The organism is Micromonospora sp. NPDC005324 (assembly GCF_040607155.1).
In the GTDB taxonomy this organism is placed as follows: Bacteria; Actinomycetota; Actinomycetes; order Mycobacteriales; family Micromonosporaceae; genus Micromonospora; species Micromonospora trifolii.
Genome location: NZ_JBEXGE010000005.1, coordinates 54,447 through 146,615 on the forward strand (window position 1 = coordinate 54,447; position 92,169 = coordinate 146,615).

The 92,169-nt window shown below is 71.7% G+C and carries 93 protein-coding genes, 1 tRNA gene, 1 other RNA gene and 3 pseudogenes (1 of these 98 cut by a window edge); 60 read left to right on the forward strand and 38 right to left on the reverse strand.

Features of this window, described 5'->3' with window-relative positions; genetic code table 11:
* The 7 genes and pseudogenes from fabF to ABZS40_RS06830 form a co-directional block, all read right to left on the reverse strand.
* Positions 1-284, reverse strand: partial view of a beta-ketoacyl-ACP synthase II gene (fabF, locus tag ABZS40_RS06800; RefSeq protein WP_354942399.1) — the 5' portion only. The gene continues 943 nt to the left of window position 1, outside the view; 284 of the gene's 1,227 nt are visible here — the first part of the coding sequence; the start codon lies at positions 282-284; its stop codon lies off the left edge, out of view.
* A 2-nt stretch (positions 285-286) separates the two neighbouring features.
* Complete coding sequence (locus tag ABZS40_RS06805) at positions 287-526, reverse strand: acyl carrier protein (protein ID WP_030330276.1); 240 nt, start codon at positions 524-526, stop codon at positions 287-289.
* A gap of 85 nt (positions 527-611) precedes the next feature.
* Positions 612-1,556, reverse strand: coding sequence for a beta-ketoacyl-ACP synthase III (locus ABZS40_RS06810; RefSeq protein WP_238680308.1), 945 nt, complete (start codon positions 1,554-1,556; stop codon positions 612-614).
* Between the two features lie 14 nt (positions 1,557-1,570).
* Positions 1,571-2,479 (reverse strand): annotated as a pseudogene (locus ABZS40_RS06815) (ACP S-malonyltransferase); the annotation flags it as partial.
* A 78-nt stretch (positions 2,480-2,557) separates the two neighbouring features.
* Positions 2,558-3,859 carry a helix-turn-helix domain-containing protein gene (locus ABZS40_RS06820; RefSeq protein ID WP_279616386.1) on the reverse strand — a complete coding sequence of 434 codons (1,302 nt, stop codon included), beginning with the start codon at positions 3,857-3,859 and terminating at the stop codon, positions 2,558-2,560.
* Positions 3,860-3,896: 37 nt separating this feature from the next.
* Positions 3,897-4,598, reverse strand: coding sequence for a response regulator transcription factor (locus ABZS40_RS06825; RefSeq protein WP_354942400.1), 702 nt, complete (start codon positions 4,596-4,598; stop codon positions 3,897-3,899).
* Positions 4,595-5,779 (reverse strand): histidine kinase, encoded by a 1,185-nt coding sequence (locus tag ABZS40_RS06830; protein WP_354942401.1) that lies wholly within the window; start codon positions 5,777-5,779, stop codon positions 4,595-4,597. Before ABZS40_RS06830 ends, ABZS40_RS06825 begins: the two co-directional genes overlap by 4 nt.
* A gap of 313 nt (positions 5,780-6,092) precedes the next feature.
* Between ABZS40_RS06830 and ABZS40_RS06835 the strand changes: the two genes are divergently transcribed.
* The gene (locus ABZS40_RS06835; protein ID WP_354942402.1) at positions 6,093-6,422 is read left to right on the forward strand and encodes a hypothetical protein; all 330 of its coding nucleotides are present in this window, start codon (positions 6,093-6,095) and stop codon (positions 6,420-6,422) included.
* Positions 6,423-6,496: 74 nt separating this feature from the next.
* Here the strand turns inward: ABZS40_RS06835 and ABZS40_RS06840 are convergent, their stop codons facing one another.
* A complete protein-coding gene (locus tag ABZS40_RS06840; protein ID WP_354942403.1) occupies positions 6,497-7,147 on the reverse strand; it encodes a hypothetical protein in 651 nt (216 codons plus the stop codon).
* 252 nt (positions 7,148-7,399) lie between these two features.
* On the opposite strand from ABZS40_RS06840, the gene ABZS40_RS06845 reads away from it, so the two are divergent.
* Positions 7,400-8,002, forward strand: a complete 603-nt coding sequence (locus tag ABZS40_RS06845; protein WP_354942404.1) for a copper resistance CopC family protein — start codon at positions 7,400-7,402, stop codon at positions 8,000-8,002.
* Positions 8,003-8,116: 114 nt separating this feature from the next.
* Here ABZS40_RS06845 and gltX read toward each other — a convergent pair whose 3' ends face one another.
* Genes gltX through ABZS40_RS06860 form a run of 3 tightly spaced genes read right to left on the reverse strand, consistent with a single transcriptional unit; the run spans position 8,117 to position 12,196 of the window.
* Positions 8,117-9,526, reverse strand: a complete 1,410-nt coding sequence (gene gltX / locus ABZS40_RS06850) for a glutamate--tRNA ligase (RefSeq protein ID WP_354942405.1) — start codon at positions 9,524-9,526, stop codon at positions 8,117-8,119.
* 46 nt (positions 9,527-9,572) lie between these two features.
* Positions 9,573-10,850 carry an MFS transporter gene (locus tag ABZS40_RS06855; RefSeq protein ID WP_354942406.1) on the reverse strand — a complete coding sequence of 426 codons (1,278 nt, stop codon included), beginning with the start codon at positions 10,848-10,850 and terminating at the stop codon, positions 9,573-9,575.
* Positions 10,847-12,196 carry a GH1 family beta-glucosidase gene (locus ABZS40_RS06860; protein WP_354942407.1) on the reverse strand — a complete coding sequence of 450 codons (1,350 nt, stop codon included), beginning with the start codon at positions 12,194-12,196 and terminating at the stop codon, positions 10,847-10,849. The genes ABZS40_RS06855 and ABZS40_RS06860 overlap by 4 nt, the downstream gene beginning before the upstream one ends.
* A 188-nt stretch (positions 12,197-12,384) precedes the next feature.
* Between ABZS40_RS06860 and ABZS40_RS06865 the strand changes: the two genes are divergently transcribed.
* A complete protein-coding gene (locus tag ABZS40_RS06865; protein ID WP_030488771.1) occupies positions 12,385-12,831 on the forward strand; it encodes an SRPBCC domain-containing protein in 447 nt (148 codons plus the stop codon).
* Positions 12,832-12,964: 133 nt separating this feature from the next.
* Here ABZS40_RS06865 and aceE read toward each other — a convergent pair whose 3' ends face one another.
* Entirely contained in the window at positions 12,965-15,703 is a 2,739-nt protein-coding gene (aceE, locus tag ABZS40_RS06870; RefSeq protein WP_354942408.1) for a pyruvate dehydrogenase (acetyl-transferring), homodimeric type, read from the reverse strand.
* Between the two features lie 178 nt (positions 15,704-15,881).
* Here aceE and ABZS40_RS06875 point away from each other — a divergent pair, with 178 nt between their 5' ends.
* The 8 genes from ABZS40_RS06875 to ABZS40_RS06910 all read left to right on the forward strand — a co-directional run bounded on the left by ABZS40_RS06875 (position 15,882) and on the right by ABZS40_RS06910 (position 21,859).
* Positions 15,882-16,379: a hypothetical protein gene (locus tag ABZS40_RS06875; RefSeq protein WP_354942409.1), complete on the forward strand. Its 498-nt coding sequence runs from the start codon at positions 15,882-15,884 to the stop codon at positions 16,377-16,379.
* Between the two features lie 26 nt (positions 16,380-16,405).
* Positions 16,406-16,810 (forward strand): YjbQ family protein, encoded by a 405-nt coding sequence (locus ABZS40_RS06880; protein ID WP_354942410.1) that lies wholly within the window; start codon positions 16,406-16,408, stop codon positions 16,808-16,810.
* A 130-nt stretch (positions 16,811-16,940) separates the two neighbouring features.
* A complete protein-coding gene (locus tag ABZS40_RS06885; RefSeq protein ID WP_354942584.1) occupies positions 16,941-17,345 on the forward strand; it encodes a MarR family transcriptional regulator in 405 nt (134 codons plus the stop codon).
* A 51-nt stretch (positions 17,346-17,396) separates the two neighbouring features.
* Complete coding sequence (locus ABZS40_RS06890; protein ID WP_354942411.1) at positions 17,397-19,883, forward strand: thiamine pyrophosphate-dependent enzyme; 2,487 nt, start codon at positions 17,397-17,399, stop codon at positions 19,881-19,883.
* Between the two features lie 112 nt (positions 19,884-19,995).
* Positions 19,996-20,433 carry a DUF3052 domain-containing protein gene (locus tag ABZS40_RS06895; RefSeq protein WP_354942412.1) on the forward strand — a complete coding sequence of 146 codons (438 nt, stop codon included), beginning with the start codon at positions 19,996-19,998 and terminating at the stop codon, positions 20,431-20,433.
* 87 nt (positions 20,434-20,520) lie between these two features.
* A complete protein-coding gene (locus ABZS40_RS06900) occupies positions 20,521-20,985 on the forward strand; it encodes a peroxiredoxin (RefSeq protein WP_354942413.1) in 465 nt (154 codons plus the stop codon).
* Positions 20,986-21,061: 76 nt separating this feature from the next.
* A tRNA-Val gene (locus ABZS40_RS06905) sits at positions 21,062-21,136 on the forward strand.
* A 93-nt stretch (positions 21,137-21,229) separates the two neighbouring features.
* Positions 21,230-21,859, forward strand: coding sequence for an HAD-IA family hydrolase (locus ABZS40_RS06910; protein WP_354942414.1), 630 nt, complete (start codon positions 21,230-21,232; stop codon positions 21,857-21,859).
* Positions 21,860-21,869: 10 nt separating this feature from the next.
* Here ABZS40_RS06910 and ABZS40_RS06915 read toward each other — a convergent pair whose 3' ends face one another.
* Together ABZS40_RS06915 and ABZS40_RS06920 are read right to left on the reverse strand one after the other, a co-directional pair.
* Complete coding sequence (locus ABZS40_RS06915) at positions 21,870-22,463, reverse strand: Pr6Pr family membrane protein (protein ID WP_354942415.1); 594 nt, start codon at positions 22,461-22,463, stop codon at positions 21,870-21,872.
* A gap of 9 nt (positions 22,464-22,472) precedes the next feature.
* Positions 22,473-23,696, reverse strand: a complete 1,224-nt coding sequence (locus ABZS40_RS06920; protein WP_354942416.1) for a glycosyltransferase — start codon at positions 23,694-23,696, stop codon at positions 22,473-22,475.
* Positions 23,697-23,817: 121 nt separating this feature from the next.
* On the opposite strand from ABZS40_RS06920, the gene ABZS40_RS06925 reads away from it, so the two are divergent.
* Positions 23,818-24,297, forward strand: coding sequence for a GNAT family N-acetyltransferase (locus ABZS40_RS06925; protein ID WP_354942417.1), 480 nt, complete (start codon positions 23,818-23,820; stop codon positions 24,295-24,297).
* A gap of 93 nt (positions 24,298-24,390) precedes the next feature.
* Positions 24,391-25,533: a polysaccharide pyruvyl transferase family protein gene (locus ABZS40_RS06930; protein ID WP_354942418.1), complete on the forward strand. Its 1,143-nt coding sequence runs from the start codon at positions 24,391-24,393 to the stop codon at positions 25,531-25,533.
* Between the two features lie 8 nt (positions 25,534-25,541).
* Here ABZS40_RS06930 and ABZS40_RS06935 read toward each other — a convergent pair whose 3' ends face one another.
* Positions 25,542-25,748, reverse strand: coding sequence for a hypothetical protein (locus tag ABZS40_RS06935; RefSeq protein WP_354942419.1), 207 nt, complete (start codon positions 25,746-25,748; stop codon positions 25,542-25,544).
* Between the two features lie 82 nt (positions 25,749-25,830).
* Between ABZS40_RS06935 and ABZS40_RS06940 the strand changes: the two genes are divergently transcribed.
* The gene (locus ABZS40_RS06940) at positions 25,831-26,349 is read left to right on the forward strand and encodes a DinB family protein (protein ID WP_354942420.1); all 519 of its coding nucleotides are present in this window, start codon (positions 25,831-25,833) and stop codon (positions 26,347-26,349) included.
* A 27-nt stretch (positions 26,350-26,376) separates the two neighbouring features.
* On the opposite strand, the gene ABZS40_RS06945 is transcribed toward ABZS40_RS06940, so the two are convergent.
* Positions 26,377-27,249 carry a carbohydrate kinase family protein gene (locus ABZS40_RS06945; RefSeq protein ID WP_354942421.1) on the reverse strand — a complete coding sequence of 291 codons (873 nt, stop codon included), beginning with the start codon at positions 27,247-27,249 and terminating at the stop codon, positions 26,377-26,379.
* A gap of 197 nt (positions 27,250-27,446) precedes the next feature.
* Between ABZS40_RS06945 and ABZS40_RS06950 the strand changes: the two genes are divergently transcribed.
* Positions 27,447-30,692: a DEAD/DEAH box helicase gene (locus ABZS40_RS06950; RefSeq protein ID WP_354942422.1), complete on the forward strand. Its 3,246-nt coding sequence runs from the start codon at positions 27,447-27,449 to the stop codon at positions 30,690-30,692.
* Positions 30,689-31,618 carry an SWIM zinc finger family protein gene (locus tag ABZS40_RS06955; protein WP_354942423.1) on the forward strand — a complete coding sequence of 310 codons (930 nt, stop codon included), beginning with the start codon at positions 30,689-30,691 and terminating at the stop codon, positions 31,616-31,618. Before ABZS40_RS06950 ends, ABZS40_RS06955 begins: the two co-directional genes overlap by 4 nt.
* 46 nt (positions 31,619-31,664) lie before the next feature.
* Here ABZS40_RS06955 and ABZS40_RS06960 read toward each other — a convergent pair whose 3' ends face one another.
* Complete coding sequence (locus ABZS40_RS06960; protein ID WP_091409372.1) at positions 31,665-31,922, reverse strand: DUF3040 domain-containing protein; 258 nt, start codon at positions 31,920-31,922, stop codon at positions 31,665-31,667.
* A 431-nt stretch (positions 31,923-32,353) separates the two neighbouring features.
* On the opposite strand from ABZS40_RS06960, the gene ABZS40_RS06965 reads away from it, so the two are divergent.
* Genes ABZS40_RS06965 through ABZS40_RS06985 form a run of 5 tightly spaced genes read left to right on the forward strand, consistent with a single transcriptional unit; the run spans position 32,354 to position 38,606 of the window.
* Positions 32,354-34,435: a DUF1800 family protein gene (locus tag ABZS40_RS06965; protein ID WP_354942424.1), complete on the forward strand. Its 2,082-nt coding sequence runs from the start codon at positions 32,354-32,356 to the stop codon at positions 34,433-34,435.
* A gap of 8 nt (positions 34,436-34,443) precedes the next feature.
* Entirely contained in the window at positions 34,444-35,826 is a 1,383-nt protein-coding gene (locus tag ABZS40_RS06970; protein WP_354942425.1) for a DUF1501 domain-containing protein, read from the forward strand.
* Positions 35,823-37,241 (forward strand): ferredoxin reductase family protein, encoded by a 1,419-nt coding sequence (locus ABZS40_RS06975; RefSeq protein ID WP_354942426.1) that lies wholly within the window; start codon positions 35,823-35,825, stop codon positions 37,239-37,241. The genes ABZS40_RS06970 and ABZS40_RS06975 overlap by 4 nt, the downstream gene beginning before the upstream one ends.
* Positions 37,242-37,255: 14 nt before the next feature.
* A complete protein-coding gene (locus tag ABZS40_RS06980) occupies positions 37,256-37,834 on the forward strand; it encodes an FMN-binding protein (protein WP_354942427.1) in 579 nt (192 codons plus the stop codon).
* Positions 37,835-37,883: 49 nt separating this feature from the next.
* Entirely contained in the window at positions 37,884-38,606 is a 723-nt protein-coding gene (locus tag ABZS40_RS06985) for an FAD:protein FMN transferase (RefSeq protein ID WP_354942585.1), read from the forward strand.
* Positions 38,607-38,999: 393 nt separating this feature from the next.
* Here ABZS40_RS06985 and ABZS40_RS06990 read toward each other — a convergent pair whose 3' ends face one another.
* On the reverse strand, positions 39,000-39,671 hold the full coding sequence (locus tag ABZS40_RS06990; RefSeq protein ID WP_091409390.1) for a bifunctional DNA primase/polymerase: 672 nt from the start codon (positions 39,669-39,671) through the stop codon (positions 39,000-39,002).
* Between the two features lie 248 nt (positions 39,672-39,919).
* Here ABZS40_RS06990 and ABZS40_RS06995 point away from each other — a divergent pair, with 248 nt between their 5' ends.
* The 7 genes from ABZS40_RS06995 to mctP all read left to right on the forward strand — a co-directional run bounded on the left by ABZS40_RS06995 (position 39,920) and on the right by mctP (position 46,646).
* Complete coding sequence (locus tag ABZS40_RS06995; RefSeq protein WP_354942428.1) at positions 39,920-41,149, forward strand: helix-turn-helix domain-containing protein; 1,230 nt, start codon at positions 39,920-39,922, stop codon at positions 41,147-41,149.
* Between the two features lie 16 nt (positions 41,150-41,165).
* Positions 41,166-41,738, forward strand: a complete 573-nt coding sequence (locus ABZS40_RS07000; RefSeq protein ID WP_354942429.1) for a flavoprotein — start codon at positions 41,166-41,168, stop codon at positions 41,736-41,738.
* Positions 41,739-41,820: 82 nt separating this feature from the next.
* The gene (locus ABZS40_RS07005) at positions 41,821-42,693 is read left to right on the forward strand and encodes a Nif3-like dinuclear metal center hexameric protein (protein WP_354942430.1); all 873 of its coding nucleotides are present in this window, start codon (positions 41,821-41,823) and stop codon (positions 42,691-42,693) included.
* Positions 42,683-43,420 (forward strand): C4-type zinc ribbon domain-containing protein, encoded by a 738-nt coding sequence (locus ABZS40_RS07010; protein WP_354942431.1) that lies wholly within the window; start codon positions 42,683-42,685, stop codon positions 43,418-43,420. Before ABZS40_RS07005 ends, ABZS40_RS07010 begins: the two co-directional genes overlap by 11 nt.
* 3 nt (positions 43,421-43,423) lie before the next feature.
* On the forward strand, positions 43,424-44,602 hold the full coding sequence (locus ABZS40_RS07015; protein ID WP_354942432.1) for a bifunctional RNase H/acid phosphatase: 1,179 nt from the start codon (positions 43,424-43,426) through the stop codon (positions 44,600-44,602).
* 152 nt (positions 44,603-44,754) lie between these two features.
* Positions 44,755-44,997 carry a DUF3311 domain-containing protein gene (locus tag ABZS40_RS07020; RefSeq protein WP_354942433.1) on the forward strand — a complete coding sequence of 81 codons (243 nt, stop codon included), beginning with the start codon at positions 44,755-44,757 and terminating at the stop codon, positions 44,995-44,997.
* Complete coding sequence (gene mctP, locus ABZS40_RS07025) at positions 44,997-46,646, forward strand: monocarboxylate uptake permease MctP (protein WP_354942434.1); 1,650 nt, start codon at positions 44,997-44,999, stop codon at positions 46,644-46,646. Before ABZS40_RS07020 ends, mctP begins: the two co-directional genes overlap by 1 nt.
* Before the next feature lie 278 nt (positions 46,647-46,924).
* Here the strand turns inward: mctP and ABZS40_RS07030 are convergent, their stop codons facing one another.
* Positions 46,925-47,386: a MarR family transcriptional regulator gene (locus ABZS40_RS07030; protein WP_112582618.1), complete on the reverse strand. Its 462-nt coding sequence runs from the start codon at positions 47,384-47,386 to the stop codon at positions 46,925-46,927.
* A 54-nt stretch (positions 47,387-47,440) separates the two neighbouring features.
* Here ABZS40_RS07030 and ABZS40_RS07035 point away from each other — a divergent pair, with 54 nt between their 5' ends.
* Positions 47,441-48,664, forward strand: a complete 1,224-nt coding sequence (locus tag ABZS40_RS07035) for an MFS transporter (protein WP_354942435.1) — start codon at positions 47,441-47,443, stop codon at positions 48,662-48,664.
* Between the two features lie 16 nt (positions 48,665-48,680).
* On the opposite strand, the gene ABZS40_RS07040 is transcribed toward ABZS40_RS07035, so the two are convergent.
* The gene (locus ABZS40_RS07040) at positions 48,681-49,442 is read right to left on the reverse strand and encodes a sulfite exporter TauE/SafE family protein (protein WP_354942436.1); all 762 of its coding nucleotides are present in this window, start codon (positions 49,440-49,442) and stop codon (positions 48,681-48,683) included.
* 127 nt (positions 49,443-49,569) lie between these two features.
* On the opposite strand from ABZS40_RS07040, the gene rnpB reads away from it, so the two are divergent.
* Positions 49,570-49,985, forward strand: an RNA gene (gene rnpB, locus ABZS40_RS07045) — RNase P RNA component class A.
* Between the two features lie 100 nt (positions 49,986-50,085).
* Here the strand turns inward: rnpB and ABZS40_RS07050 are convergent.
* Complete coding sequence (locus tag ABZS40_RS07050) at positions 50,086-50,478, reverse strand: hypothetical protein (RefSeq protein ID WP_354942437.1); 393 nt, start codon at positions 50,476-50,478, stop codon at positions 50,086-50,088.
* Positions 50,479-50,675: 197 nt separating this feature from the next.
* Between ABZS40_RS07050 and ABZS40_RS07055 the strand changes: the two genes are divergently transcribed.
* The gene (locus ABZS40_RS07055; RefSeq protein WP_354942438.1) at positions 50,676-51,305 is read left to right on the forward strand and encodes a hypothetical protein; all 630 of its coding nucleotides are present in this window, start codon (positions 50,676-50,678) and stop codon (positions 51,303-51,305) included.
* A gap of 85 nt (positions 51,306-51,390) precedes the next feature.
* Complete coding sequence (locus tag ABZS40_RS07060; RefSeq protein ID WP_354942439.1) at positions 51,391-51,534, forward strand: alpha/beta hydrolase; 144 nt, start codon at positions 51,391-51,393, stop codon at positions 51,532-51,534.
* On the opposite strand, the gene ABZS40_RS07065 is transcribed toward ABZS40_RS07060, so the two are convergent.
* Positions 51,509-51,991 (reverse strand): hypothetical protein, encoded by a 483-nt coding sequence (locus tag ABZS40_RS07065; RefSeq protein WP_354942440.1) that lies wholly within the window; start codon positions 51,989-51,991, stop codon positions 51,509-51,511. The two genes, ABZS40_RS07060 and ABZS40_RS07065, sit on opposite strands and share 26 nt — an antisense overlap.
* A 230-nt stretch (positions 51,992-52,221) precedes the next feature.
* Here ABZS40_RS07065 and ABZS40_RS07070 point away from each other — a divergent pair, with 230 nt between their 5' ends.
* Positions 52,222-52,617, forward strand: a complete 396-nt coding sequence (locus tag ABZS40_RS07070; protein ID WP_354942441.1) for a hypothetical protein — start codon at positions 52,222-52,224, stop codon at positions 52,615-52,617.
* Between the two features lie 75 nt (positions 52,618-52,692).
* Here the strand turns inward: ABZS40_RS07070 and ABZS40_RS07075 are convergent, their stop codons facing one another.
* The 3 genes from ABZS40_RS07075 to ABZS40_RS07085 all read right to left on the reverse strand — a co-directional run bounded on the left by ABZS40_RS07075 (position 52,693) and on the right by ABZS40_RS07085 (position 53,987).
* The gene (locus ABZS40_RS07075) at positions 52,693-52,884 is read right to left on the reverse strand and encodes a DUF397 domain-containing protein (RefSeq protein WP_354942442.1); all 192 of its coding nucleotides are present in this window, start codon (positions 52,882-52,884) and stop codon (positions 52,693-52,695) included.
* Positions 52,885-53,002: 118 nt separating this feature from the next.
* Positions 53,003-53,194 carry a DUF397 domain-containing protein gene (locus ABZS40_RS07080; RefSeq protein ID WP_354942443.1) on the reverse strand — a complete coding sequence of 64 codons (192 nt, stop codon included), beginning with the start codon at positions 53,192-53,194 and terminating at the stop codon, positions 53,003-53,005.
* Entirely contained in the window at positions 53,181-53,987 is an 807-nt protein-coding gene (locus ABZS40_RS07085) for a helix-turn-helix transcriptional regulator (RefSeq protein ID WP_354942444.1), read from the reverse strand. Before ABZS40_RS07085 ends, ABZS40_RS07080 begins: the two co-directional genes overlap by 14 nt.
* 240 nt (positions 53,988-54,227) lie before the next feature.
* Between ABZS40_RS07085 and ABZS40_RS07090 the strand changes: the two genes are divergently transcribed.
* Together ABZS40_RS07090 and ABZS40_RS07095 are read left to right on the forward strand one after the other, a co-directional pair.
* Complete coding sequence (locus tag ABZS40_RS07090; protein ID WP_354942445.1) at positions 54,228-54,521, forward strand: hypothetical protein; 294 nt, start codon at positions 54,228-54,230, stop codon at positions 54,519-54,521.
* The gene (locus ABZS40_RS07095; RefSeq protein WP_354942446.1) at positions 54,518-54,784 is read left to right on the forward strand and encodes a hypothetical protein; all 267 of its coding nucleotides are present in this window, start codon (positions 54,518-54,520) and stop codon (positions 54,782-54,784) included. The genes ABZS40_RS07090 and ABZS40_RS07095 overlap by 4 nt, the downstream gene beginning before the upstream one ends.
* 189 nt (positions 54,785-54,973) lie before the next feature.
* Here the strand turns inward: ABZS40_RS07095 and ABZS40_RS07100 are convergent.
* The 6 genes and pseudogenes from ABZS40_RS07100 to ABZS40_RS07125 form a co-directional block, all read right to left on the reverse strand.
* A pseudogene (locus ABZS40_RS07100) lies at positions 54,974-55,420 on the reverse strand (TIM-barrel domain-containing protein); the annotation flags it as partial.
* On the reverse strand, positions 55,359-55,730 hold the full coding sequence (locus ABZS40_RS07105) for a hypothetical protein (RefSeq protein ID WP_354942447.1): 372 nt from the start codon (positions 55,728-55,730) through the stop codon (positions 55,359-55,361). The gene ABZS40_RS07105 and the pseudogene ABZS40_RS07100, both read right to left, overlap by 62 nt.
* A gap of 47 nt (positions 55,731-55,777) precedes the next feature.
* Positions 55,778-56,248, reverse strand: a complete 471-nt coding sequence (locus ABZS40_RS07110; protein ID WP_354942448.1) for a hypothetical protein — start codon at positions 56,246-56,248, stop codon at positions 55,778-55,780.
* A 17-nt stretch (positions 56,249-56,265) separates the two neighbouring features.
* A complete protein-coding gene (locus tag ABZS40_RS07115) occupies positions 56,266-56,772 on the reverse strand; it encodes a hypothetical protein (protein WP_354942449.1) in 507 nt (168 codons plus the stop codon).
* A gap of 72 nt (positions 56,773-56,844) precedes the next feature.
* Positions 56,845-57,768, reverse strand: coding sequence for an expansin EXLX1 family cellulose-binding protein (locus ABZS40_RS07120; RefSeq protein WP_354942450.1), 924 nt, complete (start codon positions 57,766-57,768; stop codon positions 56,845-56,847).
* Positions 57,769-57,823: 55 nt separating this feature from the next.
* Positions 57,824-58,426: a TetR/AcrR family transcriptional regulator gene (locus tag ABZS40_RS07125; protein WP_354942451.1), complete on the reverse strand. Its 603-nt coding sequence runs from the start codon at positions 58,424-58,426 to the stop codon at positions 57,824-57,826.
* 119 nt (positions 58,427-58,545) lie between these two features.
* Here ABZS40_RS07125 and ABZS40_RS07130 point away from each other — a divergent pair, with 119 nt between their 5' ends.
* The 3 genes from ABZS40_RS07130 to ABZS40_RS07140 all read left to right on the forward strand — a co-directional run bounded on the left by ABZS40_RS07130 (position 58,546) and on the right by ABZS40_RS07140 (position 61,708).
* Positions 58,546-59,382: an SDR family oxidoreductase gene (locus tag ABZS40_RS07130; protein WP_354942452.1), complete on the forward strand. Its 837-nt coding sequence runs from the start codon at positions 58,546-58,548 to the stop codon at positions 59,380-59,382.
* Positions 59,383-59,539: 157 nt separating this feature from the next.
* Entirely contained in the window at positions 59,540-60,766 is a 1,227-nt protein-coding gene (locus tag ABZS40_RS07135) for an epoxide hydrolase family protein (RefSeq protein ID WP_354942453.1), read from the forward strand.
* Positions 60,767-61,708 (forward strand): redoxin domain-containing protein, encoded by a 942-nt coding sequence (locus ABZS40_RS07140; protein ID WP_354942454.1) that lies wholly within the window; start codon positions 60,767-60,769, stop codon positions 61,706-61,708.
* A gap of 42 nt (positions 61,709-61,750) precedes the next feature.
* Here the strand turns inward: ABZS40_RS07140 and ABZS40_RS07145 are convergent, their stop codons facing one another.
* A complete protein-coding gene (locus ABZS40_RS07145) occupies positions 61,751-62,626 on the reverse strand; it encodes a transglutaminase domain-containing protein (protein ID WP_354942455.1) in 876 nt (291 codons plus the stop codon).
* Between the two features lie 66 nt (positions 62,627-62,692).
* Between ABZS40_RS07145 and ABZS40_RS07150 the strand changes: the two genes are divergently transcribed.
* Both ABZS40_RS07150 and ABZS40_RS07155 read left to right on the forward strand, forming a co-directional pair.
* A complete protein-coding gene (locus ABZS40_RS07150) occupies positions 62,693-63,292 on the forward strand; it encodes a GNAT family N-acetyltransferase (protein WP_354942456.1) in 600 nt (199 codons plus the stop codon).
* Between the two features lie 34 nt (positions 63,293-63,326).
* Positions 63,327-64,226, forward strand: a complete 900-nt coding sequence (locus ABZS40_RS07155; protein WP_354942457.1) for a hypothetical protein — start codon at positions 63,327-63,329, stop codon at positions 64,224-64,226.
* A 133-nt stretch (positions 64,227-64,359) separates the two neighbouring features.
* Here ABZS40_RS07155 and ABZS40_RS07160 read toward each other — a convergent pair whose 3' ends face one another.
* Positions 64,360-64,950, reverse strand: a complete 591-nt coding sequence (locus ABZS40_RS07160; RefSeq protein WP_354942458.1) for a GrpB family protein — start codon at positions 64,948-64,950, stop codon at positions 64,360-64,362.
* A gap of 143 nt (positions 64,951-65,093) precedes the next feature.
* Between ABZS40_RS07160 and ABZS40_RS07165 the strand changes: the two genes are divergently transcribed.
* From ABZS40_RS07165 to ABZS40_RS07180, 4 genes are read left to right on the forward strand one after another with little or no spacing between them, the layout of a single operon-like run.
* Positions 65,094-65,966: an AraC family transcriptional regulator gene (locus ABZS40_RS07165; protein WP_354942459.1), complete on the forward strand. Its 873-nt coding sequence runs from the start codon at positions 65,094-65,096 to the stop codon at positions 65,964-65,966.
* Between the two features lie 20 nt (positions 65,967-65,986).
* On the forward strand, positions 65,987-66,319 hold the full coding sequence (locus ABZS40_RS07170; RefSeq protein ID WP_354942460.1) for a helix-turn-helix transcriptional regulator: 333 nt from the start codon (positions 65,987-65,989) through the stop codon (positions 66,317-66,319).
* Positions 66,313-67,278 carry a hypothetical protein gene (locus ABZS40_RS07175; RefSeq protein WP_354942461.1) on the forward strand — a complete coding sequence of 322 codons (966 nt, stop codon included), beginning with the start codon at positions 66,313-66,315 and terminating at the stop codon, positions 67,276-67,278. The genes ABZS40_RS07170 and ABZS40_RS07175 overlap by 7 nt, the downstream gene beginning before the upstream one ends.
* A 40-nt stretch (positions 67,279-67,318) precedes the next feature.
* Positions 67,319-68,284, forward strand: coding sequence for a hypothetical protein (locus tag ABZS40_RS07180; RefSeq protein ID WP_354942462.1), 966 nt, complete (start codon positions 67,319-67,321; stop codon positions 68,282-68,284).
* 9 nt (positions 68,285-68,293) lie between these two features.
* Here the strand turns inward: ABZS40_RS07180 and ABZS40_RS07185 are convergent, their stop codons facing one another.
* On the reverse strand, positions 68,294-68,791 hold the full coding sequence (locus ABZS40_RS07185; protein WP_354942463.1) for an NUDIX domain-containing protein: 498 nt from the start codon (positions 68,789-68,791) through the stop codon (positions 68,294-68,296).
* A gap of 175 nt (positions 68,792-68,966) precedes the next feature.
* On the opposite strand from ABZS40_RS07185, the gene ABZS40_RS07190 reads away from it, so the two are divergent.
* From ABZS40_RS07190 to npdG, 4 genes are all read left to right on the forward strand, one after another.
* Complete coding sequence (locus ABZS40_RS07190) at positions 68,967-69,170, forward strand: hypothetical protein (protein ID WP_196919025.1); 204 nt, start codon at positions 68,967-68,969, stop codon at positions 69,168-69,170.
* Between the two features lie 83 nt (positions 69,171-69,253).
* On the forward strand, positions 69,254-70,090 hold the full coding sequence (locus ABZS40_RS07195) for a histone (protein WP_354942464.1): 837 nt from the start codon (positions 69,254-69,256) through the stop codon (positions 70,088-70,090).
* An 80-nt stretch (positions 70,091-70,170) separates the two neighbouring features.
* Positions 70,171-71,601 (forward strand): RNB domain-containing ribonuclease, encoded by a 1,431-nt coding sequence (locus ABZS40_RS07200; RefSeq protein ID WP_354942465.1) that lies wholly within the window; start codon positions 70,171-70,173, stop codon positions 71,599-71,601.
* A 148-nt stretch (positions 71,602-71,749) separates the two neighbouring features.
* On the forward strand, positions 71,750-72,448 hold the full coding sequence (npdG, locus tag ABZS40_RS07205; protein WP_354942466.1) for an NADPH-dependent F420 reductase: 699 nt from the start codon (positions 71,750-71,752) through the stop codon (positions 72,446-72,448).
* A 57-nt stretch (positions 72,449-72,505) separates the two neighbouring features.
* On the opposite strand, the gene panB is transcribed toward npdG, so the two are convergent.
* Positions 72,506-73,351 carry a 3-methyl-2-oxobutanoate hydroxymethyltransferase gene (panB, locus tag ABZS40_RS07210; RefSeq protein WP_354942467.1) on the reverse strand — a complete coding sequence of 282 codons (846 nt, stop codon included), beginning with the start codon at positions 73,349-73,351 and terminating at the stop codon, positions 72,506-72,508.
* A 209-nt stretch (positions 73,352-73,560) separates the two neighbouring features.
* Positions 73,561-75,318: an NAD+ synthase gene (locus ABZS40_RS07215; RefSeq protein WP_354942468.1), complete on the reverse strand. Its 1,758-nt coding sequence runs from the start codon at positions 75,316-75,318 to the stop codon at positions 73,561-73,563.
* A gap of 282 nt (positions 75,319-75,600) precedes the next feature.
* Here ABZS40_RS07215 and glnA point away from each other — a divergent pair, with 282 nt between their 5' ends.
* The 4 genes from glnA to ABZS40_RS07235 all read left to right on the forward strand — a co-directional run bounded on the left by glnA (position 75,601) and on the right by ABZS40_RS07235 (position 78,861).
* Entirely contained in the window at positions 75,601-76,950 is a 1,350-nt protein-coding gene (gene glnA / locus ABZS40_RS07220; RefSeq protein ID WP_354942469.1) for a type I glutamate--ammonia ligase, read from the forward strand.
* A gap of 89 nt (positions 76,951-77,039) precedes the next feature.
* Positions 77,040-77,465, forward strand: coding sequence for a DUF350 domain-containing protein (locus tag ABZS40_RS07225; protein WP_354942470.1), 426 nt, complete (start codon positions 77,040-77,042; stop codon positions 77,463-77,465).
* 167 nt (positions 77,466-77,632) lie between these two features.
* Positions 77,633-78,325, forward strand: a complete 693-nt coding sequence (locus tag ABZS40_RS07230) for a YafY family protein (RefSeq protein WP_354942471.1) — start codon at positions 77,633-77,635, stop codon at positions 78,323-78,325.
* 152 nt (positions 78,326-78,477) lie between these two features.
* On the forward strand, positions 78,478-78,861 hold the full coding sequence (locus tag ABZS40_RS07235) for a VOC family protein (RefSeq protein ID WP_354942472.1): 384 nt from the start codon (positions 78,478-78,480) through the stop codon (positions 78,859-78,861).
* Between the two features lie 598 nt (positions 78,862-79,459).
* On the opposite strand, the gene ABZS40_RS07240 is transcribed toward ABZS40_RS07235, so the two are convergent.
* Positions 79,460-79,930, reverse strand: a complete 471-nt coding sequence (locus ABZS40_RS07240) for a hypothetical protein (RefSeq protein WP_354942586.1) — start codon at positions 79,928-79,930, stop codon at positions 79,460-79,462.
* 186 nt (positions 79,931-80,116) lie between these two features.
* Here ABZS40_RS07240 and ABZS40_RS07245 point away from each other — a divergent pair, with 186 nt between their 5' ends.
* From ABZS40_RS07245 to ABZS40_RS07255, 3 genes and pseudogenes are all read left to right on the forward strand, one after another.
* A complete protein-coding gene (locus ABZS40_RS07245; RefSeq protein WP_354942473.1) occupies positions 80,117-81,085 on the forward strand; it encodes a virginiamycin B lyase in 969 nt (322 codons plus the stop codon).
* Positions 81,086-81,148: 63 nt separating this feature from the next.
* A pseudogene (locus tag ABZS40_RS07250) lies at positions 81,149-81,238 on the forward strand (helix-turn-helix domain-containing protein); the annotation flags it as partial.
* Positions 81,236-82,180 carry an IS30 family transposase gene (locus ABZS40_RS07255; protein WP_354942587.1) on the forward strand — a complete coding sequence of 315 codons (945 nt, stop codon included), beginning with the start codon at positions 81,236-81,238 and terminating at the stop codon, positions 82,178-82,180. The pseudogene ABZS40_RS07250 and the gene ABZS40_RS07255, both read left to right, overlap by 3 nt.
* Positions 82,181-82,276: 96 nt before the next feature.
* Here ABZS40_RS07255 and ABZS40_RS07260 read toward each other — a convergent pair whose 3' ends face one another.
* Complete coding sequence (locus ABZS40_RS07260; RefSeq protein ID WP_354942474.1) at positions 82,277-83,212, reverse strand: LD-carboxypeptidase; 936 nt, start codon at positions 83,210-83,212, stop codon at positions 82,277-82,279.
* A 101-nt stretch (positions 83,213-83,313) separates the two neighbouring features.
* Between ABZS40_RS07260 and ABZS40_RS07265 the strand changes: the two genes are divergently transcribed.
* Genes ABZS40_RS07265 through mptB (ABZS40_RS07285) form a run of 5 tightly spaced genes read left to right on the forward strand, consistent with a single transcriptional unit; the run spans position 83,314 to position 91,695 of the window.
* Complete coding sequence (locus ABZS40_RS07265; protein ID WP_354942475.1) at positions 83,314-84,081, forward strand: type 1 glutamine amidotransferase; 768 nt, start codon at positions 83,314-83,316, stop codon at positions 84,079-84,081.
* Positions 84,081-87,101, forward strand: coding sequence for a bifunctional [glutamine synthetase] adenylyltransferase/[glutamine synthetase]-adenylyl-L-tyrosine phosphorylase (locus ABZS40_RS07270; protein WP_354942476.1), 3,021 nt, complete (start codon positions 84,081-84,083; stop codon positions 87,099-87,101). Before ABZS40_RS07265 ends, ABZS40_RS07270 begins: the two co-directional genes overlap by 1 nt.
* Complete coding sequence (locus ABZS40_RS07275; protein ID WP_354942477.1) at positions 87,094-88,719, forward strand: hypothetical protein; 1,626 nt, start codon at positions 87,094-87,096, stop codon at positions 88,717-88,719. Before ABZS40_RS07270 ends, ABZS40_RS07275 begins: the two co-directional genes overlap by 8 nt.
* A 49-nt stretch (positions 88,720-88,768) precedes the next feature.
* Positions 88,769-90,169, forward strand: coding sequence for a polyprenol phosphomannose-dependent alpha 1,6 mannosyltransferase MptB (mptB, locus tag ABZS40_RS07280; protein WP_354942478.1), 1,401 nt, complete (start codon positions 88,769-88,771; stop codon positions 90,167-90,169).
* 14 nt (positions 90,170-90,183) lie between these two features.
* Positions 90,184-91,695, forward strand: coding sequence for a polyprenol phosphomannose-dependent alpha 1,6 mannosyltransferase MptB (mptB, locus tag ABZS40_RS07285; protein ID WP_354942479.1), 1,512 nt, complete (start codon positions 90,184-90,186; stop codon positions 91,693-91,695).
* Positions 91,696-92,169: the final 474 nt, after the last annotated feature.

A 92,169-nucleotide genomic window follows, 5' to 3' on the forward strand; every position in this document is an offset into this window, starting at 1 on the left:
AGGTCGGAGCCGGCGAGCCCGGCGTCCGCCCAGGCCTGCTGCGCCGCGATGATCGCGATCGCCTCGGAACGGTCCAGGCGGCGCAGGCGGACCCGGTCCAGCACCTCGGACGGCTCCACGGCCAACTGGGCGGCGATCCGGACCGGCAGTTGCCCGGCCCACTCCTGGGTGAGGGCACTCACCCCGGAGCGGCCGGCGAGCATTGCGTCCCAGGTCGACGCGACGTCCCCGCCAAGCGGGGTCGTCGCGCCGAGCCCGGTGACGACGACGTCAGGACGAGTCATGATCAGGACTGCGCCGCGATGTAGCTGACAGCGTCGCCGACGGTCTTGAGGTTCTGCACCTCGTTGTCCGGGATCTTGACGCCGAACTTCTCCTCGGCCGCGACCACGACCTCAACCATGGAGAGCGAGTCGACATCGAGGTCGTCGGTGAAGGACTTCCCCTCGGCCACGTCGTCCGGGTTCACCCCGGCAACCTCTTCGAGGATCTCGGCGAGGCCGGTGGTGATCTCGTCACGGGTCATTGCGGTTGGTTCCTTTCATCGGGGTTCTCCGGCGGTCGGCGTCGCCGACCGCCGCTCCTGGACGCGTACGCGCCCGAGGGGGTCATCAGGGGCAGCGGACGACCTGACCGGCGTAGGTCAGGCCACCGCCGAAGCCGAACAGCAGCACCGGTGCGCCCGAGGGCACCTCCCGGCGCTCGACCAGCTTGGACAGGGCCAGCGGCACGCTCGCCGCGGAGGTGTTGCCGGACTCGACGATGTCCTTCGCGATGATCGCGTCGGGGATGTTGAGCCGCTTGGCGATGCCGTCGATGATCCGGGCGTTGGCCTGGTGCGGCACGAAGGCGGCCAGCTCCGACGGGTCGACCCCGGCCCGCTCGCAGGCCTGCAGCGCGAGTGGCGCGATCGCGGTGGTGGCCCAGCGGAACACCGCCTGCCCCTCCTGCTGGATGTACGGGCGCCAACCCTCGATGCGGACCGCGTCGCTCTTGTCCGGCACCGAACCCCAGACGACCGGGCCGATTCCGGCCGGCTCGTCGTCGGCGGTCGCGGAGACCACCGCGGCGCCGGCCCCGTCGGCGAAGATGATGCAGGTGGAGCGGTCGGTCCAGTCGGTGAAGTCGGACAGCTTCTCCGCGCCGATGACGATCGCGTTGCGCGACGCCCCGGCCCGGATGGCGTGGTCGACGGTGCCCAGCGCGTACGCGAAGCCCGAGCAGGCGGTGTTGAGGTCGAACGCGCCAGGGGCGGTGATGCCCAGCTTGGCGGCGACCCGGCAGGCCACGTTGGGGCTGCGGTCGATGGAGGAGCAGGTGGCGACCACGACCAGGTCGATGTCGGCGGCGGTCAGGCCCGAGTTGGCCAGCGCCTTGCCGGCGGCCGCAGCGGCCATGTCGGCGACCGTCTCACTGTCGGCGATCCGCCGGCTGACGATGCCGACCCGGTCGCGAATCCACTCGTCGTTGGTGTCGACGAGCTGGGCGATGTCGTCGTTGGTCACCACCCGGGAGGGCTGGTAGTGCCCCATCGAGACGATGCGACTGCCAGTCATGAACGACCTCCGATACGGGCGATCAGGTCCCGTGCGGCCGGCAGGTCGTCCGGGGTGTTGAGGGTGACGATCTCCGGGGCGCCGTCGCCCTTGAGTTCCCGCTTGACCAGGCCGGCGAGGGTGCCGGCCGGGGGTAGTTCGATCACGCCGGTGACCCCGAGGTCGGCCAGCGTACGCATGCACAGGTCCCAGCGCACCGGCGCGGTGACCTGACGCACGAGGCGTTGCACCATGGCCGCGCCGTTGTCGACAGCGGTGCCGTCGAGGTTCGACAGCAGGGTCCGGGCCGGGTCGCCGGGGGTGATCCCGGCGGCCTCCGCGGCGAGCGCGGTCTCGGCCGCAGCCATGTACGGGGTGTGGAACGCGCCAGCCACCTGGAGTCGGATGATCCGGGTCCGGGCGGGCGGCGCGGCGGCGAGCTTGTCGAGGCCGTCCAGGGCGCCCGCGGCGACGATCTGCCCGGCGCCGTTGCGGTTGGCCGGGTACAGCCCGTTCGCCTCGATCGCGGCGATCACCTCGTCGGGGTCACCACCCAGCACCGCGGCCATTCCGGTCGGCTCCAGCGCGCACGCGGCGGCCATCTCCCGGCCGCGTACGCCGGCCAGGGTGATCGCGGCGTCGGCCGACAGCACACCGGCCAGGGCGGCGGCACCCAACTCGCCGACGCTGTGGCCGGCGGTGAGCCCGACGCCGTCCAGCGGCAGGTGTTCGGCCGCGAGCAACGCCGCGGCGACCAGCAGCGGCTGGGTGCGGGCGGTGTCCTTGATCTCGTCGGCGTCGGCGGCGGTGCCCAGGTGCAGCAGGTCGACCCCGGCCAACGCCGACCACTCGCGCAGTCGCGCCTCGGTGCCGGTCAGGTCGAGCCAGGGGGTCAGGAAGCCGGGTTTCTGAGAACCCTGGCCGGGACTAAGTACGGCGAGCACGCCTATGACTCTCCCGGATAAAGGCGGGCAACGCTGTGCCGCCTTCGACCAAACCGTACTAGGACCTTTGGAGGTTTCCTACAAAGATCGGCGGGGATCATCCTCAGTTTGGGCGGATTTCCGAGTTGCCGGGGTCATTGTCTGAGTCGGGACCGGCGAGGCGAGCGGGGCGACCGGATCCAACCGACCCACTGTCAGCGCGACCTGAAGGGCGAACGCGTCGCGCGGCGACAGCGGCGAGAACCCGGTGACCTCGGCGATCCGGCGCAACCGGTAACGCACCGTGTTCGGGTGCACGAACAGGGCCCGGGCCGCGCTCTCCAGCGTGCCACCGGCGGCCAGGAAGGCGTCCAGGGTCGCCAGCAGTTCCCCGCCGGCACGCACCAGAGTCGCGTACACATCGTGACGTAGCCGCCGACGGGCCTCAGCGTCGCCGGCGAGGGCCCGCTCCGGCAGCAGGTCCGCGGCCGGCACCGGCCGGGGCGCGCTGGGCCAGGCCGGCGCGGCCCGAAAACCGGACAGCGCCGCCCGCGCCGACTCGGTCGCCTCGTCCAGGCTCGGTACGGCGGGACCGACCACCACCGGGCCGTCCCCGAACGCGCTCAGCAGCTTCGCCGTGGCGGTCAGCGGGTCCGGTGCGCCGCCCAGCACGATCACCAGCCGGTCGCCGTGGACGCCGCCGATCACCTCCACGCCGATCCGGCGGGCCTGCCGGTAGACCACGTGCAGCACCGCTGAGACCTCGCCGCCGGGCGACCGACCGACCGCCACCGCCACCGGCGGCGCGTCCGCCCAGCCGAGCGCGGCGGCCCGACTGGCCAGGACGTCCGGGGAGTCACCGCGCAACAGCGCGTCGACCAGCAACGCCTGCAACCGGGCGTCCCAGGCCCCGCGCGACTCGGCGGCCCGCGCGTACACCCGGGCGGCGGAGAACGCGATCTCCCGGGAGAAGCGCAGCACCGCCTCGCGCAGCTGCTGCTCCTCGCCCTCGGCGGCCAGGTGCGACACCTGCTCCTCGACCACGTCGATCGTCACCTTGATCAACGCCACGGTCTGCTGGAGGGTGATCGACCGGGCCAGCGCCTGCGGTGCGGCGGCGAAGACCTCGTCCGAGACCTCCTGGGTGCTGTCCGCCGTGCCGCCGCCCTCGCGCAGCCACTGCACCAGCGACCTCGCGCCCGCCTGGGCGACAAGCATCACCCAGGAGCGCTGGTCGGCCGGCAGCGCCCGGAACCAGGGCAGCGTCTCGTCCATCCGGGCCACGCTGGAGGTGGCCAGCGCTCCCGCCGATCGTTCGATCCGGCGCAGCGTGGCCGACAGTTCCCCACCGCCCGGCGTGCTCACCGCCCTAGCCTGACACGTCGTGAGCAGGCCAACCACGCCGGCACCGGTCCGCCGACCACCGTCGGCGCCCGTCTCACGGCTGCGGGGGCGCGGGCAGGCCCACTTCCTGTGCCAGGATCGCGGCCTGCACCCGGCTGCGCAGGTCCAGCTTCGCCAGGATCCGGCTCACATGGGTCTTGGTGGTGCTCTCCGCCAGCACCAGCCGATCGGCGATCTGCTGGTTGGACAGACCCAACCCGAGGCAGGCCAGCACGTCACGCTCACGCGGGGTGAGGGTGCCCAGCGCGGCACGGGCGTCCGCCGACGCGCCGGGCGCGGTTGCCGCGAACGCGGTGATCAACCGGCGGGTCACTGTGGGCGCGATGAACCCGTCGCCCCGCGCCACCGTCCGCACCGCGTTGACCAGGCCGTCGGCGTCGGTGTCCTTGAGCAGGAACCCGGCCGCGCCGGCCCGCAACGCCCCGAAGACGTACTCGTCGAGGTCGAAGGTGGTGAGCACCAGGACGTCGGCGAGCCCGTCGCTGACTATCGCCCGGGTCGCGGAGATCCCGTCCCGGTGCGGCATCCGCACGTCCAGCACCGCCACGTCGGGGCGCAGCTCCCGGCACAGGCGCACCGCCGCGTCGCCGTCGGCCGCCTCGCCCACCACCTCGACGCCCGGTGAGCCGTTCAGGATCAGGGCCAGTCCGGCCCGTACCGCCGGCTGGTCGTCGGCGAGCACCACCCGTACCGTCGCCGCGCCCGCGTCGTCAGGTGGCCGCGCCGGCCCGGTCACCCGCCCTCCCCGGTGGGCAGGGCCGCCCGCACCTGCCAGCGGCCGTCGTGCGGTCCGGCGGTGAACCGGCCGGCCAGCAGCGTGGCCCGCTCCCGCATGCCGATCAGCCCGGCACCGGCGCCCGGCAGCCCGGCCCCGCCCCGGCGCACCGGGTTCTCCACAGTCAGCACCACCTCGGCCGGTCGGTACGCGATCGTCAGCTCCGCCTCACCCGTACCGTGCTTGAGCGCGTTCGTCAGCGACTCCTGCACGATCCGGTACGCGGCGAGGTCCACCCCCACCGGCAGCGCGCCCGGTGTGCCATCGGTCCGGACCCGCACCGCGAGGCCGGCCGCCCGGACCCGCTCGACCAGTCCGTCCGCCTCGGCCAGCCGGGCGGTGACCACCTCCGGCGTGGCCGGGCCGGCGCTGGTCCCGGGCTCGCGCAGCACCTCGATCATCTGACGCATCTCGGCGAGGCCCTGCACGCTGCTCTCCCGGATCACCCGCAGCGCCGACTCGACCTGACCGCGATCCAACCCGGGCACGGAGAGCACGGCGGTGGCGTGGATGGCCACCGCGCTGAGGTGGTTCGCGACGACGTCGTGCAGCTCCCGGGCCATCCGGGCCCGTTCGGCGCTGACCGCCTGCCGACGATCCAACTCGACCAGCCGGGCGGTCTGCTCGGCCCGCGCCCGCTCGGCGGCGGCCTGATCGCGGTACTGCCGCACACTGATGCCGGTCAGGACCGGCAGCAGCCCGGCGAGCACCACCAGCACCCCGAGCGCCGCCCCTCGCCAATGGCCGTACCCGAGCACGCCGCCGACCACCCCGAGCAGGCTCAGCGCCACGGTGATCCGTAGCAACCACCGCCACAGCCGGGGCGGGCCGTACACGCAGGCGTCGTAGAGCACCTGCGTGTAGACCAGGACGGTGCCCAACGAACTGCCCAGCGCCGTGTCGACCACCAGCGCGCCGGTCCCCACGGCCAGGCTGGCGCGCGGTGCGACCCGCCGCATGCCGACGGCGACGCAGACCGCCACCAGCGGCGGCAGGAACAAGGCCGACGGCACGTTCGCGTCCGGGCGGACCTGCGGTTGCCAACCCAGGGCGTACAGCGCCAGACCACCGGCCAGCGACGCGCCAGCCAGCACGAGGTCGCGGCCGAGAGTGCCGGAGTCGAGCCATGGTGGCGCACGCATGCCCCGATCCCACCACAGCCGTCGCCCGCCCGACTCCCACCCGGGGAGGACCTCGACCGCACCGCCATGCACCGAAAGGGGTACGCGGACACGTCTCGACCGTGGGAGCGCCCTCGGCCGTGACGCGCCGGGTGAACGGCACGAAAAGAGGCTGTGAACTGCGTAACCGGCTTCCGCGCTCGGCGGCGTCTTCGAGGCCCGGCCGGTCCGGACCCTGGGTACGCTGCGCGCGGCCCGTCGGTCCCGGCCAGTACGGTGACAGGGCACCTCGGGGAGAGCACCCGAGGGCGAGGCGAGCGTGAGGAGACCGGGGATGGCGCACGGGGAGGCCGAGAACGGCTGCGCCCAGGGCGAGCCCTGCCGGCCGGGGCACCACGACCCGCAGGCGGCTGGCAAGCACCGCCGGCCGGTCGGCGGCTCACCATCGCACCCGGTGGAGCCACTGCACGGGCGCGTCGATGACGAGCCCGTGCTGCCGCGTCAGCGCTCCGCCGAGCCCGCCGGCCTCGCCGAGCCCGACTTGGACGTTCCCGCTGGTTGCCTCAGCGAACTTCCCGGCTGGGCCGGGGCACATCGGCACGGCGCGGTCCGACCGCGGCCGCGGGCCACCCGCCGGGAGCGCCCACCGCGCCGCTGGTGCTGAACACCGCCGGCGCACCCGCAGGTCAGCGAGTGCGCCGGGTCAGCGGGTGCGTCGGCTTAGCGGAGTGCGTCGGGTCAGCGGGTGCGGCGGCGGATCAGCAGGGCGATCCCGGCGAGGCCGACCGTGATGGTCAGCATCACGCCGACGTTGAGCAGCAGCAGGCGCTGCAGGTCGCCGAGCGCCTCGTCGAGGTCCTTCGCCGGGTCGAGTGTGTCCTCCGGGAGAACTCGCTCGCCGCCGCCCGCGCCGCCACTGACAGTGTCGAACTGCCGTTCCAGCGGCACACCGGCGGTGCGCAGGGTCTCGGACATGCTGAGCCGACCCAGGAACCAGCCGGCGCTGGTCTTGCGGCCGTCCGGCTGCTTCGCCGGCCGGTAGACGCGGGGGCCGCCGATCGCCTTGGGATAGAGGTCGTAGGTCTGTTTCGGCGTCTCGCCGGCGAGCACCACGACAGTGTATTTCGGACCGAGGTTGGCTGCCTTCGGACCGGTCGGCATGCCGGTGCGAGCGAGGAAGTTGACCTGGTCGATGACCGCGCCCACGAGGGCGGGCTCCTTGTCCGCGTGCAACCGCAGCGGTGCGGACAGCCCCGTGCCGGTGATGTCCACTGCGGCGGGTGCCGGCTTCGGCGCCGCCGAGGCCGAGCCGGCGGTGCCAAGCGACAGCAGTGCCACCGCCAGCGTGCCCGCCAACACGGCGGCCAACCGCCTCATGTGTCGGACCATCCCGCCTCCTCGCCCCGTTCGATGGATGGCTTCGTCGTGACGTCTGGACCGATCTGCCGGTGCGGCATCGACCAGACGGTCGCGTCCACTCCTACAGACTCCGCAGAACGTCGATAAGTTGCAGCTTTCGGAACAGTATTTGGAACTATCTGCGATCTCTGCTCGACTAATGAGGAGCCGTTTGATCAGCGGGCGGATCGTACCCTTACGGAGGGGTTCATGGGGGGCAGGGTTACACGTACGGTGCGGGTCATGCCAGTGGTGCTCGGCGTGGCGTTCGGTGTGTCGTTTCTGGTGCCGGCGACACCGGCCGCCGCCCACAACGAGCTGACCGGCAGCAACCCGCGCGACGGCGCCCGCGTGGCGTCGGCACCCGCCCGGGTCGAGCTGCGGTTCCTCGCCAAGCCGTCGGCGACTACGACGAAGATCACAATAACCGGACCGGACAATGTGGTCGCTGGCGGGACTCCCGCCTTCGACGGCAGTCGAGTACGGGTGCCTTTCAAGCCGGCCGCCGCCGGGCTCTACATCGTCGGTTACCAGCTCACGTCGTCCGACGGGCATCCGGTGAAGGGGGAGGTGCGGTTCACCCTCACCACCGGCACCGCCGCCGACCCGTCCGCCTCGCCGCCGGCCGCCGCCAGCGCCAGCCCGACCGGTTCGCCCTCGGCCGTCGGCGTACCCTCCGCCGGGCCCGCGTCGGCGACACCCGGCAGTTCGACGGCCTCCACGGTGCCGGCGGCGTCGGAGCAGTCCGATTCCGGCGGTCGCTGGTGGATCTGGGCGCTCGGCGGCCTGCTGCTGCTCGCCGCACTAGGGGCCGGCCTCGTGTTCCGCTGCCGACGCAACACCTGATGACCGGCCTGGTCGATCATGGAGTTGTGGTGGATGACAAATCACCTGCGAGATGCCAAATCAGGCACCACAACTCCATGATCGACAGGGCTGGGCTGGCCGGCCTTGTTGCCGTCAGACCAGGCGCAGGCGGGCGGCGCGGATCCGGGTCAGGGTGCGCTCGCGACCGAGCACCTCCAGCGACTCGAACAGCGGCAGACCCACGGTGCGGCCGGTGACAGCGACCCGTACCGGCGCCTGTGTCTTGCCGAGCTTGAGGCCCCGCTCGGCGCCGACCGCCTCCAGCGTCGACTTCAACGACTCGGCGTTCCAGGACTCCAGCGCCTCGAACGCCGCGACGGCGTCGTCCAGCAGCTCGGCGGAGCCGTCCTTCATCGTCTTGGTCCAGGCGGCCTCGTCGATCAGCGGCGAGGCCAGGAAGAGGAAGTCGACGTTCGGCACGATCTCGCTGAGCACCGCGATCCGCGTCTGGGCCAGCGGCGCCACGGCGGCGAACGCGTCGGCGTCGAACTCCTCCGGCTGCCACGGCGGCGGCGCGATGGTCCCGGTGCCGGTCAGCCACGGCTGGCAGGCGTCGATGAACTCGGCCACCGGCAGCGCGCGGATGTATTCGCCGTTGAACGCGCGCAGCTTCTTCTCGTCGAAGAACGCCGAGGAGAGGTTGACCTCGTCCAGCCGGAACTCGTCCTCGATGACCGACCAGGGCACGATTTCCCGGTCGCCGGAGGGGGCCCAGCCGAGCAGCATGAGGTAGTTGCGCATCGCGCCGGCGAGGTAGCCCTCGTCGCGGTACGCCTCCAGGGCGACCTTGTCCCGGCGCTTGGAGAGCTTCTGCCGCTTCTCGTTGACCACCACCGGCACGTGCGCCCAGATCGGCGGCTTGACCCCGAGGGCTTCCCAGAGCAGCTGCTGCTTGGGGGTGTTGGGCAGGTGCTCCTCGGCCCGGATCACGTGGGTGATCCCCATGGTCATGTCGTCGACGACGTTGGCCAGCAGGAAGACCGGCGAGCCGTCGCCCCGGGCGATGACGAAGTCCTCGATGAGCTTGTTCTCGAAGGTGGGCTCGCCACGGATCAGGTCGACCACCACTGTCGCGCCCTCGTCGGGCGTACGGAAGCGCAGCGCGTGACCCGGGCCGGGGCCGAGGCCGCGGTCGCGGTGGTAGCCGTCGTAGCCCTGGTACTGCGAGCCGGTGCGGGCCTGCACGTCCTCGCGGGTGCAGTCGCAGTAGTAGGCGCGGCCCGAGTCGTGCAGGCGCGCGGCGGCGGCCCGGTGCTCACCGGCGTTCGCCGACTGGAAGTACGGGCCCTCGTAGCTGCCCCGGGAGATCCCGATCCAGTCCAGCGCGGAGAGGATGCCCTCGGTCCACTCGGGCTTGTTGCGCGCCGCGTCGGTGTCCTCGATGCGCAGCACGAACACGCCGCCCTGCTGCTTGGCGTAGATCCAGTTCTGCAGCGCCGAACGGGCGCCGCCGACGTGGAACATACCGGTCGGGGAAGGGGCGAATCGCACACGTACTGTCACGTCCCCCAGCCTACGGCGGTACGCGACTGCTTTCCGCCACCGCCCCCTAGGGCACTGAGCGGATCTTGACGACCAGGGCGCTGCCGAGCAGTGTGACGACGGCGGTGACCGCGTAGAGCGTGGGATAGCCGCCCAGGTACACCACGAGCGGGGCGGAGAGCGCCGGCCCGAGCACCTGCGGCGCCGAGTTGGCGATGTTGATGACGCCCAGGTCCTTGGCCCGGTCGGTGGCCCGGGGCAGCACCTGGGTGATCAACGCGGCGTCCACCGAGAGGTAGACGCCGTAGCCGGCGCCGAGCAGCAGCGCCGCGACGACGGCCATCGGCCAGACCGGCGCGACCGCGAGCAGCAACGCCGCCACCGCCATGATCAGCCCGGAGACGATCACGTAGATCTTGCGGCGGCCGGAACGGTCGGACAGCCGGCCGGCGACCACAGCCGTGAGCATCATCCCGAGCGTGTAGAGCAGGATCAGCACCAGCAGGCCGCCCTCGGGGTCGGGGTGGCGCACCCCGTCGGTGAGGAAGTACAGCAGGTAGAGAGTGCCGAGGGCGTTGCCGAGCTGGACCAGGAACCGGGTGATCCAGGCCCAGGCGAAGTCCGGGTGCTGACGCGGGCTGATCCACATCGAGGCCAGCAGCGCCCGCGTGCGCACCACGGGCCGATGGGCACGCGGCAGCGGTTCGTCGGGGGTGAGCAGCGCGAACGGGAGCGACAGCAGCAGGATGGCCACGGCGATGGCGAGGTAGCCGGCGGCGTTGCCGGTGACCACTGCGGTGACCAGCACCGCGCCGAGCACCAGCCCGAGCGCCTGCGGGATGCCCACCCAACCCGAGACCCCGCCGCGCTGCGTCACCGGAACCCGGTCCGGGATGGCGGCACTGAGGCTGGCCAGCATCGCGTTGAAGCAGACCTGCGCGGCGACCCAGCCGAGAGCGACCCCGAGGATGGTCCGTTGCTGGGCCAGCAGCACCAGTGCCGCCGCGCCGAGCACGGCCCCGCCCGCCGTCCAGACGTGCCGACGACCGAACTCGCGGCCGGCGATCCGCAGGCAGGTCCGGTCGGAGAACGCGCCCGCCAGGGGGTTGGCCAGCACCGCTGCCAGCGCACCGAGGCCGGTGACCACGGCCAGCATGTTCTCCTTGTCGCCGGGCGCGATCTGCTCGATCTGCTGCGGCAGCAGCACCTGGATGGGCGTGAAGAACGCCATCCACACGCCGAGGTTGGCCGCGAAGATCAAACCGATCCAGCCGCGGCGCACCGGCACCGTCGGCTCGGCGAGCGCCGCCGGCAGCGACGCCGGCGTCGGGTCGAGGGTGGTCACCGCGTCGACCCCGGCCGGCTGGCCGCGATCACGTCGCGCAACCAGGTGTACGACGACTTCGGCGTACGGGTCTGGGTGGCGTAGTCGACGTGCACCAGCCCGAAGCGCTTGGTGAACCCCTCGGCCCACTCCCAGTTGTCCAGCAGCGACCAGACGAAGTACCCGCGGACGTCCACCCCGTCGTCGATGGCGGCCCGGACCGCCCGCAGGTGCCCGTCGAGGTAAGCGATCCGCTCCGGGTCCGCCACCTGCCCGTCGGCGTCGGGCGCGTCGTCGTACGCGCAGCCGCCCTCGGTGATCTCGATGGGCGGCAGTGCGTCGCCGTAGGTGTCGCGCAGCCAGCCGAGCAGTTCGCGCAGCCCGTCGGGGGCCACCGGCCAGTCGAAGGCGGTACGCGGGTAGCCGTCCAGCGGCACGAGGTCGAACGGCAGGGGTGAACCCTCCTCGGCCGCCCGTACCCCGATGGGGTTGTAGTAGTTGACCCCGAGCACGTCGATCGGCGCGGCGATCGTGTCGAGGTCGCCGGGGTGGATGACGCTTCCGTCGAAGCCGGGCAGCTCCGGGTAGCCGCGGCCGAGCAGCGGATCGGTGAAGAGCCGGTTGTGCAGCACCTCGTACGCCGCACCGGCGGCCCGGTCGGCGTCACTGTCGCCGAGCACCCGCACCGGCGAGTAGTTGTTGGCGATCGCCACCGGGCTGGCGGTGTGGGCGCGCAGCGCGGCGACCGCGAGCCCGTGACCGAGCAGTTGGTGGTGGGCGACCGGAAAGGCGTCGAACAGCAGCATCCGGCCGGGTGCGTGCACACCCATGCCGTAGCCGAGGCTCATGTGGATGAACGGCTCGTTGAGGGTGATCCAGAGCCGGACCCGGTCGCCGAGGCGGGCGGCGGTCTTCTCGGCGTACTCGGCGAACCGGGCGGCGGTGTCGCGGTGCAGCCAGCCGCCGGCGTCCTCGAGGGGTTGCGGCAGGTCCCAGTGGTAGAGGGTGGCCACCGGGTCGACACCGGCGGCCAGCAACTCGTCCACCAGGCGGTCGTAGAAGTCCAGGCCGGCCGGGTTGGCCGGCCCGGCGCCGGTGGGTTGGACCCGGGGCCAGGCGATGGAGAACCGGTACGCGGAGACGCCCAGACCGGCCAGCAGCGCCACGTCCTCGGCGTGCCGGTGGTAGTGGTCGCAGGCCACCTCGCCGCTGCTGCCGTCGCTGATCCGCCCGGGGGAGCGCGCGAAGGTGTCCCAGATGGACGGAGCTCGGCCGTCGGCAGTGGTGGCGCCCTCGATCTGGTGGGCCGATGTGGAGACGCCCCAGCGGAAGCCGGTGGGGAACTGGGGCATCGGTGCGGTCGACATGCGCCCTCCCGGTCAACGTGAAACGTGCTCGGGACTTTAGGGCGCTCTCGATGAATGCGCCATAGGCCGGCCTGGCGCATTCCGCAATGGTTGATCGGCGTGTCTTTTTCCGAACCCGTCCAGGTAAGTCCGATTTAGCGCATAGAGTGCCGATATCGTGGGATGTCCTCACCGGAGGAAAGACGGAAATGATCCTCGTGGAACGCAGTGCGCACGTGGCGGCGCCAATTGAAGTGGTCTGGGATGTCGTGCAGCGGGCCGAGCAGTTGCCGGCCTGGCTGGCCGGGGTCCGCGCGGCCGAAGTGCTCTCGGGAGAGGGCTTCGGGCGGCGGCAACTGGTCCAGGCGGGGCGCGGCTCGGCGCATGAGGCCGAGGTGATCGCCTACCAGGAACCGACGCTGATCGGCTGGCGGGAACGGGCCAAGGGTGCTGGATCTCGGGCGGAGGCGCGCACCGAGATCTACGTCCAGCTCACCGGAGACGAGGAGGAGGGCGGGACGATAGTGCGCCTCATCGTGGTCCGCTGGCCGGCCGGCCCGGTCAAGGCGGCCCTGCTGCGCCTCGGACTGCGTCGGGTCGGCGCCGACCTGGAGGACTCGCTGGCCCGGCTCACCGACCTGGCCGCCGTCGGCTGACGAGCGCCCATCCTCCCGGCGTCACCCGCGACGGCGGTGGTCCGGATCCCCGCCAGGGCCCCCGGACCACCGCCGCTCCGTACACCGAAAAGGGCCCGGCGCGATGCGCCGGGCCCTCCTCAGTGGTGCGGGGTCAGCTGTCGCCGCCGGTCTCGCCGACCGGGGCGGCGTTGACGTCGTCGATCGCGTACTTCTTCGCGGCCTCGGCCGGCACCGTGGTCGCCACCGCGCCGCTGCGGGCGAGCTGCCGCAGCGTTGCCACCACGATCGACTCCGCGTCGACGTGGAAGTGCCGGCGCAGCGCGTGCCGGGTGTCCGACATGCCGAAACCGTCGGTGCCGAGCGACGTGTAGTCGCCGGGTACCCAGCGGGCGATCAGATCCGGTACCGCGCGCATGAAGTCGCTCACCGCGATCTTCGGCCCGTCCGCGTCGGCCAGCTTCTGCTGGATGTACGGAACCTTCGCCTCGGCGCCCGGGTTGAGCAGGTTGTACTCCTCGGTCTCCACCGCGTCGCGGCGCAGCTCGGTCCAGGAGGTCACCGACCAGACGTTGGCGGCCACCCCCCAGTCCTGGGCGAGCAACTGCTGGGCCTTGAGCGCCCACTGCATCCCGGTGCCCGACGCGAGCAGGTTGGCCTTCGGGCCGTCGACCTGCGGTGCCGGCGAGTAGCGGTAGATGCCCTTGAGCAGGCCCTCCACGTCCACGTCGGCCGGCTCGGCCGGCTGGAGGGTCGGCTCGTTGTAGACCGTCAGGTAGTAGAAGACGTTCTCCTGCGCGTCTCCGTACATCCGGTGCAGACCCTGCTCCAGGATGTGCGCGATCTCGTACGCGAACGCCGGGTCGTACGCCACCACCGCCGGGTTGGTCGCGGCGATCAGCAGCGAGTGCCCGTCCTCGTGCTGAAGGCCCTCACCGTTGAGCGTGGTCCGACCGGCGGTGGCGCCGAGCAGGAAGCCCCGGGCCATCTGGTCGGCCGCTGCCCACAGCCCGTCGGCGGTCCGCTGGAACCCGAACATCGAGTAGAAGATGTACATCGGGATCATCGGCTCGTCGTGCGTGGCGTACGCCGAACCGGCAGCGGTGAACGAGGCCACCGAACCGGCCTCGTTGATCCCCTCGTGCAGGATCTGCCCGGAGGTCGACTCCTTGTACGACAGGAACAGCTCGCGGTCGACCGAGGTGTAGCGCTGGCCGTGCGGCGAGTAGATCTTCGCGGTCGGGAAGATCGAGTCGAGACCGAAGGTGCGGGCCTCGTCCGGGATGATCGGCACCCAACGCTTGCCGAACTCCTTGTCCTTCATCACGTCCTTGAGCAGACGGACGAAGGCCTGCGTGGTGGCCACCTTCTGCTTGCCCGAGCCGCGCTTGACGTCGGCGAACCGCTCCGGGCCGGGGATGGTCAGCCGCTTCGTGCTGGTCCGCCGGGACGGCAGGTACCCGCCGAGCTGCTCGCGCCGCTCCTTGAGGTACGCCAGCTCCTCGGACTTCTCGCCCGGGTGGAAGTACGGCGGCAGGTAGGGGTTGTCCTCCAGCGCCGAGTCCGGGATGTCCAGGTAGAGCCGGTCGCGGAAGGTCTTCAGGTCCTCCAGCGTCAGCTTCTTCATCTGGTGGGTCGCGTTGCGGCCCTCGAAGTGCGAGCCGAGGGTCCAACCCTTGATCGTCTTCGCCAGGATGACTGTGGGCTGACCGGTGTGCTCGGTGGCCGCCTTGTAGGCCGCGTAGAGCTTGCGGTAGTCGTGCCCACCCCGCTTGAGGTTCCAGATCTCGTCGTCGCTGAGCGGCTCGACCATCTTGCGGGTCCGTGCGTCACGGCCGAAGAAGTGCTCCCGCACGTACGCGCCGGACTCCGCCTTGTAGGTCTGGTAGTCGCCGTCGGTCGTGGTGTTCATCAGGTTGGTCAACGCGCCGTCGGTGTCGGCGGCGAGCAGCGGGTCCCACTCACGGCCCCAGACGACCTTGATCACGTTCCAGCCGGCACCCCGGAAGAACGCCTCCAGCTCCTGCATGACCTTGCCGTTGCCCCGGACCGGGCCGTCCAGCCGCTGGAGGTTGCAGTTGATCACGAAGGTGAGGTTGTCCAGCTCCTCGCGGGCCGCGACGCCGATGGCGCCGAGCGTCTCCGGCTCGTCCATCTCGCCGTCGCCCAGGAACGCCCAGACGTGCTGCTGGGAGGTGTCCTTGATGCCGCGGTGCTGCAGGTACCTGTTGAACCGGGCCTGGTAGATCGCGTTCAGACCGCCGAGACCCATCGAGACGGTGGGGAACTCCCAGAAGTCCGGCATCAGCCGAGGGTGCGGGTACGAGGGCAGCCCACCACCGGGGTGCGACAGCTCCTGGCGGAACCCGTCGAGCTGGTGCTCGCTGAGCCGCCCCTCCAGGAACGCCCGCGCGTACATGCCGGGGGAGGCGTGGCCCTGGTAGAAGATCTGGTCGCCACCGCCCGGGTGGTTCTTGCCCCGGAAGAAGTGGTTGAAGCCCACCTCGTAGAGCGACGCCGAGCTGGCGAAGGTGGAGATGTGCCCGCCGACACCGATCTCCGGGCGCTGCGCCCGGTGCACCAGCATGGCGGCGTTCCACCGGACGTACGCCCGGATCCTCCGCTCGACGTGCTCGTCACCCGGGAACCAGGGCTCGCGCTCCGACGGGATGGTGTTGATGTAGTCGGTGGTGGTCAGGGGCGGAACCCCGACCTGGCGCTCACGGGCCCGCTCCAGCAGGCGCAGCATGACGTAGCGGGCGCGTTTGGCGCCGCGTTCGTCGATGACACCGTCAAGCGACTCGACCCATTCGCTGGTCTCTTCAGGGTCGATGTCCGGAAGCTGGCTCGGTAGGCCGTCGCTGATCACCGGGCGCTTGCGTTCCGTAGCCACAGGCGTTCCCTCGGTTGTGTGTGGGATAGGTCTCTAGCGCCATCCTGCCCCCTGGTGGCACCCGTCGTCACGTCTAGGTCCCCCCGACGCGATGCTGAACACAGGTACCCGTCGGTAACTTAGCGCGACGGCCGGCTGAGACCTGAGCGGTTTGACCACCACTCCTACCGTTACCGCCATGAACGGACGCCGTGTCGCGGTCGCCGCGAGCATGATCGTTGTCGGGGTGGTTGGCCTGGTCATCGGCGCGGTCGCCCTCGCCTCCGGCAACCTGCCGATGGTCGGACTGGTGGCCCTGGGCGCCCTGGTGGCCGTGCTCGGCGCGGGCCTGCTGCGGGACGCGGTCCGCGCGGCCCGTCTGAAGGGCCAGGCTGGACGTCGTTCCCGCCGCTCAGACTCGGACGGCGGCGGGTACGGCTTCTACCCGATGCCCGCCGGCGACGCCGGGAGCGGACACGTCGGCCGCCAGCGCGACGGCGACCACGACAACTCCGACGGTACGGAGCCGGCCGGCGGCGGCGACTCCGGCGGAGGCTGGTCCGGCTGGGGCTGGTCCAGCGGTGACTCCGGCGGCGGCTGGTCCAGCGGTGACTCCGGCGGCGGCTGGTCCGGCGGTGACTCCGGTGGCGGCTCGTCCGGCGGCGGCGACTCCGGTGGCGGTGGCGGCAGCTCCTGACCGCACCCTGCGGCAGAATGCGACGTATGCGCAGCGACGTGATCACCGTCCAGACCGGGTCCCGACCAACCGTCCGGGACATCACCGCGGAGGCTCAGCAGTTCGTCTCGGGCGAGGGCGACGGGCTGCTGCACGTCTTCGTGCCGCACGCCACCGCCGGCCTGGCGATCATCGAGACCGGGTCGGGCTCCGACGACGACCTGCTCAGCGCGCTGGACGACCTGCTCCCCACCGAGGACCGCTGGCGGCACCGACACGGCTCGCCCGGCCACGGCCGCGACCACGTGCTGCCGGCGTTCGTCCCGCCGTACGCCACGCTGCCGGTGCTCGGCGGTCGGCTGGCGCTCGGCACCTGGCAGTCGATCTGCCTCGTCGACACCAACGGCGACAACCCGACCCGCCAGGTCCGCCTCTCCTTCCTCCCCGCCTGACCCTCTCCCCCCGCGGCGCAGGAGGGCAGTGGCCCGTGCTGCGTACGATGTGGTCGTGACGCGGCAGGTGGGTTCCGCAGTGGGCGGGCCGGCGGATCGCGCCGGCCTCGCCGTCGACGTGGTGCGGCGGATGGCCCATGTCACCGACGCTCTACGACACCAGCAGGGCACCGCGTTCGCCGAGTGGGGGCTCACCCCGGCGGCAGCCCGGGCACTGCGCGAGTTGGACCCGGACCACCCGCTGCCGGCCCGGGACCTCGCCGATCAGTTGGGTTGCGACCGGTCGAACGTGACGGTGCTGGTCGACAAGCTGGAGCAGGCCGGGCTGGTCGAGCGCCGCACCGACCCGACGGATCGGCGGCAGAAGACGCTGCTGGTGACCGAGGAGGGCCGCGTCGTGCGGGCCCGGGTGATCGAGGTGATGTCCGACTCCCGACTCCTGTCCGGGCTGAGCGACGACGAGCTGAGCACCCTTCGTGAGCTGGTCTGGAAGGTGTCCGACGGTGGCTGTCCGGAGTCCTTCGGGCCGGAGTGAGCGCACCCCTGCCGGCCGTGTCCCACTGGGCGAGCAGGGCTTCCGTCGGTAATGCTGTCCGACGTGACCACCCCGCAAGATCTCGACGACCGGTTCCGGGAGACGCTGGCGGCGCTGCCTGCCGCCGAGCGGCGGCGTGACCCCGCCGACCCGGTCACCGACGACGCCCCGCTGACCGGCGCGCAGGTGCTGGACCTGTTCGACGCGCAGGTGACCAGCCGGCAGCTCGACCTGGCCGGCCACTGGTTGCGCAGCTTCGGGGAGGGTTTCTACACCATCGGCTCGGCCGGGCACGAGGGCAACGCCGCGGTCGCCGCCGCGCTGCGTCCCACCGATCCGGCGCTGCTGCACTACCGCTCGGGCGCCTTCTACTGCCTCCGCGCCGCCCAGGCCGCCGCCGACCCAACGCCGGCCACCGACTCCGAGCCGTCCGCCGACAGTGCGTCGACCGTCGACGGCGCATCGACCCGAGACCCCGAGCCGACCGCCGATCCGCAGGTGTCCGGATCGGAGCCCGCCGGGACCGAACCGACAGCGGCGACAGTGGCCGCCAACGGGTTCGGGACGTACGCCGACGCGGCCCGGGACGTGCTGCGCGGGATGGTCGCGTCCAGCCTCGAGCCGATCGCCGGCGGCCGGCACAAGGTGTTCGGCCGGGCCGACCTGGCCATCGTGCCGACCACCTCCACCATCGCCTCGCACCTGCCTCGCGCGGTAGGGATGGGACTGGCAGTGGAGCGGCTGCGCCGGCTGGACAGCGCCGGGCGGCGTACCGGAGCCGGGGTGCGGGTCGGCAGCGGCGCGGGCGCCACGCACGCCCTCTGGCCACCGGACGCGATAGTGGTCTGCTCCTTCGGCGACGCCTCGGTCAACCACGCCAGCGCCACCGCCGCCTTCAACACCGCCGGGTGGTACGACCACGCCGGGCTGCGGATCCCGGTGCTGTTCGTCTGCGAGGACAACGGGCTGGGCATCAGCGTCCGCTCGCCGGAGGGCTGGGTCGAGGCGACCCTGCGGGCCAAGCCGGGCATCCGCTACTTCAGCGCGGACGGGGCCGACCCGGTGCGGACGTACGAGGTGGCGGCGGAGGCCGCGGCCTGGGTTCGCCGCAACCGGCGGCCGGCCGTGCTGCACCTGCGCACCGTGCGGCTGATGGGGCACGCCGGGGCGGACGCGGAGTCGGCGTACCGCAGCCCGGCCGAGCTGGCCGAGGACCTGGACTCCGACCCGGTGGCCGCCACCGCGCGGCTGCTGGTCGACGCCGGCGTGGCGACCGGCGAGGAGTTGCTGGCCCGCTACGACGAGACCGGCTGGCAGGTACGCCGGCTGGCCGAGGAGGTGCTGGGCGAGCCGAAACTGGCCTCGGCGGCCGACGTGGTGTCGGCGCTGGCGCCCCGCCGTCCGGTGCGGGTGGCGCGGGCGGTGGCCGACGCCGCGGCGCGGGCCAGCGGGCCGGGCGCGGGCGCCCGCGCGGAGGCGTTCGGCGGCAAGCCGCCGGAGTTGGCCGGGCCGATGACCCTGGCACAGAGCATCAACGCCGCACTCGCCGACGGGATGCTCGACCACCCGCAGATGGCGCTCTTCGGTGAGGACGTGGCCGCCAAGGGCGGCGTGTACGGGGTGACGAAGGGGCTGCGCGACCGGTTCGGGGCGGCGCGGGTCTTCGACACCCTGCTCGACGAGACGTCGGTGCTCGGGCTGGGCCTCGGCGCCGGGCTGGCCGGGATGCTGCCGGTGCCGGAGATCCAGTACCTGGCGTACCTGCACAACGCCGAGGACCAGCTGCGCGGCGAGGCGGCCACCATGCGGTTCTTCTCGCAGGGGGCGTTCCGCAACCCGATGGTGGTCCGGGTGGCGGGCCTGGCGTACCAGGAGGGGTTCGGCGGGCACTTCCACAACGACAACTCGGTGGCCGTACTCCGGGATGTGCCCGGTCTGGTGGTCGCGGTGCCGGCACGGCCGGACGACGCCGCGCCCATGCTGCGGACCTGTCTGGCGAGCGCGGCGATGGACGGCAGTGTCTGCGTGTTCCTGGAGCCGATCGCGCTCTACCACACCCGCGATCTGTACGCAGATGGTGACGGCGAGTGGTTGGCCGGCTATCCGGAGCCGGGCGGGTGGGTGGCCGGGCACGTGCCGATCGGGCGGGCCAGGGTCTACCGGGTCGGCTCGGCGGACGACCTCACCATCATCACCTTCGGTAACGGGGTACGGATGTCGCTGCGGGCCGCGGCCGCCCTCGCCGAGGAGGGAGTGGGCACGCGCGTGGTGGATCTGCGCTGGCTGGCTCCGCTGCCGGTGGCCGACATCATCCGGGAGTCCTCGGCGACCGGCCGGGTGCTGGTGGTCGACGAGACGCGCCGCTCCGGCGGGGTCGGCGAGGGCGTGATCGCCGCGCTGGTCGACGCCGGATATGTCGGTGCCGCACGTCGAGTGGCGGGAGTTGACTCGTTTGTACCATTAGGTCCGGCAGCACGTTACGTACTGGTCTCCGCGGAAGCCATTACCGACGGTGCCCGTACGCTGCTGGCACGGTAAATTCCGTTCCACCCGGTGCGCCACTTGCGCGCAGACCAACAACTGTGTGGACTCTGCCTGACGGCGTCGCAGCGACGCCGCGAGCAGGGACGAGATGAGGAGGCACGCGACAGTGAGCGCGACCGCTGGTCAGGCCGCCGACGGGGTACGCAGCCTGGCGGACCGGTTCGGAATGGAACCGGGGATGGTCGTCATGGAGATGGGGTACGACGACGACGTCGACCAGGATCTCCGAGACGCCCTGACCGACCGCTGTGGAGATCTGGTCGACGAGGACACCGACGAGGTGGTCGACGCGGTGCTGGTCTGGTACCGGGACGGCGACGGTGACCTTTTCGAGCTGCTCGTCGACGCCCTCGGCCCGCTGGCCGACAACGGCGTCGTGTGGCTGCTCACCCCGAAGGCGGGGCGTGAGGGGCACGTCGAGCCGAGCGAGGTCGCGGAGTCCGCGCCCACCGCCGGCCTTCAGCAGACCTCGACCGTCAACGCCGGCCGGGACTGGAGCGGCGCACGTCTGGTGCTGCGTCGAGGGGCCAAGGCCAAGAAGTAGCCGGTGCCGCTCCGCTCGCCCGACGGTCCGCCTCCGCCGGGTAGCAGGCTGGCGCCGGTCACCCGACTTGACGCGAGGAGAGTTCACATGCCCATCGAGGTTGGTGCCGAAGCACCCGACTTCGTGCTCAAGGACCAGAACAACCAGGAGGTCCGCCTCTCGGACTTCCGAGGCAGGCGCGCCGTGCTGCTGGTCTTCTACCCGCTCGCCTTCACCGGCACCTGCCAGGGCGAGTTGGGCGAGGTGCGCGACAACCTCGGCGAGTACGTGAACGACGACGTCCAGGTGCTGACCGTCAGCGTCGACTCGGCCTACAGCCACAAGATCTGGGCCGACCGTGAGGGCTACCAGTTCCCGATGCTCGCCGACTTCTGGCCGCACGGCGCCGTCGCCCAGGCGTACGGGGTCCTCAACGACGTGGCCGGCTTCGCCAACCGGGGCACCTTCGTCATCGACAGGGCCGGCGTGGTCCGCTTCGCCGAGATGAACGGCCCGGGCGAGGCCCGCGACCAGCAGGGCTGGCGCAAGGCCATCGCCGAAGCGACCAGCTGACCGGGGTACGCCGTGCGCCCGGGTCGGTGGCGGGCAGGTAAGCTTGCCAGCCACCGGCCCGCCACACGGGCGATCCGGGCGCGTAGCTCAGTGGGAGAGCACCCGCCTTACAAGCGGGGGGTCGCAGGTTCGAAACCTGCCGCGCCCACCAGCACCGAACGTGAGTTGCACCTGAGCACCCTGAGGGGCAGCGCGGTAGCGGAGCCCTACCCTCGCGGGGGGAGCGGTTCGGGGAGCGTGTGTAGTGGACCTGGCAGGCATTGGCGCGGTGCTGTTCGACATGGATGGCACCCTGGTCGACTCCGACGCCGCCGTCGAGCGGGCCTGGGAGCGGTGGGCCGCCGAGTACGCCGTCGACCCGGCGGCGGCGTTGGCGATCGCGCACGGCAGCCCGGCCGACCTGACCATCCGTCGGCTCCTGCCCGCGCTCGACGAGCCCGCGGTCGCCGCTGCCGCGGCCCGGCAGTTGGCGTTGCAGTACGACGACCTGTCCGACGTGACGGCCACCCCCGGGGCGCACGAGCTGGTGAACGCGCTGGCCCGGGTGGCGTTGCCCTGGGCGGTGGTGACCAGCGCCGACAGGCGGCTCGCCGAGGCCCGGCTCGGCGCCGCCGGCATCAAGGCGCCGGTGCTGGTCACTGTGGAGGACGTCAGCGTCGGCAAGCCGGACCCGGAGGGCTATCTGCGGGGCGCGGCGCTGCTGGGCGTACCCGTGGCGCGCTGCCTGGTCGTCGAGGACGCCGAGGTCGGCCTGCGGGCCGGGCGGGCGGCCGGCGCGATGACCGCGGCGCTGAAGGGGCTCGACGGCGACCTGCGTCTGCACGACCTGGGGCAGCTGACACGCGGCCTGGAGTCCGCGCAGGGGGCACCCTGACCCGGCACTGTCAACCGGTGCTCCGTCTGCTCAGGTGGACGGCGGTCAGGGCGATCAGCAGCAGGGTGCCGCCGAAGAGCACGGCGTTGAGGGCGACGGTGGGGTACCCGAGGCGGGGTATGTCGAGGAACGGGTAGAGGTAGCGGTCCTCGGCCCCGCCGACGGCGCCCCGGACCAGGATCACCGTCAGCCACAGCAGTGGGTAGCCGAGCAGGCTGACCGCGTACGCCGGACGCAGCGCGGCCCGAGGTCGGCGGCGGAGCCACTGCGCGGCGGCCAGTGGCGGCACCACGGCGTGCAGCAGCAGGTTGCCGGCGTCGGAGGCCAGCCCCCGAGCCTCGGGAGTCGCCACCATGGCGTAGCCGCTCCACGGGTTGGCCAGCACGAGGACGAAGACCACTGCGGTGCCGACGAGGTAGACGGTGAGCGCGGTGCGCACCCGGTCACCGCACCCGGCCAGCAACACCACCAGGTAGGCCAGGTCGACCTGCACGGTGAAGTAGAACAGCAGCTCGACTGGTTCCTCGCGGGCGGCGATTCCGGCGAGGGCCAGCCCGACGACGAGCACCACAGCGGTGCTCACCCGCAGGACCCGGTCGGCCACCGGCGGACGCTACCACCGCCGCATCGATGGACGCCACGACGAGCAGCTGACGGGCGGCAGCGAGGCGTACAGCTTGACCAGTTCGGCCAGGTAGCGCTCGGCGGACCAGGACGTCGCCGCCGCCCGGCCGTCCCGGATCACGGCAGCGCGCAACTCCCGCCCGGTCAGCAGCCGGGTGAGCAACGCCCCGAACGCCGCCGGGCTGGGCTCGGCGACGGGCCGGGTGGTGCCGGTGCCGGGCCGCTCGGCGAGCAGAGTGTCCACCATGGCCACCGGCAGTCCGTACGCCTCGGCCTCGGCGAGCACCAGGCCCTGCGTGTCGGTGGTGGAGGTGAACGCGAGCACGTCCGCCGCCCGGTAGTGGGCGCCGACCCGGTGCCGTGGCACCGGACGGAGCAGGTGCAGCGCGCCGGTGACGCCGTACCGGCGGGCGATCCGGCGGATCGCGACCCGGTGCCGTCGGGCCCCGAGCAGCACCAGCCGGGCGGTCGGCAACTCGCGGCGGACCTGGGCGAACGCGGCCAGGAGCAGCTCCGGGTTCTTCTCCGGCGTGGCCCGGCCCACCGCCAGCAGCACCGGCGCGTCCGCCGGGATACCCAGCCGGGCCCGTAGCCGCCGCCGGTCGTCGGCGTCGGCGTGTGGTGCGGCGGCCGGGGTCGGCAGGACCACGATCGGGGTACGCCCCGCCATCATCGTCGCCATCATCGCCGCGGTCTTCGCCGACGGGGCGATCAGGACAGTGGTGTGGGCCAGCAGAGTTCGCCCGAGCGCCACCAGCCGGGCCTGTCGACCCGCTCCGGGGTGGGCGAGCGCCCACAGGTCCCGGGCCCGCCAGCGCAGGCCCAGCCGCCGGCCGGCGTACGCGGCCCCGATCGGGATCTCCGGGTAGTGCGCGGCGTACGCGACGAGGTCGGTGTGCCAGGTCAGCACGGTCGGTACGCCCCGGGTGGCGGCCCAGCGCAGGCCGGCGACGCCGAGCGGGCCGGTGGTGTGCACGTGCACCACGTCGACCGGTGCTCTGGGCGGGCGGGGCAGCGCCAACCGGTACGGCCGGGTCGGCACCGACAGCGAGGGCACCTCGCCCGGTCGGCGGCGACACCGGAACAGCGGGCCGGGGCAGTACAACGCGACCCGGTGCCCGGCGGCGCGCAGCAGCGCCACTGTGGTGCCGACCGAGGTGGCCACCCCCTCCGGGTTGGTGAGGTGGCTGTCGCTGACGTGGGCGATCCGCACATGGCCATCGTCGCCGGCCCGCGCACCCCCGGCCGTCCCGTCCGCCCCGGGCGGGGAAACAGTTGGCGCGTCCCTGCCGGTTCTGCTGCACTACCCGCTCGCGACGACGAAGGGGGACGCGATGGAGTTGACGTTGACGCCGATGACGGAACAGGACCTGGCCGGCCTGCTCGGATCACTGGAGCAGGGGTACGCCGAGGACCTGGTGGCGCACCGGGGGATGACCCCCGATGCGGCCCTTGAGCGGTCGGTCAACCAGATCCGGGAGTCGCTGCCGGCGGGCGCGGCCACCGAGGGGGCGCTGCTGCGGTTGGGCCGGGTCGGCGACACCGAGGTCGGCTGGATCTGGGTGACCCTGCCGACGGCCGCCGCCCCGGACCAGGCGTGGATCCACAACATCGAGGTGCACGAGGAGCACCGGGGACGCGGGTACGCGCGGCGGATGATCCAGCTCATCGAGGCCGAACTCGCCCAGCTCGGCGTGCCCGAGCTGGGTCTGAACGTCTTCGGTACGAACGTCGTGGCGATCGGCCTCTACCGCAGTCTGGGCTTCGAGGTCACCTCGCAGCAGATGGCGAAGCGCCTCACCTCGGCGAGCTGAGCCGGCGGCGGCCCGGGGACGGGTCCCTTCGGCAGGACTGTTCACCTGCCCAGCGGGAAACCGGCGCGGACCGCACCTGGGGAGGAGCGACGGATGACGCACGGCGCCGGACTGACCATCGGTGTGCTCGGCTCGTACGGTGGGCGAAACCTCGGCGACGAGGCGATCCTCACCGGCCTGCTCACCGATCTGCGCACGCAGGAACCGAACGCCCGGATCATCGTCTTCTCTCGGAACCCGGAGCACACCCGGGCCGCACACCCGGACGTCGAGGCGGTGCCCTGGGAGGGCGTGAGCCGTACCGACTCGGCCCTGGTCCTGGCCCAGCTCGACCTGCTCATCCTGGGCGGCGGCGGCATCCTGTACGACCGGGAGGCCCGCCGCTACCTGCGGGTGGTCCGGGTGGCCCAGGAACGGGGCCTGCCGCTGATCACGTACGCGGTGGGGGTCGGGCCGCTCAGCGACGGGGTGGACACCGGCATGGTCCGGGAAACGCTCGCCAGCGCGACCCAGGTGACCGTCCGGGACCAGGAGTCCCGGATGGTGCTGGAGGAAGCTGGCCTGCTCAACCCGATCACGGTAACCGCGGACCCGGCGTTCCTCCTGCAACCGGAGGAGTTCCCGGCCCACCTGCTGGCCGAGGAGGGTGTGCCGGTCGGCAAGCGGTTGGTCGGGATAAGCGTGCGGGAGCCGGGCCGGGCCGCCGAACGCCTCGACGTGGATGGCTACCACCGGTTGCTGGCCCAGATCGGTGACTTCCTGGTGCACCGGATCGACGCGTACGTGCTGTTCGTGCCGATGGAGCGCGACGACATCCGGCACGCCCACGGGGTGCTGTCGCACATGGTCGCCGCCGAGCGGGGTCGAATCCTGCACGGCACCTACTCTCCGCAGCAGGTGCTGGGGTTGATGCGCCACTTCGACCTGGCCGTCGGCATGCGCCTGCACTTCCTGATCTTCGCGGCGATGGTCGGTACGCCGTTCCTGCCCCTGCCGTACGCCGGAAAGGTCTTCGACCTGGCCCAACGGCTCGGCGTGCCGGCGCTACGCGGCGTGGAGCGGGAGGTCGAGGGGCCACTGCTGGCCGAGGTCGACCGGCTCTGGGACGAACGGGAGCAACGCGCCGAGGCCACCGCACGACGGGTGGCGGAGGTGTGCGACCAGGCGCGAGGCACCTCGGAGGTCACCCGCGGTGTGTTGGAGAGCCTGCGCAGCCAGACCCTGACCCGGGTCTGAGCGGGCGGTCACACCGCCGGGCCGGTCCACCGGTAGCGCCACTCGCGGGCCTCCTCGCGGGCGGTCTCCAACTCGTAGATCTGCGCGTCGGCCAGCCCACCGGTGCCGAGGTGATGGTGGGTCAGCGGCGGACGACCGTTGCTGTCCAGTTCGACGGTGATGGTCTGCCCGTCCGCCGTGCCGCCGACGAGAAGGATCTGCACGGATGAAGCCATGCGCCCATCCTGCCCGGCGCAGCGCCCGCCCGCAGCGGATAGCGGGGCAGCGGGGCGCCCGGCCCGTGGCTAGGGTCGGCGGATGGAGCAGACGATCGATCCCACGCTCGGTCCGGTGCTCGCCCGCACCGGCGACGAACGCGCCGTCCTGACCTCGTTCCTCGACTTCCACCGGGCCGTGTTGCTGCGCAAACTGCGTGGTCTCTCCGACGCCGACGCCCGCCGCCGGCTGGTGCCGTCGGCGACCACGCTCGCCGGGCTGGTCAAGCACCTGACCCTGGTCGAGCGGAACTGGTTCCCGACCCTGTTGGCACCCGAGCCCGGCGACGTCTACCTGACCTCCGAGGAGGACGCGGTCGCCAGCTTCACGCTCGGCGACCAGGAAACCATCGTCGGGATCACCGAGGCGTACGAGCGGGCCTGCGCCCGCTCCCGGGCGGTCGCCGCGAGCGTCGACCTCGACCACGTGGTGCCGCACCCGCAGCTCGGTGAAGTGTCGGTGCGCTGGATTCTGGTGCACATGATCGAGGAGACGGCCCGGCACGCGGGCCACGCCGACATCCTGCGCGAGCTGACCGACGGCGAGGCCGGCGCGCTCTGAGCCTCGGTCGGCACACGCCGTCGGCCGTCAACCGGTGGGCAACAGGTCTGACGGATACTCCATCCCGTCGTGAGTACAGGCCGCAGCGGCAACCCGCGCCGCGTACCGGGCGGCACGCGCCAGTGGCTCGCCGCGCAAGCGGGCGGCGATCAGACCGGCCGCGAAGGCGTCGCCCGCCCCGTTGCTGTCCACCACCGGTTTGTCCGGGACGGCGGGCGGCACGGGCACGGCAGTGCCGTCGCCCGGGTACAGCTCGGCGCCGTCCGCGCCGCGGGTCACCACCACCGTCCGGGGCGCCAGCGCGCCGGCGAGCGACGCGGCCCGGTCGCCCAACCGCACCCCGCTCAGCAGGACCAGGTCGGCGACCTCCGCGAACGGCTGATGGTAGGTGTTCTCGCCGTCCCAGTCGTGCAGGTCGGTGGAGAGCGCCACGCCCGCCGGCACGGCAGCCCGCACGGCGGGCAGCGACGGCACCGCCCAGTCCATGATCGAGAGGTGGACGTGCCGGGCGTCGCGGACCAGTGCGGCCAGTTCGGTGGCGGGAAACGGTGGACCACCCCGCCATGGGCGCGGGTCGTACAGCGACGTGCGCCGTCCGCCCGGGTCCACCAGGTTCACCGACCGGCGGGTGCCGCCCCGGTGCTCGGCCAGCAACGCCGGCACGTCGGCCCGGGTCAACGCCGCCCGGACCAGCTCACCCGCCGGATCGGCACCGAGGGTGTCGACCACCAGTACCCGTAGGCCGAGCGCCCGGGCGGCCAACGCCACCCCGGCACCGGTGTTGCCGATCCGCAGCTCGATCGGCTCGACGGCGTGGGAGTCGGCAGCCGGCAGCGGCAGTGCGGGCACCCGAACCCGTACGTCCACGCCAAGCCCGCCAAGAACAAGGAGATCGACCACAACGCCGACGCTAGCCCGTTGCCGCTCCGCTCCCACCTCCAGCGCCCGCGATCGTGCCCTTCCTGTGGCGACAAAAGGTGCATCCTTCGCAGAACGCCGACACTAACTGCAAGATCGCCCAGGTGGGCCGGTGGGTGCGGACGCCTGGCCGGGTGGGCCGCCTATTCTGAGGGGCGGGCGGCGACTAGGGGGAGCAGGTGCTGGTCATCCACGGGCTGTGGTTGCCCGGCGGCAGCTCGACCGGCGGCCTCGCCGTCTGGGCCGAGGACAGCGCCGCACCGATCCCTGCTGCGCGGTCGGGCCGGCCGGCCCGGGAACGCCCGCACCCCTTCGCCGCCGGGCACACCGACCTGGCCGCCGTCCTCGCCGATGCCGCCGAGCCGAGCCGGCCGGACACCGCGTTGCTCACCCTGCCCACCCTGGCGGGCGCGCCGACCGACTCACCCGAGCTGATCCGGACCACCGTCGCACCTGCGGCCCGCGGCCGGCTCACAGTGGCCGGGTGGCGGGTCCCCACCCTGGTGTACGCCCCGGACGACGCCCTTTCGCTGCTGCAAGCCCTGAACGACATCCCGGCGGTGGCCGGGGCCACCCTGCGGCACCTCGCCGAGCTGGCCGACTTCGCCGCCGACCTGGTGACCCGTGGCCGCGTCCTCCCCGGCGTGCGCACGACTGCGGATGACCAGAGTTCCGGCGCTGTCGCGACGACCGCCGACCAGATGCCCGGCGCTGGCACGACGACGGCGTCGGGCGGTGCCGGGCAGGTGCCCGCGCAGGCGGTCTGGCGTCCGCTGCTGACCGGCACCGACGCCGCGTGGGCGCGCTCACTGGCGCTGGCCCTGCCACCGGCCGCCCGAGCCGCCGCCCTGCCGTCCGCCGGGCCTGAGTTGACAGCTGCCGCGCTGGTGGTGGATGCGCTGGACGCCTTGACCGACGCCGCCGCGAGGGCTGCGCTGGCGACCACCACGCTGGCCCGGGGGCTGCGCCCGGGTGGTCCGGCACCGGCCTGGCTGGCCGCGCTCGCCGGTCCGCAGAGGGACTTCACCATCGACCCGGCCGGGCTGGCCACCCTCTCCGGCGAACTGGAGGCCTGGCAGCGCGACGCCGCCGGTGGCCCGGTGCGGGCCAGTTTCCGCCTGGTGGAGCCGGCCCCCGACGAGGTCACCGAACCGATCCTGGCCACCCGGGCGGTGCCCGCCGGCAGCGGCCCGGTGCCCGCCGCCGGTGCGCCAGCGCCGGTGTCTGTCGACAGCGCGTCGGTGTCGGTCGGGTCGATCGGTGCCGGGCGTTGGCGGTTGGAGTTCGGGTTGCAGGCCGCGGACGAGCCCGGCCTGCACGTCGACGCCGGGGAGATCTGGCGAGCGCCGCAGACCCTCGGCGGCCTGGTTGGCCGGGCGACCAGCCCGCAGGAGACTCTCCTCGCCGAGCTGGGCCGGGCCAGCCGGCTCTGGCCGGACCTGGACGCCGCGCTGCGTACCGCCGCCCCGGAGGCGATGGACCTCGACGTCGAGGGGGCGCACCGGTTCCTCAGCGCGGGTGCCCCGGTGCTGCACGCGGCCGGTTTCGGGGTGCTGCTGCCGTCCTGGTGGCAGCGTCCGTCGGCGCGACTGGGCGCCCGGTTGCGAGCGCGCAGCCGCACCGCGCCGGGCACTGTGGGCGGCGCCGATGCCGGTGTCGGCCTGGACGCCCTGGTCGACTACCGCTGGGAGATCGCGCTCGGTGACCAGCCGCTCTCCGCCGAGGAGTTGGCGGCGCTGGCCGAGACGAAGACCCCGCTGGTACGGCTCCGCGGCCGGTGGGTGGAGCTGGACCCGGGGCGGCTCGCCGCCGGTCTGCGCCTGCTCCGCTCCGCGGGCGAGCTGACAGTTGCCGACCTGCTCCGCCTCGGGCTGGCCGACGGCGAGGCCACCGGCGAGCTGCCGGTGCTGGAGGTGACCGCCGACGGGGCGCTGGGCGACCTGCTCGCCGGCGCTGTCGAGCGGCGGCTCACCCCGCTGGACCCGCCACCGGGCTTCCGGGGGACGCTGCGGCCGTACCAGCAGCGGGGACTGGCCTGGCTGGCCTTCCTGCGCTCACTCGGCCTGGGCGGTGTGCTCGCCGACGACATGGGGCTGGGCAAGACTGTGCAACTGCTCGCGCTGCTCGCCGGGGACCCACCGGAGGCCGGGCCGACCCTGCTGGTCTGTCCGATGTCGCTGGTCGGCAACTGGCAGCGGGAGGCGGCCCGGTTCACCCCGGAGCTGCGGATACACGTACACCATGGTGCCGAGCGGGCGCGGGGGGCGGAGTTCACAGCGGCCGCGCACGGCGCGGACCTGGTCCTCACCACCTACTCGGTGGCCGCCCGCGACGCCGCCGACCTGGCCGGCATCGACTGGCACCGGGTGGTGGTGGACGAGGCGCAGGCGATCAAGAACGCGTCGACCCGGCAGGCGGAGGCGGTTCGCGCGCTGCCCGCCCGGCAGCGGGTGGCGGTGACCGGTACGCCGGTGGAGAACCGCCTCGCCGACCTCTGGTCGATCATGCAGTTCGCCAACCCGGGTCTGCTCGGGCCGGCCGCGACGTTCCGCAAACGGTTCGCCGAGCCGATCGAGCGGCACGGCGACGCCGAGGCCGCCGAGCGGCTCCGCCGGATCACCGGCCCGTTCGTGTTGCGCCGGCTCAAGACCGACTCGTCGATCATCTCGGACCTGCCGGAGAAGCTGGAGATGGAGGTGCTCTGCAACCTCACCGCCGAGCAGGCCGCGCTGTACCGGGTGGTGGTCGACGACATGCTCGCCCGGATCGAGACCAGCGACGGCATCGAGCGACGCGGCCTGGTGCTGGCCACCATGACCCGCCTCAAGCAGGTCTGCAACCACCCCGCCCAGCTGCTGCGCGACGGCTCGCCGCTGGAGGGCCGCTCCGGCAAACTGGCCCGGCTCACCGAGATCCTGGAGGAGGTGCTGGCGGCGGGGGAGCGGGCACTGCTCTTCACCCAGTACGCCGAGTTCGGTGCGATGTTGCGGGGTCACCTGTCGGCGCGGTTCGGCCGGGAGGTGCTGTTCCTGCACGGTGGCCTGGGCAAGGCCGAGCGGGACGCCCTGGTGCAGCGCTTCCAGTCTGCGGAGGGTCCGCCGTTGTTCGTCCTGTCCCTCAAGGCCGGCGGCACCGGGCTGACCCTGACCGCCGCGAACCACGTGGTGCACGTGGACCGGTGGTGGAACCCGGCGGTCGAGGACCAGGCCACCGACCGGGCGTTCCGGATCGGGCAGAGCCGACGGGTGCAGGTCCGCAAGTTCGTCTGCGCCGGCACTGTCGAGGAGAAGGTGGCCGCGCTGATCGCCGACAAGCGCAGCCTCGCCGAGCGGGTGGTCGGCACCGGCGAGCAGTGGATCACCGAGTTGTCCACCGGCCAGTTGCGGGACCTGTTCGCCCTGGAAGCCGGCGCGGTGGTCGAGTGAGCGAGCGAAGCGCTGACGTGAGCACCGACCGGTTCGCTGACTACGGGCGCCCGCGTCGGGTCGACGGGGGTCTGCGGGCGCGCAGCGCCCGGGGCGCGATCGGCCGGTCCTGGTGGTCGCGGCGTTTCCTGGAGGTGCTGGAGTCGTTCGCGCTCGGCACCCGGCTGACCCGGGGCCGGTCGTACGCGCGGGCCGGTCAGGTGCTCACCCTCGACATCACACCCGGGCGGGTCGACGCGGTGGTGCAGGGCTCGCGGCCGCAGCCGTACCAGGTGTCGATAGCGCTGAAGCCCTTCCCGGCGGCGCTCTGGTCCCGCATCGAGGACGAGCTGGCCGGGCAGGCGTTCTTCAGCGCCCGGCTGCTCGCCGGGGACCTCCCCGACGAGTTGGAGGAGCTGTTCGCCGCGGCCGGCGCGCCGCTCTTCCCGACCGCCGTGGACGAGTTGACCCAGCGCTGCAACTGCCCCGACTTCGCGGTGCCGTGCAAGCACCTCGCGGCGACGTTCTACCTGCTGGCCGAGGCGTTCGACGCGGACCCGTTCGAGCTGCTGCACTGGCGCGGCCGGTCGCGGGCGGAGTTGCTCGACGAACTCCGCGCCCGGCGGGCCGCGACCACCGGTGCCACCCCACCACCTCCAGGAGTCGACTCACCGTCCGGACCGGACGGTGCGGTGTCGACAGTGGACGCCGTGGCGCCGGTTGGTGCCGCCCGCGCGCTCACCGGGCTGTCGGCGACGCCGCTGGCGGAGACGGCGGACCGCTTCTGGTCAGCGCCGGTGCCGCTGCCCGATCGGCCGCCCCGACTGGTGACCGGCACCGACCTGCTGCTGCGCCAGCTCGGCGCGCCCGCCCCGGCCATCGGTGGGCCGGGACTGCTCGAACGGTTGCGCCGCGCGTACCGGGCGTTCGGTCCGGCCGACCGGTGAGCTGTCACGTCCACCGGTTGGGCCGTCCCGTTGAGCTGTTGAACAGTCACGTCCAGCGGCGGCGGAACCGCCACATGATCGCGGCGTTGGCCACCAGCACCACCGCGCAGATCGCGCCGGTGAGTCGACCGGCGAACACTGCTATCGCCGGCAGTGACGCCCACAGCACGATGGTCAACAACATCAGGTAGCGGCCCCTGCGGGCCCGGGCCCTGTGGTCCAGCCGGTTGAAGAAGGCCGGGTCACTTTCCCGGAGCTGACGGGTGATCTGGTCGAATCTGCGCTGATCCTCTTTGCTGAGCATGGCGCTGCCTTCCCCTCACGCGTTCAGCGGTTCGGCGGCATACCCGCTGCGATGGCGGCTCACGCTCGCCCGCTGCTGCTACTTTTCCTCCACGCGAGCGCGCTTCACGTCCGGCTTACCTGAACCTTAAGTTTGCCTTTGGTGGTGAACGGCGCCGAAACTGTCGCGTACGGGGGCGAGGTCCGATCCGTGCTCGGCTGCCGCGCGTACGCCCTGCTGGGAAGGTCTGCCGGTGGGCCCGTTTCTCCGCGCGCCGCCGCTGTCGCGCTGAACGCTGTCTTAAGTGCCCTCACGAGTGGGTTCCGGCCACCTTGAAGGGGCCTGGGGCCTTGGTTACCTTGCCGTAGCAACCCCCTCAGGCAACAGTCGCCGCACCTGCCGCACCTGCCCGGTAGCAGCTTTCGGCGCTCATCAGAAATCGGGATTGGTACATGGCCGACCAGAATGTGCCACCACGCCGACCGCGGGACGACCGCGGTTGGGACGGACATCAGCACCCCAGCGCTGACGGCTACGGCGACCCCCACACGCCCGCGCCCTACGGCTACGACTCGCCCCACCCCTACCAGGGCGGCTACGCCGCGCAGGCCGACCCGCGTGAGCAGTACGCCGGGCAGCCGGCGCCCGCCCCGCGCGGTCCGCAGTGGGTCGGCCCGGAGGGCCTTGGCCGCCCGGCCCCGGCGCGCCCGGCCGGCACCGGACTGCCCACCCTCGACGATGACAACGAGCCGGGTCGCAAGGTCGGCCGACGGAAGGCGATGGTGGCCCTCGGCGGCACCGCCGCTGTCGTCGCCGGCGGCGCGGCGCTCGCCATGACCCCGCAGATCCGTGGCCTCTTCGGCGACGAGGCGGCGGCCGGCGACGCGACCGGCAGCACGGTGACCGACGGCACCGCGGCGCGGCCCAGCGGCCAGCAGCCCAGCACCGTGCGTACCTACACCGAGCAGAACGAAAGCTACATGGGCTCCCGCGCCGGTGAGGCGCTGAAGAAGAACGCGCCGGCCAGCGGGCGGACCTTCTCCGGCCCGGCCGCCGCCGCGGCGGCGACCAACGTGACAGTGAAGACGGTGCTGGCCAAGGACCCGATCCTGCACCTGGCCCGACGCGCCACCTTCGGCGTGACGCCAGCGGTGGTCGCCGACATCAAGCGCGAGGGCATGGACGCCTGGATCCGCGCCCAGCTGGCCCCGGAGAAGCTGGAGCCGAGCAAGGGCGAGCTGAAGCTCGCCGAGCTGCCGACCCAGAAGCTCTCCGTGCAGCAGCTGCGTGACCAGCGGGACAAGCTCAACGAGCAGGACGCCCAGCCGGAGCGGGAGATGGTCGACGCCACCATCGCCCGGCAGATCTGGTCCAAGCGCCAACTGTTCGAGGTGATGGTCGACTTCTGGAACGACTTCCTGCACGTCGCCGCGGACTTCGACGGCGGCGAGGTGTACCGCAGCTCGTTCGACCAGGACGTCGTGCGCAAGCACGCGCTGGGCAGCTACCCGGAGATGCTGGTCGCCGCGAACAAGCACCCGGCGCTGCTGATCTACCTGAACCAGAAGGACTCCCGCAAGGACGCGATCAACGAGAACCTCGCCCGGGAGAACCTCGAGCTCTACTCGGTCGGCGTCGACGGCGGCTACAAGGAGCCGGACGTCCGGCAGGCCGCCATGTTGCAGACCGGCCGCGGTGTCGACGACAAGGGCAAGTACGTCTTCCGCCCCGAGCAGCACTACGTCGGCAAGGTGAAGATCCTCGGCTTCACCCACGCGAACAACTCGGCCGACCCGAAGAAGGCCGAAGCGGCGATCGACGCGTACATCACCTACATCGCGACGCACCCGTCGACAGCGAAGTACGTGGCGCAGAGCCTGGCCACCCGGTTCGTCTCGGACACCCCGCCGAAGTCCCTCGTGGACCGGCTGGCCAAGACGTACACGACCAACAAGGGCATGATCAAGCCGGTCCTGATGACGCTGTTCTGCTCCTCGGAGTTCTGGGCCGGTGTGGGCCAGAAGGTGCGCCGGCCGATGGAGTACCTGGTCGCCACGTACCGCACCCTGGGCGTCTCGCCGGAGGCGTCGCCGAAGCACAACAACGGCGACAGCAAGCGCACCGCGTACGCCCGGGGACTGCGCCAGATCCACGACAAGATGCGCGAGCTGGGCCAGTCCCCGATGGGTCATCCGACCCCGGACGGCTACCCGGACGTCTACGTCGCCTGGACCTCGGCCGGCACGATGGTCAACGGCTGGAACGAGGCGGGCGAGATTCTCGCCGGCTACCGGACCACCTTCACGTACAACGCGCCGGAGAAGTTGGTCGCCAAGCCGCCGGCGACGGCCGGGGCGTACGTGGACGCGCTGTCCCAGCGGCTGGTGGGCCAGAAGCTGAGCACGCGGGAGAAGAACCTCATCCTCGGCGTGGCCGGTGTGGTGGCGACCACCAAGGTCGACGCCACGTTCAACGGGGCCATCACCGCCGTCGCGCGGGCGATCCTCGCTTCCCCCCAGCACCACCTCCGGTGAGGCACCCGATGGAGAAGACTGTGTACAACTCTTTCCCCCTGCACCCCGAATGCCCCGACGTGCAACGGCTGGCCGACAACCCGGCCGAGGCGTTGCTGCGCGCCGAGGCGGACATCGTCGCCGCCGAGAACGCCGCCGAGTTCGACAGGTACCGCACCCTGGAGAACCTGGAGGAGGCCCAGCAGGACGGTCGCGGCGTGACCCGGCGGACCTTCGTCGCCGGTGCCGCGGCCACCGCCACCGCGCTGGCCACCGCCCAGTTCGTCACCACCTCGGCGTCGTTCGCGGCGACCAAGACCGGCACCCTGATCCACGTCTTCCTCTACGGCGGGCTGGACGGCCTGAGCCTGATCGCGCCGGACAACGACGCGGTGCTCAACAAGGCCCGGCCCGACCTGCTGCTCGGCAACGACTCGCTGGCCCTGGGCCGCGGCTTCAAGCTGACCAGCGCGTTCAAGCCGCTGGAGAAGTGGCTCTCGGCCGGTCAGCTGGGCTTCATCCCGGCGGTCTCCGACGAGCGCCTGTCCCGCAGCCACTTCCAGGCCGCTGACGCCTGCAACCTGGGTGGGCTGCCCAACGAGACCGGCGGCCGGGGTTGGCTCGACGGTCTGGTCGACAACCTGGGCAAGGGCACCGCGTTCCGCAGCGTCGGCATCGGCAGCACGCTGCCCCGCTCGCTTGTCGGCAACAACGGCGCGCTGTCGCTGAACAACGTCGGCTCCCTGCGGCTCAACGGTGACGAGCGGTTCCGGGCCGCCACCGAGAAGGCCATCAAGGGGCTCTTCACCGGGATCAACCACCCGGTCGAGGAGGCCGTGCAGGAGGGCATGGGCGCGCTGGCCACCGCCCAGAAGCTCGCCGCCAAGCCGTACCAGCCCGCCGAGGGCGTCAAGTACGAGGGCGTCGGCAACGCGTTCCAGCAACTCGCCCAGCTGATCAAGGGTGGCGCCAACGTGCGGGTCGCCACCGTCGGCATGGGTGGCTACGACACCCACGAGAACCAGGGCACCCGCGAGGGCGGCCAGCTGCACGGCCGGCTGAACGAGCTGGCCAGCGCCATGGCCGCCTTCTTCACCGACCTCGGCCCGAAGGCCGCCGACGTGACGATCATGGTGTCCAGCGAGTTCGGCCGTCGGGTCGGCTCCAACAACAACGGCACCGACCACGGGCACGGCGGCGTGGTCACCCTGCTGTCCGGCAAGAAGCTGGCCGGTTCGCTGCTCGGCACCTGGAACGGCCTGGACAAGCTGGACTCCGGTGACGTGCCGGAGTACAACAACATGTTCAACGTCTACGGCGCGGTGGCGCAGGGCCGGTTCGGGCTCACCAACGCGGAGGTCGACAAGGTCTTCCCCCGCCAGAAGTACGCCCCGATGAAGCTGTACGCGTGACGCATTCGCACACCCACGCCGCCGGCCGTCGTACCGGGACCTCGTCCCGGCACGGCGGCCGGTCGGCTGCGCCCGTACCCTCGCAGAGCCCGGCCCGACGCGGACCCGGCGGCCGACGGCTGCTGGGCGTGCTGCTCCTGGTCGGCCTGCTCGCCAGCGTGCTGCCGTGGTGGCTGGGCACCCCCGCCGGATCGTTGCGGAGCACAGCCGCCACAGTCACCGCGGCCGGCCGGATCACCGGCCTGATCGCCGGCTACCTGCTGCTGGTGCAGGTGCTGATGATGAGTCGACTGCCGGTGCTGGAACGGTGGATCGGCGGCGAGCACATGGCCCGCTGGCACCGGGACGTCGGCGCCACACTGCTGGTCACCGTGCTGGCGCACATGTCGCTGATCCTGGTCGGCTACGCCGACCTGCGTAACCAGTCGATCCTCGCCGAGGTCGGCACGTTGCTCGGCGACTACGAGGACATGCTCTCGGCGTTCGTCGCCGCCGGCATCATGGTGCTCGTCGGGTTCAGCAGCGTCCGGGCGATCCGGCGGGCACTGCCCTACGAGCTGTGGCACCTGCTGCACCTGTCCAGCTACCTGATCCTGCTGCTCGGCTTCGGCCACCAGTTCACCCACGGCGCGCAGCTCTACAAGCCCGGCCCGGTGCGCACCGGCTGGATCGCGCTCTACCTGCTGGTGATCGCCGCCCTGCTCTGGGGCCGCGTGATCGCGCCGCTGGCGTTCAACCTGCGCTACAAGCTGCGGGTCGCCGACGTGGTCGCCGAGAGCACCGACACCATCTCCATCTACCTCACCGGGGAGCGGCTCGGCCGGCTGGCGATGCTCGGCGGCCAACACTTCCGCTGGCGGTTCCTCACCAGGGGCTGCTGGTGGCAGTCGCACCCGTTCTCCGTCTCCGCCGCCGCCAACGGCCGCTGGCTGCGGGTCACCGTCAAGGTGGTCGGCACCCACACCGCCGACCTGCGTGACCTCGACCCGGGAACCCGGGTCTGGGCCGAAGGCCCGTCGGGCACCTTCACCGCCGCGCACCGGCTGCGCGAGCGGGCGCTGCTGATCGCCGGCGGCAGCGGCATCACGCCGATCCGGGCGATGCTGGAGGAGTTGCCGCCGGGCGCCGCGCTGATCTACCGGGCCCGCACGCCGGCTGACGTGCTACTCAGCCGCGAGTTGGACTGGCTGGCACAGGAACGCGACACCTCCCTCTGGTACGTCATCGGCTCCCGCGACGACCCCGGCCCCCGCCAGCTGATGAGCCCGGACGGGCTGCGGCAACTGGTGCCCGACGTGGCCCGACGCGACGTCTACCTGTGCGGGCCGCCCGGTTTGGTGGAACAGTCGGTGCGTGCGCTGCGGCGGGCCGGTGTGCCCCGGCGGCAGATCCACCTGGCCACGTTCGAGCTGTAGGAAAGGGCATCCCCATGCGTCGCGCGCTCCTCGCGATCACCGGTCTGGCCGCCAGCACCACCGCGCTGGTGGTGTTCAAGGGCTCGCCGGGCACCACCCAGGTCGCCCAGAACCTGCCGACCGCCCAGCCGGTCAACCCCACCCCGCAGGATGTCGAGCCGAGCGCCGACCCGTCGGGCGTGGCACCGAAGCCGTCGAAGACCACCGACGCGCCCACGTCGCCCAAACCCACGAAGAGCACCGCCCGCCCGTCCGGCACCCGCACCACCACGAAGGCCGCACCCCGGACCACCACCAAGGCACCCCAGTCGACCACCCGCCGGGTCACCGGCAACGGCTTCGAGAACGAGTACGGGTACGTGCAGGTGCAGATCGTCGTCTCGGGTAGCCGGATCGTCGAGGCCGTCGCGCTGTCGCTGCCCAGCGGGGGTGAATCCGACATCCACAGCGGCGACGTCCGCAACCGCTACGACGGCGGCGGCGGCGAGGTGGTGCAGAAGCAGAACGCGAACCTCAACACCGTCTCCGGGGCCACCGAGACCAGCAACTCCTACAAGCAGTCGCTGCGGTCCGCCATCGAGCAGGCTTTCTGACGTGCGGGCCACGCTGACCCGGCCCGGGCTGTGCCGGGTCGAACAGATCATGGGTACGGCCATCACCCTGGACCTCGCCGACGACCTGCCACCGGCGACGCTGCGTGAGTTGGCGGATGAGGTCTTCGCCTGGATGCGCGAGGTGGACGCCCGGTTCAGCACCTACCAGTCGGACAGCGAGGTGTGCCGCTTCGACCGGGGTGAGGTGCTGCTCTCGGAGGCGTCCGCGGACCTGCGGTACGTGCTGGAGACCTGCGCCGACCTGTGGGGCGCCACCGACGGGTTCTTCGACGCGTACGCCACCGGTCGGCTCGACCCGTCCGGCTTCGTCAAGGGCTGGGCGGCTCAGGTCGCCTCGGACCGCCTCGTCGCCGCCGGTGCCGTCAACCACTGCGTGAACGCCGGTGGCGACGTCCGGGTGCGGGGCCTGTCGCCGTCCGGGGAACCGTGGCGCATCGGCATCCGGCACCCGTGGGACGCGATGGCGGCCTGCCTGGTGCTCAGCGGGACCGACCTGGCGGTGGCCACGTCCGGCGTGTACGAGCGGGGGCGGCACGTGCTGGACCCGCGCCGGGGCGCACCGGCCAGTGGGCTGCGTTCGGTGACGGTGGTCGGCACCGACCTCGGGGTGGCCGACGCGTACGCCACCGCCGCCCTCGCCATGGGCACCCCCGGCCTGAACTGGCTGGCCCGCCTGGACGACCACACCCACGCGGCGATAACCGACAACGCCCGCCAGTACCACTCCGCACATCTCCCCCTGACCGACTAGCCCCCCGCGCGCCCCTCTAGCTCCCCGCGATCTTGCAGTTTCGGTTGCTTATCTGTCCCGTTACGTGGAGATTGTCGGGACAGTAAGTGCAAGATCGCCGAGAGCGGGGCCGGTCCGCGCGGCCGGCTAGCGGAGGGGGCGGTGGGTGCCGGCTGGGCGGGAGCCGGTGGGGCGTGGGCGGCCGGGGCGGGAGCCGGACGGTCGGGTGCCGGCCCAGCGGCGCCCTGGGTGGCTGCGCCGGGGCGGCTCGGTGCCGCCGGGGTGAGGCGCTCTGTCGTTGCTGGACATCGTTCCCCCGTTCGTGGCGCGCGTTCGCGCTCTTGTCCTGTCAACGAGGACCGGTGTCCCGGCGACGCTGTCGGGCACCGGATCGAATCGTCGACCGGGCCGGAATCACATGCCTCGTCGGGGCAGCGGCAGGTGGCCGGGGAGCAGGTCGGGTGCGAGCGTCACCCCGGCGGCGCGCAGCGCCCCGATCAACGTGTTCTGCACGAGGTACGAATCCGGAAGCTGCCAGCGCGCCTGTTCCGGGGCGACCGCCCAGCGGACCGTGCCCTCCGGCAGCCGGGTGGGTGGCGCGGGGATCCACGAGCCCGGCCCGTGCCGGACCACGTGGAAGCAGTGCTCCAACTCCGGCCGGAGCGGATCGCCGGGGCGGACCAGGAACATCCAGCGCCCGGTGGGCGTGACCAGGACCGGTCCGCGTACGCCGGTGCCGGCCGGGTGGATCTGGACCGCGTCGAGCACGTGCCGGCCGAGGTGGGCGGGCACCTCCAGCACGTCGAAGGCCCGGCCGGTGGGCAACAGCACCCCGTGCGGTCGGCTCCGCCACCAGGTCGCCACCCGGGCCGGGTCGGCGCTGGCGGCCAGCTCCCAGTTCTCCAGGGCGGGGTGGCAGCCCACTGTGGGACAGCCGGCCCGGCCGCAGACGAAGCGGCTGCGGGCCAGGCAGGCGCCCGGGGTGACCTCCCAGCCGTGTACGGCGTACCGGATGGCGACCCGGCGCAGCCGGACCCGTTCCAGCGGCGACAGTTCGGCAACGCGCGGTACGACATTCCCCCACATGTGTGCCAACTCCTCTCGTCGGGCCCGGCCTTCGCCAGGTCGCATGTCGAGCACCGTCACTGCCGTAACCCACGATCGTTGAGGTTGACGAACGGCTCGTGCAACTTGCACGAAAAGTACGAGGACTAGCTGTACGGCTGACGTACATCCTGTGCGACCAGCGAAAACCTGAAAGTGAACGGCAGTCGCCGCACCCGCGGACATCGCTCCGACTCGATTGGTCGTCGGTGGCAGGGGAGGATGGGGAGATGGACGAGCTACCCATAGGACGGCGAGTTGCCTACTGGCGGGGGCGACGCAAGATGTCGCAGCAGGTCTTCGCGGACCGGCTGGGCAAGTCCAAGAGCTGGGTGGACAAGGTCGAACGTGGCGTCCGGCGGTTGGACAAGTTCTCCGTCCTCTACGAGATCGCCGACATCCTCCAGATGGACGTCCAGTTGCTGATGGGCAAGGACCCGGAGCGGCGCGCCGACGCCCTCAACTGCATCGACCAGGTCGAGGTGCAGGAGATCCGGGCGGCGCTGGAACGCTACGACTCGATGAGCGCGTACTTCGACGCGGCACCGTACCCGCCGCCGATGGACGACATGCGCAAGGCCGTCAACCACGCCTGGCTCACCTACCAGTACGGCCGCTACGGGATGCTCACCCGGGCGCTGCCGAAGCTGCTGCGCGACGCCCAGGCCGGCGACGCCGCCTACGGCGGTGAGCAGGCCGCCGAGGCGGCCCACCTGCTCGGCCAGGTCTACCAGATCGCCTCCTCGGTGCTGCGCAAGCTCGGCGAGTGCGAGCTCGCCTGGTTGGCCGCCGACCGGTCGATGGCGGTGGCCCAGCGGGCCGACGACCCGCTGCTGGCCGGGATCGCCACCACCCGGGTGTGCAACGCCCTGGTCGCGATGGGCCGGGCCCGGCCCGCGCTGGAGCTGAACGTCCAGATCGCCAACCGGCTGGCACCGGGTGGCAGCAACGAGGTCTCCCCGGCCCGCCTCTCGGTCTACGGGATGCTGCTGCTCCAGGGCGCGATGGCCGCGTCCCGCATCGGCGACTCGGCCAGCGTCGACGACCTGATCAACTGCGCGCAGGAGGCCGCCACCCTGCTCGGCGGCGACCACAACCACTACTGGACGTCGTTCGGCCCGACCAACGTCGAGTTGCACCGGGCCGCCGCCGCTGTGGAGCTGGGCGACGGGGGGCGGGCCGTGGAGGTGCACCAGCTGCGCATCGCGGAGCCCTCCTTCAACGCGCTGCTGCCCGAGCGCCGCGCCCACCACCTGCTCGACATCGCCCGCGGGTACGCCCAGATAGGTGACGTGGCGAACGCCGGCGAGATGCTGCTGCTCGGTGATCGGCTCGCCCCGTCGGAGATCCGCTGCCGGCCGATCGCGCACGAGGTGATGTCCGACATCCTCCGTCGCACACGTGGTGCGCCGCCTTCTCCGGTAGCGGAGTTGGCTGAGCACATGGGAGTAGGGGTATGAGCGCGGAGCCGGTCTGATGGCCGGTGCAGCGCACAACAGCGGGCACCGTGAGGTGCTCTACGTCATCGCCTGCGGCTCGCCGCTGGCCCGGCACGTCGGTCGTCTGGTCGACCTCGCCCAACAGGACGGTTGGGACGTCTGCGTGGTCACCACGCCGGACGGCGCGAAGTTCGTCGACCAGTCGGCCCTGATTCGGCAGACCGGCCACCCGGTGCGGACGCACTACAAGAATCCCGGTGACCCGGACGTGCTGCCGCCCGCCGACGCCATGATCGTTTGTCCGGCCACCGTCAACACTGTCAACAAGTGGGCCGCCGGGATCACCGACACCCTGGCGCTCGGGCTGTTGCTCGAGGCCCAGGGCAAGGGCGTCCCCATCGTGGCGGTGCCGTACACCAACGCGGCGATGGCCTGCCACCCGGCGTTTCGTGCCGGGGTGGCCCGGTTGGTCGAGTGGGGCGTCACTGTGCTCTTCGGCGACGACGTGATCGCTCTGCACCCGCCCGGAACGGGGGAACAGCACCTGCACGCCTTCCCCTGGGCGATGCCGCTTGCCGCATTGCAGACCGTCTCCTGGAGCGCCGCCTAGCGCGTCCGGCAGATCTTCCACCAGACGCGGCCGGGCCGGGTGTCACCGCCCGGTGGCCCCGACGCCGGTAAGCTGGCCCGCCGTGAGCACAAGCGGATCCGCCCCCACAGTCAGCGACGTGGTGGCCGCGCTGGAACGGCGCTTTCCGCCGGTCTGGGCGGAGGAGTGGGACCGGGTGGGCCTGGTGCTCGGTGAGCCGGCCGCCCCGGTCCGCCGGGTTCTCTGCGTGGTCGACGTGGTGCCCGAGACGGTCGACGAAGCCCTCGCTGCCGACGCGGACATGATCGTCGCGCATCACCCGCTGCTGCTGCGCGGGGTGTCCTCGGTCGCCGCGACGACCTTCAAGGGGCGGATCATCCACAAGTTGATCCGGGCCGGGGTGGCGCTCTACGCGGCGCACACCAACGCCGACGTGGCCTCCCCGGGCGTCTCCGACGCCCTCGCCGCCCGCTTCGGGCTCACCGGTCTGCGCCCGCTTCAACGACCCGCGCCCGGCTCGCCCGCCCACGGCGACGACAGGGGTTTCGGCCGGATCGGCGAGCTGCCCCAGCCGATGACCCTCGCCGAGCTGACCCGGCACGCCGCCGCGGTGCTCCCCGTCACGTCCTGGGGAGTTCGCGCGGCGGGGGATCCCGGGCGTATGGTTCGTACCCTCGCCGTCAGCGGCGGGTCGGGGGACAGCTTCCTCGGCGCCGCGACCGCCGCCGGGGTGGACGCGTTCCTCACCGCCGACCTGCGGCACCACCCGGCCGGCGAGCACCTCGCCGCCGATGGTCCCGCCCTGATCGACGCCGCCCACTGGGCGACCGAACGACCGTGGCTGGACGACCTGGCAGCCCTCCTCCGGGAGGCGCTGGACGTCGAGACGCTGGTGTCCGACCTGGACACCGACCCGTGGACCGTGCACGCCGCCGCACCCGTTGTGGACGACAAGGAGCCCGACCGTGAAGGCTGACCCTCAGGTGCAGCGCCGCCTGCTCGACCTCCAGGCGATCGACACCAACCTCGCCCAGCTCGCCCACCGCAGGCGTTCGCTTGCCGAGCGGGCCGAGCTGGAGTCGCTGGCTCGGGAGCTGTCCTCGATGGAGGACGAGCGGGTCCGCGCCCAGGTGGCGGTCGACGACCTGGACCGGGACATCGCCCGGTTGGAGAAGGACGTCGAGCAGGTCCGGGCCCGCAAGGAGAAGGACGAGAACCGGCTGGCCGCCGGCACCGGGCCGGCCCGCGAGCTGGAGGCGCTCCAGCACGAGCTGGTCTCGCTCAAGCGCCGCCAGGGCGACCTGGAGGACGCCGAGCTGGAGCTGATGGAGCAGCGGGAGACCGCGCAGGGCGTACTGGACGGCGTGGAGCAGCGGCTGGCCGAGACCCGGGACAAGCGGGCCGCGACCGAGCAGCGCCGCGACGAGGCGCTGGCCGAGATCGCCAAGGAGGAGGAGTTCAAGCGGGGCGCCCGTCAGCCGCTCGCCGGCGACCTCCCCAGTGAGCTGGTCACCCTCTACAACAAGATCCGCGAGGACACCGGGTTGGGCGCCGCGCTGCTCACCGGGGGCCGCTGCGGCGGGTGCCGCCTGGACCTGTCCGGTGCCGACCTGGCCCGGATCCGCAAGGCCGCCCCCGACGACGTGATCCGCTGCGAGGACTGCCGACGGATCATGGTTCGTACCAACGAGTCGGGCCTGTAGGTCGTGGCGCCGCGCGTGGTCTCCATGGAGGCCGACGGTGGTTCTCGGGGCAACCCCGGCCCCGCCGGCTTCGGCGCGGTGGTCCGCGACCCGGAGACCGGCGAGGTGCTCGCCGAGCGCTCCGAGTCGCTCGGTACGGCCACCAACAACGTCGCCGAGTACCAGGGCCTGATCGCCGGGCTGACCGCCGCCGCCGAGTTGGGCGCCGCCGAGGTGGACGTCCGGATGGACTCCAAGCTGGTGGTCGAGCAGATGTGCGGCCGGTGGCAGATCAAGCACCCCGGCCTGCGGCCCCTCGCCGCCCAGGCCGCCGCGCTGGTGGGCCGGTTCACAGCGGTCCGGTTCAGCTGGATTCCGCGCGAGCAGAACCGGCACGCCGACGCCCTCGCCAACGCTGCCATGGACGCCGCTGCGGGTCGCCCCCCGGCGACTGCGGCGCCTGCCCGTCCTGCGACGGCGGTAACCACCGGCCAGCCCTCGACGACGCCCGCCACCCCGATCGTCGGCAGCGACCCGGCGACCGCGCCGGCCTCCTGGGAGCCACGGCCGAGCTTCACCGCCACCCGACTCATCCTGGTCCGGCACGGCGAGACCGAGTACACCGAGCAGGGGCGCTACTCCGGGCGCGGCGACGTGCCGCTCTCCGAGCGTGGCCGGGCCCAGGCCCGCGCCACCGGCACCCGGGTGGCCGAGCTGGCCCCGTCCGTCGCGGCCGTGCTCAGCTCACCGTTGTCCCGGTGTACGGCCACCGCGGCGTCGGTCGCCGAAGCGCTCGGCGGCGACGTGCCGGTGCGCACCGAGGACGACCTGATCGAGTGCGACTTCGGCCAGTGGGAGGGACGCACCTTCGCCGAGGTGCGCCAGCAGTGGCCGGGGGAGATGGACGCCTGGCTCGCCTCACCCCGGATCGCGCCGCCGGGCGGGGAGTCGTTCACCCACGTCGCCGAACGCGCGCACCGCGTCATCAGCGGGCTGCTGACCGCGTACCCCGGGGAGACAGTGGTGGTCGTCTCGCACGTCTCGCCGATCAAGCTGGTGCTGCGCGACGCCCTCGCGGCCGGCGACGGCTTCCTGCACCGGCTCTTCCTGGACGCGGCCGGCATCTCGGTGCTGGACCTGTGGCCCGACGGCGGCGTGGCAGTGCGCACTGTCAACGACACCGCCCACCTCGCCGCTCTCTGAGTCGATTTACTCCGGCCGGTCGGGCGCGCCGTTCGGCGCAGCCGACCGGCCGTTCGGCGCAGCACCCTCCGGACGGGTCAGGTGACCGCCATCACAGAGTCGTAGCCTCCGGCCGTTACATCGAGAGCCACGACTCCCCGGAGGTGTGTCAGATGGCTGCACCCGAACCGGAGGCGCCGCCCACGGCGCCGACCAGGGCGAAGGACCACAGCCCCTGGAACTGGTTGCTCTTCATCCCCATCGTGGTGCCGCTGATCCCGGCGTTCTTCAATGGCGACTCGCCCCGGGTCTTCGGCTTCCCGCGCTTCTACTGGCTGCAACTGGCCTTCATCCTGCTTGGCGTCGGCACCACGACGCTGGTCTACCAGATGACGAAGAAGCGGGGTGATTCCTGATGTGGCGCGACCATCTCACCGAGATCATCGTCTTTTCCCTGCTGTTCCTCCTGGTCAGCGCGATGGGCTTCGTGGCTGCCCGGTGGCGGGCACCGAAGGACATGGCGCACCTGGACGAGTGGGGGCTGGGCGGGCGCAGCTTCGGCGGCTGGATCACCTGGTTCCTGATCGGCGGTGACCTCTACACCGCGTACACCTTCGTGGCGGTGCCGGCGTTGATGTTCGGTGCCGGCGCGGCCGGGTTCTTCGCCGTGCCCTACACCATCGTCATCTACCCGCTGGTCTTCCTGGTGCTGGTGCGGCTCTGGTCGGTGTCACACCGGCACGGGTTCGTCACGCCGGCCGACTTCGTCCGCAACCGGTTCGACTCGCCGGTGCTGGCGCTGCTGATCGCGATCACCGGCATCGTCGCCACCATGCCGTACATCGCGTTGCAGCTGATCGGCATCGAGGCGGTGCTCAAGACGATGGGCGTCACCGGCGACAACGTGCTGGCCCGACACCTGCCGATCATCATCGCGTTCGCCATCCTGGCCGCCTACACGTACCAGTCGGGGTTGCGCGCGCCCGCGCTGATCGCATTCGTCAAGGACATCCTGATCTACATCGTGATCCTGGTGGCGATCATCTACCTGCCGTACAAGCTGGGCGGCTGGGGTGACATCTTCGCCGCCGCGGACGCGAAGTTCGACGCCTCGCCCAACCCCAACGACGGCGTCCTGCTCAACGGCAACAACCAGCTCCAGTACGTGACGCTGGCGCTCGGCTCGGCGTTGGCGCTCTTCCTCTACCCGCACAGCATCACCGGTGTGCTGGCCAGCAGGAACCGCGACGTTATCAAGCGGAACATGTCGGCGCTGCCCGCGTACAGCCTGCTGCTCGGGTTGATCGCACTGCTCGGCTACATGGCCATCGCAGCCGGCGTGAAACCGCTGCCCGGTGCTTCGGCCGGCAGTGTGGACAACAACACCGTCGTGCCGTTGCTGTTCGACCAGCAGTTCCCGGACTGGTTCGCCGGTGTCGCGTACGCGGCCATCGGCATCGGCGCGCTGGTGCCCGCGGCGATCATGTCGATCGCGGCGGCGAACCTGTTCACCCGCAACATCTACAAGGAGTACCTGAAGCGGGACGCCTCCCCGGCCCAGGAAGCGAACGTCTCGAAGATCACCTCGTTGGTGGTGAAGGTCGGCGCGGTGGCCTGCATCGTCTTCCTCGACCCGCAGTTCTCCATCGACCTCCAGCTGATCGGTGGCGTGATCATCCTGCAGACGCTGCCGGCGGTGGCGCTGGGCCTCTACACCCGTTGGTTCCACCGCACCGGCCTGATCGTCGGCTGGGTGGCCGGCATGGGCTTGGGCATGTGGATGCTCTACCAGGTGGCCAGCCCGACCCGGAAGCACTTCGGCGGCTCGGCGTTCCCGCTGTCGGAGTTCGGGTTCGACACCACCAAGACGATCTACGTCGGCATCGTGGCAGTGGCGGTCAACCTGGCCGTGGCGGCGCTGGTGACGCTCGCGCTGCGGGCCGCGAAGGTCGAGGAAGGAGTCGACGGCACCACGCCGAACGACTACTTCGCCGACGAGGGCGACCCCCGCATCACCCCGGGCCCCGACCGCGACGCCGACTCGGCCCGCGAACCGGTCGCCTGACGACTGATACGCCCGGGTGCCGACGTGGGTCGGTGCCCGGGCGTACCTGTCCCGCGCGCTCCCCCGCGCCCCGCGTCCTCGGCCCGCGTCCTCGCGCCCTCGCGCCCCGCGTTCTCGCGCCCCGCGCTTCCCGCGTCGATCTTGCAGTTATGGTGCCCGGCAGGTGGTGATTCAGGCCGTTTGTCCCCCACCATAAGTGCAAGATCGACGGAGCTGGGCCGGGGGGAGCGGGGCGGGGCGGAGCGGGGTGGGGTGCGGTGGGAGTGGGCGGGGCGGGGTTAGCGGGGGCGGTTGCGGTTTATCAGGGCCTGGTTTAGGCGGCCCAGTAGGGCTGCCAGGGTGGAGCGGTCCTCGGGGCTCCAGTCGGCCAGCATGTCGCCGTAGAGCCGGGTGCGGGCGGCCTGGACGGCGGCCATCCGTTGCAGACCGGCCGGAGTGGGGGAGATGACAGTGCCGCGACCGTCGGACGGGTCCGGGGTGCGGGTGATGAGGCCGTCGCGCTGGAGCGCTGACACCTGCCGGGTGACTGTCGAGCCGTCCAGGTTGAGTCGGGCGGCGAGCGCCGAGACGTTCTGCGGGCCGGCATCGGCCAGGTGGCGCAGGATGACGTACGCCGCGCGGTCCAGCACCCGGTGCTCGGCGGTGCCGGTGGCCCGCCGGGTGGCCTCGCCGAAGCGCATCAGCAGGGCCACCTCGGTTTCGATCCGGCCGAGGGTGCTCTCGTCGTGGTCGTCGCTCATAGCTGTATGATACAGAATAAGTACCTGTACGATACAGCTATTTGAGGAGTCGGAGTGGATCGGCGTTCCGAACCGAACCGCAGTGCCATCTACGCCACCACACTGGTGGCCTTCCTCGCCATCGCCGGCATCGCCGTCGTCGACCCGATCCTGCCTGCCATCGGCGAGGCGATCGGGGTCACCGCCTGGCAGGTCGAGCTGCTGTTCACCGCGTACATCGCGGTCATGGCCCTTGGCATGATCCCGGCGACCCTCGCGAGCGGCCGGTTCGGCTTCAAGCCGGTGCTCATCACCGGCGTCTCAGTGGTCGGCCTCGCCGCGATCCTCGCCTCGTTCAGCGACAACATCGTGCAGCTATCCGTGCTGCGCGGCGTCTGGGGGTTGGGCAACGCGATGTTCTTCGCCACCGCCATGGTGGTCCTGGTCAACCTGGCAATCGACCGGGAATGGGTGGTGGGCCTCTTCGAGACCGCCCTCGGCCTCGGCTTCGCCGTCGGACCGCTGATCGGTGGCCTGCTCGGGCAGGTTTGTTGGCGGCTGCCGTTCTTCGTCTGCGGCGTCTTCATGGTCCTCGCCCTCGGCGTGGCCTCCCGCGAACTGCGCGAGCCCACCAACCGCCAGGCCCCGGTACGCGTCGGCCAGATCTTCGCCACCTACCGCCGGCCGGCGTTCATCGCCCTCTGCGTGGTCACCGCCGCGTACAACTTCGTGTTCTTCGTGGTGCTCGGCTACACGCCGCTCTTCCTCGGCCTGGACGTCATCCCGCTGGGGCTCGCCTTCACCGGCTGGGGTCTCGGCCTGGCCGCCGGCATCATGGTGATCGGTCACCGGCTGGCCCACCGCATCGGCGCGGTACAGACCGTCGGCGTGGCCATCGCCGGGCTGCTGGTCTGCATGGTCCTCTTCGCCACCTCCAGCAGCACCGCCGAGGCGCTCGTGGTGCTGGTGCTCGCCGGACTGTGCATGGGGCTGGCCAACGCCAACCTCACCGACCTGGCGCTCGGCCTCGGCTCCAGCGACCGGAGGGTCGCCACCGGCGCGTTCAACCTGGTCCGCTGGGGCGCCGCAGCGCCGGCACCGATCATCTCCGGCAAGCTCGCCGAGCAGTCGCTGGCGCTGCCGTTCTGGGTCGGCTTCGGGGTGCTCGCCGTCGGCGTGCTCGTCTACCTGGCCTTCGCGCACCTGATGGCCGCCGGCTACGGCGAGCGGGTCCTCTGGTCCCGCTGGAACCGCGCCGCCGCCGACACCGAACACGAGCCCGTCGGCGAGACCTATTGACCGCCCGTCAGGCGGTTCAGTGCAGGGCGCGCGAGAGCAGGTAGAGGCCGATCGTCGTACCGAACACCACGATCACCGTCTTGAGCACCACCGGCGGCAGCCGGCGGACGAGCCGGGCGCCCGCGTACCCCCCAATGAGGGTGGCCGGCGCGACCACCGCGACCGCCGCCCAGTTCAAGGGGCCGAACAGGGCGAACACCACGAGCGTCGTGAACCCCACCACCGCCGACAGCAGATTCTTGATCGCGCTCACCCGGGCCAGTGTCGCGTCCAGCACCAGGGCCAGCCCGGCAACCAGCATCACCCCGAGCGCCGCACCGAAGTAACCGCCGTACACCGCGCCGAGCGCGACCATCGTCTGCACCGCGACCGTCCGCTTGCGCGGCGACAGGTCCCGGGGGTGACCGACCAGCCGGCGCAGCGGGTCTTGGAAGGCCAGGACCGCTGTCGCGCCGAGGACCAGAAAGGGTACGACCAGCTCGAACGCGCGGGCCGGAGTGGCCAGCAGCAGCAACGCCCCGACAATCGTGCCGACGATGGTGGTGGGCACCAGCGTGGCCAGCGCGCGGGGACGCGGCAGGTCCTGGCGGCTGCCCGCCACGCTGGCCAGGTACCCGGGGAACACGGCGACGGAGTTGCTGACGTTCGCCGGCACCGGGGGCAAACCGATCGCGATCATCGCCGGAAAGGTGATCAACGAACCGCCACCGGCCACCGCGTTGACAGTGCCAGCGGCGAGACCGGCGGCGAGCAGCAGCGCGGCGTGGGAGAGATCCATAGCCCCACGAGGCTAGCCGTCGCCTTCTGAGTTGGCTTCGCGGGATCGCCCGTGAGCAGCGCGATCTTGCCCGGGCGGGGCGGCAATACCGGCAGCATGCTCGTCGTTAGGATGAGAGCGCGACGGACGAGTCGACCGGGCGGCCGCGTCGGCGGGCTTCGGCCTGCCGCCGAGGAACGTCCGGACTCCACAGGGCAGGGTGGTTGTTAACGGCAACCCGGGGCGACCCGCGGGACAGTGCCACAGAAAACAGACCGCCGACCCCAACGGGGACGGTAAGGGTGAAACGGTGGGGTAAGAGCCCACCAGCACCCCGGGCGACCGGGGTGGCTAGGTAAACCCCACCCGGAGCAAGGCCAAGCAAGGGCCGTCACCGCAAGATGACGACCCGGCGCAGACGCTTGAGGGCTGCCCGCCCGATGTCTGCGGGTAGGCCGCTGGAGCCTGCCGGCAACGGCAGGCCGAGATGGATGGCCGCCGCCGGCGCAAACCTTTCGGGGTACGCGCCGCGCACAGAATCCGGCGTACAGGTCGACTCGTCCGTCGCCCACCAGCTGGGAGTCTCGATCAAGGCTCTGAGCTGGTTCTGTGCTTGGGTGTCGATGCCGTTACGTCAACGCGCAGCAGCGATCCGGCATGGCCATCACTTCAACTCGTGCCACTCTCCTGCCCGACCAGGATCGCCCGTGTGGACGAACTCCTCGACAACCAGCCAGGCGCGTTCGAGGTTGAGAACGAAGTCCGCGGTGAACTCGACCGGGTCGTCCAGCACCAGTACTTCCGCATTCGCGTCCGCACGCTCATCGGCGGCCAGGAGGGACATGGCGTCCTCGTCCGTCACCAGATGGACGACCGCCGCAGAGCCCGCGAACCCGAGCGTCAGCACAGGGAACACGGCGCCGGCCCGTACTTCGAGGTAACCGCGCCCCTGGGCACGCAGTTTATCGAACCGCTCGATGAGGCCACCGAAGCCCGACCGCTCCACCGAAGCGAACTTCCCTGACGTCTGAGACGTGGCACTCCACGAAATGTTCACCCGGCAACCTCCTCGACGATCACGAGGCTATGGCTTCGGAGCACTCCCATCCCCAGCGCAAGATCAGACCGGCGCGTCCTGGCATTGCTTCCGCGCCCCGGTGAGGCGGTGGCAAGTCAGTCCCGGGGTTGGACTGGCGCGGCAGGCGGTAGCCCCAAGTTCGACGGCGGCTCTACCTGACCGCCAGACTCGTCCGGGTGGAATTCGTTGAGTTGGGTGTGGTCGCTGCCCCGTCCGGTGTCCTGGTTCTCGCGATGGTTGGGCACCTCGACTACATCTGGCCGAGCATCGGCGAGCGGCTTTCCGACCGTGCGGCGGCGGTTGCTGCCACTGGTGGTGGCCATATCCAGGAGTGGCTGTTCGAGGCGATCGCCTTACCCGTCAACGCCGACCGTCGCCTTCCGGTGCTGGCGGCTACCCAGCCGTCGCCGTTCTTCGGCGAGACCGTCATCACGATGCTTGAGGTTCGTCTGGGTGGAGAAGGTGCCGGCCGGTTGCTCGGTGACCTACCGGCCGACAGGTGCGGCATGGTCCTGGGCGACGCCGTCGCGCTCGATTCGTGGGCCGGCCCGTCCGCGGAGCCAGGTACCGACTACGACAACTTCCGCCGGTTGGCTGCGGACCATCCGCTGCGCGTCGGACCGGTCGAGGTTGCGGGCTGCCCCGTCCTCGGGATTGGCTGGAACGAGGGTGACCACTCGATGCGGCATCGGGGAGAGCGGGCGGCGGGTCACGTCTACCCTGTGACGATCACCAGTGACCACTCGTCCGGGGCAGTTCTGCGATGGGAAGTTGACCCCACCGATGTGCGACCTGAGACGGACTGACGACGGCGTGCGCCTCTGACGCCCTAGCGAAGCCCTGAATGAGTATCTGGGCAAACCCGTCGGCGTTGGTCGTCGCTGGCTGCTGTTGGTTAACGCGCGAGACTGGGGCTCGGAACTGTTCGACGCGGGCGCGGTAGGGCACCTGGACTCCAAGACCGGGTTCGGCGCGTGGTCCGAGGGCCTGGATCTGCTCCGATCGTTGGCTACCGAGGCGCGGCACGCGGCATGATCTGCTGCTCCCCGGTGTTGGCCATCGAGTGCAACATTCCGGCGGCGAGCGGGATGAGCCGTGCAAGGCCGGGTTGTTTGTTGCGCCGGGCCAGTTCGGGGCCGAGCTTGGTCATCAGCTGGGTCAGCGCCGGCAGGGGACGGACGAAGAGCGTGATCTCGGCGATCAGGCCGTCCGCATCCAGACGGAGGCGCTGGGCTTCATACAGGCGTCGGCCACCGACATGGGCTTCGTAGAACAGCGCCACGGTGCGGCCCTCGGCGACCTGGTCGGTGTAGGTGATGCCGTCGATCGCGGCCAGGGCCACCTCGAGCAGGTTGCGTACCTGGAAGGCGAACTGCTCGGTGATCGGCGAGAGCAGTGTGACCTCGGGGCTGAGAGCGGCGACCGCTGCGTTGGCGTCACCCGCCTCGCCAGCGGCACGCCATGCGGCGACGGCGTGATGCGGCTGATTCACCGGTACCCCTTTCGGGTCGTGGCCGGGCTTCGACGCCGAGCGTGACGCTGACCGGGTGGTTCTACGACTCGACCTATCGAGTATCACCGCCGATGACGGCGGACGGATCCCTCCATCGGACCAACGGTTTTCCCCGGCGGGGTGAACTCCGCCGACCCCGCGTGGCGCAACCACTACGAGTACGCTGTCGCGGTTGCCTGAGCACGTCGGAGGACGCGGTGAGTTGGGACGTGCTCGTCTTCGCCGCCCCGCCCCATACCAGGTCGGTTGACCAGCTTCCGCAGGACTTCGATCCGCCGCCCCTGGGCACCGGACCGGACATCAGGCGATGTCTACGGGAGAACTTCCCGGACCTCGACCTCGCGGATCCTGCGTGGGGGCAGATGGTCGGCCCGACGTGGAGCATCGAGTTCAACATCGGGTCGGACGATCCCGTGGATTCGATCATGTTGCACGTACGCGGCGGCGGCGACGACGTCCTGGCCGTTGTCGCGCGGATCGTCGCCGCGACGGGTGGTCGCGCCCTCGACATCTCGACAGGCGAATTCCTGACCGGCGATGCCACTCAAACCGCTGGCTGGCTCGGCTTCCAGCAGTACCGAGACCAGATCTTCCGTCACAGCTGACGTCTGTCGCCGGCTGGTATCGCGACGGCTGGTTGCACGCGCCCCGCCCGGGGCGCTGTCGTACGTCGGCCTCGCTTACGGCCGCTCCGACACCTGTGCGATGAACGCGGCCCAGGCTGTCGGGGCGAAGGTCAGTGCCGGTCCGGTGGCGTCCTTCGAGTCGTGGACGGCCACAGCACCGGGCAGGTTGCTTGCCACCTCGACGCAGTTCCCGCCGCTCGCGCCGCTGCGGGTGGACTTGCGCCACCGGGCGTTACTGAGGTCCATGATGGCTCTCAACTTCCTTCAGTAGGTCGATGGACTGCAGGCGCCGGTAAAGCGTGTCTGGGACCCGGTCGATTGCGGCGCTTTGGTTCGGCGCGAAGCCTCGCGCGCCTGACTTTGGTCAGGGCCGCTCGACTACGTGAGTGACGAACGCCCGCCAAGCTGCAGGACCAAAGGTCAGGGCCGGGCCGGCTGAGTCCTTGCTGTCCCGGACGCCGACGACGCCGGGCAGGTTGTCAGCGACCTCGACGCAGTTGCCCCCCGACGAACCGCTGTGCCGGGACTTGCGCCAGGTGGCGTTAGTGAGGTCCATGATCGCTGTGCACTTCCTTCATCAGCTCGTTGGACTGTCGACGCGGGAGTGCCTCGTTCCTCACGTTCTCCCACCTCGCATGAAGAGTATGTAGCCCATCTTCGTTGTCGACCACGATCCCGCCCAGCTGATTTTCGAGGTGCCCGACCCAGGTCCCGTCGCCGGCCCGCGCCAGCGCGAACGGCCCGGACAGCCCGATGTGGAGGCCGGCACCGGCTGGAATCACGTGGACGTGAACGTGGGGCAGTTCGGCGACGGTGATGAGGTGGGCGACCTGCTCGGCCATTATGCCGGCGTATTCGTCGCCCGCACGGCGGAGCGTGGACTCGTCCAGCACGGCCACCACCTGTGGCGGGGTGTCGCCGGTCAGGATCTTGTGTCGGCTCATGCGGGCGCTCACCTGCTGGTCGACCTCGGTGGCCGACATGAGGTCGTTCAAGCGCATTACGACGCGGGCGTAGTTCTCGGTCTGAAGTAAGCCCGGGATCAGTAGTGGCTCGAAGAGACGAAGCTGTCGCGCGCCACGCTCGGCGTCCAGCCACGGCAGGAACCACGACGGTGCGCCGAGTTTCACCACGAGGCGTCCGAACAACCCGTCGTTGTTGAAGGCGCGGTCAGTTCCCCGGATGAAGTCCATCGTCAGCGCTCGGGTGCCGCTCTCCACGGCGCTGACGTGCGAAGCGCTGAAGCCCGCTGCCCGGCCGAACGACTCTTGCGTCATCCCGGACGCTCCACGAGCACGGCGGATCTCGCTCACGATGAAGTCCGCGAGGGGACTTGGCACGTCAGCCATACAACTCTCCTCAAATCGGAGATCGACTACCCGAGGTGCCACATGACTGGAGCTTGTTTCGCCAGCTTCGGCCCGACCGCCTGGAACACCTTCCGAGCGTAGTGGTCTCCACAGCAGAGTGTCACCAAGCGGCGCGGCTGGCAGGCCCACGAGATCCGGCGGTCGCGTTCGTAGCGGGGCCGCTCCGACGGGCGAGCACTCACAAGAGCGGCCCCTTCCCAACGGCACAAAGGGGAGACCGTGCCCGACGACAATCCCGAAAGGCCCCTGAAGGCCGGCGACGTGGTCCACCTGACCACTACGGCGAGCGTGCAGTTTCTGCGCCCGATCTTCGTACGCGTCATCCGCGAGCTGCCCGAGCGGCACACGTATCACGGGTGGGTCTGGATCGAGGGTTACCAGCTGAACGCGGCGGGCGACGCGGTGGCGCGGCGCGAGTTGTATGTGATGCGCGCGGGCGTGCGGTTGCAAGCCCTGCCCGTCACACCGACCGGGCCGGCCAAACGCCGCCGACGTCCGGTGCGGGTCGGATGACCGCCCGCCCTCGCCCGCACCTGCCGATGCGCCCGGCGTGGCTGTGCCGCAACTGCGCCGCGCCCTGGCCGTGCGGCCCGGCTCAGCTCGCACTCGTGACCGAGTTCTACGGCCACTCGATCGCGCTGGCCTTCTACCTGGCCGCGTCGATGCAGGAGGCCATCGACGACGTGTACGGCCTCGGGCTGCGCCCGGACCCGCCCGCGATGCACGCCAGGTTCCTCGGCTGGTTGTCGCTGGTCCGCCGGCCCCACCGACGCTGAGCCCAGCCAAGCAACGAACCGGCCGGGTGGGTCGCCCCACCCGGCTGGCGTCCGGATCCCTGGAACGTCAGTGCTTCTTGAACACCGGCTTGGTGTCCAGCGTGGTGGTGATGTTCTGCGTGGTGCCGCCCCGGTACGTCTTCCGGTGAAGATGTCGGTCCAGCTGTTGCCCGGCGGGAACCACACCGACGTGGTGGCGGTGTTGCCGGGCGTCGTCACCGGTGCCGCCAGGTAGTCCGTGCCGTACAGGTACTGCGAACCGGCGGTGCCGTACGCGGCCTGCTCATTCGGGTACGCCAGGTACATCGACCGGACGATTGGCGTACCCGTGCGGGTCGCCTCCTTGGCGGCGGCGTAGGTGTACGGCTGCAGCTTCTTCCGCAGGTTCAGGAACTTCTTGGCCGACGCGTTGGCCGCCGGGCCGTACTGCCAGGGCAATCGGTCGCTGTGGTTGGAGTGCAGCCGGTCGATCGGCTGGAACGTGCCGAAATGCCCCCACCGGGCGTAGAGGTCGTCGGGCAGCTTGGTGCTGACCGGTTCGCTGCCCTTCTCTCTTTCCCGCGCGACCACCAGCTCAGACGTACGGGGTCCAGGGCTCGGGCTGTTCGGCGTCCCAGCCCAGCTTGTCGAGTGCACGCAGGACCGCGACCGCGCGGGGCGTCCAGAAGAGCAGGACCTGGTCGCGCTCCTCGACCTCGAAGGCGACGGCGGTCGCCGGCAGCGGGATCCGCCGGTGAAACGGATGGTGCGCCACCGCGGCGACGAAGAAGTGTTCCAGAGCGTCCGATCCGGCACGCGACGTGAAGGTCACCGTGCTGTCGTCGGCGTGCAGCTTCACCGTCGGCCAGGCCATTCGTCGGACGGCCCTGAGTGTGTCGCCTCGGGTGAAGTCGAGGCGGTCAACGTAGGTGAGCCCGCCACGCGCATCGAAGGATTCCGAAATCACCGTCGGATGGTACGGCGGGCACGAGGGCTGAGGCGCGGCGGTGGCAGCTACCAGATGTGCGCGCGTTCGTCGATGAATCGAGGCGGCTCGCCGAGGATGGTGTCGGCTGGGACTGCGCCGTGCGCCAGGTTGAGGGTGTCCAAGCGGTAGAAGGTGGCTCCGCCGTTCATCCCGGCGAAACGGTAGTTGATGTGCCAGCGCAGCCATTCGCCGCGGGCGAGTCTCACCGCGGGCGGCCGGCGGTGACGGCGCGGCGCGCCCCAGGCTGACGCGAGCAGTTCAACCTGGAGTTGACCAGTTACCAGTTGGAGACGCACGTCGCTCCGGTACGGCGGGCGCGTCAGTTCCTCGCGAGGCTCGAATCCCACGGCCTCCGACATCTTGATCTCTTGAACGAATGGCACCGCCCGTTCCGGTAGGACGAACGACACCGGCACGGCGTTACGCCGCGTTGCCTCGGCTCCGCCGCGCGACCGCTTCGTCCACGTCGTGCGAACCCACTGCACCACAGCATCCATGCGGCGATGCTCGGCCGCTACAGGTCCTGACGCAACCGGGATTCGCCCTGCCAGCGCTTCACCACGACGGGCTCCCCACCCGGGGCGGGCCACACCTGCACCCGCAGCCGCTCCATCGTATGCGGGGCCTCGTCGGAGTCGAGCCCCGAGCGCTCCGCCTCGGCAAGGTTGCTGCTCGCGGCCCGGACACGAAGGGGCCCTACCGGCACCTGGACCCTCGCCGCATCCGGCTCGTAGTCGGTGCAACCCATGACCACGAGGCGGCCCGACCGAATCTGCATGCTGCCCTCGACCACGTGGTCGTAGTCGGTGTGGTCATCGGCGGGTGGGGCGTCCAACACGTCGACTCGCACGGCGACAGTGACGTTCACCGACGTGCCGATGGCTATCGCGTCGTCGACCACGGCCAGGCGGTCGACAACCGCCTGATCGGTCCACGCCTCGCTCAGGTCGCCCGTCGACCCTTCGTCGCTCAGGTGGATCTGGTGGTAGTCCGCGAACAGCTCCAAGTCCAACGAGTCCACGCCACGCTCCTCTGTTGATCCGCCTGCCGTCGGTTGCCGCCGCCGCTGCCGCTCACCGCCGCTGCGGCTCGGTCAGCAGCGGGGGCGGTCGAGTGGCACGGCGGCCCCCGCGAGCGCTTCGACAGTCGCCGTCGGTGCGGCCGATTCCGTCGGCTTCGGTGAGGGCGCGATGGTGGGGCTCGGCGGGGCCGAGGGTGAGCTGCTGGGCGTGGGGGAGGCGCTGGCGAGGACGGCCGTGCTGCGTTGCACCTGCTTGGTGACCAGGCGAATGCCGGTGGCGGTCGCCTGGCGTCCGTACACGTCGGTGACCCTGATGCTGTACGGCCCGGGCCCGATCCCGCCCTCGATGGTCCAGTGGTTGTCGCTCTGCCGGGCGGCCTTGCGGAAGCCGCCGCCCGGTCCCTTCGCCTCGACCGAGCGGAGCGGGTTGCCGTGGTTGGCAACCTGCGTCGCGAACCAGTATTTCGAGGCGCCGCCCTTCATCCGGAAGGTGAGCCCTCCGTCGAGCGGCGGGTTCACCACCGCCCGGTACGTCACGGACGCGATGCCCTGCGACCGGTCCGCGATCCTGGTGAACGCCTCGGTGGACAGGTCGATCTTGCTGGGTCCGCAGCCGCCGCACTGGTCCATCACCATGACCCGGACCGTGCCCTTCGGACCGGTCACCTCCAGGTAACTGCCGCAGGCCGCCGATCCGGAGTATTGGGACGTGCCGACAGCCACGTAGAGCTGGTCCGCCGGAGGACCCGGGAAGGAGCAGTTGCCTCCCGAGCGGCCCGCGTCGTAGAAGCTGGCAGTTCCCTTGTGGACCGCGTTGCCCGTCGGCGGCGCGGCGCAGGCGGGGGTGGCGCCGCCGCGGACGGCGAGGGTGATCCCGAGTACGGCGGCCAGGGCGGTGACCCCGGCGCCGGCCAACCAGTGCCGGACCCGCCGACTCGACCGGGGCGTGCTGGCCGGGGTGTCGTTGTCGGGGGCCGTGCCTGGTGCTGCCGTCACGGCGCCTGATGTTGCCGCACGGTGCTGTGGCAGCGCAAAGCCGTCCCACCGATCGTCACTCGCCGGATCGGCGGGGGCGCAGTCCGTTGAGGGCGGTGGCGACGACGAGGTCGGCGTACTCGGCGGTGAGCGGCCCGCTGCGGTGCAGCCAGCGGTTGAGAACCGGCCCCCAGATCATGTCCACCGCCACGCCGAGGTCGACGTCGTCGGCGATCTGGCCCGCCCGCTGGGCGCTGCGCAGGCGCTGCCGTTTGGCCTCCTTCAGCGGCCCGTCCAACCGTTCGGCGTACGCAGCGGCCAGCTCGGGGTCGAGCGCGATCTCGGTGGACAGCGCCCGCATCGGTTGCTCGTACCGGGGGTCGTTCATCTCCTCGACCGTCGCGTGCAGCACCACTGTCAGGTCCGCCGCCAGGTCGCCGGTGTCCGGCAGCGTCGGCGGCCCACCCTCGGTGGCCTCGCTGAGCATGAGGAAGGCGTCGAAGATGACAGCGCCCTTCGACGGCCACCAGCGGTAGATGGTCTGTTTGCCGACGCCGGCCCGCGCGGCGATGCCCTCGATGCTGAGCTTCGCGTACCCCGTTTCCTGGAGCAGGTCGAAGGCCGCGGTGAGGATGGCGCGCCGGGAGGTCTCTCTCCGGCGGGCCGTGTTGGGCGTCATGAGCGAGACGATACCAGCGCACGAGACGAACCGTCTCGTCTTGACGGCGCCGATGTCGCAGCCTTAGTCTCAGCCCATCGCGAGACGGACCGTCTCGTCTTCAAACGCTGGGAGAACACATGCGTACCTGGTTCATCACCGGTGCCAGCCGCGGCCTGGGCCGCGCCTTCGCCGACGCCGCACTCGACCGGGGTGACCGGGTGGTCGCCGCCGCCCGGACCATCGCCACTGCCGGCTTCGACGAGAAGTACGCCGATCGGCTGCTGGCCCTGACCCTCGACGTGACTGACCGCGCGGCGGTCAACGCCGCCGTAGAAACCGCGGTCGCGCACTTCGGCGGGCTCGACATCGTCGTCAACAACGCCGGCACCCTGTCCATGGGCATGATCGAAGAGTTCACCGAGGCCGAGGCGCGCGCCCAGTTCGAGGTCAACCTCTTCGGCGCGCTCTGGGTCAGTCAGGCAGTGCTGCCGCACCTGCGCGCCCAACGGTCCGGCCACATCGTGCAGGTCTCCAGCATCGCCGCGCTCGGCGGCTTCCCGAGCACCGGCCTGTACAGCGCGAGCAAGTTCGCCCTGGAGGGCATGAGCGAGGCCCTGGCGATGGAGGCGGCGGCCTTCGACATCAAGCTCAGCATCGTGCAGCCGGGCGGATACTGGACTGACCTGTACACCAGCGTGCGTGCCACCACCCCGATGGACGCCTACGCCCCACTGCGCGCTGAGCTGGAGCGGCAGTGGGCGGAGGGGTCGATCGACAGCGAACCCCGGCTGGCCGCCGAGGCGCTGCTGCAACTGGTCGACAGCGACGAGCCGCCGCTGCGGCTCCTGCTCGGCAGCATGGTCTACGACCTGGCGTTCGACATCGCCCGCCGACGGATGGACACCTGGGAGGGCTGGGAGCAGGTCAGCCGCGCCGCCGAACACGCCGTCGCGGCCCCCGAAGCTGACACATGAGAGGGCTGCTCGTATCGCCACGAGCAACCTGTGCGGCGTTCTAGGCTCCGAGATATGGCGGCGGCGTGCCCAATCTCGTTGGCACATAAGTCCGGGCAGCCTTTCACCCCATGATTTCTCCTCGCGAGGCGCAAACCGAGACGGAGAGGAAACACGCATGGCTGTCAAAACCAAGACTCGTCCGGGCACCACGGAGATTCGGCCGTTCTCGGTCGACATTCCTCAGGCCGACCTTGACGACCTGAAGAGGCGCATCAAGGCCACCCGCTGGCCGGACAAGGAAACGGTGAACGACCAGTCGCAGGGCGTGCCACTCGCGACCATTCAGGCCGTCGCCCGTTACTGGGAGAAGGAGTACGACTGGCGCAAGGCCGAGGCGCGGCTGAACGCCGTACCGCAGTTCATGACCGCCATCGACGGGGTGGACGTCCACTTCATCCATGTGCGCTCGAAGCACGAGGACGCGCTGCCGCTCATCGTCACCCACGGGTGGCCCGGGTCGATCATCGAGCAGATGAAGATCATCGAGCCGCTCACCGACCCGACGGCGCACGGCGGGAGCGCGTCGGACGCCTTCCACCTGGTGATCCCGTCGCTGCCCGGCCACGGCTTCTCCGGCAAGCCGACCGAGTCAGGGTGGAACCCACAGAAGATCGCCACCGCCTGGACGGAGCTGATGAAGCGGCTCGGCTACGACCGGTTCGTCGCGCAGGGCGGCGACTGGGGCGCGGTCGTCGTCGACCAGATGGGCCTCCAGGCGCCTCCGGAACTGCTCGGCATCCACACCAACATGCCCGGTGCGGTCCCACCCGAGATCGACCTGCTTTTCCAGGGCGACACCACCGGCGCCAACAACGCCATGGGCTCGCTGCCATCCGGGCTCTCCGACGACGAGATGCGTGCCGCCGAGGAAGTCAACTTCGTGTGGAAACACGTCGCCTACGCCCTCATGATGGCGACACGTCCGCAGACGCTGACCGGGCTGGCGGACTCTCCGGTCGGCCTGGCGTCCTTCCTGCTCGACCACGACGCGAAGAGTCTGGCCCTGATCTCGCAGGTCTTCGACGGAGCCAAGGCGGGCCTCACCCGCGACGACATCCTGGACAACATCTCGCTCTACTGGTTGACGAACACAGCGGTTTCCGCGTCGCGTCTGTACGCGGAGAACAAGCTGTCGTTCTTCGCCGCCAAGGGCGTGAAGGTCCCGGTCGCGGTGAGCGTCTTCCCCGACGAGCTGTTTGAGGCGCCGCAGAGTTGGGCCGAGCAGGCGTACTCCAACCTCATCTACTTCAACAAGCTCGACGTGGGCGGGCACTTCGCGGCGTGGGAACAGCCGAAGATCTTCTCCGAAGAGCTTCGCACCGCCTTCCGGTCGCTGCGCTAGGTGGCCGTGCACCTGCCCTCGCTGAACGGGGCGGCCGAGTGGCTCAACTCCGAGCCACTCGGCCCCGCCGACCTGGGTGGGCGCGTCGTCCTCGTCAACTTCTGGACGCTGACCTGCATCAACTGGTTGCGCCAGGAGCCGTACGTGCGTGCCTGGTCGCAGGCCTACCGCGATGACGGCCTGGTCGTCATCGGGGTGCACACCCCGGAGTTCGGATTCGAGCACAAGGTCGACTGGGTGCGGCGGGCGGTGGCGGCCCGATCGATCGACTACCCGGTGGCGGTCGACAACGACTACGCGATCTGGCGCGCCTTTGCCAACAACTACTGGCCGGCGCTCTACTTCGTTGACACCGACGGCGTCATCCGCGACGACCACTTCGGCGAGGGACGCTACGAGCAGTCCGAGCGGGTGCTCCAGCAACTGCTCGGCATCGAGCGGGAACCCGTACCCGTCAAGGGGCTCGGCCCGGAGGCGGAGGCCGACTGGAACAACCTGCGGACGCCCGAGTCGTACCTCGGTTTCAGTCGCGGCGAACACTTCGCGTCGCCCAACGGCCCCGCGCTCGACGAACGCCGCGCCTACCAGGTGCCGGAGAGCCTCGGCCTCAACCAGTGGGCGCTGGCGGGGGAGTGGACGATCGGGTCGGAGAACGTCGTGCTGGACGGGGCCGGCGGCGGCATCGCCTTCCGGTTCCACGCCCGCGACGCGCATCTCGTGCTGGCCCCCGGAACGGGAGCGCCGATCCCGTTCCGCGTATCGCTCGACGGAGACGCCCCCGGCCCGTCACACGGGGTCGACGTCGACGCCGACGGCAACGGCGTACTCCAGGACGGGCGGCTCTACCAGCTCGTCCGCCAGGACGGCGCGGTCCGGGAGCGGACTCTGGAGATCACGTTCGGCCAGCCCGGCGCCGAGGCGTACGCCTTTACCTTCGGGTAGGGCGTGTGTCGGATCCGGGGACTTCGACACACGCCCGGCCGCTCAGCGGCGCAGTTCGACGATGCTGACGGTGCCGGAGACTGGCGAGATGCTGTGCACCTGCGGGCCGGGGCGGAGTCGGGCGTCGCTGGCGTACCGGTCGGCGAGGGCCTTCTCCGCGGTCTCGTCGCCGTCGTCGGCGGCGAGCAACAACGCGGCGATCTCGTCCACGAGCGTGAGGTCGGCGGTGGCGATGTCCTCGGTCATCGCGCCGAAGCCGTCCCAGAGCAGCAGCTCGTCCTTCTGCCGGTGGGCCAGCTCGATCAGGACGTAGTCGTGGATGAACCAGTCGCCGCGGATCGGCAGCTCCGGGCTGACGCCGTAGCGCTCGGGGTCGATCGTCCCGGCCCGGTACGCCGACCACACCCGCGCCGCCGAGTCGAAGAGCCCTGCCTTCGGGTCGATGTCGTAGCCGTCGAACCCCCAGTCGCCGGCTGGGTCGAGCTCCGGGTCGGCCCAGACCCACCGGTCGCCGTTCCAGTACTCCACCAGCACATGGTCGTGGTGCCAGTCGGGCGCGAAGTACGAGGCGAAACCGACCCGGCTGCGACTGGGGATGCCGTGCTGACGCAGCACCGCGACCGAGAGCAGCGTGTGGTCCCGACAGCAGCCTGCCACGCGGTCGACGGCCGGACGCTCCGCCGCGAGGGGCAGCGGAAAGCGGGACTGGTCAGTGTCGAGGATGCGGTCCACCCAGCGGCAGTTCACCTCGTCGAGCCGGTCGTCGGGCAACTCGACGCCCCCGGCCCGGTAGTGGACGATCACGTTGCGGGCGGTCGCCGCCACGGTGGGGATGTCGGCCGCCACGGCATCGAGGAGCCCGCCGTGCCGACCCGGGTCGCTGTACGGGGAGTGTTTCCGGTAGTCATCGAGGTCCATGGGACCCAGTCTCCGGTCTGCCACCGGGTCAGGGTCAAGGTGAATGTCCGGATAGTGTCGACTGCTGTGACGGCGCCTGAGATCACCATCGCCACGCCCGCCGACCGCGCGACAGTTGTCGACACGCTTGTCGCCGCGTTCGTCAAGGATCCGATCCTGCGGTCCCTGTTTCCCGACGAGGAAACCTATCCGCGGTACGCAGCCGCCTTCTTCGGGCACCTCTTCGACAGGCGGGTGCACCGGAAGTCGATCTGGACGATCGGCGGGGGCGCGTCGGTCGCCCTCTGGGATCCGCCGACCGGGCAACCGGCTGCCGGCACGGCCGCCGTGCCGGCCGCTGCGCACGGGGTGCCGGAGGTCTCTCCTTACCCGCCCGACGTGCTGGCCCGCGTGCAGGGTTACGACGACGTCGTGCACGACGCCCTGCCGGCGTTCCCGTTCTGGTACCTCGGTGTTCTGGGCACCCACCCCGACAGCGCCGGGCGCGGTTGGGGCCGTGCCGTCATGCGGGCCGGCCTGGATCGTGCCGCCGCCGACGGCCTGCCGGCGATTCTGGAGACCAGCAACCCGGGCAACGTCGAGCTGTACCGCCGGGCCGGCTGGGAGGTGATGAGCTTCCTGCCGGAGCCCGTGCCCACCTGGCTCATGCAGCAGCCGCCGCGCTGAACACGCTGATTGCGCGCCTCCTACGATCGGCGGCGTGCACACCACCCCCTCCAGCCCCATCGACGTGCCGCAGGTCTTTCCGGAGGTTGCGCCGTTGGCGCGGACGACCGTCCGGTTGCATCCCCGCCCGGGTTTGCCAACAGCGGAGCAGAGTTCGGTAGGCGGCCCGCTGCTGTGGCCGGCCGACGAAGCGTGGCCGATGTGCGACGGGCCGGAGCCGGGCGACCACTACAGCGACTCTCCGGGTGAGCCGGCGGCACCGCTGGTGCCGGTGGCGCAGTTGCTGGCCGCGGACGTGCCCGAAGTGCCGTTCCCGGCGGGCACGGACATGCTGCAGGTCCTGTGGTGCCCATTCGACCATGATCCGTGGACGACACCTCGCCCTGCACTGCGATGGCGTCGCCGCGCCGACATCGGCGCCCGGCTTCAGGAAATGCCCGTACCGGATGTGGAGTCAGATCCAGCGCACGTCCCCAACCCCTGCGTGCTCGACCCGGAGCGGGTCACCGAGTACCCGGGCTGGGACCTCCCGGAGGCCGTGTGGCCGCAGATCGAGGGCACGATGAGGCAGGTCGCGCAGGAGACCGGTTGGGAGTACGAAACCGATTTGGCGGTCGCCTCGGGGATCAAGGTCGGCGGTTACCCCGGCTGGACCCAGTCCCCGGACTGGCCGGTCTGCGGGTGCGGCTCGCTCATGGACCATCTGCTGACGGTCGCCAGCTGGGAGTTCAGCCGCGGTGACGAAAAGCGGTGGATTCCGGTAGAGGATCGTCCGGCGATGGTCGGTTGGGGATGGGACACCGACGCCGACCACCCGTGGCGGACGATCCAGAACCCGAGCGGCCTCATGCTGGGCGACGTCGGCGGGATCTACCTGTTCGTCTGCACCGCCTGCCCCACCAGGCCGTTCGACTACCGCTTCGACTGTTCCTGACGGGCCGTCCGGTCCGGTTGCCGACTGGCAGACCTGCAGCCCGGCCCGCCGCCAGATCTTGGACAGTTTCCGTTAGCTGGTAACGGAAACTGTCCAAGATCTACGCGTTGCCGTGGCCGTCGGCGTGAGGTCATCAGGCGGCGAAGATGCGCGCGTAGATCTCGTCGATGACGTCGTTCTTCGCGAGGCTGTAGTCGCGGGGCCGGTGCGCGGTGTCCCGCGCGAGGCGGCGCTTGGCCGCGGCGTACCGCTCCCGGTCGTGCGGGTGCGCGCGCAGCCAGTCGCGGAAGAGCCGGTGCCGGACCGGCTCCGGCGCACCCAGCGGCCAGACGTGCAGGTTGACGTCCTCGGCGGGGCTGAGAAGCATTCGGTGCCCGTGCCACCAGGGCTCCCGAAGGACCAGCCGGTACCCGAGCCGTTCCAGGGCGGGGAGATAGGGGGCCTCCTCGGCGGTGTTCTCAATGACGAGGTCGACGTCGATGACGGGCTTTGCGGCGAGCCCCGGCACCGCCGTCGACCCGACATGTTCCAGGCTGATGATCAGATCACCCAGGGCCTCGGTGAGCGACGACCGGACGGCGACGAACTGCTGCGCCCAGGACCTGTCGTACTCCTCGACGACGACGGACTCCCACGTCCCTGGCGGCTCGCCCACCAGGCCGGCGTCGACCTGTTCGGGCGTGGCGTGAAAGCGCTGCACGACGTCCTGCGGAAACTCGGCCACGTCAACCTCCTCGGGAAGCAAAGTCCGCCAGGCTACGACACGACGATCGGTGCGGCAGCACCCGACCGATGCGGGCATCGGATGTCGGGTGGGCGACCTACCTCGCGACCTAGCGTCAGTGCTCGAAAGGGAAGGAGGCCCGGGTGCTGGATCGGCTCAACGAGGCCATGGCGTACATCGAGCGTCACCTCGACCAGAAGATCGAGGTGGCCGAGCTGGCGCGGATCGCGCTGACGTCGGAGTACCACTTCCGGCGGCTGTTCTCCGCACTGGCCGGGATGCCGCTGTCGGAGTACATCCGTCGGCGTCGGCTCACCGTCGCCGGTGCGGACGTGCTGGCGGGGGAGCGGACGTTGCTCGACGTCGCGATGCACCACGGCTACGGCTCGGCGGAGGCGTTCGCCCGGGCGTTCCTCGCCGTGCACGGCGTGGGCCCCGGAGAAGCCCGGCGTACGGGGGCAGCGTTGCGCGCCCAGCCCCGGATGTCCTTCCGACTCACAGTCGAAGGGAGCGGCAGCATGGAGTACCGGATCGTCGACAAGGACGCGTTCGCGCTGGTGGGGCGCAAGGCCCGGGTCCCGCTGGTGCACGAGGGGATGAACCCGGCGATCGTCGCGTTCATCCGGAGCATCGACAAGGAGACGACCGAGCGGATCGAGGCGCTCTCCGATCAGGAGCCGAAGGGGATCGTCAACGTCAGCGACAACCTCGCCGACAGCCGGCAGGAGGGCACCGAGCTGGACTACTGGCACGGGGTGGTGACCAGCGTCGCGCCGCCGGAGGACCTGGACGCGCTGCCGGTGCGGGCCGGGTCGTGGGCGGTGTTCACCACCTCCGGCGCGTTTCCGCAGGCGGTGCAGTACCTGTGGCGTGACGTGTTCACCCAGTGGTTTCCGTCCAATCCGTACCGCAGCCGAGGGGGACCGGAGATCTCCCGGGTCCGGGTGTCGGCGGACGGCACCCAGGCGGACGCCGAGCTGTGGATTCCCGTCGAACGGGTACCCACCCCTATGTAGAGTTCCGATACAGTGGCCGGATGCGGATGACGATTCCGGTCGCGAAGGTGCTCGCGGCGCTGCTCGCCGAGCCCGACGAGCAGCGCTACGGGCTCGACCTGATGCGGTTGACAGGCCTGCCCAGCGGCACCCTCTACCCGGTGCTGCACCGGTTGCAGGGGGCCGGCTGGTTGGCCGCCGACTGGGAGGCGATCGATCCCGTCGCGGCCGGGCGGCCGGCCCGCCGCTACTACCGACTGACCGCCGTCGGGGTGGCGCAGGCCCGCCAGGCGCTCGCCGACCTGCGAGCCGCGATCCCCGACGGCCGTCGCTCGTGGGGCGGCACCGAGCCCACCGGGGCGCCCGCGTGGTGACCCGCCGGGCCACCGAGCTGCTGTTGGAGTTGGCCGCGCGCCGCTGGCCGACCGAGGTTCGCGACGACCTGCGCCGTGAGTGGGCCGCCGAGCTGCACGTGCTGGCCGAGAGCGGTCACCGGACGAGGATGCTGGGCTTCGCAGTGAGCCTGGCCGTCAGCCGCACCGGCGCCCCGATCGTCGACCGCCGCCTGATGCGCGGTCGGGTCGGCCGCACCGCCGCCGCGTTGCTGTTGTCCCCGTTCGCCTGCGTCGGGATTGTGCTCGGCGGCGCTTTCGCCCTCAACCCGATCGAGCACGTATGGGCCGAGAGATTGTCGGAGTGGGCGCAGAAGCCGATCTGGATGGCGCTCACCGTCGGGCTGGCGGTCCCGCTGGCGGTGTTCGCCGCGCGCTGGGGCCGGCACACCGCACTCGACGGCCCGCTGCGCATCGCGCTCGGCGTGGTGCTTCCGGTCGGTGCGGCCGTCATCCTGCTCACGTGGTTCATCGACGCTGAGGGCCTGGCCGGCGCCGTACCCGGTCTCCTGCTCTGGTTGGCCGGCCTGACCCTCGCGCTCTGGGCCGCGGCGAGCCTCGCCTCCCGGGGTCGCCTCCGCGCCGCCTGGTGGGTGGGCGTCCTCGGCGCACTCGTCGCCGCGGACCTTGCGGTGATCCTCGTCGTCGTCGACACGTACCCGGCCGGATTCGGCGCTGGGCCGACGATCGACGCACGGGAGCGCGTCGACCCGATCTCCGCGCCGCTGTGGCTCTTCGCCTGCTGGACGGACTGGAACTTCGGCCTGCCCCGGCCGATCGACTGGGAGATCTTCCTGATCACCAACCGGGTGGCGGTGGAGCCGATGTTCTACCTGGCCTGCATGCCGTACGCGCTCGCATACACCATCCGGGCAGCCCGGTCGGCCCCCGTCGCGCCTGTCACTCTGGCGCAGACGCGCAGCGCTACGGGCTGGACCTGATGCGGATGCCCAGCGGCACCGAGCCCACCGGAGCGCGGGCATGGTGACCCGCCGGATCGCCGATCTTGCGCTGCGGTTGGCCGCGCGTCGCTGGCCGGCCGACGTCCGCGACGACCTGCGCCGCGAGTGGGCAGCCGAGCTGCACGTGCTCGCTGAGAGCGGTCACCGGACGAAGGTAGTCAGCTTCGCCGTGAGTCTGGCCGTCAGCCGGGCCGGCGCCCCGCTCGTCGACCGCAGTCTGCTGCATCGGCGGGCCCGCCGTACCGCCGTCGCCCTGCTGCTGTCCCCAATCGCCTGCATCGCGATCCTGGTCGCTAGCGCGGTGGCCATGAATCTCGTCTACAACTCGCTGAGCATGTGGGTGAGCTGGTCGACGCGTATGCAACTGCCGCTCTGGTCGACGCTCACGGCTGGGTTCGCGGTGCTCCTGGCGGTGTTCGCGGCGCGTTGGGCGCGGCACAACGCGCTCGACGGCCCGTTGCGCATCGCGCTCGGCCTGGTGCTCCCCGTCGGCGTAGCCGTCACCCTGGTCCTGTACCTCACCGACGCCGACAGCCTGGCCCGCGCCGTACCCGGAGTGTTGTTCTGGTTGGCCAGCCTGACGCTGGTCCTCTGGGCCGCGGCGAGCCTCTCCGCCCGAGACCGCGTCCGCGCGGCCTGGTGGGTGGGCGTCCTCGGCGCGCTCGTCGCCGCTGACCTCGCCGTGATCCTCCTCGTGGTCGACACCATTCCCGGTGGCACCGGCGGCCTCTCCGTCGACGGGATGCCGGCCGACACAGTCGACCGGATCTCCGCGCCGCTGTGGCTGCTCGTCTGCTGGACCGACTGGAACTTCGGCCTGCCCCGGCCCACCCCGTGGGAGATGTTCCTCATCAACGATCAGGTGCTTGTGGAACCCATGCTCTACCTGGCGTGCACGCCCTACACGCTGGCCTACGCCATCCGGGCGGCCCGCCCGGAGCCGACCGCACCTGTCGTCCTCGCGGGGACGCCGTCGCCGGTCTGACAGTGCAGCTCAGTCGGGCACGTCGTCCCACGTCGTACCCGGCTCCAGGTAACCGGCCAGCTGGTTCTCGCGCAGCGCGTACGCGATGACCAGCAGGGCGTGCTTGTCCAGCTCGGGCAGCCGGTCCAGCGGGAACCACCGCACGGCCAGCGACTCGTCGTCGTTGACCCGGGCGGTGCCGGCCACCAGCCGGCACAGGAACCCCAGGTTCAGGTATTCGCAGCGGTCGCCATTCGGGTACGTGTGCGGGTGCGACACGGCGCTGGACATTCGCACCGGGGCGACGTCCAGGCCCGTCTCCTCGCGCACCTCGCGGACCAGTGCGGTGGCCGGCTGCTCGCCCGGCTCGACGAAACCACTGATGACCGACCAGCGCCCATCGTCGGAGCGCTGGCCGAGCAGCAGCTCACCGGCGTCGTTGCGGACCACCGCGCTGACGCTCGGCAGCCAGAGCAGGTCGTGGCCGACGTGCTTGCGCAACCCCACGATGTAGTCCGGTGTCGTCATTCGGCAATCATAGATGTGCCCTGCAGCGAGGCTCACCTGCGCATCTTCTGGAGTTCCAGTCCCACGCGTTTCGCCATTTCGGCCCGACGAACGCAATGCATATCTACTGTGGAGATCGTCGGCGACTTGTGCGATCCGGTGGCGGCCGGCCGGTTCGCGGTGCACAGTGATTCCCATGAGCGACAGCGAACGTGGTGGGCAGTTCTACTGGTGCACCCGGCATCACCGGGTCGAGACGGACGCCAACGTGTGTCCGGCGAAGCACGTTCTCGGCCCGTACGACTCGGCGGCCGACGCGGAGAACGCCCTGCAACGAGTGCAGGAGCGCAACGAGGCGTGGGATGCCGAGGACGCTCGTTGGGCCGGGGAGGACAGATAGGCGGCGCGGGACGGCTCGCGCCGAGGTATTTCGTGCTCCGCGAGGACGCACGCGAGAGCACGTCCCCCGAGGAGGGAACCACGATGGCCGAAGCACAGCAGGCCACCAAGCGCCCGGCCGCCCGACGCACCACCGCGAAGAAGACCGCCGCGGCGGAGCGGAACACGGCGGCGAGCCGGACCACCCCCGTGCGCAAGTCCACCGCGGCTGCCGCGAAGGCACCGGCCCGCAAGGCCGCCGGCGGGGCGGGCCGCGCCCCGGCCCGGAAGACCACCACGGCAGCCACGAAGGCCCCCGCGAAGAAGGCCACGACCAAGACCACCGCCGCGGCCAAGAAGGCCCCCGCGAAGGCCTCGACCACCACCCGCAAGACGACCACCGCCGCCAAGCGGGCGCCGGCGTCGACCGCGCGCAAGACCACCACCACAACCGCGAAGAAGACCACCGGTACGACGAAGAAGACGGTGAGCGCGGCGAAGAAGACCACCGCGTCGGCGGCGAAGAAGACCACCACCGCGGCGAAGGCCCCGGCGCGCAAGACCACCACCGCCGCCAAGGCCTCGGCGCGCAAGACCACCACCGCGGCGAAGGCCCCGGCGCGGAAGGTGGCGACCAAGGCGTCCGCCGCCAAGAAGACAGCGACAAAGAAGACGGCCGCGGCGAAGAAGACCGCGTCGACCCGCCCCAGCGGCGGCGCGCGCAAGGCTCCGGCCAAGAAGGCCCCGGCCGCGAAGGTGACGGGTACCTCGTCGACCACCGCCCGCAAGGCGGCGGCGAAGAAGGCCCCGGCGAAGAAGACCGTCGCGGCCAAGGCGCCGGCCCGCAAGGTGACCGCCCGCACGTCTCCGGCCCGCCCGGTCGCCGCCCGAGCCACCGCCCCCAGGGGGGCCCGCAGCGCCGCCCGCAAGGCGACCGGCTGAGCGCGGACCACCCCCTCGCCGGTCGGATTTCCGGCCGGTCACCGGAAGCGGATCACCCGTGGCGCTGTCAGGATTGACCCGTGGTCATCCGACGCGTACTCGCGCCCCGCATCGACTTCGGCGCGTTGCGCCGCGAGCTCGGCCTGCCCGAGGAGTTTCCGGCCGACGCCCAGCGTGAAGCCGACGAGGCGGCTGCGGCACCGCCGCAGCCGCCCGTCGACAGCACCGACATACCGTTCGTCACTGTCGACCCCGCCAGCTCGCGGGACCTGGACCAGGCGATGCACCTCAGCCGCCGCCCGGGTGGGGGCTACCGGGTGCGGTACGCGATCGCCGACGTCGCCGCGCACGTCAGCCCCGGTGGGGCGTTGGAGGCGGAGACGTGGCGGCGGGGGCAGACCATCTACCTGCCCGACGGGAACGTGCCGCTGCACCCGCACAGCCTCAGCGAGGGTGCCGCCAGCCTGCTGCCCGACGACGACCGGGCCGCTGTGGTCTGGACCATCGACCTGGACGCCGACGGCGCCACCGTGGCCGTCGAGCTGGAACGCGCCCTGGTCCGCAGCCGCGCCAAGCTCGACTACACCGGGGTGCAGGCCGCAGCCGAGGCCGGGCGGCTACCCGACCCGATCGCGCTGCTGCCGGAGATCGGCGACCGGCTGACCGCGCGTGGGTTGCGGCGCGGCGCCATCAACCTTCCGCTGCCCGAGCAGGATCTGGAGCCCGACGGTGAGGGCTGGCGGCTGGTGCTGCGCGCGCCGGCGCCGATGGAAGAGCACAACGCGCAGATCTCCCTGCTGACCGGAATGGCCGCCGCCGACATCATGCTGGCCGGCCGGGTGGGCCTGCTGCGGACGATGCCGGCGCCCAAGCCGGAGGCGGTGCAGCGACTGCGGGCCGCCGCCGCGCCGCTGGGCGTGCACTGGCCGGACGACGTGGGCCCCGGGCAGGTCATCGCCGGTCTGGACGCCGCCCAGCCGCGCGCCGCCGCGTTCATCGACCAGGCCGCCGAGCTGATGCGCGGTGCCGCGTACACCGCCTTCGACGGGGAGCTGCCGGAGCAGCCGGAACATGGTGGCGTGGCGGCCGCGTACGCCCACGTGACGGCGCCGTTGCGGCGGCTGGCCGACCGGTACGCCACCGAGGTCTGCCTGGCCCTGCACGCGGGCCAGCCGGTGCCCGACTGGGCCCGCGCCGCGTTGCCCCGGTTGCCCGAGGTGATGGCGAGCACCGACCGGGTCGCCTCGGCGGCCGCTCGTGGCGCCGTCGAGTTGGCCGAGGCGGCGGTCCTGGAGCACCGGGTGGGCGAGACCTTCGACGCGGCAGTCCTCGACGTCGACGCACCGCCCAACGGCAAGTCCCGACCCCGGCCGCCCGGTGGCACCGTCGCGCTGGACGCCCCACCCGTACGCGCCCGCTGCCTCGGTCAACTGCCGCTCGGCGAACGGGTCCGGGTCCGCCTGGTCACCGCCGACCCGGCGGCCCGTACCGTCCTGTTCGAGCTGGCCTGACCGGGCCGCCGGCCCTGGCCCTGTTCTCGCCCGTGGGCGCGGTCGCCCGCCTTGGCTCGGTCCTCGCAGGCGCTGTCGCTCACCGCAGCGGGGATTCTCACAGCGCTCGGCGCTGCTGACGGACCGAGCGGTTTGCGAGGATGAGGCCATGGCATACGACGCGAGCACGCTGCCCGACGTGTCCGGGCTGACGGTCGGCATCATCGGCGGCACCGGCGACCAGGGGCGGGGCCTCGCCTACCGGTTCGCGCGGGCCGGCCAGACGGTGCTGATCGGATCCCGGTCGGCTGAGCGGGCCGCCGAGTCCGCGGCCGAGATCGCCGCCCTGCCCGGGGTGCCGGCCGGCGGCAGCGTCACCGGCGCGGCCAACGACGACGTGGCCCGACGCAGCGACGTGGTGATCATCGCGGTGCCGTGGGACGGGCACGCCGCCACCGTCGCCGCCCTCGCCGAGCCGCTCGCCGGCCGGATCGTCGTCGACTGCGTCAACCCGCTCGGCTTCGACAAGCAGGGCCCGTACGCGCTGACCGTCGCCGAGGGCAGCGCCGTGCAGCAGGCCGCCGCGCTGCTGCCCGACTCCCGGGTCTGCGCCGCGTTCAACCACGTCAGCGCTCCACTGCTGGCCGACCCCGAGGTCGACCGGATCGACCTGGACGTGCTGATCTGCACCGAGGACCGCGAGCTGGTCGACATCGTCGGCGCGCTCGCCGCCCGGATTCCCGGCATGCGGGGCATCTACGCCGGCCGGTTGCGCAACGCCCACCAGATCGAGGCGTTCACCGCCAACCTGATCGCCATCAACAAGCGCTACAAGGCGCACGCGGGCATCCGCGTCACCGACCTCTGACCGGGCCGCCGGCATCGGGGTGTCCCCGGCGTGGGGGCACCCCGACCCTCGTCACTGCTAGAAGGTGTGTTCGGCGGCGGGGAATTCGCCGTCGCGGACCTCGTCGGCAAAACGGCGGGTGGCGTCGGTGAGAGCGCCGGCCAGATCCGCGTAGCGCTTGACGAAACGTGGCGCCTTGCCGGTCCGCAGGCCGGCCATGTCCTGCCAGACCAGCACCTGCGCGTCGGTGTCCGGGCCCGCGCCGATGCCCACCGTGGGAATCGGCAGCTCGTGGGTGATCCGCTTGGCCACCTCGCCGGGCACCATCTCCAACACCACGGCGAACGCGCCCGACTCCGCCACCGCCCGCGCGTCGGCCAGCACCTCGTCGGCGGTGTCGCCGCGACCCTGCACGCGGTAGCCGCCCAGGGTGTGCTCGCTCTGCGGGGTGAAGCCGATGTGCGCCATCACCGGAATGCCGGCGCCGACGATCGCGGCGATCTGCGCCGCGTTACGGCGGCCACCCTCCAACTTCACCGCGTGACAGCCACCCTCCTTCATGAACCGGACGGCGGTGCGCAGCGCCTGGGCCGGGCCCTCCTCGTACGAGCCGAACGGCAGGTCACCGACGATCAGCGCCTGCCGGGTCGCCCGCACCACGGCCCGGACCAGCGGAAGCAGCTCGTCGGCGGTGATCGGCAGGGTGGTCTCGTAGCCGAACACGTTGTTCGCGGCCGAGTCGCCGACCAGCAGCACCGGCACACCGGCCTGGTCGAAGATCGACGCCGTGTACTGGTCGTACGAGGTGAGCATCGGCCAGCGCTCGCCGCGCTCCTTGGCGGCCATCAGGTCGCGGGTGCGGACCCGTCGGGTGGCCGGGCCGCCGTACAACGCGGTCACCTCGTGCGGAGTGGACTCCACCATCTCTGTCTCCCTTCCTCGAGGCCGCCTGCGCGGTCCCCGGGTTCCGTCGCGATCGTCGCACCGCGAGACGGGCTGACGGCAGGGCCCAGTGCAAGATGTCACTCCACCAGCGCGGAGCCGCCCACGCGGCCACCGGAGGACCGCGCCGCGAGGGCACCGCGCGGCGGCGCCGGGCCGTGTCACCGACCCGGCACCCCCAGGGGTACGGCTCAGCCGTGCTCGCGCCACCGACTGGTGATCGGCAGACGGCGGTCCCGGCCGAACGCCTTCATGGAGATCTTCGTGCCCGGCGCCGACTGCCGTCGCTTGTACTCGGCGGTATCCACCAGCCGCAGCACCTTGTCCACGATCGCCGGGTCGTGACCCGACTCGACCAGCCCGTCGCGGCCGAGGTCGCCGTCGACGTAGCCGATCAGGATCGGGTCCAGGACGTCGTAGTCGGGCAGGCTGTCGCTGTCGAGCTGGCCCGGGCTCAGCTCGGCGCTCGGCGGCTTGCCGATCGAGTTCTCCGGGATCGGGGCGGTCTCACCGCGCCGCGCCGCGTCCCTGTTGCGCCACTTCGCGAGCCGCCAGATCAGCGTCTTCCAGACGTCCTTGACCGGGTTGAAACCGCCCACCGAGTCGCCGTACAGGGTGGAGTAGCCGACCGCCAGCTCACTCTTGTTGCCGGTGGTCAGCACCAGGTGGCCCTCCTGGTTCGACAGCGCCATCAGGATCACGCCACGGACCCGGGCCTGCAGGTTCTCCACGGCAACGCCGGACAGCGACAGGTTGGCCAGGAAGCCGTCGACCATCGGCTGGATCGGCTCGACGCGATAGTCCAGGCCGGTGCGCTTGGCCAGGTCGGCGGCGTCCTCCCGGGAGTGCTCCGAGGAGTGCTGGCTGGGCAGCGACACCCCGACCACCCGGTCCGGCCCGAGCGCGTCGACCGCGAGCGCGGCCACCACCGCCGAGTCGATACCGCCGGACAGACCGAGCACCACCGACGGGAACCGGTTCTTGTTGACGTAGTCGCGCAGACCCAGCACCAGCGCCTGCCACACCTCGGCCTCGTCGGCCACCGGCTCGATCAGACCACCGGTGGCGGCCGGGCCGGACGGTCCGGGCGGAACGCCGTCCAGCGTGCTGTGCACGATCCGCATCCCGTCGGCCAGCGTCTCGGTGGTCGGCGGGGTGGCGGCGGCCGGCAACTCGATGTCGTGCACGAGCAGGTGCTCGACGAACTGCGGGGCCCGGGTCAGCAGCTCACCGTCGGCGCTCACGATCATTGAGTCGCCCTCGAAGACCAGCTCGTCCTGGCCGCCGGTCATGTTGACGTACGCGATGGCGGCACCCGCCTCGGCGGCCCGGCGGCGGACCAGCGGCAGCCGGATGTCGTCCTTGTTCAGCTCGTACGGCGAGCCGTTGATGTTGACGGCCAGGCCGACGCCCGCCCTGCGGGCGGCGGCGAACGGACCGCCGGCCTGCCACAGGTCCTCGCAGATCGTCAGCGCGACGTCCACGCCGCCGATCCGCACCACCGTCAGCGCGTCACCGGAGACGAAGTACCGGTCCTCGTCGAAGACCCCGTAGTTGGGCAGGTGGTGCTTGAAGTAGCGGGCGGCCACGACGCCCCGGTGCAGCAGCGCGGCGGCGTTGCGGGCACCCCGGCCCGGCTCGGCGTCCCCGCTGACCTGAGGTGGGCCGTCGGCGTCCAGGTAGCCGACCACGACCGGCAACTCGCCGAGACCGTCGGCGGCCAGGTCGGCGGCCAGCCGCTCCACGGCGGCCCGGGACGCGGCGACGAAGGAGCGCCGGAAGACGAGGTCCTCGACCGGGTAGCCGGTCAGCATCATCTCCGGGAAGAGCACCAGCTGGGCACCGGCATCGGCGGCCTGGCGAGTCCAACTGCGGACCAGGTCGGCGTTACCGGCGAGGTCGCCGACGCTCGGGTTGACCTGGGACAGGGCGAGACGCAGGGTGGGCATGCCTTCATCTTGCCTCAGCCCCCGCGCGACAATCCGTACCCTCGGGCGAGATTGCCGCCACCTGCCGCGACGGGCGCCCGCGAGGCCCGGCGGCGTGAGCTCGGCCGTCGTGGCGGCGGACGCGACGGCACGGCGGGGGCCCGCGCTCGCCGGGCGGGACATGAGGGGACGGCCGGCGGCAGTTCGCGTAACGTCTGCGTAACCAGGCCCGGGAACACTGGGCGATCAGGTCGGGTACAGCCCGGCCAAGGCGGACAAAGAGTGTCGCGAGGGGTTGGGGAAGTGGACCGTCAGCAGGAGTTCGTCCTCCGCACGCTGGAAGAGCGGGACATCCGGTTCGTCCGGCTGTGGTTCACCGACGTTCTGGGCACGCTCAAGAGCGTTTCGGTGGCACCCGCCGAGCTCGAGGCGGCCTTCGAGGAGGGCATCGGCTTCGACGGCTCGGCGATCGAGGGCTTCGCCCGGGTCTTCGAATCGGACATGGTGGCCATGCCCGACCCGACCACCTTCCAGGTCTTCCCCTTCGAGGGTGGAGTCAGCGGCGAGAGCGCCCGGATGTTCTGCGACATCCTGCTGCCCGACGGCGGCCCGTCCTGGGCCGACCCCCGGCACGTGCTGCGCCGCGCGCTGTCCAGGGCAGCCGAGAAGGGCTTCACCTTCTACACCCACCCCGAGATCGAGTTCTTCCTGCTGGAGAATGGTCCCCAGGACGGCTCGGTGCCCATCCCGGTCGACACCGGCGGCTACTTCGAGCACACCACCCACGCCGTGGCCCGGGACTTCCGCCGTCAGGGCGTGCTCGCACTGGAACGGATCGGCATCTCGGTGGAGTTCAGCCACCACGAGGTCGCCCCCGGCCAGCAGGAGATCGACCTGCGCTACGCCGACGCGCTGACCACCGCCGACAACATCATGACCTTCCGGCACGTGGTCAAGGAGGTCGCGCTCTCCACCGGTGTGCAGGCCAGCTTCATGCCGAAGCCGTTCACCGACCAGCCGGGCAGCGGGATGCACACCCACCTGTCGCTGTTCGAGGGGGAGCGCAACGCCTTCCACGACAGCGGCGACCCGATGAAGCTGTCCAAGGTGGCGAAGTCCTTCATCGCCGGTCTGTTGGTGCACGCCCGGGAGTACACGGCGGTCACCAACCAGTGGGTCAACTCGTACAAGCGGCTCTTCCCGCAGCACCTGCCGGACCGGATCACCGAGAGCCCGGCGTACGTCTGCTGGGGTCACCTCAACCGGTCCGCGCTGGTCCGGGTGCCCGCGTACGGCAAGCCCAACTCGGCCCGGGTCGAGGTCCGCTCGCTGGACTCGGCGGCCAACCCGTACCTCGCCTTCGCGGTGCTGCTCGGTGCCGGCCTGAAGGGCATTGAGGAGGGGTACGAGCTGCCGCCCGGCGCCGAGGATGACGTCTGGTCGCTGACCAGCGCGGAGCGGCGCGCCATGGGCTACGAGGCGCTTCCGGAGAACCTCGCCGAGGCGATCGACGTGATGGCCGGCTCCGAACTGGTCGCCGAGGTGCTCGGCGAGCACGTCTTCGACTTCTTCCTGCGCAACAAGCGGGCCGAGTGGGAGCAGTACCGCCGCGAGGTCACCCCGTACGAGCGGCAGCGCTACCTGGCGCTGTAGACGCAGGGGCTGACGCCGTTGCGCGCTGCCGCTATCGTCTCGATCACCGCGCCGGTACCCCTCCGGGCGGAGAGTCGGGAGGCAAGTCGGTGCTGGAGGATCTGTTCAGCGGGGCCTGGCAGAGCGTCGTGTTCGGGATCGTCGGCGTCGGCCTCATGGCCGCCGGCTTCGGGCTCGTCGACCTGCTCACCCCGGGCCGGCTGCGAGACCTGATCTGGGTCGAACGCAACGCCAACGCGGGGTTGCTGCTCGCCGCCAACCAGCTCGGCATCGCCGGGATCGTCTTCACCGCGATCCTGACCAGCTACAGCGACTTCGGCAAGGGGATCGCCTCCACAGTGGTCTTCGGACTGGTCGGGTTGGCGATCATGGCGTTGGCCTTCGTGGTGCTGGACCTGCTCACCCCCGGCAAGCTCGGCGAGGTGATCTGCTCGCCCGACCCGCACCCGGCCGCCCGGGTCAGCGCCGCCACCCACTTCGGGGCCGCGCTGATCGTCTGCGCCTGCATCGCCTGACGGCAGCTCTCCGCGCCGCCGTGCAGGCGGTCCGCCTGCGGTCCGGTCGTCTGCGGGCGTGCGTCTGCGGGCCGTCGTCTTCGGCCGATCGCCTGCGGCCGGTCGGGGCGCTCGCGTCTGTGGGCGGTCGGCGCGGGGCGTCGTACCTCGGCCGTAGCGTGCCGGGTATGAACCGCACGGATCGCCTCTATGCGCTGGTCGAGGAGCTGCGGGCGGTGTCACCACGGCCCCGCAGCGCCCGCTGGCTGGCCGCGCGCTTCGAGGTGAGCAGTCGAACCATCGAACGGGACCTCGGCGCGTTGCAGGAGGCCGGGGTGCCGATCTGGGCCGAGCCCGGGCGCACCGGCGGCTACGTCCTGGACCGCGCCCGCACCCTGCCGCCGGTCAACCTGACGCCAGCCGAGGCGGTGGCGATGGCCGTGGCGCTGCACCGGCTCGCCGGCTCGCCGTTCGCCGGGCCGGCCGCCACCGCGCTGCGCAAGCTGGTGGCGGTGCTGCCGGCCGCCGACGCCGCCGAGGCGCACCGCCTCGCCGGTCGGGTGCACCTGATCGGCGACGGGCCGGCGACGCCCGTCCCGGCCACCGTCGCCGACGCGGTCTCCGCGCGGCGCGTGCTGCGCATCCGGTACGCCGACCGCGCCGGCGCCGACTCGACCCGTGACGTCGAACCGCTCGGCTACCTCGGCAACGCCCGACACTGGTACCTGGTCGCCTGGTGCCGTCTGCGCGACGAGCTGCGCTGCTTCCGTACCGACCGGATCCGGAGCGTCTGGGCGCTGCCCGACGTGGTGCTCCGGGAACTACGCCTGACCGACCTCGACATCCCGCACGAACGGGTCCGCCCGCTGAGCCTGGTCTGAAACCCGTCGGCGGCGCGGCCGGCCGGGCGTGCATCGTCGTGCGAAATCCCGCCGGGTGATCCGGAAACACCGACAGGACGCTGTCGCCAACGGCCCCGAAACTGCTTCAGACGACGGCCGAACGGCCGGCACGAAAATTCTGGAGGCAGTAGATGTCCAGGTCCACGACGCCCATCACCTGGTTCGAGATCGGCACCGACCGTCCCGAGGACGCGGAGCGGTTCTACGGAGAGCTGTTCGGCTGGACCTTCGAGGAGCAGGGCTCGACCGACGGCGGGTCCTACCGCGTGACCGGGGCCGGTGGCGACACCGGCATCGCCGGAGCGATCCGGGCGACCGACGGGACGTCGCCGAACTACGCGGTGTTCTACGCCGAAGTCGCCGACGTGGCAGAGACCTGCCGGCAGGCCGAAGCGGCCGGCGGCCGGGTGCTGGTGCCAGCGCGTACGGCACCGAGCGGTCTCACGTTGGCCCACCTACTCGACCCGGCCGGCAACCACCTGGGCGTGTTCACGCCCCCGCCCCCGCAGCCCTGACCCCTTTAGGGCCGCGCTGATGCCCGGCTGGCCTGACTCAGGGGTGGGCCTGACCTTGGGGGTGGGCCTGACCTTGGGGGTGGGCCTGGCTTTGGGGTGGGCGTGGCTTTGGGGTGGGCGTGACCGTGGGGTCGGCCTGACCTTGGGTCGGCCTGGCTTTGGGCCGGGCTGGCTGGGGGGGCAGTCACCCCGAGCGGGTGTGACGGCCGAGCCAGCCTGGCCGCACGCACCGGCGGATGATCGACTCGGCTTTCATGATGACGCGGTGTCCGGCGCGCTTGGGCACCGCAACTTCAAGGAAACCGAGTCGATCAAGCCGCGACCGCGGCACGGCTCGACAGGACGGAACAGGTCCGGCCGGTCTAACCGAGACGGCCCGGCCCGGCCCGGGCGTACCAAGACCGGCCCGGCCGGGGCGTACCAAGACCGGCCCGGACCGGCCAGGGCGTACCGAGACCGGCCCGGACGCCGGCCGGGCGTACCGAGACCGGCCCGGACGCCGGCCGGGGGGGGCGTACCGAGACCGGCCCGGACCGCCCCGGGCCTGCCGAGGTCGGCCCCGGCCGGCCGGGGGCCTGCCGGGGCCGGGCCCGTCGGACTACTTGCCGGGCGTACCTGCGCCGTGGTGGCCGCCCGGGCCACGGTGGCCGCCCGGGCCGGGGAAGACGCCGGCCTCGACGGCCTTGGTGATGGCGTCGGCCTGCTCCTGGGTGAGCTTGCCGTCCTTGACCGCCTGGTCCAGGCGCTGCTTGAGCGCGGCCTGCCGGTCTTCGGCGGACGGGCGCTGCGGCCGGTCGGCCGGTCGGTGCTGCTCGCGGACCTTTTCCAGTGCGGCGGTCACCTTGTCGGTGGGCACGCCCAGCTCCTTGGCGAGCGCCTCGGCGAACTCGCCCTGCCGGTCGGCCTTCGCGCCCGGAGCCGTGCCCGGAGCCTGGTCGGTGCTGGCGGTCGGTGTCGGCGTGGGAGTGTCGGCGGCGAACGCGATCGTCGGGGCCGCGATCCCGACGCCGAGGACGCCGGCGGTGGCCAGGCCGGCCAGCAGGTGCTTCCTACGGATGGTGCGGGACATGCTGTCCTCCAGAGGTTCGGTCATCCTGCGCTGTCGTGACCGACAGTGACCGGGCAGTCTGGGCGGAAGCCGTGGCGACCCTGTCAGCGAGCTGACAATCGCGGCCGCCGCTGGGCGAAATCGGGTTGTGTCGTCGCTGGCCGAGCGGTCAGGGTGGACGATCCACCGACGGAAGGACACCGCGGAATGACCGTCGAGATTCGGGAGATTCCACTCGTCGAGCCGGACGCGGGGCCGTACGGCATCACGCCCGGCCCGGACGGCGCGCTCTGGCTGACGTTGGCCCATGCCGGCGGCATCGCCCGGCTGTCGCCCGACGGCGAGGTCCGGACCTACCCGCTGGATCCGGCCGGCGGTCGCCCGTTGATCATCACGGCGGGGCCGGACGGGGCGCTCTGGTTCACCCGCTCCGGGGACGACCGGATCGGTCGGATCACCGTCGACGGCGAGCAGCGCACCATCGCGCTGCCGGGCGGCACCGGGCCGGGCGGCATCGCGGCTGGACCTGATGGCGCGCTCTGGTACGCCGGGATGACCTCCGACACGATCGGCCGGGTGGAGACCGACGGCACCCACAGCGCGTTTCCGCTGCCGGTGAGCGGCGGATTCGCCTCGATGATCACTGCTGGCGCGGACCAGGCTCTCTGGTTCACCCTCAACCAGGCGAACGCGATCGGCCGGATCGACCTCGACGGCCGGGTGACGCTCTATCCGTTACCCACAGCGAAGGCAGGCCCGGTCGGCATCACCCTGGGCGTTGACGGCGTCATCTGGTTCGTGGAGATCGCCGCCGGTCAGCTCGGTCGGATCGACCCGGATGGCGAGATCGTCGAGTTCCCGCTGCCGGACCGGGCGGCCCGCCCGCACGCGATCGTGGCCGACCCGGACGGCGGCGCGTGGTTCACCGAGTGGGGTGCCAACCGGATCGGCCACCTCGACCCCACCGGGCGGATCGAGGGCCACGCCCTGCTCACCCCCAACGCCGAACCGCACGGCATCACCCGTACCCCCACCGGCATCTGGGCGGCCCTGGAAATCGGCGCAGTAGCCCACCTGACCCCACCAACCACCTGGGCCCACCCCCCTCTGACCCGCGACGATCATGAAGTTATTGCCGCGACACGCCGGGTGGTTTCTAGGCTTCAGTGCAACTGATCTTGGGTTGGACTGGGGGTACTGGTGGCGAGGCCGGGTGTGGTGACGTTCGGGCATCGGCAGGTGTTGGAGCATCTGTGGGGGTCTGGGTGGACGATTTCGCAGATCGCGGGGGTGCTCGGGGTGTCGGTGGGCACGGTGTCGCGGGAGGTGGCCCGGTATCACAGTGCCCGGCATGGGACGAAGAATCCGCTCGGGCGTTCGTTGCCGTTTGGGCGGGCTCGGGCGCCGTATCGGTGGGGGTATCAGGCGCAGTGGGCGCAGCGGCGTGCGGATATGGCGCGTCGGCGCTCGAGGGCGTCGAAGTTGGGTCCCGGGACGCGGCTGCGGCAGGTGGTGCGGGGGAAACTGGCGCGTAGGTGGTCTCCGAAGCAGATCGCCGTGTGGTTGCGGGCCACGTTCGCTGACCGGCCGGAGTTGTGGGTGTCGCACGAGACGATTTATCAGGCGATCTATGTGCAGTCGCGGGGCAGCCTGCGCGAGGAGTTGACGCGGCAGGTCGCCCTGCGCTCGGGACGCGCTGATCGGCGTTCCCAGTCGCGGATGGCGGCAGCGGATCGGGGTCGTCGCCCGTGGATCGGGGACCTGCACATCAGCAACCGGCCCGCCGAGGCCGCGGACCGGGCCGTGCCGGGTCACTGGGAAGGCGACCTGGTCATCGGCAAGGCCGGCCGTTCAGCGATCGTGACGCTGGTGGAACGAGCCACCCGCTACGTGATGCTCGGCGCGTTGCCTCAGGGTCGAGACACCGAAGCCGTCATCGGCGTACTCACCGACCTCGCCGCCCGGATGCCCGCACATCTGCGCCGCTCACTGACCTGGGACCAAGGCAGCGAGATGGCCGCTCACGCGGTCTTCACCGTCGCCACCGGCTGCCCGGTCTACTTCTGCGACCCCCACAGCCCCTGGCAACGCGGCAGCAATGAGAACACCAACGGCCTACTGCGCCAGTACTTCCCCAAAGGCAGCTACGACTTCCGCAGCATCGACCAGAACGGCCTCGACAAAGTCGCCCACGAACTAAACACCCGCCCCCGCCAGACGCTCGACTGGGCAACCCCAGCCGAACGCCTGGACCACCTCATCGCCGCCTAACAATTGCACTCACCCCTTGACCCCAAGCCGTGGCGAGTGACAACAACTTCATGATCAACGGTGCCTGGGGGAGGGGAGGGGACGGGGAGGGAGGGGTTAGTGGACTGCGGGGGTTGCGGCGAGGGTGGCGGTGGTGGTGTCCAGGGTGGCGGTTGTGCCTACCGGGACTGTGAGCTGGTTGGGGCCGTGGCCGATGGGGAGGCCGCCCAGGACCGGTACGCCCAGGTCGCCCAGACGTTCGGTGAGCACGTCGGCGATGGTGGTGTCCCAGCCGTCGCCGCAGTCGGTGAACTGCCCGACCGCCACCCCGGCCAGTCCGTCCAGCACGCCGGCCCGGCGCAGGTGGGTAAGCATCCGGTCGACCTTGTACGGAGGCTCCTGCACGTCCTCGATCAACAGCACCGCACCGGTCAGGTCGGGCAGGTCCGGAGTGCCGATCGACGCGGCGATCATGCACAGGTTGCCGCCGAGCAGGGTGCCGGTGGCGCGACCCGGGACGCGTACGCCGAAGGTCTCCTCGGTGGGGACCGCGGCGATCGACACCGGTTCGGTCGTCATCAGCGCCGCGTGCAGGGACTCGGCGGAGCGCAGCGGCGTCCGCTCGTCGCGCCAGGCCGCCCCGGGGCCGTGCACCCCGGCCAGGCGGGCGCCCCGCCACAGTGCGAACTGCAACGCGGTGATGTCCGAGAAGCCGGCCACCACCTTCGGGTCACGGCGGACGGCGGCCATGTCGATGGCGTCCACGATCCGTTGGGCGCCGTAGCCGCCCCGGGTGCAGATCACCCCGCGCACCTCAGGGTCGGCGAAGGCGGCGTTCAGGTCGGCGGCGCGCAGGTCGTCGGCGCCGGCCAGGTAGCCGTGGCGGGCGTACGCGTTCGGCGCCGGCACCGGGCGCAGGCCCCAGCCGGTGAGCAGCTCCATGCCCCGGGCCACCCGCTCCGGCGAGGTCGGCCCGGACGGCGACACCAGCAGCACCGTGTCACCCGGGCGCAGCACGGGCGGGCGTACGGCGGTGGTGTCCTCGCTGATCACAACCGCAGAGCCTAACGACCCGGCCGAGAAGCGAACGCCACCCGGCCGCGCAGCCCGTGCCGGGGCGTGGTGCCGTGCGGCGTACCGGCTAGCCTCGACCTGTGGCAACCGCGCTGGTGATCGAGAACGACCCGACGGACGACGCGCGCCGGCTGGGTGAGTGGCTGACCGAGGCTGGGCTGGAGCTGTGGGTGGTGCGCCCGCACGCCGGCGACGAACTCCCCGCCGACCTGGAGGGGTACGCGGCGCTGGTGGTGCTCGGCGGCGACCAACAGGCGTACCCGATGCCGGACGGTTCTCCCGGCGCACAGTGGTTTCCGGCCTTGGAGGGTCTGCTGCGCAAGGCGGTCCGGTACCGGGTGCCGACCCTGGCGGTCTGCCTGGGCGCGCAGCTGCTCGCCACCGCGCACGCCGGGTTGGTCGAGCGCAGCCCGTCCGGGCCGGAGATCGGCCCCGGCGTGGTCGGCCGGCGGGACGCCGCCGAGAACGACCCGTTGTTCCGGTACGTGCCGTTGATCCCGGACGTGCTCCAGTGGCACTCCGACGAGATCACCGAGCTGCCTCGGGGCGCGACCCTGCTGGCCGCCTCCACCCGCTACCCGCATCAGGCGTTCCGCCTCGGTGACCGGGCGTGGGGGTTGCAGTTCCACATCGAGTGCGACGCCGCGATGATCGCCGACTGGGCCACCGATTCGACCGAACTCGCCGAGCTGGGCTACGACCCGGAGTTGGTGGTCGCGGCCTGCGCCTCGGTGCTGCCCGACGTCGAGGAGGTCTGGCAACCGTTCGCCGCCCGGTTCGCCGCGCTGGCCCTCGGCGAGTTGGACGACAGCACGACGCGGCGCGGCCTGCCGCTGCTCGGGCACTGATGGGCCGGCCGACCAGAGCACCGGGCCGGCTCGCCCGGTACGGGTTCGGCACCGCCGAAGGCGACGGCGGCGCGCGCGCCGCGGACCTGCTCGGCCCCGAGGGGCTGCGGCTGTGGCAGCCGGCCGTTCAGGAGCCGGTCGACGAGGCAGCCGCGGAGCTGCTCGCCGCGCTGTCCCGGGCCGCCGACCCGGACCTGGCGCTGCGCCAACTGCACCGCATCGTGGAGGCCGAGGGCCGCGCCACCGAAGGCGGCGCCGAATCGCCGCTGCTCGCGGACGTGCACAGCGACCCCGGGCTGCGGCGACGACTGATCGCGGTGCTCGGCGCGTCGGCGGCGCTCGGCGATCACCTGGTGGCGCACCCCGAGCACTACCAGGCGCTGCGGACCGCCCCGGACGGGCTCGCCCCGATCGCCGAGGGGCGGCTGGAGCCGGCCGACGGCGGCAACGCGGTGGCGGCGCTGCGCACCGCGTACCGCCTGGCGTTGCTGCGGATCGCGGCGGCCGACCTGACCGGCGGTCGCGGCCTGGAGCAGACGATGGCCGCGCTCTCCGCGTTGGCCGACGCGACGCTGTCCGCGGCGTACGAGATCGCGGTGACGGAGCTGGCGGAGGGGACCGAGCGGCCCCGACTCGCGGTAGTGGCGATGGGCAAGTGCGGTGGCGGCGAGCTGAACTACGTCTCCGACGTGGACGTCATCTTCGTGGCCGCCGAGGACGCCGACCTGTCCGCCGCGACACAGGTGTCGACCCGGTTGATCTCCATCTGCGGGCTGGTCGCCTGGCCGGTGGACGCCGCGCTGCGACCCGAGGGCAGCCGCGGCCCGCTGGTGCGGACCCTCGCAAGCCACCTGGCCTACTACCGGCGGTGGGCGCGCACCTGGGAGTTCCAGGCGCTGCTCAAGGCCCGCCCGGCCGCCGGGGACCTGCCGCTGGCCCAGGAGTGGATCGATCAGCTCGCGCCTTTGGTCTGGCGGGCCGCCGAGCGGCCCGAGGCGGTCGAGGACGTCCGCGCCATGCGCCGCCGGATCATCGACCACATCCCGCCGAAGGAGCTGGAGCGGGAGATCAAGCGCGGTCCCGGCGGGCTGCGCGACATCGAGTTCGCCGTCCAGTTGCTGCAACTCGTGCACGGTCGCGGCGACGAGACGCTGCGCCCGCCCGGCACCATCCCGGCGTTGCGCGCGCTCGTCGCCGGCGGCTACGTCGGTCGGGCCGACGGTGAGGCCCTGTTGCGCGGCTACCGCTTCCTGCGCAGCGTCGAGCACCGGCTGCAACTCCAGGGCCTGCGTCGTACGCACACGGTGCCCGCCGAGCCGGGCGCGCTGCGCTGGCTCGCCGCCGCGCTGGGTTTCACGGCCGCGCCGGGGCGCAGCGCCGTGGAGAGCTTCCGGGCCGAGTGGGTCACCCACGCCACCGAGGTACGCCGACTGCACGCCAAACTGCTCTACCGGCCGCTGTTGGAGTCGGTGGCCCGGGTGCCGGCCGACGGGTTGCGACTCACCCCGGAGGCGGCCAAAAACCGCCTGGAGATCCTCGGCTTCGCCGACCCGGCCGGGGCGTTGCGCCACCTCCAGGCGCTCACCGGGGGGGTGAGCCGCACGGCGGCCATCCAACGAACCCTGCTGCCGGTGCTGCTCAGCGAGTTCGCCGACGCGCCGGAGCCGGACCGGGGGCTGCTCAACTACCGCAAGGTCTCCGACAAGCTGGGCAGCACCCCCTGGTATCTGCGGCTGCTGCGCGACGGCGGCCCGGTCGCCCGCCGGCTGGCCCGGGTCCTCGCCCTGTCCCGGTACGTCGCCGACCTGCTCGCCCGCGACCCGGAGGCGCTGCGGCTGCTGGCCGAGGAGAACGAGCTGGCGCCCCGCCCGCCCGAGGTGCTGCGGGAGGGGTTCCTGGCGGCGGCGGCCCGGCACACCGACCCGGTCGCGGCGACAAGCGCGGTGCGCGCGCTGCGACGTCGCGAGCTGGTCCGGGTGGCCTGCGCCGACGTGCTCTGCCGGGCCGGCGCGCTGGCGCCCAGCCCCACCCGGGCGGACGGCGCGAACCGGCCCGCCCGCGGGCTGTCCGACATCACCGCTGTCGGTACGGCGCTCGCCGACGTCACCGACGCCACACTGGCCGCCGCGCTGCGGGCCGCTCAGGCCAGCCAGCCCGCACCGGCAGGGCTGCGGTTCGCGGTGATCGGCATGGGCCGGCTCGGCGGGTACGAGTCGAACTACCTCTCCGACGCCGACGTGCTCTTCGTCTACGACCCGCCGCCGGGCACCAGCGAGAGCGCCGCCACCGCCGCCGCGCACGCCGTCGCCGAGGAGCTGCGCCGACTGCTCGGCGTACCCGCCCCCGACCCGCCGCTGGGCGTCGACGCCGACCTGCGACCGGAGGGCCGCCAGGGTCCGCTGGTCCGCAGCCTCGCCGCTTATTCGGCGTACTACGCCCGCTGGTCGCGGGTGTGGGAGGCGCAGGCACTGTTGCGCGCCCGGTTCGTCTGCGGTGACGCCGACCTGGGCGCCGAGTTCGAGGCGATGATCGAGCCGGTGCGCTACCCGGCCGACGGGCTGACCCGCGAGCAGGTCGTCGAGATCCGGCGGATCAAGGCCCGGGTGGAGACCGAACGGCTGCCCCGTGGCGCCGACCCGGCCACCCACACCAAGCTGGGTCGCGGTGGGCTCGCCGACGTCGAGTGGGCGGTGCAGCTCGTCCAGCTCCGGCACGCCGGCGCGATCCCGGCGCTGCGCGGCACGCGTACCCTCGACGCCCTCGCGGAGGCCGAGCGGGCCGGCCTGATCGATCCCACGGACGCCGCGGAGATGGCCGCCGGTTGGGCCCTGGCAGCGCAGGTCCGCAACGCGTTGATGCTGGTCCGGGGCCGGGCCGGAGACCAACTGCCTCGGCACGGGGTGGAGTTGGCCGGGGTGGCCCGGCTGCTCGGCCGCGACGACCCGGGGGAGTTCCTCGACGAGTACCTGCGCACCGGCCGCCGCTCCCGCGCCGCGGCCGAACGGGTCCTCGATGCCTGACGCGTCGCCGCGCCCAACCGGGCTACGCATCGCGGGCACCGGCTGGGCGGCGGCGACCGGGGCCGCGGTGGTGCTCGCCGTCGCGTTCCTCCTCGCGCCGCCGATGGGCACCGACCTCGCCGCCCAGGTGGCCCGTGCCGGGTTCACCGAGCGGTACGGGGCGACGCCGGTCGACTTCGGCTGGTACGGCGGCGTCAACCAGTACGGCTACAGCCTCTTCACGGCCAGGTTGGGCGAGCTGATCGGGGTGCGTCCGCTGGGCGCGGTCGCCGCCGTGGTCGGCGCGGCCGCGCTGGGCTGGCTGTTCATCCGCAACCGGGCCCGCCGACCGCTGCTGGCGGGCGTCCTCGGCGCTGTGGTGCTGGTCGGCAACCTGGCGAGCGGTCGGATCACCTTCGCGGTCGGGCTTGCGTTCGGGCTGCTGGCGCTCTGCGCGGTCAGCGCGGAACGCCCACCCCGCTGGCTCCGGTTGACGCTCGCCGCCGGCTGCGCCGCCCTGGCGACGGCGGCGAGCCCGGTCGCCGGCCTGTTCACCGGGCTGGCCGGCGCGGCGCTGCTGCTGGGCGCCCTGCGAACCGGTGACGGGCCGGGCCGCCCGCTGCCCGGAGGCTGGCGAGCCGAGCGACCACTGGCCGAGGGGCTCGTCCTGGCCGTGGCGCCCGCCGTCACGCTCGCCCCGATGGCGTTCGTCTTCGGCAACGGCGGCACCCAGCCGTACTCGGCCGAGTCGATGCGCATCAACGTCGCGCTCGCGGTGCTGGTGGCGGTCGTGCTGCCGCGTCGCCGCCGGGTGCTGCGCGTCGGCGCGGTGCTCACCGTGCTGCTCCTGATCGGGGCGTACTACCTGCCCAGCCCGATCGGTTCCAACGCGCTACGACTGCCGATGCTGTTCGCCCTGCCCGTGCTGGCCGGGTACGCCGCGTTGCCGGGGCGGTGGCTGGCCGCGCTGCTCGCCGCGGCGGTGTGGTGGCAGTCCCCGGTGATGACGAGCGACGTGACCCGGGCAGGCGCCCCGGAGAGCGCTAAGAGCTTCTACCAACCGCTCGTCGCCGAACTCGACCGGCGGCAGCCGGCCGGGCGGGTCGAGGTGGTGCCGCTACGCGACCACTGGGAGTCCGCGTACCTGCCGCCGACCGTGCCACTGGCCCGGGGCTGGGAACGCCAGGTCGACAGCGACCGCAACGCGCTGTTCTACGACGGCAACCTGAGCGCGCAGACGTACGAGCAGTGGCTACGGCACGAGGCGGTGACCTACGTGGTGCTCGCCCCGGACGCACCCGCCGACCGGTGGGGCCGCGACGAGGCCGCGCTGATCCGGGCCGGCCTGCCGTACCTGCGGGAGGTCTGGCGAGACGCCACCTGGCAGATGTACGCAGTGGTCGATCCGACCCCGCTGGTCGGTGCCCCGGGCCAACTCGTCGCCGCCGACCGCGGCGCGGTCCGGCTGACCGCCACGCCCGGTGACGTGCCGGTCCGGGTGCGCTGGTCGCGCTGGCTCACGTTGAGCGGCCCGGACGGCTGCCTGCGACCGGGCGCGGACGGGTGGACCGAGGTGCGGGTCCGCGCCGCCGGCGACTACTCGATCTCCAGTGGGCTGGCACCGGCGCGCCACTGCTGACCCGTGCCTGCCGTCGGCCTCCCACCGACGGGCTGGCAGCATGTCCGGCGTGCCCTCCCACCTCGCGCGCTGGACCGGCCTGGCCGGCTCGATGCTGCTCGCGCTCTCCGCCTTTCTCGGCGGCGCGTTCCCCAGCGGCCCCCTGCGCAGCACCCCGGTCAGCATCTGGCAGGGGCCCGACGGCCCGCTGATCCTCGCCGCCTGGGTGGTCGGCACCGGCCTGATGGCGTACGCCTGGTGGGCGTTGCGCGACGGGGGACCCTCGACGCGGTGGGCACTGGTCACCGTCGGGCTCTGGCTGCTGCCGTTGCTGCTCGCGCCGCCCTTCGGCAGTCGGGACGTGTACGCGTACACCTGCCAGGGCGCCAGCTTCGTCGGCGGCATCAGCCCGTACGAGCAGGGCGTCTCCGCGCTGCCCTGCCCCTGGCTGGATACGGTCTCGGTTATCTGGCGCGACACCCCGGCGCCGTACGGGCCGCTGTTCGTGCTGATCGCGGGCGCCGTGGTGAAGGCCACCGGATCGCTGACCGCCAGCATCGTGCTGTTCCGTGCGCTGTCGCTGGTCGGAGTGGCCCTCACCGCGTGGGCCCTGCCGGCGCTGGCGCGTCGGGCCGGTGTGCCGGCGAAGCGGGCGGTGTGGCTGGCGTTGGGTTCCCCCCTGGTGGCCGCGCACCTGATCGGCGGACCCCACAACGACGTGTTGATGCTCGCCGCGCTGGTCGGTGGGCTGGCCGTGGTGGCGGCGCACCCGGGCCGGCGCGGAATGCTGCTGGTCGGCGGGCTGCTCCTCGGAGTCGCGGTGGCGATCAAGGTGACCGCCGTGGTGGTGGTGCCGTTCGCCGCGCTGGCGGCCACCGCCGGGCCGTACCGGATCCGCACGCTGATCCGCGACGGCGGCTGGGTCGTCGGCGGGGCGGTCGCCAGCGTGGTCGGTGTGACCCTCGCCGGTGGGCTGGACTTCGGCTGGGTCGGCGGGCTGTCCCAGGGTGGCACCGCCATCGCCTGGACCTCGCCGCCGACCGCCGTGGGACAGACGGTCGGGTACGTCGCGGCGCTGTTCGGTGGTCACATCGACGCGCTGCCGGTCACTCGCGGGATAGCAGTGGTCCTCCTGGCCGTGCTGCTCGTCTGGCTCTGGTGGCGGGCCCGCACCCGCGACCCGCTGTACCACGCCGGCCTCGCGCTCGCCCTCACCGTCGCGCTCGCCCCCGTCGTGCACCCCTGGTACTGGACCTGGCCGCTGTTCGTGCTGGCGGCCACCGCCCAGCGCACCAGATGGTTCACAGTGGTCGCCCTGGTCGCGTCCTTCCTGGTGCTGCCCGACGGCACCGGGCTGCCCCGGTACACCAAGACGGTCGGGGCACCGCTGATGACGCTGTTGGTGATCGTGCTGGTCATCCGGTTGGTACGGTCGGCTCGGGCGGCCCGTCAGCCGGTCGCCGCCGATTGAGGGAAGGTGCGCCGGTGACCGCTCCCGGCCCGCCCCCTCATCCATCGGTGGCCAGCGCCGCGCGGTTCGTCGGCCTGGCCGGCGCGGTCCTGCTCGCCGTGGCCGGATACCTCGGCGGGGCGCTGCCCGACGCCCCGCTGGGCGTGACACCCGCGTCGATCTGGCGAACCCCGGACGGCCCGGCGACGCTGACCTGCTGGCTGATCGGCACCGTGCTGCTGGTCGGGGCGTGGTGGTCGCTGCGCGAGGGTGCACCGTCGACCCGTTGGGCGTACGTCACCGCCGGGCTGTGGGCACTGCCGCTGCTGCTCGCGCCGCCGCTGGGCAGCCGGGACGTCTACTCGTACGCCTGCCAGGGTTGGACGTACGCGCACGGCGTCGACCCGTACACGGTGGGGGTGGCGGCGGCGGGCTGCCCCTGGCTGGACACCGTGGCGCCGATCTGGCGGGACACCCCGGCGCCGTACGGGCCGGTGTTCGTCCTGCTCGCGGCGCTCGCCGTCGGGCTCGGCGGCGGGCTCACCGGGACCATCGTGGCGCTGCGCGTGATCGCCGTGGCGGGGCTGCTGCTGGCCGCGCTCTGCCTGCCCGGTCTGGCACGGGCGGCCGGGGTGCCGGCCCGGCGGGCGGTCTGGTTGGCGGTGGCCGGTCCGCTGGTCGGCGTACACCTGGTGGCCGGCGCCCACAACGACGCAGTGATGCTGGGCCTGCTGCTGTGTGGGCTGCTGGTCGTGGTCCGTCGACCGGGTCGGCCGGCGGCGCTGCTGCTGGCCGGAGCGCTGCTCGGGCTGGCGGTCACGGTGAAGGCCAGCGCCGTGGTGGTGGTGCCGTTCGCCGTGCTGGCCGGAATGCCCGGCCGCTACACCGTTCGGGCGTTGCTGCGCCACTGTGGTTGGCTCGCCGGCGGGCTGCTCGCCGCGCTGCTGGTCACCTCGGCGGTCTCCGGCCTCGGCTTCGGCTGGGTGGGCGGGCTGACCCACAGCGGTGACTCGGAGCAGTGGACGTCACCACCCACCGCCGTGGGCTTCGTGGTCGACTACGCCGGCGCGCTGGTCGGCCGGGACCCGCAGGCGGTGCCGGGAGTCCGGGCGGTCGCGCTGCTGCTGCTCGTCGGAGTGCTGGTGGTGCTCTGGTGGCGGGCCTGGCAGACCCTGCGCGGGTCCAACGACGCCCGGCGGGCAGCGCCGGTCGAGACGACGGCGCCCCGGGTGGCGCTGCACGGCGCGGCGTTGGCGCTGGTCGCCACCGTCGTCCTGTCCCCGGTCTTCCACCCCTGGTACGCGACCTGGCCGCTGGCACTGCTGGCGCTCACCGCCGCCCGTACGACGTGGTTCGTGCTGCCCACCGCGGCGGCAGCCTTCCTCGCCCTGCCCGACGGCACCAACCTGGCCCGCGTCACCAAGGCACCCGGTGCCCTGGCGATGACCGCCCTGCTCCTGACCGTGCTCGTCCGCACCGCCTGCCGCCGTCGCACCGCCCGCACCCTGCGCATCGGCCGCCGCCGTCGCATCGCCCGCAGCCGTTGATCATGGGTTTGACCGGGGCGGTCTGGGCCGAACGCCTCGCCAACCCCATGATCGTCATCGTCGTGCGGCCAAGATCGTGCTTGAACGTGGAGGTCAACACCGTCGCGTAAGGCGATCGGTTGCGTGGGTCAAGGGGCAAGTGTGCACCGCCGAAGCCGAGGTTCAGACTCCAGGAACGCCCCACCCGCGCCGATCTTGCACTGTCGGTCGCCGAAAAAGCACGGAATGCCCCTTACGTCGGGACAGTATGTGCAAGATCGCGGCATGGGCGCAGCCCGGCCTCGTCGATCATGGAGTTGTGGTGCCTGGTTTGGTGCCGTGCGGGCGCTTTGTCACCCATCACAACTCCATGATCGACGAGGCGGTGCGAGGTTGACGAACAGCCACTCCGCCTAACGCAACGGCGTTGACGTTGATGTAGTGGTGTCCGACGCGATCGGGCCACTAGATCCAGGATCGAGCACGATCTTGGGG

Coding starts and splice junctions, on each gene's coding strand:
- ABZS40_RS06805 (WP_030330276.1), bottom strand. CDS start 526: ATGACCCGTGACGAGATCACCACCGGCCTCGCCGAGATCCTCGAAGAG.
- ABZS40_RS06810 (WP_238680308.1), bottom strand. CDS start 1,556: ATGACTGGCAGTCGCATCGTCTCGATGGGGCACTACCAGCCCTCCCGG.
- ABZS40_RS06830 (WP_354942401.1), bottom strand. CDS start 5,779: ATGCGTGCGCCACCATGGCTCGACTCCGGCACTCTCGGCCGCGACCTC.
- ABZS40_RS06835 (WP_354942402.1), top strand. CDS start 6,093: ATGGCGCACGGGGAGGCCGAGAACGGCTGCGCCCAGGGCGAGCCCTGC.
- ABZS40_RS06840 (WP_354942403.1), bottom strand. CDS start 7,147: ATGGTCCGACACATGAGGCGGTTGGCCGCCGTGTTGGCGGGCACGCTG.
- ABZS40_RS06845 (WP_354942404.1), top strand. CDS start 7,400: ATGCCAGTGGTGCTCGGCGTGGCGTTCGGTGTGTCGTTTCTGGTGCCG.
- ABZS40_RS06860 (WP_354942407.1), bottom strand. CDS start 12,196: ATGTCGACCGCACCGATGCCCCAGTTCCCCACCGGCTTCCGCTGGGGC.
- ABZS40_RS06865 (WP_030488771.1), top strand. CDS start 12,385: ATGATCCTCGTGGAACGCAGTGCGCACGTGGCGGCGCCAATTGAAGTG.
- ABZS40_RS06875 (WP_354942409.1), top strand. CDS start 15,882: ATGAACGGACGCCGTGTCGCGGTCGCCGCGAGCATGATCGTTGTCGGG.
- ABZS40_RS06880 (WP_354942410.1), top strand. CDS start 16,406: ATGCGCAGCGACGTGATCACCGTCCAGACCGGGTCCCGACCAACCGTC.
- ABZS40_RS06885 (WP_354942584.1), top strand. CDS start 16,941: ATGGCCCATGTCACCGACGCTCTACGACACCAGCAGGGCACCGCGTTC.
- ABZS40_RS06890 (WP_354942411.1), top strand. CDS start 17,397: ATGCTGTCCGACGTGACCACCCCGCAAGATCTCGACGACCGGTTCCGG.
- ABZS40_RS06900 (WP_354942413.1), top strand. CDS start 20,521: ATGCCCATCGAGGTTGGTGCCGAAGCACCCGACTTCGTGCTCAAGGAC.
- ABZS40_RS06925 (WP_354942417.1), top strand. CDS start 23,818: ATGGAGTTGACGTTGACGCCGATGACGGAACAGGACCTGGCCGGCCTG.
- ABZS40_RS06930 (WP_354942418.1), top strand. CDS start 24,391: ATGACGCACGGCGCCGGACTGACCATCGGTGTGCTCGGCTCGTACGGT.
- ABZS40_RS06935 (WP_354942419.1), bottom strand. CDS start 25,748: ATGGCTTCATCCGTGCAGATCCTTCTCGTCGGCGGCACGGCGGACGGG.
- ABZS40_RS06940 (WP_354942420.1), top strand. CDS start 25,831: ATGGAGCAGACGATCGATCCCACGCTCGGTCCGGTGCTCGCCCGCACC.
- ABZS40_RS06960 (WP_091409372.1), bottom strand. CDS start 31,922: ATGCTCAGCAAAGAGGATCAGCGCAGATTCGACCAGATCACCCGTCAG.
- ABZS40_RS06965 (WP_354942424.1), top strand. CDS start 32,354: ATGGCCGACCAGAATGTGCCACCACGCCGACCGCGGGACGACCGCGGT.
- ABZS40_RS06970 (WP_354942425.1), top strand. CDS start 34,444: ATGGAGAAGACTGTGTACAACTCTTTCCCCCTGCACCCCGAATGCCCC.
- ABZS40_RS06980 (WP_354942427.1), top strand. CDS start 37,256: ATGCGTCGCGCGCTCCTCGCGATCACCGGTCTGGCCGCCAGCACCACC.
- ABZS40_RS06985 (WP_354942585.1), top strand. CDS start 37,884: ATGGGTACGGCCATCACCCTGGACCTCGCCGACGACCTGCCACCGGCG.
- ABZS40_RS06990 (WP_091409390.1), bottom strand. CDS start 39,671: ATGTGGGGGAATGTCGTACCGCGCGTTGCCGAACTGTCGCCGCTGGAA.
- ABZS40_RS06995 (WP_354942428.1), top strand. CDS start 39,920: ATGGACGAGCTACCCATAGGACGGCGAGTTGCCTACTGGCGGGGGCGA.
- ABZS40_RS07000 (WP_354942429.1), top strand. CDS start 41,166: ATGGCCGGTGCAGCGCACAACAGCGGGCACCGTGAGGTGCTCTACGTC.
- ABZS40_RS07020 (WP_354942433.1), top strand. CDS start 44,755: ATGGCTGCACCCGAACCGGAGGCGCCGCCCACGGCGCCGACCAGGGCG.
- mctP (WP_354942434.1), top strand. CDS start 44,997: ATGTGGCGCGACCATCTCACCGAGATCATCGTCTTTTCCCTGCTGTTC.
- ABZS40_RS07030 (WP_112582618.1), bottom strand. CDS start 47,386: ATGAGCGACGACCACGACGAGAGCACCCTCGGCCGGATCGAAACCGAG.
- ABZS40_RS07040 (WP_354942436.1), bottom strand. CDS start 49,442: ATGGATCTCTCCCACGCCGCGCTGCTGCTCGCCGCCGGTCTCGCCGCT.
- ABZS40_RS07075 (WP_354942442.1), bottom strand. CDS start 52,884: ATGGACCTCAGTAACGCCCGGTGGCGCAAGTCCACCCGCAGCGGCGCG.
- ABZS40_RS07080 (WP_354942443.1), bottom strand. CDS start 53,194: ATGGACCTCACTAACGCCACCTGGCGCAAGTCCCGGCACAGCGGTTCG.
- ABZS40_RS07085 (WP_354942444.1), bottom strand. CDS start 53,987: ATGGCTGACGTGCCAAGTCCCCTCGCGGACTTCATCGTGAGCGAGATC.
- ABZS40_RS07095 (WP_354942446.1), top strand. CDS start 54,518: ATGACCGCCCGCCCTCGCCCGCACCTGCCGATGCGCCCGGCGTGGCTG.
- ABZS40_RS07110 (WP_354942448.1), bottom strand. CDS start 56,248: ATGGATGCTGTGGTGCAGTGGGTTCGCACGACGTGGACGAAGCGGTCG.
- ABZS40_RS07125 (WP_354942451.1), bottom strand. CDS start 58,426: ATGACGCCCAACACGGCCCGCCGGAGAGAGACCTCCCGGCGCGCCATC.
- ABZS40_RS07130 (WP_354942452.1), top strand. CDS start 58,546: ATGCGTACCTGGTTCATCACCGGTGCCAGCCGCGGCCTGGGCCGCGCC.
- ABZS40_RS07135 (WP_354942453.1), top strand. CDS start 59,540: ATGGCTGTCAAAACCAAGACTCGTCCGGGCACCACGGAGATTCGGCCG.
- ABZS40_RS07145 (WP_354942455.1), bottom strand. CDS start 62,626: ATGGACCTCGATGACTACCGGAAACACTCCCCGTACAGCGACCCGGGT.
- ABZS40_RS07170 (WP_354942460.1), top strand. CDS start 65,987: ATGCGGATGACGATTCCGGTCGCGAAGGTGCTCGCGGCGCTGCTCGCC.
- ABZS40_RS07180 (WP_354942462.1), top strand. CDS start 67,319: ATGGTGACCCGCCGGATCGCCGATCTTGCGCTGCGGTTGGCCGCGCGT.
- ABZS40_RS07185 (WP_354942463.1), bottom strand. CDS start 68,791: ATGACGACACCGGACTACATCGTGGGGTTGCGCAAGCACGTCGGCCAC.
- ABZS40_RS07190 (WP_196919025.1), top strand. CDS start 68,967: ATGAGCGACAGCGAACGTGGTGGGCAGTTCTACTGGTGCACCCGGCAT.
- ABZS40_RS07195 (WP_354942464.1), top strand. CDS start 69,254: ATGGCCGAAGCACAGCAGGCCACCAAGCGCCCGGCCGCCCGACGCACC.
- npdG (WP_354942466.1), top strand. CDS start 71,750: ATGGCATACGACGCGAGCACGCTGCCCGACGTGTCCGGGCTGACGGTC.
- panB (WP_354942467.1), bottom strand. CDS start 73,351: ATGGTGGAGTCCACTCCGCACGAGGTGACCGCGTTGTACGGCGGCCCG.
- ABZS40_RS07215 (WP_354942468.1), bottom strand. CDS start 75,318: ATGCCCACCCTGCGTCTCGCCCTGTCCCAGGTCAACCCGAGCGTCGGC.
- ABZS40_RS07230 (WP_354942471.1), top strand. CDS start 77,633: ATGAACCGCACGGATCGCCTCTATGCGCTGGTCGAGGAGCTGCGGGCG.
- ABZS40_RS07235 (WP_354942472.1), top strand. CDS start 78,478: ATGTCCAGGTCCACGACGCCCATCACCTGGTTCGAGATCGGCACCGAC.
- ABZS40_RS07240 (WP_354942586.1), bottom strand. CDS start 79,930: ATGTCCCGCACCATCCGTAGGAAGCACCTGCTGGCCGGCCTGGCCACC.
- ABZS40_RS07245 (WP_354942473.1), top strand. CDS start 80,117: ATGACCGTCGAGATTCGGGAGATTCCACTCGTCGAGCCGGACGCGGGG.
- ABZS40_RS07270 (WP_354942476.1), top strand. CDS start 84,081: ATGGGCCGGCCGACCAGAGCACCGGGCCGGCTCGCCCGGTACGGGTTC.
- ABZS40_RS07275 (WP_354942477.1), top strand. CDS start 87,094: ATGCCTGACGCGTCGCCGCGCCCAACCGGGCTACGCATCGCGGGCACC.